Source organism: Rhodococcus sp. As11, from assembly GCF_048957735.1.
In the GTDB taxonomy this organism is placed as follows: Bacteria; Actinomycetota; Actinomycetes; order Mycobacteriales; family Mycobacteriaceae; genus Rhodococcus; species Rhodococcus gordoniae.
Map to the genome: position 1 here is coordinate 1 of NZ_JARDJE010000017.1, position 114,448 is coordinate 114,448.

At 67.9% G+C, this 114,448-nt stretch carries 111 protein-coding genes and 3 tRNA genes (1 of these 114 cut by a window edge); 47 read left to right on the forward strand and 67 right to left on the reverse strand.

The annotated features are described in order from the left end of the window. Nucleotides 1-136: 136 nt before the first annotated feature. Nucleotides 137-210 (reverse strand) — tRNA-Leu (locus PV766_RS18675). Nucleotides 211-445: 235 nt separating this feature from the next. On the opposite strand from PV766_RS18675, the gene PV766_RS18680 reads away from it, so the two are divergent. Next, the gene (locus tag PV766_RS18680) at nt 446-1,699 is read left to right on the forward strand and encodes a lipase family protein (protein ID WP_421097630.1); all 1,254 of its coding nucleotides are present in this window, start codon (nt 446-448) and stop codon (nt 1,697-1,699) included. A gap of 88 nt (nt 1,700-1,787) precedes the next feature. Here the strand turns inward: PV766_RS18680 and PV766_RS18685 are convergent, their stop codons facing one another. The 11 genes from PV766_RS18685 to PV766_RS18735 form a co-directional block, all read right to left on the reverse strand. Next, nucleotides 1,788-1,991, reverse strand: a complete 204-nt coding sequence (locus PV766_RS18685; RefSeq protein ID WP_016932996.1) for a cold-shock protein — start codon at nt 1,989-1,991, stop codon at nt 1,788-1,790. A gap of 228 nt (nt 1,992-2,219) precedes the next feature. Further along, nucleotides 2,220-3,164 carry an exopolyphosphatase gene (locus PV766_RS18690; protein ID WP_421097631.1) on the reverse strand — a complete coding sequence of 315 codons (945 nt, stop codon included), beginning with the start codon at nt 3,162-3,164 and terminating at the stop codon, nt 2,220-2,222. After that, nucleotides 3,161-3,688, reverse strand: coding sequence for a DUF501 domain-containing protein (locus PV766_RS18695; RefSeq protein ID WP_255162346.1), 528 nt, complete (start codon nt 3,686-3,688; stop codon nt 3,161-3,163). The genes PV766_RS18690 and PV766_RS18695 overlap by 4 nt, the downstream gene beginning before the upstream one ends. Then, the gene (locus PV766_RS18700) at nt 3,685-4,392 is read right to left on the reverse strand and encodes an FtsB family cell division protein (protein WP_064064622.1); all 708 of its coding nucleotides are present in this window, start codon (nt 4,390-4,392) and stop codon (nt 3,685-3,687) included. Before PV766_RS18700 ends, PV766_RS18695 begins: the two co-directional genes overlap by 4 nt. Nucleotides 4,393-4,400: 8 nt before the next feature. Continuing rightward, nucleotides 4,401-5,687 carry a phosphopyruvate hydratase gene (eno, locus tag PV766_RS18705; RefSeq protein ID WP_016934317.1) on the reverse strand — a complete coding sequence of 429 codons (1,287 nt, stop codon included), beginning with the start codon at nt 5,685-5,687 and terminating at the stop codon, nt 4,401-4,403. Nucleotides 5,688-5,803: 116 nt separating this feature from the next. After that, nucleotides 5,804-6,526: a lytic transglycosylase domain-containing protein gene (locus tag PV766_RS18710; protein WP_016934316.1), complete on the reverse strand. Its 723-nt coding sequence runs from the start codon at nt 6,524-6,526 to the stop codon at nt 5,804-5,806. A 266-nt stretch (nt 6,527-6,792) separates the two neighbouring features. Continuing rightward, nucleotides 6,793-8,715 carry a putative bifunctional diguanylate cyclase/phosphodiesterase gene (locus tag PV766_RS18715; RefSeq protein WP_255162345.1) on the reverse strand — a complete coding sequence of 641 codons (1,923 nt, stop codon included), beginning with the start codon at nt 8,713-8,715 and terminating at the stop codon, nt 6,793-6,795. An 18-nt stretch (nt 8,716-8,733) separates the two neighbouring features. Further along, the gene (locus tag PV766_RS18720; RefSeq protein WP_421097632.1) at nt 8,734-10,896 is read right to left on the reverse strand and encodes an Rv1355c family protein; all 2,163 of its coding nucleotides are present in this window, start codon (nt 10,894-10,896) and stop codon (nt 8,734-8,736) included. Next, nucleotides 10,893-11,636: a hypothetical protein gene (locus PV766_RS18725; RefSeq protein ID WP_129976976.1), complete on the reverse strand. Its 744-nt coding sequence runs from the start codon at nt 11,634-11,636 to the stop codon at nt 10,893-10,895. Before PV766_RS18725 ends, PV766_RS18720 begins: the two co-directional genes overlap by 4 nt. A 68-nt stretch (nt 11,637-11,704) precedes the next feature. After that, complete coding sequence (locus PV766_RS18730; protein ID WP_421097633.1) at nt 11,705-12,130, reverse strand: hypothetical protein; 426 nt, start codon at nt 12,128-12,130, stop codon at nt 11,705-11,707. Then, complete coding sequence (locus PV766_RS18735; protein ID WP_129976977.1) at nt 12,130-12,591, reverse strand: GyrI-like domain-containing protein; 462 nt, start codon at nt 12,589-12,591, stop codon at nt 12,130-12,132. Before PV766_RS18735 ends, PV766_RS18730 begins: the two co-directional genes overlap by 1 nt. 241 nt (nt 12,592-12,832) lie before the next feature. Here PV766_RS18735 and PV766_RS18740 point away from each other — a divergent pair, with 241 nt between their 5' ends. From PV766_RS18740 to PV766_RS18755, 4 genes are read left to right on the forward strand one after another with little or no spacing between them, the layout of a single operon-like run. Next, nucleotides 12,833-14,089 (forward strand): class I SAM-dependent methyltransferase, encoded by a 1,257-nt coding sequence (locus PV766_RS18740; protein WP_421097634.1) that lies wholly within the window; start codon nt 12,833-12,835, stop codon nt 14,087-14,089. Next, the gene (locus PV766_RS18745) at nt 14,086-14,880 is read left to right on the forward strand and encodes a glucose-1-phosphate cytidylyltransferase (protein ID WP_421097635.1); all 795 of its coding nucleotides are present in this window, start codon (nt 14,086-14,088) and stop codon (nt 14,878-14,880) included. The genes PV766_RS18740 and PV766_RS18745 overlap by 4 nt, the downstream gene beginning before the upstream one ends. Further along, entirely contained in the window at nt 14,847-15,530 is a 684-nt protein-coding gene (locus PV766_RS18750) for a PIG-L deacetylase family protein (RefSeq protein ID WP_064064712.1), read from the forward strand. Before PV766_RS18745 ends, PV766_RS18750 begins: the two co-directional genes overlap by 34 nt. Before the next feature lies 1 nt (nt 15,531). After that, a complete protein-coding gene (locus PV766_RS18755; protein ID WP_064064629.1) occupies nt 15,532-16,572 on the forward strand; it encodes an NAD-dependent epimerase/dehydratase family protein in 1,041 nt (346 codons plus the stop codon). A gap of 16 nt (nt 16,573-16,588) precedes the next feature. On the opposite strand, the gene PV766_RS18760 is transcribed toward PV766_RS18755, so the two are convergent. Further along, the gene (locus tag PV766_RS18760) at nt 16,589-17,143 is read right to left on the reverse strand and encodes a dTDP-4-dehydrorhamnose 3,5-epimerase family protein (protein WP_421097636.1); all 555 of its coding nucleotides are present in this window, start codon (nt 17,141-17,143) and stop codon (nt 16,589-16,591) included. A 62-nt stretch (nt 17,144-17,205) separates the two neighbouring features. Between PV766_RS18760 and PV766_RS18765 the strand changes: the two genes are divergently transcribed. Both PV766_RS18765 and PV766_RS18770 read left to right on the forward strand, forming a co-directional pair. Next, on the forward strand, nt 17,206-18,360 hold the full coding sequence (locus PV766_RS18765; RefSeq protein WP_421097637.1) for a class I SAM-dependent methyltransferase: 1,155 nt from the start codon (nt 17,206-17,208) through the stop codon (nt 18,358-18,360). After that, nucleotides 18,357-19,805 carry an exopolysaccharide biosynthesis polyprenyl glycosylphosphotransferase gene (locus PV766_RS18770; protein WP_129976981.1) on the forward strand — a complete coding sequence of 483 codons (1,449 nt, stop codon included), beginning with the start codon at nt 18,357-18,359 and terminating at the stop codon, nt 19,803-19,805. Before PV766_RS18765 ends, PV766_RS18770 begins: the two co-directional genes overlap by 4 nt. 42 nt (nt 19,806-19,847) lie before the next feature. Here PV766_RS18770 and PV766_RS18775 read toward each other — a convergent pair whose 3' ends face one another. After that, nucleotides 19,848-20,678 (reverse strand): glycosyltransferase family 2 protein, encoded by an 831-nt coding sequence (locus PV766_RS18775; protein WP_064255755.1) that lies wholly within the window; start codon nt 20,676-20,678, stop codon nt 19,848-19,850. Nucleotides 20,679-20,915: 237 nt separating this feature from the next. On the opposite strand from PV766_RS18775, the gene PV766_RS18780 reads away from it, so the two are divergent. Genes PV766_RS18780 through PV766_RS18810 form a run of 7 tightly spaced genes read left to right on the forward strand, consistent with a single transcriptional unit; the run spans nt 20,916 to nt 29,570 of the window. Beyond that, nucleotides 20,916-21,977 carry a glycosyltransferase family 4 protein gene (locus tag PV766_RS18780; RefSeq protein ID WP_421097638.1) on the forward strand — a complete coding sequence of 354 codons (1,062 nt, stop codon included), beginning with the start codon at nt 20,916-20,918 and terminating at the stop codon, nt 21,975-21,977. Beyond that, nucleotides 21,974-23,128: a glycosyltransferase family 4 protein gene (locus tag PV766_RS18785; protein WP_421097639.1), complete on the forward strand. Its 1,155-nt coding sequence runs from the start codon at nt 21,974-21,976 to the stop codon at nt 23,126-23,128. The genes PV766_RS18780 and PV766_RS18785 overlap by 4 nt, the downstream gene beginning before the upstream one ends. A gap of 14 nt (nt 23,129-23,142) precedes the next feature. Then, a complete protein-coding gene (locus PV766_RS18790) occupies nt 23,143-24,417 on the forward strand; it encodes a lipopolysaccharide biosynthesis protein (RefSeq protein WP_172506144.1) in 1,275 nt (424 codons plus the stop codon). After that, nucleotides 24,414-25,481, forward strand: a complete 1,068-nt coding sequence (locus tag PV766_RS18795; RefSeq protein ID WP_421097640.1) for a CgeB family protein — start codon at nt 24,414-24,416, stop codon at nt 25,479-25,481. The genes PV766_RS18790 and PV766_RS18795 overlap by 4 nt, the downstream gene beginning before the upstream one ends. After that, on the forward strand, nt 25,478-26,842 hold the full coding sequence (locus PV766_RS18800) for a hypothetical protein (RefSeq protein WP_129976985.1): 1,365 nt from the start codon (nt 25,478-25,480) through the stop codon (nt 26,840-26,842). Before PV766_RS18795 ends, PV766_RS18800 begins: the two co-directional genes overlap by 4 nt. A 16-nt stretch (nt 26,843-26,858) precedes the next feature. Next, nucleotides 26,859-28,196 (forward strand): Wzz/FepE/Etk N-terminal domain-containing protein, encoded by a 1,338-nt coding sequence (locus PV766_RS18805; protein ID WP_421097641.1) that lies wholly within the window; start codon nt 26,859-26,861, stop codon nt 28,194-28,196. A 21-nt stretch (nt 28,197-28,217) separates the two neighbouring features. Further along, nucleotides 28,218-29,570, forward strand: a complete 1,353-nt coding sequence (locus PV766_RS18810) for a glycosyl hydrolase family 28-related protein (protein ID WP_421097642.1) — start codon at nt 28,218-28,220, stop codon at nt 29,568-29,570. 18 nt (nt 29,571-29,588) lie between these two features. Here the strand turns inward: PV766_RS18810 and PV766_RS18815 are convergent, their stop codons facing one another. Beyond that, the gene (locus PV766_RS18815; protein ID WP_129976986.1) at nt 29,589-30,698 is read right to left on the reverse strand and encodes a glycosyltransferase; all 1,110 of its coding nucleotides are present in this window, start codon (nt 30,696-30,698) and stop codon (nt 29,589-29,591) included. A gap of 301 nt (nt 30,699-30,999) precedes the next feature. Here PV766_RS18815 and PV766_RS18820 point away from each other — a divergent pair, with 301 nt between their 5' ends. Continuing rightward, nucleotides 31,000-31,698: a GNAT family N-acetyltransferase gene (locus PV766_RS18820; protein ID WP_082920976.1), complete on the forward strand. Its 699-nt coding sequence runs from the start codon at nt 31,000-31,002 to the stop codon at nt 31,696-31,698. Here the strand turns inward: PV766_RS18820 and PV766_RS18825 are convergent. Then, nucleotides 31,640-32,995: a polysaccharide pyruvyl transferase family protein gene (locus PV766_RS18825; RefSeq protein WP_421097643.1), complete on the reverse strand. Its 1,356-nt coding sequence runs from the start codon at nt 32,993-32,995 to the stop codon at nt 31,640-31,642. The two genes, PV766_RS18820 and PV766_RS18825, sit on opposite strands and share 59 nt — an antisense overlap. 255 nt (nt 32,996-33,250) lie before the next feature. On the opposite strand from PV766_RS18825, the gene PV766_RS18830 reads away from it, so the two are divergent. Further along, nucleotides 33,251-34,630, forward strand: coding sequence for a glutamate-1-semialdehyde 2,1-aminomutase (locus PV766_RS18830; RefSeq protein WP_421097644.1), 1,380 nt, complete (start codon nt 33,251-33,253; stop codon nt 34,628-34,630). Here PV766_RS18830 and PV766_RS18835 read toward each other — a convergent pair. From PV766_RS18835 to PV766_RS18860, 6 genes are all read right to left on the reverse strand, one after another. After that, nucleotides 34,615-35,271 (reverse strand): MazG family protein, encoded by a 657-nt coding sequence (locus tag PV766_RS18835; RefSeq protein WP_129976988.1) that lies wholly within the window; start codon nt 35,269-35,271, stop codon nt 34,615-34,617. The two genes, PV766_RS18830 and PV766_RS18835, sit on opposite strands and share 16 nt — an antisense overlap. After that, a complete protein-coding gene (mfd, locus tag PV766_RS18840; RefSeq protein ID WP_207213540.1) occupies nt 35,268-38,921 on the reverse strand; it encodes a transcription-repair coupling factor in 3,654 nt (1,217 codons plus the stop codon). The genes PV766_RS18835 and mfd overlap by 4 nt, the downstream gene beginning before the upstream one ends. A 63-nt stretch (nt 38,922-38,984) precedes the next feature. Next, nucleotides 38,985-39,584, reverse strand: coding sequence for a PIN domain-containing protein (locus tag PV766_RS18845; protein ID WP_129976989.1), 600 nt, complete (start codon nt 39,582-39,584; stop codon nt 38,985-38,987). Between the two features lie 60 nt (nt 39,585-39,644). Next, the gene (locus PV766_RS18850) at nt 39,645-39,974 is read right to left on the reverse strand and encodes a helix-turn-helix domain-containing protein (protein WP_255162339.1); all 330 of its coding nucleotides are present in this window, start codon (nt 39,972-39,974) and stop codon (nt 39,645-39,647) included. After that, on the reverse strand, nt 39,971-40,612 hold the full coding sequence (locus PV766_RS18855; RefSeq protein ID WP_064064715.1) for a ScbR family autoregulator-binding transcription factor: 642 nt from the start codon (nt 40,610-40,612) through the stop codon (nt 39,971-39,973). Before PV766_RS18855 ends, PV766_RS18850 begins: the two co-directional genes overlap by 4 nt. 83 nt (nt 40,613-40,695) lie before the next feature. Then, the gene (locus tag PV766_RS18860) at nt 40,696-41,301 is read right to left on the reverse strand and encodes a TetR/AcrR family transcriptional regulator (protein ID WP_172506143.1); all 606 of its coding nucleotides are present in this window, start codon (nt 41,299-41,301) and stop codon (nt 40,696-40,698) included. Nucleotides 41,302-41,493: 192 nt separating this feature from the next. Here PV766_RS18860 and PV766_RS18865 point away from each other — a divergent pair. The 6 genes from PV766_RS18865 (at nt 41,494) to PV766_RS18890 (ending at nt 48,389) form a co-directional block, all read left to right on the forward strand. Further along, nucleotides 41,494-41,565: transfer RNA gene (locus PV766_RS18865), tRNA-Gln, on the forward strand. A 79-nt stretch (nt 41,566-41,644) separates the two neighbouring features. Continuing rightward, entirely contained in the window at nt 41,645-43,120 is a 1,476-nt protein-coding gene (gene glmU / locus PV766_RS18870) for a bifunctional UDP-N-acetylglucosamine diphosphorylase/glucosamine-1-phosphate N-acetyltransferase GlmU (protein ID WP_421097645.1), read from the forward strand. Then, the gene (locus PV766_RS18875) at nt 43,117-44,094 is read left to right on the forward strand and encodes a ribose-phosphate diphosphokinase (protein ID WP_084421861.1); all 978 of its coding nucleotides are present in this window, start codon (nt 43,117-43,119) and stop codon (nt 44,092-44,094) included. Before glmU ends, PV766_RS18875 begins: the two co-directional genes overlap by 4 nt. A gap of 32 nt (nt 44,095-44,126) precedes the next feature. Further along, nucleotides 44,127-44,756: a DUF2461 domain-containing protein gene (locus PV766_RS18880; RefSeq protein ID WP_421097646.1), complete on the forward strand. Its 630-nt coding sequence runs from the start codon at nt 44,127-44,129 to the stop codon at nt 44,754-44,756. A gap of 155 nt (nt 44,757-44,911) precedes the next feature. Continuing rightward, complete coding sequence (locus PV766_RS18885) at nt 44,912-45,592, forward strand: hypothetical protein (RefSeq protein ID WP_064064648.1); 681 nt, start codon at nt 44,912-44,914, stop codon at nt 45,590-45,592. 217 nt (nt 45,593-45,809) lie between these two features. Continuing rightward, on the forward strand, nt 45,810-48,389 hold the full coding sequence (locus tag PV766_RS18890; protein WP_064064717.1) for a helix-turn-helix transcriptional regulator: 2,580 nt from the start codon (nt 45,810-45,812) through the stop codon (nt 48,387-48,389). Here PV766_RS18890 and PV766_RS18895 read toward each other — a convergent pair. The 5 genes from PV766_RS18895 to egtA form a co-directional block, all read right to left on the reverse strand. Further along, the gene (locus PV766_RS18895; protein WP_064064649.1) at nt 48,358-49,584 is read right to left on the reverse strand and encodes an MFS transporter; all 1,227 of its coding nucleotides are present in this window, start codon (nt 49,582-49,584) and stop codon (nt 48,358-48,360) included. The genes PV766_RS18890 and PV766_RS18895 overlap by 32 nt on opposite strands. A gap of 76 nt (nt 49,585-49,660) precedes the next feature. Further along, a complete protein-coding gene (gene egtD / locus PV766_RS18900) occupies nt 49,661-50,617 on the reverse strand; it encodes an L-histidine N(alpha)-methyltransferase (protein WP_064064650.1) in 957 nt (318 codons plus the stop codon). Continuing rightward, nucleotides 50,614-51,363 carry an ergothioneine biosynthesis protein EgtC gene (egtC, locus tag PV766_RS18905; protein WP_064064651.1) on the reverse strand — a complete coding sequence of 250 codons (750 nt, stop codon included), beginning with the start codon at nt 51,361-51,363 and terminating at the stop codon, nt 50,614-50,616. Before egtC ends, egtD begins: the two co-directional genes overlap by 4 nt. Next, nucleotides 51,356-52,648: an ergothioneine biosynthesis protein EgtB gene (gene egtB, locus PV766_RS18910; protein ID WP_064064718.1), complete on the reverse strand. Its 1,293-nt coding sequence runs from the start codon at nt 52,646-52,648 to the stop codon at nt 51,356-51,358. Before egtB ends, egtC begins: the two co-directional genes overlap by 8 nt. Next, nucleotides 52,645-53,874: an ergothioneine biosynthesis glutamate--cysteine ligase EgtA gene (egtA, locus tag PV766_RS18915; protein WP_064064652.1), complete on the reverse strand. Its 1,230-nt coding sequence runs from the start codon at nt 53,872-53,874 to the stop codon at nt 52,645-52,647. Before egtA ends, egtB begins: the two co-directional genes overlap by 4 nt. 154 nt (nt 53,875-54,028) lie before the next feature. Between egtA and PV766_RS18920 the strand changes: the two genes are divergently transcribed. From PV766_RS18920 to pth, 3 genes are all read left to right on the forward strand, one after another. Next, nucleotides 54,029-55,207 carry an aminotransferase class V-fold PLP-dependent enzyme gene (locus PV766_RS18920; protein ID WP_421097647.1) on the forward strand — a complete coding sequence of 393 codons (1,179 nt, stop codon included), beginning with the start codon at nt 54,029-54,031 and terminating at the stop codon, nt 55,205-55,207. A 240-nt stretch (nt 55,208-55,447) separates the two neighbouring features. After that, nucleotides 55,448-56,056, forward strand: a complete 609-nt coding sequence (locus tag PV766_RS18925) for a 50S ribosomal protein L25/general stress protein Ctc (protein WP_255162332.1) — start codon at nt 55,448-55,450, stop codon at nt 56,054-56,056. A gap of 93 nt (nt 56,057-56,149) precedes the next feature. Next, nucleotides 56,150-56,722 (forward strand): aminoacyl-tRNA hydrolase, encoded by a 573-nt coding sequence (gene pth, locus PV766_RS18930; RefSeq protein WP_016933065.1) that lies wholly within the window; start codon nt 56,150-56,152, stop codon nt 56,720-56,722. A 50-nt stretch (nt 56,723-56,772) separates the two neighbouring features. Here pth and PV766_RS18935 read toward each other — a convergent pair whose 3' ends face one another. Continuing rightward, complete coding sequence (locus PV766_RS18935) at nt 56,773-58,410, reverse strand: fatty acyl-AMP ligase (protein ID WP_421097648.1); 1,638 nt, start codon at nt 58,408-58,410, stop codon at nt 56,773-56,775. Nucleotides 58,411-58,615: 205 nt separating this feature from the next. Here PV766_RS18935 and PV766_RS18940 point away from each other — a divergent pair, with 205 nt between their 5' ends. Next, complete coding sequence (locus PV766_RS18940) at nt 58,616-60,325, forward strand: peptide chain release factor 3 (RefSeq protein WP_129977002.1); 1,710 nt, start codon at nt 58,616-58,618, stop codon at nt 60,323-60,325. A 101-nt stretch (nt 60,326-60,426) separates the two neighbouring features. Beyond that, nucleotides 60,427-61,032: a hypothetical protein gene (locus PV766_RS18945; protein WP_371053611.1), complete on the forward strand. Its 606-nt coding sequence runs from the start codon at nt 60,427-60,429 to the stop codon at nt 61,030-61,032. A gap of 24 nt (nt 61,033-61,056) precedes the next feature. Here the strand turns inward: PV766_RS18945 and PV766_RS18950 are convergent, their stop codons facing one another. The 5 genes from PV766_RS18950 to PV766_RS18970 form a co-directional block, all read right to left on the reverse strand. Continuing rightward, nucleotides 61,057-62,097: an enoyl-CoA hydratase/isomerase family protein gene (locus PV766_RS18950; protein ID WP_064064719.1), complete on the reverse strand. Its 1,041-nt coding sequence runs from the start codon at nt 62,095-62,097 to the stop codon at nt 61,057-61,059. A 17-nt stretch (nt 62,098-62,114) separates the two neighbouring features. After that, entirely contained in the window at nt 62,115-62,813 is a 699-nt protein-coding gene (locus tag PV766_RS18955) for a pyridoxine/pyridoxamine 5'-phosphate oxidase (RefSeq protein ID WP_421097649.1), read from the reverse strand. A gap of 33 nt (nt 62,814-62,846) precedes the next feature. Next, nucleotides 62,847-63,281 carry a VOC family protein gene (locus tag PV766_RS18960; RefSeq protein ID WP_016933057.1) on the reverse strand — a complete coding sequence of 145 codons (435 nt, stop codon included), beginning with the start codon at nt 63,279-63,281 and terminating at the stop codon, nt 62,847-62,849. 14 nt (nt 63,282-63,295) lie between these two features. Then, entirely contained in the window at nt 63,296-63,778 is a 483-nt protein-coding gene (locus tag PV766_RS18965) for a nuclear transport factor 2 family protein (protein ID WP_016933056.1), read from the reverse strand. A 136-nt stretch (nt 63,779-63,914) separates the two neighbouring features. Continuing rightward, nucleotides 63,915-64,523: a TetR/AcrR family transcriptional regulator gene (locus PV766_RS18970; RefSeq protein ID WP_064064660.1), complete on the reverse strand. Its 609-nt coding sequence runs from the start codon at nt 64,521-64,523 to the stop codon at nt 63,915-63,917. Between the two features lie 100 nt (nt 64,524-64,623). Between PV766_RS18970 and PV766_RS18975 the strand changes: the two genes are divergently transcribed. From PV766_RS18975 to PV766_RS18985, 3 genes are read left to right on the forward strand one after another with little or no spacing between them, the layout of a single operon-like run. Further along, complete coding sequence (locus PV766_RS18975; RefSeq protein ID WP_421097650.1) at nt 64,624-66,138, forward strand: acetyl-CoA acetyltransferase; 1,515 nt, start codon at nt 64,624-64,626, stop codon at nt 66,136-66,138. Further along, nucleotides 66,135-66,929, forward strand: coding sequence for an enoyl-CoA hydratase/isomerase family protein (locus PV766_RS18980; protein WP_064064662.1), 795 nt, complete (start codon nt 66,135-66,137; stop codon nt 66,927-66,929). The genes PV766_RS18975 and PV766_RS18980 overlap by 4 nt, the downstream gene beginning before the upstream one ends. Before the next feature lie 2 nt (nt 66,930-66,931). Further along, a complete protein-coding gene (locus PV766_RS18985; RefSeq protein ID WP_421097651.1) occupies nt 66,932-68,086 on the forward strand; it encodes an acyl-CoA dehydrogenase family protein in 1,155 nt (384 codons plus the stop codon). A 131-nt stretch (nt 68,087-68,217) separates the two neighbouring features. Here the strand turns inward: PV766_RS18985 and PV766_RS18990 are convergent, their stop codons facing one another. After that, nucleotides 68,218-70,011: an ABC-F family ATP-binding cassette domain-containing protein gene (locus PV766_RS18990; RefSeq protein ID WP_016934063.1), complete on the reverse strand. Its 1,794-nt coding sequence runs from the start codon at nt 70,009-70,011 to the stop codon at nt 68,218-68,220. Between the two features lie 52 nt (nt 70,012-70,063). Next, complete coding sequence (locus tag PV766_RS18995; RefSeq protein ID WP_421097652.1) at nt 70,064-70,999, reverse strand: 4-(cytidine 5'-diphospho)-2-C-methyl-D-erythritol kinase; 936 nt, start codon at nt 70,997-70,999, stop codon at nt 70,064-70,066. Nucleotides 71,000-71,089: 90 nt separating this feature from the next. Between PV766_RS18995 and PV766_RS19000 the strand changes: the two genes are divergently transcribed. Next, nucleotides 71,090-71,356 (forward strand): hypothetical protein, encoded by a 267-nt coding sequence (locus tag PV766_RS19000; RefSeq protein ID WP_016934061.1) that lies wholly within the window; start codon nt 71,090-71,092, stop codon nt 71,354-71,356. Nucleotides 71,357-71,421: 65 nt separating this feature from the next. On the opposite strand, the gene PV766_RS19005 is transcribed toward PV766_RS19000, so the two are convergent. The 6 genes from PV766_RS19005 to PV766_RS19030 form a co-directional block, all read right to left on the reverse strand. Beyond that, on the reverse strand, nt 71,422-71,628 hold the full coding sequence (locus PV766_RS19005) for a cold-shock protein (RefSeq protein WP_006553820.1): 207 nt from the start codon (nt 71,626-71,628) through the stop codon (nt 71,422-71,424). A 274-nt stretch (nt 71,629-71,902) separates the two neighbouring features. Next, a complete protein-coding gene (gene rsmA / locus PV766_RS19010; protein ID WP_064064666.1) occupies nt 71,903-72,811 on the reverse strand; it encodes a 16S rRNA (adenine(1518)-N(6)/adenine(1519)-N(6))-dimethyltransferase RsmA in 909 nt (302 codons plus the stop codon). Nucleotides 72,812-72,864: 53 nt separating this feature from the next. Further along, a complete protein-coding gene (locus PV766_RS19015; protein WP_129977007.1) occupies nt 72,865-73,992 on the reverse strand; it encodes a resuscitation-promoting factor in 1,128 nt (375 codons plus the stop codon). A 390-nt stretch (nt 73,993-74,382) separates the two neighbouring features. Continuing rightward, nucleotides 74,383-74,811: a DoxX family protein gene (locus PV766_RS19020; RefSeq protein WP_064064668.1), complete on the reverse strand. Its 429-nt coding sequence runs from the start codon at nt 74,809-74,811 to the stop codon at nt 74,383-74,385. Nucleotides 74,812-74,894: 83 nt separating this feature from the next. Continuing rightward, nucleotides 74,895-75,968, reverse strand: coding sequence for a maleylacetate reductase (locus tag PV766_RS19025; RefSeq protein ID WP_064064669.1), 1,074 nt, complete (start codon nt 75,966-75,968; stop codon nt 74,895-74,897). A gap of 40 nt (nt 75,969-76,008) precedes the next feature. Then, nucleotides 76,009-76,839 carry a TatD family hydrolase gene (locus PV766_RS19030; protein ID WP_421097653.1) on the reverse strand — a complete coding sequence of 277 codons (831 nt, stop codon included), beginning with the start codon at nt 76,837-76,839 and terminating at the stop codon, nt 76,009-76,011. A 22-nt stretch (nt 76,840-76,861) separates the two neighbouring features. Here PV766_RS19030 and metG point away from each other — a divergent pair, with 22 nt between their 5' ends. From metG to PV766_RS19055, 5 genes are all read left to right on the forward strand, one after another. Beyond that, a complete protein-coding gene (gene metG / locus PV766_RS19035; RefSeq protein WP_064064671.1) occupies nt 76,862-78,442 on the forward strand; it encodes a methionine--tRNA ligase in 1,581 nt (526 codons plus the stop codon). A gap of 99 nt (nt 78,443-78,541) precedes the next feature. Further along, entirely contained in the window at nt 78,542-79,681 is a 1,140-nt protein-coding gene (locus PV766_RS19040; RefSeq protein ID WP_255162326.1) for a DUF2786 domain-containing protein, read from the forward strand. A gap of 133 nt (nt 79,682-79,814) precedes the next feature. Beyond that, nucleotides 79,815-80,966 (forward strand): NAD(P)/FAD-dependent oxidoreductase, encoded by a 1,152-nt coding sequence (locus tag PV766_RS19045; RefSeq protein ID WP_129977012.1) that lies wholly within the window; start codon nt 79,815-79,817, stop codon nt 80,964-80,966. After that, nucleotides 80,963-81,844, forward strand: a complete 882-nt coding sequence (locus PV766_RS19050; protein WP_421097654.1) for an RNA polymerase sigma-70 factor — start codon at nt 80,963-80,965, stop codon at nt 81,842-81,844. The genes PV766_RS19045 and PV766_RS19050 overlap by 4 nt, the downstream gene beginning before the upstream one ends. Nucleotides 81,845-81,856: 12 nt before the next feature. Next, nucleotides 81,857-83,146, forward strand: coding sequence for an aminodeoxychorismate synthase component I (locus PV766_RS19055; RefSeq protein ID WP_255162323.1), 1,290 nt, complete (start codon nt 81,857-81,859; stop codon nt 83,144-83,146). On the opposite strand, the gene PV766_RS19060 is transcribed toward PV766_RS19055, so the two are convergent. The 3 genes from PV766_RS19060 to rsmI form a co-directional block, all read right to left on the reverse strand. Continuing rightward, a complete protein-coding gene (locus PV766_RS19060; RefSeq protein ID WP_129977014.1) occupies nt 83,110-87,084 on the reverse strand; it encodes a WD40 repeat domain-containing protein in 3,975 nt (1,324 codons plus the stop codon). The genes PV766_RS19055 and PV766_RS19060 overlap by 37 nt on opposite strands. Before the next feature lie 287 nt (nt 87,085-87,371). Beyond that, nucleotides 87,372-88,775, reverse strand: a complete 1,404-nt coding sequence (locus PV766_RS19065; RefSeq protein WP_064064676.1) for an alanine/glycine:cation symporter family protein — start codon at nt 88,773-88,775, stop codon at nt 87,372-87,374. Between the two features lie 138 nt (nt 88,776-88,913). After that, a complete protein-coding gene (gene rsmI, locus PV766_RS19070; RefSeq protein ID WP_064064677.1) occupies nt 88,914-89,801 on the reverse strand; it encodes a 16S rRNA (cytidine(1402)-2'-O)-methyltransferase in 888 nt (295 codons plus the stop codon). A gap of 23 nt (nt 89,802-89,824) precedes the next feature. Here rsmI and PV766_RS19075 point away from each other — a divergent pair, with 23 nt between their 5' ends. Beyond that, nucleotides 89,825-91,402, forward strand: a complete 1,578-nt coding sequence (locus tag PV766_RS19075) for a dolichyl-phosphate-mannose--protein mannosyltransferase (protein WP_421097655.1) — start codon at nt 89,825-89,827, stop codon at nt 91,400-91,402. Between the two features lie 31 nt (nt 91,403-91,433). On the opposite strand, the gene PV766_RS19080 is transcribed toward PV766_RS19075, so the two are convergent. From PV766_RS19080 to mscL (PV766_RS19100), 5 genes are all read right to left on the reverse strand, one after another. Continuing rightward, entirely contained in the window at nt 91,434-92,237 is an 804-nt protein-coding gene (locus PV766_RS19080) for a T3SS (YopN, CesT) and YbjN peptide-binding chaperone 1 (protein ID WP_421097656.1), read from the reverse strand. Nucleotides 92,238-92,325: 88 nt separating this feature from the next. Continuing rightward, complete coding sequence (locus tag PV766_RS19085) at nt 92,326-92,772, reverse strand: hypothetical protein (protein WP_064064680.1); 447 nt, start codon at nt 92,770-92,772, stop codon at nt 92,326-92,328. Then, nucleotides 92,769-94,370, reverse strand: a complete 1,602-nt coding sequence (locus tag PV766_RS19090; RefSeq protein ID WP_129977020.1) for a BCCT family transporter — start codon at nt 94,368-94,370, stop codon at nt 92,769-92,771. Before PV766_RS19090 ends, PV766_RS19085 begins: the two co-directional genes overlap by 4 nt. Nucleotides 94,371-94,480: 110 nt before the next feature. Next, nucleotides 94,481-94,843, reverse strand: coding sequence for a GntR family transcriptional regulator (locus tag PV766_RS19095; protein WP_016934368.1), 363 nt, complete (start codon nt 94,841-94,843; stop codon nt 94,481-94,483). A gap of 12 nt (nt 94,844-94,855) precedes the next feature. Continuing rightward, nucleotides 94,856-95,305, reverse strand: coding sequence for a large conductance mechanosensitive channel protein MscL (mscL, locus tag PV766_RS19100; protein WP_129977021.1), 450 nt, complete (start codon nt 95,303-95,305; stop codon nt 94,856-94,858). 148 nt (nt 95,306-95,453) lie between these two features. Between mscL (PV766_RS19100) and arsC the strand changes: the two genes are divergently transcribed. After that, complete coding sequence (gene arsC, locus PV766_RS19105; protein WP_129977022.1) at nt 95,454-95,801, forward strand: arsenate reductase (glutaredoxin); 348 nt, start codon at nt 95,454-95,456, stop codon at nt 95,799-95,801. 19 nt (nt 95,802-95,820) lie between these two features. Here the strand turns inward: arsC and PV766_RS19110 are convergent, their stop codons facing one another. Further along, a complete protein-coding gene (locus PV766_RS19110; protein WP_064064683.1) occupies nt 95,821-97,032 on the reverse strand; it encodes an arginine deiminase in 1,212 nt (403 codons plus the stop codon). Between the two features lie 104 nt (nt 97,033-97,136). On the opposite strand from PV766_RS19110, the gene PV766_RS19115 reads away from it, so the two are divergent. After that, nucleotides 97,137-97,604: an FABP family protein gene (locus PV766_RS19115; RefSeq protein WP_016932344.1), complete on the forward strand. Its 468-nt coding sequence runs from the start codon at nt 97,137-97,139 to the stop codon at nt 97,602-97,604. A gap of 45 nt (nt 97,605-97,649) precedes the next feature. Here PV766_RS19115 and PV766_RS19120 read toward each other — a convergent pair whose 3' ends face one another. From PV766_RS19120 to PV766_RS19150, 7 genes are all read right to left on the reverse strand, one after another. Beyond that, entirely contained in the window at nt 97,650-98,498 is an 849-nt protein-coding gene (locus PV766_RS19120; RefSeq protein ID WP_129977024.1) for an SDR family oxidoreductase, read from the reverse strand. Between the two features lie 67 nt (nt 98,499-98,565). Further along, on the reverse strand, nt 98,566-98,709 hold the full coding sequence (locus PV766_RS19125; RefSeq protein WP_165369243.1) for a hypothetical protein: 144 nt from the start codon (nt 98,707-98,709) through the stop codon (nt 98,566-98,568). 99 nt (nt 98,710-98,808) lie between these two features. After that, a tRNA-Ala gene (locus PV766_RS19130) sits at nt 98,809-98,881 on the reverse strand. A gap of 165 nt (nt 98,882-99,046) precedes the next feature. Continuing rightward, nucleotides 99,047-99,868: a gephyrin-like molybdotransferase receptor GlpR gene (gene glpR, locus PV766_RS19135; protein WP_129977025.1), complete on the reverse strand. Its 822-nt coding sequence runs from the start codon at nt 99,866-99,868 to the stop codon at nt 99,047-99,049. 257 nt (nt 99,869-100,125) lie between these two features. Beyond that, nucleotides 100,126-100,761 carry a GNAT family N-acetyltransferase gene (locus PV766_RS19140; RefSeq protein ID WP_064064686.1) on the reverse strand — a complete coding sequence of 212 codons (636 nt, stop codon included), beginning with the start codon at nt 100,759-100,761 and terminating at the stop codon, nt 100,126-100,128. Next, entirely contained in the window at nt 100,761-102,014 is a 1,254-nt protein-coding gene (glp, locus tag PV766_RS19145; protein WP_064064687.1) for a gephyrin-like molybdotransferase Glp, read from the reverse strand. The genes PV766_RS19140 and glp overlap by 1 nt, the downstream gene beginning before the upstream one ends. 30 nt (nt 102,015-102,044) lie before the next feature. Next, on the reverse strand, nt 102,045-102,956 hold the full coding sequence (locus tag PV766_RS19150; RefSeq protein ID WP_421097657.1) for a UTP--glucose-1-phosphate uridylyltransferase: 912 nt from the start codon (nt 102,954-102,956) through the stop codon (nt 102,045-102,047). A gap of 61 nt (nt 102,957-103,017) precedes the next feature. Here PV766_RS19150 and PV766_RS19155 point away from each other — a divergent pair, with 61 nt between their 5' ends. The 4 genes from PV766_RS19155 to mscL (PV766_RS19170) all read left to right on the forward strand — a co-directional run bounded on the left by PV766_RS19155 (nt 103,018) and on the right by mscL (PV766_RS19170) (nt 105,434). After that, nucleotides 103,018-103,620, forward strand: a complete 603-nt coding sequence (locus PV766_RS19155; RefSeq protein ID WP_129977027.1) for a 5-formyltetrahydrofolate cyclo-ligase — start codon at nt 103,018-103,020, stop codon at nt 103,618-103,620. A gap of 84 nt (nt 103,621-103,704) precedes the next feature. Continuing rightward, a complete protein-coding gene (locus PV766_RS19160) occupies nt 103,705-104,037 on the forward strand; it encodes an FmdB family zinc ribbon protein (protein WP_421097658.1) in 333 nt (110 codons plus the stop codon). A 105-nt stretch (nt 104,038-104,142) separates the two neighbouring features. Continuing rightward, nucleotides 104,143-104,877 carry an SAF domain-containing protein gene (locus PV766_RS19165; protein ID WP_064064690.1) on the forward strand — a complete coding sequence of 245 codons (735 nt, stop codon included), beginning with the start codon at nt 104,143-104,145 and terminating at the stop codon, nt 104,875-104,877. A gap of 125 nt (nt 104,878-105,002) precedes the next feature. Further along, nucleotides 105,003-105,434 carry a large-conductance mechanosensitive channel protein MscL gene (gene mscL, locus PV766_RS19170; RefSeq protein WP_064064691.1) on the forward strand — a complete coding sequence of 144 codons (432 nt, stop codon included), beginning with the start codon at nt 105,003-105,005 and terminating at the stop codon, nt 105,432-105,434. Between the two features lie 99 nt (nt 105,435-105,533). Here the strand turns inward: mscL (PV766_RS19170) and PV766_RS19175 are convergent, their stop codons facing one another. The 10 genes from PV766_RS19175 to mrf form a co-directional block, all read right to left on the reverse strand. After that, a complete protein-coding gene (locus PV766_RS19175; RefSeq protein ID WP_255162310.1) occupies nt 105,534-106,172 on the reverse strand; it encodes an MspA family porin in 639 nt (212 codons plus the stop codon). Nucleotides 106,173-106,225: 53 nt separating this feature from the next. Beyond that, nucleotides 106,226-106,987 carry an MspA family porin gene (locus PV766_RS19180; RefSeq protein ID WP_421097659.1) on the reverse strand — a complete coding sequence of 254 codons (762 nt, stop codon included), beginning with the start codon at nt 106,985-106,987 and terminating at the stop codon, nt 106,226-106,228. 577 nt (nt 106,988-107,564) lie between these two features. Then, nucleotides 107,565-107,771: a hypothetical protein gene (locus PV766_RS19185; RefSeq protein ID WP_016932332.1), complete on the reverse strand. Its 207-nt coding sequence runs from the start codon at nt 107,769-107,771 to the stop codon at nt 107,565-107,567. 4 nt (nt 107,772-107,775) lie between these two features. After that, nucleotides 107,776-108,273 carry a MogA/MoaB family molybdenum cofactor biosynthesis protein gene (locus tag PV766_RS19190; protein WP_016932331.1) on the reverse strand — a complete coding sequence of 166 codons (498 nt, stop codon included), beginning with the start codon at nt 108,271-108,273 and terminating at the stop codon, nt 107,776-107,778. A gap of 74 nt (nt 108,274-108,347) precedes the next feature. Further along, nucleotides 108,348-109,568, reverse strand: a complete 1,221-nt coding sequence (locus PV766_RS19195) for a S1C family serine protease (protein WP_207213541.1) — start codon at nt 109,566-109,568, stop codon at nt 108,348-108,350. Nucleotides 109,569-109,737: 169 nt separating this feature from the next. Beyond that, nucleotides 109,738-111,141 carry a HAMP domain-containing sensor histidine kinase gene (locus tag PV766_RS19200; protein WP_129977032.1) on the reverse strand — a complete coding sequence of 468 codons (1,404 nt, stop codon included), beginning with the start codon at nt 111,139-111,141 and terminating at the stop codon, nt 109,738-109,740. A gap of 8 nt (nt 111,142-111,149) precedes the next feature. Continuing rightward, nucleotides 111,150-111,839 (reverse strand): response regulator transcription factor, encoded by a 690-nt coding sequence (locus PV766_RS19205; RefSeq protein ID WP_026002878.1) that lies wholly within the window; start codon nt 111,837-111,839, stop codon nt 111,150-111,152. 66 nt (nt 111,840-111,905) lie between these two features. After that, nucleotides 111,906-112,079 carry a 50S ribosomal protein L32 gene (gene rpmF, locus PV766_RS19210; RefSeq protein WP_421097660.1) on the reverse strand — a complete coding sequence of 58 codons (174 nt, stop codon included), beginning with the start codon at nt 112,077-112,079 and terminating at the stop codon, nt 111,906-111,908. 45 nt (nt 112,080-112,124) lie between these two features. Continuing rightward, on the reverse strand, nt 112,125-112,376 hold the full coding sequence (locus tag PV766_RS19215; protein WP_016932326.1) for a type B 50S ribosomal protein L31: 252 nt from the start codon (nt 112,374-112,376) through the stop codon (nt 112,125-112,127). Beyond that, nucleotides 112,373-113,590, reverse strand: a complete 1,218-nt coding sequence (mrf, locus tag PV766_RS19220; protein ID WP_129977034.1) for a ribosome hibernation factor-recruiting GTPase MRF — start codon at nt 113,588-113,590, stop codon at nt 112,373-112,375. The genes PV766_RS19215 and mrf overlap by 4 nt, the downstream gene beginning before the upstream one ends. A gap of 103 nt (nt 113,591-113,693) precedes the next feature. Here mrf and rpmB point away from each other — a divergent pair, with 103 nt between their 5' ends. The 4 genes in view from rpmB to rpsR are tightly spaced (at most 10 nt apart) and all read left to right on the forward strand, a layout consistent with a single transcriptional unit that may run on beyond the window. Then, on the forward strand, nt 113,694-113,930 hold the full coding sequence (gene rpmB / locus PV766_RS19225; RefSeq protein WP_129977298.1) for a 50S ribosomal protein L28: 237 nt from the start codon (nt 113,694-113,696) through the stop codon (nt 113,928-113,930). Then, on the forward strand, nt 113,930-114,097 hold the full coding sequence (gene rpmG, locus PV766_RS19230) for a 50S ribosomal protein L33 (protein WP_064064695.1): 168 nt from the start codon (nt 113,930-113,932) through the stop codon (nt 114,095-114,097). Before rpmB ends, rpmG begins: the two co-directional genes overlap by 1 nt. Nucleotides 114,098-114,099: 2 nt before the next feature. Continuing rightward, a complete protein-coding gene (gene rpsN, locus PV766_RS19235; RefSeq protein WP_129977035.1) occupies nt 114,100-114,405 on the forward strand; it encodes a 30S ribosomal protein S14 in 306 nt (101 codons plus the stop codon). Between the two features lie 10 nt (nt 114,406-114,415). Further along, nucleotides 114,416-114,448 carry the 5' portion of a 30S ribosomal protein S18 gene (gene rpsR, locus PV766_RS19240; protein ID WP_006553776.1) on the forward strand. Its footprint extends 225 nt past the window's final position, so the window shows 33 of its 258 coding nt (coding positions 1-33); its start codon is at nt 114,416-114,418; its stop codon lies beyond the right edge, outside the window.

Genomic DNA, 114,448 nt, shown 5'->3' on the forward strand with positions numbered 1-114,448 from the left:
CAGGGATGTCGATCATTGGTGTGTTCCGATCCCCACGCTGGTTGCCAGGCGTCTCACGAACATCCTGACAACCAGCGAATTGCCGAGGCGGATGGCAAGAACGGTAGCGGGTGGCTCAGGACCGACCTTCGACCGGTGCCCCCAGTCGGACTCGAACCGACACTCGGCGGATTTTAAGTCCGCTGCCTCTGCCAATTGGGCTATAGGGGCGTGGGGATCACAGTAGCGTTCGGGGCTTCCGGCGACCGCGCCGGGTCGCGATCTTCGAACATGTTTTCGTAGTCGAATCCGGGTCGTCGGCGACATCCTTCACGACTACGGAGGTCGATCCGGCCGGATGTGAACACCCTTCGTTGTCTTGTACCCCGCGAACAGGTAGACATTCTGCGGAAGACGTACAGAACGGACAGCCGGTGGTGGCCCGGCGCGAACAGAAGGACGATGTATGGGTTTCAGGACCGCACGGCCGTCGGCCCGGCGTCTCGGTATCGCGCTCGCCGCCGCAGCGCTCGCAGTTGCTCCGGGCCTGGCGATCGCACCCTCGGCCCTCGCCGAGAGCATCGTCTATCCCGCAGCCCTGCACGACTCCTTCTATGACACCCCGCACGACATCGCCGACCGGCAGCCCGGTGACGTCCTCGCCGCCCGCGTCGTCCCCCCGCCGCTCGGGTTCCCCGGCACCGACGCGATCCAACTGAAGTTCCGCTCGACGAACTCTGCGGGCGCGCCGATCTCCGCCGTGACGACGGTGCTGTCACCGCGAGGAGGAGCGCCGGGTCGCCCGCTCGTGTCGTACCAGGCGATCATCAATGCGCTGGGGCTCGAGTGCGCGCCGTCGACCGCGCTGTACGCGACGAACCCGATGCGCGGAATCCGGGAGTCGCCCGGCCTGCTCATCGCCATCCAGCGCGGCTGGTCGCTGGCCGTCCCCGACCATCTCGGACCGAACAGTGCCTACGGTGCCGCGAAGGTCGGTGCGCAGATCACTCTCGACGGCATCCGGGCCGCGCAGCGTCATGCACCGCTGGGACTCGCGGACAGCCCGGTCGGCATCGCCGGTTACTCCGGTGGCGGGATGGCCACGGCGATGGCCGCCGCACTCGCCCCGACCTACGCACCGGAGATCCCCCTCGTCGGCAGCGCCTACGGTGGGGTTCCCATGGACATCGGCGAGATGGCGAAGGGACTCGGCGAATCCGCGCATCCCGCTTTCGGATTGGCGATGGCGGCCGCTCTCGGTCTCGAACGCGAATACCCCGACCGCATGCCCATCAGCGAGCAGCTCAATCCGGCGGGCCGGGAACTGCGCGACCGGATCGCCAACGCGTGCACCAACGAGATCCTGCTCGCCGGTGCCGGCCGAAGCATCGCCGACGTCGCCGACGCCGAGGTGGGCATGGCCCTGCTCGACAGCCCGCCCGTCCGGGAGGTGCTGAACGAGAACAGCATCGAGAAGCTTCCGGCGGTACCGAATGCCCCGGTCTACGAATGGCATTCACCGACCGATGCGCTGATTCCGTTGCATTCCGTCTCCGCCACCCTGCGTAGGTACTGCGACGCCGGGGTGCCCGTGCGAACCGAACCGGTTCCGAGCGCCGACCACATCACCGCTGCCGTGATCGGCCTGCCCGGCGCGCTCGACTTCCTCGACGGCCGGTTCGCCGGCACTGCGCCGTCGTCGAATTGCGGGACGATCTGACCGGCCTCCGTACATGCATCAGGCCCGCCTCGAATGACGAGGCGGGCCTGATGATGTCTCGAATCCCCAGTGGGGACGGGAGATCGAATCAGATCACGGTGATTCCGGTGGCCTGGGGACCCTTGGCACCCTGACCGATCTCGAAACGCACGCGCTGGTTCTCGTCGAGGCTGCGGTAGCCGCCCGACTGGATCTCCGAGTAGTGCGCGAACACGTCAGCGCTGCCGTCCTCGGGGGCGATGAAGCCGAATCCCTTGTCGGCGTTGAACCACTTCACGATTCCCTCTGCCATGTCTGTCTCCTTCTGTCGTGTAAACGAGCTCCGCCGAGTGTTCGGTAGAGCGAGGCCGCCATCACATGCGGTGACTTCCGAAAGGAGAACCAACCGCCCGCAACAAGGATTTGCGAGCGTGGGTAAGACGCGAACAAAAACTTCGACCGAGACACAGTCAACCACACATTCGCCGATTCGGGTGGATCGAGCCCCGGAAGGCGGGGCTGAAGCCACCCGAATCGAAGACTAGTGGGCGACGGACAGGGCGATGCCGTCGAGGATGTCGTGCTCGCTCACGACCAACTCGGTGATGCCCGCTCGACGTCCCAGTTCCTCGGCGAGGACGGTGGTGATGATCGAGCCACCGCCGATGACGTCGACGCGGCCGGGATGCATGGGACCGAGCGCCGCGCGCTTCTCGCGAGTCGCGGCGACGAGACCGTCGCACACCTCGCGCAGGCGGTCGAACGGCACCGACGACAGGTGGATCTTCTCCGAGTCGTACTCGTCGAGTTCGAGAGCGAGCGCGGCGAGGGTGGTCATGGTGCCCGCGACACCCACCCAGGTGTGTGCCTGGTCGACCGGCACCCGCTCGAGCGCTTCGCGAATCTTGCCCTCCGCGACCTCCCGTGCCGCAGCGACCTGCTCGGCGGTCGGCGGGTCGTCGTGGAGGCACCGTTCGGTGAGACGCACGCAGCCTATGTCGGTGGAGTAGGCGGCGTGCACTCCGGCGGCGTCGCCGAGCACGACCTCGGTGGACCCGCCTCCGAGGTCGACGACGACGAAAGGTCCACGCGCGGAGTCGAGTTCGCCGACAGCACCGGCGAAGGACAGGCGTGCTTCCTCGTCGCCGGTGATGACCTCGGCCTCGGCGCCGGGAATCACGGCACCGAGCACCTCGCGGGTCATCGCGAAGAAGTCCTCGCGGTTGCTCGCGTCGCGGGTCGCGGAGGTGGCCACCATGCGCACCGCGGCGGCACCGGTCTCGCGGATCAGGTCGGCGTACTCCACCAGCGCGACCCGCGTGCGTTCGATCGCTTCCGGCGCGAGACGACCGGTGGCGTCGACGCCCTGGCCGAGCCGCACGACCTTCATCAGACGGGTGACGTCGACGAGACCGCCGTCCTCCGCGACGTCGGCGATCAGCAGACGAATGGAGTTGGTGCCGCAGTCGATTCCCGCGACCCTCACTGCTCTTCTCCGCGTAGCTCGGCGTAGGTGGGCCAGTCGGCGGGAATGGCGGTGCCGCGCAGACCCGCATCGGCGGCGAGCGCGACGGATTCGTCGCCGAGTGGATTGACACCCGGCCCCGTAGCCAGCGAGTGCGCGATGAGCACGTGCAGGCATTTGACCCGCTCGGGCATGCCGCCGCCGGTGAAGTCGGTGCCGAGCGACTCGATCGCATCGCGCTCGGCCAGGTACGACTCGTGAGCGCGCCGATAGGCCGCGGCCAGCTCCTCGTCGGTGCCGAGACGCTCGGTCATCTCCCTCATGACCCCGGCGGATTCCTGCCGGCTCGCCTCGGCCGTGAGGCGCGGGTCGGTGAGGTAGTAGAGCGTCGGGAAGGGCGTGCCGTCGGGCAGCTTGGGCGCGGTCTTCACCACTCCGGGCGCACCGTCGGGGCAACGGTAGGCGATGGCCAGGACCCCGCGGGGTTCGCGCCCGAGCTGGGCGGCGACGGCGTCGAGGTCTTCTTGCGTGACTGGATCGGTCACCCGGGGACATCTCCTGGTTCTGGGGGTGCCACAGGCATCTGCTGCGGCACGGGTTCGGGCAGGGGTTCGGGTGCCGGCTCGGATACCGACAACCACAGGTCGCTGTACCAGGCGCCGGTCGTCGGCCGTTCGGGTTCGCGCTCCTCGCGTTCGGGTGGAGCGTCACCCGGAAGCTGCACCTGGTAGGGGGTCTCACCGGGCACGACGAACCGCAGTCGCTCACGGGCCTGGGCGCGGACCCAGGCCGGGTCCTCCATGCGGGCCTTCTGCTCCTCGAGGGCCGCGATCGCCTGTTCGAGCTGCACGCGTTCGGCCGCGAGTTGTTCGGCTTCGGAGCGCTGGCTCACGTAGGTGCGCAGCGGCACCGCGAGGGTGAGGGCGAGACCGCACACGACGAGGGCGAGCACCACGGCGCGACCGGTGGACAGGCCCAGGACGGTGCGTTCGGTGCGGGGGCGGCGGGAGTCGCGGGGCGCACCGACCCGGGTGGGCCGGGCTCGCCCGGAACCGCCCGGTCGGCCGCGACCGGGCGACGAATGAACGGGGTCCTCGCGGCCGGCAGGCCGGGCACCCGCGTTCTCGGCCGAGTGCTCGGCCGGGGCGGTAGATCCCGCGGGCCGGGCCCGGCCCGGACGCCGGGCACCGGGCACACCCTCGGTGCGGATACGCCTCGCGCCGGGACGGGATCTACCGCGCTGACTCATGCCGCCGGTCAGCCCTCGACGGAGAACCGCGGGAAGGCGAGCTCGCCGGCGTAGCGAGCGACGTCACCGAGGGACTCCTCGATGCGCAGCAGCTGGTTGTACTTCGCGACACGCTCGGACCGGGCGGGCGCGCCGGTCTTGATCTGTCCGCTGCCGACGGCGACGGCGAGATCGGCGATGATGGTGTCCTCGGTCTCGCCGGACCGGTGGCTCATCATCGTCTTGTAGCCGTTGCGGTGCGCGAGGTCGACGGCGTCGAGGGTCTCGGTGAGGGTGCCGATCTGGTTGACCTTCACGAGCAGCGCGTTCGCGGCGCCACGGACGATGCCGTCCTCGAGGCGCTCCGGGTTGGTGACGAACAGGTCGTCGCCGACGAGCTGGATCTTGTCGCCGATCGCCTCGGTGAGCGCGACCCAGCCCTCCCAGTCGTCCTCGCTGAGCGGATCCTCGATGGAGACCAGCGGGTACTGGCCGAGCAGCTCGGCGTAGAAGGCGCCCATCTCGGCGGCCGTCCGGTTCCGGCCCTCGAAGGCGTAGCCGGTGCCCTCGGTGTAGAACTCGGTGGCCGCGACGTCCAGCGCGAGCGCGACATCGCTGCCCAGCTTCAGGCCGGTCTTGGCGATGGCCTCGCTGATCAGGTCGAGCGCGGCCTTGGTGCCCGCGACGTCGGGGGCGAAACCGCCCTCGTCGCCGAGGCCGGTGGCCAGGCCCTTGCTCTTGAGCACGGACTTGAGGGAGTGGTAGACCTCGGCACCCCAGCGGAGGGATTCCTTGAAGGTCGGGGCGCCGATCGGCGCGACCATGAACTCCTGGACGTCGACGCCGGTGTCGGCGTGGGCGCCACCGTTGAGGATGTTCATCATCGGAACGGGGAGGATGTGGGCGTTCGGGCCGCCGACGTAGCGGAACAGCTCGAGCCCGGACGACTCCGCGCCGGCCTTCGCGACGGCGAGCGACGCGCCGAGGAGGGCGTTCGCGCCGAGACGGCCCTTGTCGGGGGTGCCGTCGGCGTCGAGGAGCGCCTGGTCGACGGTGCGCTGCTCGGTGGCGTCGAGGCCGATGATGGCCGGGCCGATCTCGGCGAGGACGGCCTCGACGGCCTTCTCGACGCCCTTGCCGAGGTAACGCTCGCCGCCGTCACGCAGCTCCACGGCCTCGTGCTCGCCGGTGGAGGCGCCCGACGGCACTGCAGCGCGGGCGAAACTTCCGTCCTCGAGCAGCACCTCGACCTCGACCGTGGGATTGCCACGGGAGTCGAGGATTTCGCGGGCTCCTACCTGCTCAATGATGGCCACTGGCTGATTCTCCTTCGATGGACTTTCACGCTGCGGTGTCTGCACGCTGGGGACAGCCTAACGGTCGCGACCTGCGTGTGAGGCACAGGCGCGCCCGAGGCCCGGCGCGGTGCCGTCTACGGCCGCACTCCCACCCCGTAGGCGGCGGCGCGGTCGCGGACGAGCATGAGGTACTCGGTGGACCGGTTGTAGGCCATCAGGGCGTTCGTCCACCCCTCCGCGGTGGTCAGGTCGCCACCGCGATCGCACAGATAGCGGCCCGCGGCCAGGGCCGCGTCGTCGATGTTGTCGGGGTCGGCGATCCCATCGCCGTTCGCGTCGACTCCCCACCTCTCCCAGGTCTCGGGGATGAACTGCATCGGCCCGACCGCCCGGTCGAGGACCGGGTCGCCGTCGAGTCGGCCCCCGTCGGTGTCGCGGATCTCGGCGTTGCCCCGGGTGCCGTCGAGCGGGACACCCCGGATGGGAGGAGAGACGCTGCCGTCGGGTGCGAGGGACGCGCCGCCGAACCGGCCGTGGCTGCTCTCCACGTTGCCGATCCCGGCGAGGGTCGTCCACGACAGGCCGCAACCCGGCGTGCCGACGGCCAGGACGACCGCCGCGTGCCCGTACGCCTCGAGGGCGGTGACGGGGATGCCCAGCTCCCGCGATTGGGGTTCGGCCCAGTCGGCGAGTTGCGCGGCCGTGCGGCCGGGACCGTTCACATCGATGGGTGGGACGGGGAGGCCGGGCGCCGGGGGGACGCCGTCGGGGATCTCGACGGACGGCTGCCGAGGTGAGTGCAGGGCGGACTCGACCGCCACGAAGACGACGGCGATCAGCGCACTGAACAGGACCACCGGCCACAGCCAGCGTCGGGGTTCTCGATCGGACGGCACCCTTCCATCTTCCACACGGGAGAAAGAGCAGGCCGGCGCCGACAGTCCCCCGAAGACCGCCGGCACCGGTCGGGAAGGTGGAGTCCGCGAGGGGACGGACTCCCCCGAAGATTCCCGAGACGCACCGTTGCGCTCAGCACGAGTCGACGAGAACCCTGCGTCGGAGCCCGGAGCATCCTGCCGTCAAAAACATACCCTAAGATTTTTTATAGCACAATAACCAACTTTTAGAACGGTTCCCGGCATCGCCGTGCCATGGACCTTCTTGCCCCTACCCCACCTTCCGGACTCCAGGGCAGCCGGATCCTGCCGACACGGAGCATCCCCACGAGTCGATCCGGGGTCGCGGGCCGACTCAGCAAAAATCCTTGAGCGCGCACACAACCCAGATCCAGAAGTTCTCTCACCGCTCCTGTCGACTCGACTCCTTCCGCAACGACTCGAAGTCCGAACGACGAGGCCAGACCCACTATCGAATCGACGATGACCCGATCTTCCTCGCTGTGATCGAGATTCTGCACGAAGCCCCGGTCGATCTTCAGAGTGTCCACGGGGAGGGACTTCAGATGCCCCAGCGAACTGTATCCCGTACCGAAATCGTCGATCGCGACCCGGACTCCGAGCCTCTCGAGCCGTCGCAGGGTGTCCCTCGTCCGTTGGAGGTCACCGACAACGACGTTCTCGGTGATCTCCAAGCACAACTCCGAACCTTCCAGATCGTAGCGTCGAAGAACGGACTTCACCGTCGCATCGAAATCCAGCGACACCAATTGGACCGGTGAAACGTTGACGCTCATGGTGATTCGCAGTCCCGGAATCTCACGTTTCCATCCCGCCAGTTGCGCGCATGCACGCGTGATGACCCATTCGCCGAGTTCGCCGGCAAGATTCGTGGATTCGGCGACCTCGACGAACTCTCCCGGCTGGAGAAGCCCCAGCGGCGAGTGGTTCCACCTCACCAAAGCTTCGACGCCGAGAATCATGCCCGTACGGAGGTCGATCTCCGGCTGATACTCCAAGGTCAAGTGATCATCGTCGATCGATGTCCGCAGGTTCATCTCGATGATGGTGCGCCGGTCCCCTTTCTCGTTCATGTCGTCGGTGAACACGCCGACACCGTTGCCACCCTGGCGCTTGACCACCATCATCGCCTGGTCGGCACGGCTGAGCAGGGTCGCCGAACCTACCTGCCCCGGAGTTCCGAGTGCCACGCCGACACTGACACCTCGGCCGACGGTCTGACCGCCGAGCGCGACGGATGCCCCCACCACCTCCTGCAGCACTTCCGCCCGTTTCATCGCCTCCGCCGGCGACGAAGGACCGGACAGCACGACCACGAACTCGTCGCCACCGAGCCTGGCGACGAGATCGTCGGACTCACTTCCCTCGGAGAGGCGATCGGCGATACGGCAGAGATACGAATCGGCGGCCTTGTGCCCGAGGAAATCGTTCAACGCCTTGAGCCTGTCGAGGTCGAGGAACAACACTCCCACGGGACCGGGAGCGCCGTCCTCCAGCCGTTTGTCGAGATACTCGAACAATGCGCGCCGGCTCGCCAGGCCGGTGAGCGAGTCATGGTAGGCCGCCCGCCGGAGATCCTCCTCTGCACGGATGCGTGCCTGTACCTGAGCGAGCAGCGCCGCGATGAGCGTCAGGGCGTTGACCTCTTCCTCGCTCCACGGCCGCGTCGTCTGTTTCACCAGCCCCAATGTGCCTGTCGTGATCCGGCCGGACACGAGCGGGACCGCCGCCAACGACACACCGGACATCCCGGAGGCGGCGAACACCCGGTCGGCATAACCCTGCGTGTCCTTCCCCGCCTGCAGACCGTTCGTATCGTTCCCCTCGGTCAACAACGGTTCCTTCATGTCCTGGGCTGCGGCCATGACGGGGTCTGCACTGTGGAAGTAGACCACTCCCAAAGGATCCGGATCCGGTACGTGTTCGCGGGGTGGCCACTCCGCCACCAGAATCGTCGCGCCGATGTCATGGTCGTTGTAGCGGAGGAAGCACGTATCGACGCCGAGGAACTCGACCAGATCGCGCAGCACGAGACGGACGACCCGGTCGTGGGATGCAGCATCTGCGGGCATGAGCCGCGCCGCAATCCGGGTGACCAGACTTTCGAGGGTCCTCTTGCCATCGGGCATGATGTCTCCGTCGTCGGGTCACCGCAGGAGAAGTCCGTCGGCGCGCAGGACACGATCGGCGCGACGCCTGCTACGGACCGGGCCCGCAGTCGTCCGACCGATACGCAACAAGAGGGCGATCCCATCGTCCTCGTCCACCTGCAGCATATCGGCGAAGTTCCGCTGCAACGTCTGTAGAACGTCGGAATGGTCACGGCTCAATCGCTCGAAGTCGGCTCGCGTATCGGCATACAGGAAGATCGGAGATACGGGCTGAACGGCCAAGCCGACCGCCTGGGCCGCGATCCACACACTCTCGACGGTCGCACCGGCACGGATGTAGTCCGCCCCCGAGCGCCTGTCGGTGAACACGGCGACGAGTCCCGCGCTTCCCAGCACTCGGTCGCGGGTCATCTTCCCGAGACCGCCCCCGAGCCCCCACTCGCCGAGCCGGTCGAGAGCATCGTGCCGCAGTACGACCTCGAGCATGGCCGACTCCGCCGTGTCGAGCCCGAGAGAGGCCACCTCGATTCCGCTTTCCGGGTGGGAGTCGCCCGGCCATCGCAGTTCGCCGATCATCTCGGTCCGGAGCGGCCTGTCCAGATACCGCACGCGGTCCGACTCCGACAAGATCTCTGCGATCGCGGCGAGATCGTTGCTGCCTGTGAGGATCCGGATGCGTCCGTCGACGAGATCGGCGGCTGCGTGCATCGCTTCGAGCTCGCCGTGCGTGATCGTGTGATCATCACTGGGGAATCTGTTGGTGGCGCGGGCGAGCATCGGTCCGTAGAACGCCGCGAATTCGTGATCCGAACCGGTTCCCAGCTCCAGCCGGGCGAGCGGAATGCCCGGCCGAGCTTCGTCAGGACCATCGACCACCGTATGCGGACCCAGAATCCCGTGGGCGGCTGCGGCCACTCGAGCATTGTGGAGGGCGGCTCCGAGCGCAACGCAACTGCCTCGGCGATACAGATCCATCAGTACCGGTTCGGGTTCGGTGGCGAGGGCGAAGGTCAGCCGTGTCGGTTCGACGACGATCGTCCACGGCTGCGAATTTCCTCCGGACGGTGCCCGGGTCGCGGCGTCGACGACGGCAGCGGCCGAGTCCGACCAGGTGTTCTCGTTCGGCTGTGTTGTCTCCGGCTCCGTTGGGACCGGAAACTGTGGCTCGGGCACAGTGAGACGAAGGTCGAGGTCGACTCGGCACCGACCGGAAGCGACGGAACCGCCGAGGACGATCCCGCGCACCGCAGTCGCGACAGTGACGCCACCGAGGCCGACGTCTGCGCCGAGTTGCGGCCACGCTTCCAGCGATTCCCCTACCTCGAGAAGTGAGGCTGCAAGCCGTTCGGAGATCTGCTTCGCGTCGAGCAATTTCAGTACGTACGGGACTTTGTCCCGATTCGACAGCGTTCTCAACGTCTCCGGATCGAGGTCGCCGAGCAACCCGTGAAACGGTTGCTGTTCGCCATCGAGATCGAACCGCTCGACGTCGAGCAGCCCACGATCGCTGGTGTGCATCACGACGGGAACTCGTCGTCGTGCCGCGCACGTCCGGATCGACAACTTCACATCGAACGAATCGCACTCATCGATCACCAGGTCGAGTCCTTCGAAGAAGTCCTCGACCGACTCGGGCGTCACCCCCTCCGTCCACACCTCGACCGGCAGGTAGGGGTCCAGCTCTGCGATGCGCCGCGCGGCGATCACAGCCTTGTTCACCCCGAGGTCCAGGACCGAGGCGGGAATCCTGTTCAGGTTGGACAGTTCCAGGATGTCGTGGTCGGCGAGCCGCAGTACACCGCAGGCACCTTCCAACGCCAAGGTGTACGCCACCGTGTGCCCTACACTCAGTCCGACCACCCCGACGGCGGCGGATCGGAGACGTGCCTGTTCCTCCGCCGTGATCTTGTTGCGGTTACGGTCGAGCCGGAGACGGTCGAAACCGGCAGGACCGAGGACCCGGACCGCTACCTCGCGCCAGGGGTAGTAAGCCCACCGAGCGGCTTCGTCGTGGATATATTCGCCTGGCGCGCCGTCGTTGTCGACGCCGGACCCGAGCGCCGCCAGACCCGCGAGCTGTTCGTCGAGTCGATCCTCCAGGGTGATTCCCCGGCCCTGCAGTCGTTCGAACTCGACCATGTCCTCGTCGCAATCCTCCGCCAGGAGAACTGCCTCGAAACGCGGTTCGCGGACGTTCACGGCACCCCCCCGTTCGATTCTCTCCGATCGTCGATCCTCCGATGCGACCGTGAGAGGTTCCACCACCCCGGGATCGTGCGGGAAGACAGGAGTTTCTCGATTTCTCTGCTCCTTCTGGACGCATCGCAACACGCGAGATCCCACAACAACATCCGTGTGCGATAACGGTCATCCGGATACGGAGTGGGAGGAACGTCATCCACGACGCAAGCCTCCGCACGCCGCCACATCCCCAACGCGTTGTCCGCAGCTGTCCCGAGGAGGAACCTGGCGCCGAGCAGTTCCATGAAGTAGGTCGCCGTGCGCGCCACTCCCGCACTCAGTTCGTGACGCCGCGGAACGTCGTCGGCCACCCAACCCGTCTTGGCCTCGACGAGACCATGGGGAATACAAGGCTCGAGGATGCGGGCGATCTCCGCCCGAGCGGCCGGATCCGTCCATTCGACGAACGGATGCGACTCGGTCACGCTCGTATACGGACCGAGAGCGCGTGATCCGCCGTGCACGGTGCCGTCGACAGCGACCGCAACGAAGAACAACGCTGTCGACGTTCCGTCGCGGATCAGGTCGTATTCGAGAGCGACTTCGACGTCGAAACGCCGGTAGGCGTCATATGCACCATCGAGGAACTGCGACCACAAACCCGGTTCACTCTCCGGTGAGGCGGCGACGAAGTGATATCCCGAGTCTTCGTCCCAGAAATGGAGCGTGTGGTGCGCGAACAACGGTTGGGGATCCACGACGACCTTTCCCCCGGCGTCCCACCGAGCGCCCCCGACACGGATGCGCGCTCGGTGGCCGGGCGTTCTCAGAACACCGAGATGTACAACTCGGGTTCGCCCCGCTCCGGTATGTAGGCCACTTCCTGGTCGTATGTGCGTGAGATGGCGCCTTCTTTCTCCGCCATCTCCACTTGGCACCAGAGATCCTTGTAGGGATCCGGCGACGGACCGTCGGGCACGAAGCGGGCGGCGTACCGCTCTCCGAGCCGGACCATCGAATCTCCGATCACAAGATCGTCCGGATCATCCAGGCGGTACCCGAAGACCGCGGACCACCCTGCCCGCGGATGGCAGACGAATACGGCGACGAGGTCTCGGATCTTCCGGGAACGCAACCGTTCCAGCGTGAAATCGGTCAAACTGCCCGATTCCCCGAAGACACCCGGTTCGGCGCCTGGGACCACCAGCCCACCCATGAGGCAGGGCCCCACCTTCACGACGGTGAAAGTCATCACTCCTCCCCGCGTCCCGGAACGACGATCGCGACGTACAGGTCGATTCCGAATGCGTGGGGATAGGACTCGAAATCCCCGGTGAAGGCTCGGATGATCCTCCCCTCCGCTTCGGCATCCCATATCTGCCGCCACAGGTCGTCGAAGATATCGGTGAAGCGGCTTCCCACCACCGAGAACTTCGCATAGGTGCCGGCAGAGACACGGGAGATGACGTAGCCGGGGGGTACGTCATCGATCGACTCGCAGCAGAACCCTACTGTCTGTGTGTAGTAGGACCCTATGTCCTCCGCGTGATCGGTGTACGCGGTCGCGAACGGTCCGGACGTGTCTCCGTTGAGCACAGCCGACCACGCGATTTCGAGGTGTGGATCACGAAGTTTGCCGAGGGCTCGCCGCGGACTTCGAACGGGCACACCGGCCACCAGAGTTTCGCGACGTTCCACGATTTGAAACGACATCGGGCAGAACCTCCAAACGCGACTACATCGTCCCCCCCTGCTTCGCGTGCACTGCCCGACACCGGCACATCGAATGGGACGAGTACGAGCCTAAGGGGTGAAACGGATGGTTTCAAAGGTTCTGCAAAACCAACATAAGGTCTTTTTTTAGCTTGTTTCCCTTCTCCAGGTATGGTTTATTTGGGGCATCGATTTCGGGGCTCGAGATCGGACACGCTCTTCCCACCGAGGGGGCACCTGCATGAAGTGCCGTCTGTGCAGTTCGGACCGCCTGACCAGCATCCTGGACCTCGGAGCCACTCCCCCGTGTGAACGATTCCTCACGGCCGAGCAGCTCGACCTCCCGGAATGCACATATCCACTCCACCTGCGCCTGTGCGAGGACTGCCTACTGCTGCAGATACCCGCGTTGATCACGCCGGAGGACACCTTCACCGAGTACGCCTACTTCTCCTCGTTCTCGCAGTCGTGGGTCGATCACGCTCGAAGCTTCGTGCACGACGCACTGGGAAGCGGACGGCTCCGGCCCGACTCGACCCTCGTCGAGGTCGCGAGCAACGACGGTTACCTCCTCCGTCACGCGGTGGACGCCGGCATCCGGTGCCTGGGCATCGAACCGTCGGTCAATGTCGGGGAGGCCGCCAGGGCAGCCGGCGTGCCGACCCACACCGGTTTCCTCGATATCGAACTGGCCGAACATATTCGGACGGAACACGGCCCGGCGGATCTCGTCGTCGCGAACAACGTCTACGCTCACGTACCCGACCTCGTCGGATTCACGCGTGCGCTGCGCCTGCTCATGGCCGACGACGGCTGGCTCAGCGTCGAGGTCCACCACGCCCTGAACCTGGTGGCACTCGGGCAGTTCGACACGATCTATCACGAGCACTTCCAGTACTACACGGTGCTGTCTGCCGCGCGAGCGCTGGCGTCCGGGGGCCTCCGGATCGTCGACGTGGAACTGCTCGACACCCACGGGGGTTCGATCCGTGTGTGGGCGCGGCCCGAACGGGCAGCACAGGACCCGAGTCCGCGCGTCGCCGAGGTTCTCGAGATCGAAAGGCGCGCAGGGCTACACGATCCCACCGGATATTTCCGGCTCGAACCGCTCGCACGCACCTCACGCCTCGATCTGCTGCGCTTCCTCCTCCAGTGCCGGAACGAAGGCCTCTCGGTCGTCGGCTACGGAGCACCCGGCAAGGGCAACACGCTGCTCAACTACTGTGGCATCCGACCGGATCTCTTGTCCTATACCGTCGATCGGAATCCGTACAAGCACGGACGTTTCACGCCGGGGACGCGGATCCCGATCGAGCCCGTCGAGCGGATCGCCCAGGACCGGCCGGACGTCGTCCTCGCGTTGCCCTGGAACCTCGAGCCCGAACTGACCCGCCAGCTCGCGTATATCGCGGAGTGGAAGGGACGCCTCGTCCTTCCACTCCCCACCATTCACACGACCATCGGCGAACCCGAACTGTCCTGGAGGACAACATCATGAAGGTTGTACTGTTCTGCGGTGGCTACGGCATGCGCATGCGTAACGATCGGAACGACCAGATTCCCAAGCCCATGCAGATGGTAGGCCCCCGGCCGATCCTGTGGCATATCATGCGGTACTACGCGCACTTCGGTCACAAGGAGTTCATCCTGTGCCTGGGGTACGGAGCGTCCGAGATCAAGAATTTCTTCCTCGACTACCACGAGGAGCAATCGAACGATTTCATCCTCCACGACAACACCGTCGACTGCTTCAGCACCGACATCAGCGACTGGCGGATCACTTTCGTCGACACCGGACTCGAGTCGGCGATCGGTGAACGTCTCCGCCGTGTCCGCCGGCACCTCGAGGGAGACGAGTACTTCCTCGCCAACTACGCGGACGTCCTCACCGACGCCCCGCTCGACGAGATGATCGATCGTTACCATCGGTCGGGCGCTACGGCCTCGATGTTGGTCGTACCTCCGCAGTCGTCGTTCCATTGCGTCGACGTAGCGGAGAACGGCGAGATCAAGGAAATCGTTCCTGTGAGCAGGTTCCCCATCTGGGAGAACGGCGGGTACTTCGTCCTGAGCCAGGCGATCTTCGATCTCCTTCCCCCCGGCGGCGATCTGGTGGCCGACGTCTGCGGCGCACTCGCCGGCCAGGGCCGGTTGTACGGCTATCGGCACAGTGGGTTCTGGAAACCGGCGGACACGTTCAAGGAACGTGCGGAACTGGACGACAACTACGCTCGTGGCATCCACCCCTGGACCGTATGGGAGTCGGCCCGCCCGGCGGTGACCCCGTGATCGAGTTGCACACGGGCGACATCCGGGAGATTGCGGTCCTGGGGGCGCACTGTGACGACATCGCGATCGGCCTCGGGGGCACGCTGCTGACCCTCGCCGCCCAGGCACCCGGTTCCGTGCGCGTTCACGCGTTCGTGCTCTCCGGCGAGGATTCGGCACGCGAGATCGAGGAGCGGCACGCGCTGAAGGCGCTCTGTCCCGGAGCCGAGCTCGAGATCACCGTCCTCGACATCCCCGACGGTCGCGCACCCGGCTACTGGGAGGCGATCAAGTTCGCCCTCGAGGCCTTCCGGCACACGTGCACGCCGGACGTGGTTTTCGCACCGCACCGAGGGGACGCCCACCAGGATCATCGACTGCTTGCCGAGTTGGTTCCCACCGTGTTCCGCGACCATCTCATTCTCGGTTACGAAATCATCAAATGGGAGAACGACACTCCTCGGCCCGCGATCTACCATGCGCTCCCCCGCAAGGTCGCGGAAGAGAAAACACGAATCCTGCTCAAGTACTACCCGTCCCAGATCGAGCACGACTGGTTCGACGAACAGGCGTTCCTCGGCCTGTCCCGGCTTCGCGGCGTGCAGTGCCGGCGCCCACACGCCGAGGCGTTCGTGCTGGAGAAGGCCGTCGTCCATTTCGGAAAGGCGTGACATGCGCGTACTCGTCACCGGCCATCAGGGCTACCTCGGATCGGTCATGGTTCCTGTGCTCCGCTCGTACGGCCACCACGTGACCGGGCTGGACTCCGGCCTGTTCGCCGATTGCCTCCTCGGCCCCGCTCCCGACGATCCACCCACCTTGCGCCTCGACCTGCGCGACGTCGACGTCTCTCAGCTCGCGGGTTTCGACGCGGTAATCCATCTCGCGGCGCTGTCGAACGATCCGCTCGGCTTCCTCGAACCGCGAATCACCTACGAAATCAACCATCAGGCCTCCGTTCGGCTTGCTCGGTGTGCCAAGGCAGCAGGCGTACGCCGGTTCCTCTATGCCTCGACGTGTTCGGTCTACGGTTCGGCCGGCGACGAACTTGTCGACGAGAGCGCCCCTTTGCGCCCTGTCACTCCGTATGCGGAGAGCAAAGTGCGCGTCGAAGACGACGTCGCTGCCTTGGCCGACTCCGGTTTCTCCCCTGTATTCCTGCGCAATGCGACAGCATTCGGGTACTCACCGCGCCTTCGCGCCGACATCGTCCTGAACAACCTTGTCGGATCGGCGTTTCTCACCGGCGAGGTCCGCGTCCTGTCGGACGGAACGCCATGGCGTCCCCTCGTGCACGCACAGGACATCGCTGAGGCTTTCGCCCATGCTCTCGTCGCACCCGCCGACCGGGTCCACTGCTCGGCCTTCAACATCGGCAGTGAGGTCAACAACGTCACGGTCGCTCGAATCGCCCAGGCCGTGGCAGAGATCGTTCCCGGCTCCACAGTCACCGTCACCGGCGAGAGCGGCCCGGACCCGCGGTCCTACCGCGTCGACTTCTCCAGAGTTCGCCACGTCTTCGAAGGGTACGAGGCCAGGTGGACGGTACGCGACGGCGCCGCCGAGTTGTACGACGCTTATCGGAGGTACGGCCTGACCGGCGACGCATTCGCTACGCGCTTCACGCGGCTCGCCCGCCTGAATCGACTCCAGGAGATCGGTGAACTGGACTCGACGATGCGCTTCCAGCGGATCGGAGTCCCGGATGCCTGAAGTACTCGCACACGAATCACAGTGCCGCAAGAAGATCACGCCAACTTCCCGCTGCGGCATCGCGTGCGCTGAGCACGGTGAGCGGCAGCGGCCACGCGATCGCGAGATCCGGGTCGTCATAACGCACCGCGACATCCTCCGCGGGATCGTGCTCCCGATCGATGCGATAACACACATCCGCGGTGTCCGTGAGTACTTGGAATCCGTGGAGGAAACCCGGCGGGACGAACAGGTGCGCGAACTCGACGTCATCGAGCCGAAACACCTGCTGACGACCGAACGTGGGCGAATCGCGACGAACGTCGACAAGCACGTCGTGCACGGCTCCGTGAGCACATCGCACCAGTTTCGCCTCCCCACGGCCGGTGCGGCCGTGCATGCCTCGCACCACCCCTCGTACCGATCGCGACTGGGAATCCTGGATAAGATCGCACGACCGCACGCCGGTCGGCCCGACCTCCGCGTCGAAGAGCCGTGCGTCGAACGTGCGGGTGAACAGACCCCGATCGTCCCGGAAGGGTTCGGGACGGAACACCCGTACGTCGCACAAGTCGGCGGTGTCGGCACGCATCAGTCGATTGTCGCGCATCGTGTCCCCGGACGATGCCCGAATCGCCTGCGCGAGGTACCGACATGACAGCCTGTCGCGGCTGCGGCGGAACGGGCCTCGAGCGAGTTCTCGATCTCGGCGTGATGCCCGCAGCAGACCATTTCCCTCCGGACCGTACCCCTGTCACCGCCGCCGAGACGTCGCACCCGTTGGCAATGGCCATGTGCAGCGACTGTGGCCTCTCCCAGCTCGTCGACGACGACACCGTCCCGGACGAACCGCGCGGTGTCGAGCCACAGGCATTGCGCGACCAGGCCGCCGACGCCGTCCGGAAGGTCGCCGATGCCGGTTGGCTCACCGGCGGGACCGTCACCGAGTTCGGTAGTCCGCATGGCGGCACCTGGCTGCCTCTGCTCGCCGATCGGGGCTACGAAATTGTTCCCGCCGGGCAGCGAGCGTCTCTTGCGGTGGACAGCTTCGGGATCATGCACGCCCCGGACCAGAGGGCCGCCTTCCGGCAGCGCGCTGCCGCTCTCACCGCCGACGGCGTTCTGCTGCTTCAGTTCCACACGTTCACAGCGATACTCGCGCACCGGCAGTGGACTGCCCTACGGCACGGTCATTTCGCCTACTACTCGCTGACCACTGCACGGCGCCTTCTCGCCCACGCCGGCCTGCATGTGGCCGACGCGTGGACGTTCGATCTCTACGGTGGCACCGTCCTCGTCGCCGCGACTCCCACCGTGCCCCGGACACTGCCGCTCTCGGTACGACAGATTCTGGCCCACGAGAGGGAGGCCGGCATCACCGACCCCACCGCCGCGCGTGCACTGCAGGACACGGCTGACGGCCAGTCCGTCGCGCTGAGAACATTGCTCACAACGATGAATCGTCGCGGATGCAGCGTGTACGCCTACGGTGCCGCATCCCGAGCAGTCTCATTGTTCGCCCGCGCTCGCCTGAACCGGCGTCTCGTCGCAGGCGTCGCGGACGCGTCTCCCGCAAAGCAAGGGCGACGCATGCCGGGTACCGATATTCCGATCATTTCACCGGAACAACTTCTGCGTCGTCGACCCGATCATGTGCTTCTGGCTCTGCCCGACCTGCTGATCGAGGTGCAGGAACACTATCCGGAACTGGAAGGTCGATGGAGCACGCTCGGCGATCTGATGGGGACGAGCACCCTTTCCCCCTCGGGACCTGCACGGATGAGCATCGGATTCGGGAGACCGTCGTGACCACCAACACGCGTCGTGCCCGACAGGTCGCGCCTCTCCGGCCCTCACCGGTCTTCGACGAGGCCACCCTCTCTATTTCCCAGTCGCCTACTCCGACACCACATCCGCGGCGCCATCTCGGCTCACGGATTCGGGCGCACATCACTCTGTCCACACCGATCTCGGATCTCGCCGTCCTTTCGGGGACGCTTGCGCTCACCGGGGCCGACAGGCCACTCCCCACCGCGACGACCCTCGTCCTGCTCATGGCGATGATGGGAGCCTATCGCTCCCACCTGACCCTTTCGGTGCTCGACGATCTGCCCCGGATACTCGCCGCAGTCACCTTGGCCGGGGTGATCACAGCACTCATGTTCCAGCCATATGGTTCGTCTTTCGGAGCCGTCAGGCTGACTGCGCTCGCGTTCACCGCGTCGACGGTGTCCCGAATCGGCGCGTACGCAATGGAACGGCACGTACGACGCAATTCACGACGACGTCGACGGACAGTGATCGTGGGGGGTGGCGACATCGCCGGGATGCTGGCGGAGGAGATAGTCGGCGAACCGGCCTGCGGCCTCGAGTTGGTCGGTCTGCTCGACGACGACCCCAGGCCCGACACCGTGCGCCGGGTCGACGTGCCGGTCCTGCCGTTGAGCGGAAGGCTACGGGAGTTTCTCAGCGCCAACAGGATCGAAACAGCCATTCTCGCCTTCTCGTTCACTCGCGACTGCGATATGTTGAAGATCGTCCGCAAGTGCGACCGTCTCGATTGCGAGATATACCTCGTCCCCCGGCTGTGGGAGATCACGGCGGTGAGCGGCGACATGGAACGCATCGGGGCGATGCCCCTCATGCGGGTGCGCCGAGCGGCTCACCGTTCCCTGAGGTGGAAGATCAAGCTGTGGACGAGTCGGGTCTTCAGCGCCGTCATCCTGGTAGCGCTGACACCACTGCTGGTACTCACCGCGGTGGCGGTGTGGTTCTCGGATCGGTCGGCTCCGATACTGTTTCGACAACGGCGAGTGGGCTTGGACGGACGAGAGTTCGACCTGTTGAAGTTCCGCACGCTGAAACCGTTGGACGAGAACGAATCCGCAACGAACTGGTGTATCGCACAGGATGCCCGGCTCGGTCGCCTCGGCAAGATCCTGCGCGCGACGTCGTTCGACGAACTACCACAGCTGTGGAACATCGTCCGCGGTGACATGACTCTTGTCGGACCGAGACCGGAGCGACCGCACTTCGTTCACCGGTTCGGTGAGACTATTCCGAACTATTCTGCGCGACATCGTGTTCCGTCCGGACTGACCGGATGGGCGGCAGTGAACGGGCTACGTGGCGACACCTCGATCGCTGCTCGCGCCCGCTACGACAATTTCTACATAGAGAACTGGGGATTGTGGTTCGACATCAAGATCCTGTTGCGCACCGTGTCCGCGGTGATCACGATGAAGGGGCGATGATGCACACAGCCGGTTCAGCGCACCGTACCGGTCGCCGAGTGGTCAGCCACGCAGCACCGCGAGCAGCCCACGGGACCGTACCGACACACGTTCCAGCGCTGCGCGCGCCAGACGAGCGTCGCCGGCGATCACGTCTCCGAAGGAAACCAAGTCCGGGTAATCCCTTGCGATTCGGTGATGGAAGCGCATCATGTCCGTCAACTTGCTGAACGACGACGTTCGACTGCACAGGTTGAACGTCGAGTCCCGCCATGCAGCCACCCGTTCCGGCATACCGAAGAACATTCCGAATGTCGCAACGCGAGCGAACAGGTCCACGTCCATGGGGAACACCAGGTCACCACGGAAGCCCCCTACCCGGTCGAAGTGCTCACGACGAAATATCGCGGCCGCCGTGGGACCGAAGTCGGCCGGTCCGCGCCGCACGATTGTGCCGATCAGGGCGCGAGGCGTGTGCAGGCCCTCCAGTCCCGGTATGCCCAAGCCGCTCTCCCGGATCTCGCCGGCCTCGTCGATGACATCGAACCGGGCCGACGTGAGGGCGATCGTGGGGTCGACCATCACCTTCTCCTGCGCCTCGATCGATCCCGGACGGAGCACATCGTCTGCGCACACGATCTTCACGAGCTCGCCGGTGGACAGGGCGACCGCCTTGTTCCAGTTGTCACCGATCGACAGCACCTCGTCGTTACGGACCACCCGGAGGCGCGGGTCGTCGAAGGAACGTGCGATATCTGCGGTACCGTCTCGGGTCGCATTGTCGAGCACCAGGACGTCGAGGTCGGCATCCTGCTCGAGGATCGAATGCAGAGTCGCCTCGAGCGTCCGGGCAGCGTTGTACGCCGGGACACAGATCGAGATCGTGGCGGACATGAGAACCCTCCGTGACGTTCGAGTTCCGTCGCCGGAGGGGTTCCACCACCCGGACGACCGATCGCGGGAAGTACCGACTCGAGCCTGTGTGGGAGAGTACCCGCATTTCGGCAGGGACCGCAGCGCATCCTCACGGGGTCGGCTGCTGGACGAGAACACCGGCACGGAGCAGTCGACGACAGCGGTCGGGCCGTGACTTCCCCCGCCTGCGGTCCCGCCGACGCACTCCGTGTCCATATGACCGGATCCGAGTGGTTCACTGCGGTTCCGGGCGGATTGAACCGGTATTTCACCGATCTCTACCGAACCCTGCGCCGGCGTCCTGACGTCGACGTCTCGGCGGCTGCCTTCGGCAACCCCGAACTCGATGGGCACAGCTGGGGACCCATCGGCGGATCCACCCTTCGTCGTGCCTGGACCGCCTTCCGGGACCACACCGTGTTGCCACGGGAGGCGATCATCGATCGCCACTTCGGCCTCTACGGTCGCCCCGCTCGCGGTCGCCAGGGCCGACATCCACTCGTGGTGCATTTTCACGGCCCCTGGGCGGCCGAGAGCCTGATGGCAGGTTCGGGGAGGACAGCCGCATACTCGAAGTACCTGATCGAGCGGATCCGATACGCGGACGCGGACCGATATGTTGTGCTGTCGAAACACTTTCGGGATGTGCTCACGCATTCGTATCGTGTTCCGGAAGAACGCATCCGGATCGTTCCCCCCGGAGTCGATCTCGATCGTTTCCGAACTTCGGAGGTCCCCGCCTCGTCGGGTGCTGTGCTGTGCGTTCGGCGCCTCGAACGGCGAATGGGTGTGCACCTCCTGCTCCGTGCCTGGCCTGACGTTCTTGCTGCGCATCCCGACGCGCGTCTCGTGATCGTCGGCACCGGCAGCGAGGAAGCGGCGCTGCGCACGCAAGCCGCCGGCTCCGGAGTGGGCAGTTCCGTCACCTTCGAAGGTCACGTCGACGACGTCCGGCTGAGCCGCCTGTACGAAGAGGCGGCGGTGACGGTCGTCCCTTCGGTAGCACTCGAAGGCTTCGGGCTGATCGCGCTCGAATCGCTGGCGGCCGGTCGCGTGCCGGTCGTCACGGACTGTGGCGGACTACCCGACGCAGTGCGGGGACTCGATCCGTCACTGATCGTTCCCGCCGGGGATCCCGAAGCGCTGGCAGACCGGATCGCAACGGCTCTCTCGGGGCGGGCGCCGGGGCGGCAGCAGTGCCGTGCGCACGCAGAGACGTTCTCGTGGGGTACGGCGGCAGAACGACACGTCGCGTTGTACGAGGAGCTGACGTCGTGACCAAGATCCTTTTCGTCACCCACACGGCCGCTCCGTCCGGCGCGGAGATCGCCACGGCCCGACTGGCACTCGCGTTGCGGGATCTCGGTATCGACGTCGCCGTAGCGTACGCGCAGGACGGTCCGATGGCCCAGCGGATGCGCGCGGACGGATTCGACACTCGGATCCTGTCCCGCACGTTCGACAGCAGGAATATGACGATCACCGACCCCCGCCTCACCCGATTGTTCGCGGGGGCGTTCCGCTTGGTCCGAGTCGGCTGGGATCTCGGTAACGTCGCTACGAACACCGGGGCCACGGTGCTCATCGCCGAGAGCTCCAAGGCCTTGATCATGGGGGCCGTGGCAGCGTGGCGGGCGAAGCTCCCCCTCGTCTGGCACGTGCACGACCGGGTCTCCACGGAATACTTCGGACGCGTACTCGCTCCGGTCGTACGCATCCTGGGACGAGTCCTCAGCCGGGGCTACATCGCCAACAGCAGATCCACGATGTCGTCGCTCTTCCCCCGCCGGCGCGCCCTCGTGGCATATCCCGGAGTAGACCTCACACCGGCCACCCCTCATCCCGAGCAACACGATCCGGCGGGGACGATCGTCACGGTTGTCGGACGACTCACGCCGTGGAAGGGTCAGGACGTATTCCTGCGGGCCGCGGCGGATACGACGGTGCGGCCCTCGCGCATCTATCTCGTCGGCGGCACCTTCTTCGGTGAAGAGTCCTACCGCGAGCATCTCGAACGACTTTCCGCAGAGCTCGATCTTCCGGTGACCTTCACGGGCCACGTCGAAGACCCCGAAGAATACATGCGACGCGCCGATATCCTCGTGCACTGCTCAGTCCTTGCCGAACCGTTCGGTCAGGTCGTCGTGGAGGGCATGCGGGCCGGATGCGCGGTGATCGCTTCTCGGCCGGGCGGCCCTGCCGAGATCGTCGAGTCGGGCGTGAACGGACTGCTCGTGGACGCCGGCAACCGACGCGCACTCACCGCGGCGTTGGACACGCTCATTCATGACCGCGAACTTCGCTGTCGCCTCGCTGCTGCCGGCAGGCAGCGGGCCGGATGCTTCGACATCACCGAGTCCGCGCGGGCGGTCGCACGTTTCCTGGGTACGGTCGGTGCGCCCTCCCGCGAGGAGGTGAGCACCTCGTGAGCGAAGAACGCCGGATGACGCGTGCTGTCACTCTCGTACGGGACATCGGATTCGTCAGCTTCGGTAAGTACGGCCAGTATCTCGTCACGGCTGTGACCCTGCCCTTGATCGCCCGCGTCCTCGGTCCCGAGGGTCTGGGCCTGCTGGCGATCGGGATGTCGGCCTACTTCATCGGATCACTGCTCGTCGATCTGGGAATCACTCAATTCCTGGCAGCGAAGGTTCCCACCAGCGATGTCAATCAGATCCGCGGCGACTACCTCGCCATCCGTGTGACGGTGCTCGTCACGCTGGGCGCCGCACTCCTCGCCGGATCGACGGTCGAAGTCGATCCTCACATCCACATGATCCTGCTCGGTCTGTTCGCGGGCGGCTTCTGGTCGATCTCCGAGGACTGGATCCTCATCGGACAGGGCCGATTCGTGGCCTCCACGCTCTACCAGGGGGTCGGCCGACTCGCCTATCTTGCCTTGTTGTTGCTGGTATTGCCTCGTTATCCGAGCGCATCCGTCGCCATGCTGTGCATGCTCACATCGTCGATCCTCACCGTCGCGCTCACCTGGCGGGATTCGCTCCACAAGTACGGGCGTCCGGCCCGGCCGTGCCGGGTCGTGCCCACCGTGCGCATGGCCGCCCCCGTATTCACGTCTCGTCTCCTGGTGGTCAGTTACGGTCAGGGAGCTGCAGCCATCTACTCTTCCGTGCTCGACGCCGCGTCCCTGGGTTTGTATTCGGCCGGTGACCGACTCGTGCGCGCCGTGCAGTCCATGCTCGATCCGATCGGCTTCGCTCTGCTGCCACGGATGGCGCGCAGCAGTGACGACGAACGATTCTGGCGGCGCGCAGGCCTCGCCATGCTTGTCTGCGTGGGCATCGCTGTCGTCGCGACCGCGGCGCTGTGGGTCGCCGCGCCGCTCATCGTGCGGCTCGTGTTCGGAAGCGAATTCGTTCATGCCGTCCCACTCCTGCGCGTAGAGGCACTCATACTTCCCGCCACGGCTCTGAGTTCGCTCGTCACCACAGCTGTCCTGCCGGTACGCGAAGACACCTCAGGTGTACTGATCGGCTCCATCGTCGGTACCTGCGTCGCGGCTCTTGCGCTCTACGTGGCGTTCCGGACCCACTCCGTGTGGGCGCTCGTCTACGGCACTGTGGCATGCGAGTTCAGCGTTGCGTTGTGGTACCTCCTCCGGACCAGGCATCTCGTGCTGCAGGAGCGGCGTACCCGGCCCTCCGACGAGAACGTCGACGAGATCGGCGTCCCCACCTGCAGGGGAGAGAAACGATGAGGATCCTCTTCGTCGGCGACGACTGGGTGGGTAGCAACGCCCGCTCGCTGGCCGACGGATTCCGTCAGGCGGGGCACGACGTGGTCGTCGTGGACACCACTGCCGTGACCCTACCCACCCGATTCTCGCCACCGTGGTTCTACTCGAAGATGCGCCGGCAACGCGCTCCGTGGGACCTCGGGTCCGTACATCGCCGGATCGAATCGGTTGCTACCGCCCTGTCTCCCGATGTGCTGTTCTGTTTCCGGACAGTGCATCTCGACCAGATCCGATTGCTCGATACGCCTGCCCGTCTGCACGTGCACTACAGCCCCGACGACGCGTCGAACCCGTACAACACGACGCCGGATTATCTTCGGCACGAACACGAGTGGGATCTCGTGGTCACCACCAAACGGCACAACGTCCCGGAACTCGCCACCCGAGGAGCCGCCGTGAAACTCGTACTGAGCGCCTATGATCCCGCCTGGCACCGCCTTTCGGCACGTCGGGACCCACAGCGGTACCTACTCGGTTTCGTCGGCAACTGCCGTCCCGATCGCCGTTCCGCCGTTCTCGCCCTGGCCGGACGTTACGGGGAGAGGATGCTCGTCCATGGCCCCGGTTGGAGACGCGTGCCCGAATTGCGTCACACCCACGCCATGGTGCGTGGCCCGGTGTACGGGGAACATTTCTCCACCGCGATCGCATCGGTGACGGCGAATCTGGTTCTCCTCAACTCCGACAATCGGGACACGCACACCTGCCGCACCTTCGAGGTGCCGGCCGCGGGCGGATTGTTCGTCGGGCAACGCACCGACGAGCATGCCGCCCTTCTCACCGAGGGCCGGGAATGTCTGCTGTTCTCCGCGGTGGACGAGCTGCACGAGATCCTCCGGTGGTGTGACCGTCGTCCTGAGCGTGCGCGAGCCGTCGCCGAGGCCGGACACCGCCGCATCGTGACCGGCAACCATCGGTACGTCGACCGCGCACGCGAGATCGTCGCCGCACTCGAGGGCAGGGACGCGCAGGGATCGTCGACGTCGGGCACGGTCGGATCCGGGACAGGGAAGGGTACGCCGTGAACTCTCCCGACATCCAGCTCGCCCTGGTGAGCACGGCTCTGATCGCGATCGTCGTAGCGGCCGCCTTCATCCCCGGCGTCGCGAGGGTGTTCTTGATCGCGCAGGCCGTATATTGGGCCCTGTCCTACGTCGCACGGCCTCTGGTGCTGTTGACAGTGCAGCCGCAACCGCGATACGCGGACAACATCGCCGATCCGCGCCTCGCTGCGATCGGCTACGACCGCGGCATCTCGGAAGTTCTGCAGCCGGTGGCATTCGGCCTGTGGGTATACGCCGGTGCCGTAGTGGCCTATGCGATCTGGACTCACCGCCGCCCCCGGACCACTCCCTCCCGGCAATCCACTGCCGACTTCGTTCCCACTCTTGCAACCGTGTACGCGATAGGCATCGTCGGGCGCGCTGTCATGTACCTCACGGGATCGACCGGTCAAGCCGGAGACGTTCAGAGCGCCGATCCTGTTCTCGGCTTCGTCGCACAACTCGCCACGGTCGGCGCGATCGGGCTGATCATCTTCATCCGGCCCACGGGCCGAAGAACGACATTCGTCCTGCTCGCTGCGCTGCTCACGATCGAGTTGTTGTGGACGGTGGCAGTCGAGTCGAAGACACCCGTCATGAGTGCCGCCATGGCCGTGGCCGTCCGGTTCGCCTTACACGGCTGGTCCCGTCTGCGAGTCGTGGGCATCGTCCTGATCTCGGCTGTGGGTATCGGCGCGTTCGGGTGGCTGCAGTCGATCAAACAACCCGACTACGTACGAGCAGAGGCGTTGCCACGGGATTCGGCCTATCCTCCGTCGGTACAGCCGTATCTGAGCATCCTGCGGCGATTCGATCTGCTCGAAGCTGCTACGGACAGTTATTACATGGTCATGCGTCCGTGGATGACTCCTCTGGAAGTCGCCCAGCACGGTCTCCAGAGTTTGATTCCCGCACAGCTCCTCGGCGCCGAGAAGCTACGATCCGGGACCGCCTGGGCCGTCGAGGTGCGGGGGTCGTCCATGGATATGAGCCGGATCTCGGTTTCCCTCGCCGACGGAAACATCAACGAGGGATTCGTCATCGCCGGATACCCGGGTGTCGCCGTCGGTGTGCTGTTCACCCTCGGGTTGCTCCTGCTCGGCGTGCGGGCGTTGCAGGCCCGACACATCGTCGTGGTGGCCCTGGGACTGGCGATTACGGCATCCCCGATCCTTTTCGAACGAGGGTTCCTCGGCAGCATGGAGGTGATCGGCAAATCCCTCCAGCTCGTCGTGTTGGTCTGGCTCGTCGACATGACCGTTCGCGAATACCGCAAACGCACCACCTCCACGGCAGCCACAGCTCCGTCAACACACACGTCCAGCGCAGTCGTCGGGGAATGAGAAGAGGGGTGCAACCATGGCATTGAGTGACTACTTGGGAATCGTGCGCCGCAGGTGGCACATCATTCTCGCGACGGCCCTCGCCTGCGCGGCCCTTGCCTGGGCATACACGTCCACAATCCCGACCGTCTACGTGTCGACGACCCGCATGTATGTATCGATGGCGACCGGCACATCGGTCAACGACTCCTATCAGGGCGGCCTCGCAGCGCAACAGCGCATCACGTCGTATCCGTATGTCGCGACGGGGGCCACCGTCGCCGAGCGAGTCGTCGACCGGCTCGGCTCGACCATCTCACCGAGCGAACTGCAGGGCAAGGTGTCGGCGACGTTCCCGCCGGCCACCACCCTGCTCGAGATCTCGGTGACCGACTCCACTCCCGAAACGGCACGTCAGCTTTCCCGTGCCGTTTCGGACGAATTCGCGCAGCTCGTCGCAGAGATGGAAACGACCGTGGTCGGTGCGGCGCCGGCCGCCCGCGTGTCTGTCGTCGATCCGGCCACATTGCCCACCGAACCCATCGGCCCGAACGCGAAACGCAATCTCGCACTCGGCATCATCGCCGGACTCTGCCTCGGCTTCCTGCTCGCCTTCTTCCGGGACAAGCTCGATCCGACGGTCCGCACCCCGGATCAGCTCGCCCGTTCCGCGGGCGTGCCGGTCCTGGGTACGATCTCATCTCACAGCATCGACGCGACGAGAGATGTGGGGCGGCTGCGCGCACACATCACCGCAGCGCGCCAGGGCCGGGATCGGCTGGTGGTCATGTTCACGAGTTTCACCGAGGAGTCCGACCCGCGCGTCGCCACGCGGCTCGCCAAGGCATTGGCGGACACGGGCGCTCGGGTCGCTCTGATCGATGCCGACACGTCCGGCGAGGGCGTCACTCGACTTCTCGATATGCAGTCGGTACCCGGAGTCGCCGAATGGCTGCGGGACGAGTACCCGCCACTGACCGAATTTCCCGTCCGGTCGGAGTCGGGGGTTTCGATCGTCCCACTCGGCGCCGCCGACGAGCGCACGTCGGACCTGCTGACAACGGATCGGTTCGCCGGCCTTCTCTCGGCGCTGGAGGATCGCTTCGACTACATTCTCGTGGTCGCCGCTCCGGTGCTCACGGACTCTGCCGCGCTCGATATCTCGACGCATTGCGACGCATCGATCGCCGTGGTTCGACTCGGCACCACGAAAGCGCCCCGGGTGCAAGCCGCTGCGGATGTCTTCGGCGCGTCCGGAGCAAGACTCCTCGGGGCCGTTACGACCGACACGGCACGTACTCGCCGATCCGTTCGAGCCAGAAAGCGCCGGAGTTCCCGGTCGGCAGCGGATCTCGGACTCGCGTATTCCCCCTAGCGTCCCTCCGGGTGGACGAGAATGGCCGATATGGTGTTCAACCGGCGAAAAATGCTCGCCGCGTCGTTCGGCGCCGCGGCAGCACTTCCCCTGGCGTGCTCGCCGCGGGCACCGGTCCCCGATGTCGAACGGGAGGTTCCCGAGGTGTCGAGCGTGTCGCAGCGACGCAACGTCCGTGACTTCGGTGCTGTGGGTGACGGTACGGCAGACGACACCGAAGCAATCGCCCGTGCGGCCTCCGCGGGCGACGGGCCCGCTGTCCTGTACCTCCCGGCCGGCTACTACCGCGTCACCGCCTGGCCCGATCTGCCGGACTTCTCCACGGTGACCGGGGACGGCGGCGACGTCACCATCGTGTTCTACGAAGGGGGCGGACCGCTGATCTCGCTTCGTGATCGGCACCGTGTCCGCTTCGCACGTCTCGGTGTCTATCTGACGGGTCCGGAAGCCGTCGCCGTGTCACTGTCCGGTTCGTTCCGGTGTTCGTTCGATTCGGTGGTCCTGCGAGGAAGCCATCTCAGTGAGAACTTCCCGCTCTACCGCGCCCAGCAGGGCGTGGTCCTGGAAGGGAACACGGGCGGAACCACCTTCGTCGACTGCGACATCAACAATTTCGGAATCGGGTTGGTCACCTCGTGTATCCAGAACTATCTGACGGCCTCGAAACTGACGAACAATTACATCGGGGTCCTGGGCACCGGAAACGATCACAACGCCGGGTTGTCCCTGACCGATGTCGAATTCGTGTCCGACAACGATCCGAGGACGACCGACCGGCACATCCGCATCGACGGTGCCGCCAACAACTGGTGGCTGACCAACGTGTGGTTCGAAGGGGCGGACACCGCTCTGTCCGTCGGTGAACGCGGCCGCGGCGGGCCCTCCCAACTGGGCTTGGTCAACTGCAAGATCGCAGCCCGGAGCGTGTGTCTGGATCTGATCTACTGCCGCCAGCCCTATCTCGCCAACGTGCGCTTCGATCCGGACACCGAGGTGTTTCCGACCGAACTGCGCATCGACCCGGAAGGGTGCCCGGAAGGCACCGCGGTCAATCTCGTTTCGAGCGCGTCCACCGACATCGACCTCGCCACTTTCCCCGAGGATTGGAACGTCGTCGGGCGCGGCGTCCTCTCGGGTGGGACCTTCGTAGGGCCCGTGGTGACCCGCGCGGTCGACGACGGAGATCTGTTGCGAGCCGAGAACAGCGACGGCGAAACGCTGTCCGCGATCCTCGCCGACGGATCGTGGCTGTCGGATCGGCCCGGGTCGGGTCCGATCCTCCGGGACGACGACGGACGGTACTGGCGATTGCGGGTCACCACGAAGGGCACGGTGGAAACGGAACCACTCGGTGATCGGCGCCCCGCCGGATGACACCTCCGGTCGACCGTGTCATCTCGTCACCTGATCGACGACATCTCGCATCCGTTCCCGGAACATGCGCCGGGAGAAGGTCTCCGCCTGCGATCGGATCCTCCCGGGATCGTAATTCCTCCCGTCGAAATCCCTCATCGCGGTGGCGAAGTTGTCGACCAGTTCCGCATCGGTGCCGCCGGACACGTGCAGCCCGGTCGATCCGGGTAGAACGGTGTCGAGAGCTCCGCCCGCGCCCAGGGCGATCACCGGTGTGCCGCAGGCCATCGCCTCGACAGGCACGATCCCGAAGTCCTCGAGACCGGGCATCACCACTGCACGACAGCGTCGGTACATGTCGACCAGCTGTCTGTGCGGAACGCGTCCGAGGAAGGCCACCGTCTCCCCTGCGATCTTCCGGCAGTGCTCCGTACTGCGACCGTCACCCACGACCACGAGACGCGTCCCCGCAGTGTTCGCCGCCCGAATCGCCAGGTCCGGCCGCTTGTACGGAACGAGGCGTCCCGCGAGCAGGAAGAAGTCCTCCCGCGGCACACCGCTGTCGGGGGTGAATGCTTCGGTGTCGACCGGTGGGTGGACGACCACGGAGTCGCGGTTCCACCACCGGCGGATGCGGTCGGCGACGGTGGTGGAGTTCGCCACGATACGAGACAACCGGGGCGCGGCAGCAAGTTCGGCACGCCGCGCGGATACGGCGAGCAACCCGAGTGCGACTCCTCCCGGACGACCACCGCCCTCGCCCTCACGCAACGATGCGTCCCATGCCCACCGTGCCGGACTGTGCACATATGCGATCGTCGGTGCCGTCGTGGCGAAGACCGCCTGGCTTGCGAAGGCATGGTGGCTGATGACGACGATATCGGCGCGGTCGAGCTTCATGCTTCGAAAGCTTCTCGCCATCAAGGGAAGAAGAGGGGCGTACGAACGTTCCCCCGACAGGTGGTAGAGCCCGTCGAGCCACGTCGTGTCGATCCGTGTGCGCAGCCGGGACGGGATACCGGACGGTCGGGCGATCGGGACGTGGACCCTCGCCTGCGGCCACTGCACCGCCAGTTGTTCGACGACCTGCTCCGAGCCTGCGATCTCGGTGAACCGTTCGTGGACCAGGGCGACGCGACGCGCGCTCACGGCACTCGACGGTGGGTAGCGGGCGGCAGTGGAATGTCGTTGTCGGGCCGGATCATGTGTCGCCTCTTTCGATTCGGTCCCCGTCCCTTGTACGGACGCTATCACCGGAGGACGCGACCGGACGGATGTTCGGACCGTCGTGCGGCGTTCGTCCCGTTCGGTCCGGTTCCCGTCCGGCCGATTCGGTCGTTCCGACCGAATCCTTCCCGTCCCGGCGAGTACGCTGGATCCACACCCTCCACCGCCGGTGGTCGCCGTTTCATTGTCCGCCCCGTCGGAGTCGCCCAGCAGAGGTGAACGCATGAAGCGTCCCAGGCCGTTCGTGGTGCTCACCACGGCGGGAAGACTGTATACCCGCCCCCTGCGCCACCGGCTCCGGTGCAAGCAGGGTTACAGCCTGTGTGTGCGACTGGGTCCCGTCGAGGTGTCGGGGCATCGCCTCGTCCTCCGGTCACCCCGTCTGTCGGACTGGTCTCGCTGGCAAGCACTCCGGATCCGCGACCGGCGGTTCATCGAACCGTTCTGGACCTCGTCCTCGCTTCCCTGGGAGGAACGCCACAGCGAGCAGGCATGGGTCGACGAGTACCTGCACGCCCGCAGCGAGGCCCGGGCAGGACGTGCCCTGCCCTTGGTCATCGAGGTGGACGGCCTGTTCGCCGGACAGTTCAATCTCGAACATATCGACCGGTGGGCGGGTCTGGCAGAGGCGGGGGTATGGATCGATTCGACCCTCGCCGGCAAGGGTGTCGCCCTGGCCGCCGCCCGGATGCTCGCCGACTACGGGTTCGGTCCCCTCGGGCTGCACCGCATCACCGCACCCGTGTGCGTGGGAAACGTTCCCGCGGCGCACTGTGCCGAGCAGACCGGGATGCGCCGGGAGGGCACCATGGTCGGCTATCTCGATGTGGGCGGCTCCCGGAAGGATCACCACCTCTGGGCCATCACCGCGGAGATGTGGGCGGCGGAGAAGGATCGGATTGCGGATCGCGCCGCGCGCTGACCGGCAGCTCCACGAGGTCGCCGATGCGGTCGAAGACCGCCCGGCTCGCGCGGATCTGCCGGTCCGCGCGCGTGAGCAGCTCACTACGCATGTCCGGCGCGTCGGCCCAGACCTTTCCGATCACCGCACGGAGGCGGTCCGGCATTCCGTCCTCGTCCAGCCGGACGGTCTCGATTCCGGTACCGAACATGGAGCTCAATCCGGCGAACTTGTCGTCGTAGTAACGCGACGTCGAGAGCCCTACGACCGAGATCCCTTGCGACAGCGCGAAGACGGCCACGTGGTAGGCACCGGTGACGATCATTCGGCACCGCCCCACCCGGTGCGAGAGTGCCCGTGCTCCGGCGAACCTGCCGAGCGGCGGGATCGTCCCCGAATACTCGGCGAGCAGTGGCATCGTCGACCTTCGGTCCTCTGCGTCGTGTTCGGACACGATCAGCGGGACGAGGTGGGCGGCATGGGCAGCGGCCTTCTCGCGCACCGCACGTCCCACCGCGTCGCTGATCGCGGCACCGACCGGGGAATACTCGGCCACTCGCAGACATACGCCGAGATCCGTACCGAGTTCCGCTCGCCGCGTGGAGTAACCGAGTTCCACCGCGTCGTCCCCCGTCACCACGACGCGGTCCGCAGGGACACCCAGGGAGTGCAGCAGTTCCGGTCCGCGCAGGTCTTCGCGGAGCCCGATCAGATCCACTCGCGGCAGAACCTGCGCGGCCCGCTCGAGCAGGTCGGGCGCGGTGAGCGGACCGAACCCCTGTCCCGTCATCGCGGTGGGAATTCCCAGATCTGCGGCCCGCTCGAGCAATGTCAGGGTCCGTTCCGTCTGGAACCGGTCGATGTCGGTCATGTATCCGCCTCCGATCGCAACCACCACGGAAGCGGTGGCCACTGCATCCGGCACCGTCCGGTCTTCGTCCGCTGTTCCCCTCACACGCCGCACCCGCCGGGTGATTCGGCCGGGCACAGCGACCGCAGCGTCCCAAGCATTCATCGGAGCACCCGCGATCCCGGGGCCCAGCAGGCTTGCCGGCCCCGGCCGTCGGCGTCGGCGCGGCCAACTTCCACCCCGTTGGTAGCAGATCGCGTCGACACGCGGTTCATAGGCTCGCAGCAACGCGGGCGCCGAGGTAAGCACCCCGATTCGGGCGTGCGGCCATCGCTCGGCGAACCGCCGTACGGTCTCGTCGAGAATTGCGAGGTCGCCCTTGTTGTTGAGCCAGTACTCCCCGTTCTCGAGGAGAACGCGAACCTCGCACGAAGCACCGCCGGTCGGAGAGAGGACGCGATTCGTCATGTCGGCACCTTCGGGCACTCGCGAACTTCGAACGGTCGGAGAAATATCTGACTGTCGGACCGAATTGTCCGGTCCGACAAGGAAGGACGATCCGTACCGAACAATACCCGATTCTGTGAGCGCCCGTCTCCCGCGGGCGACGAGCGGAGCGATACGGAGACAGGAAACGTCGAATTCACTCGTTCCCCACGAGGTTCGACAGTGCTGATGACACAATCGGATTCTCGACGATTCTCCGAGCGATGGAGTTCGCTCATGACGCACCCGTCCGACCACCGTGATCGATTCTTCGCTCGATCTGCCGAACTGCAGGCACGCCTCCACGAGCTCGTTCCCGGTGGCGCTCACACCTACGCCCGCGGATCCGATCAATACCCCGAGTTCATCACCCCCGTGCTCGAACGAGGAGCAGGTGCCCGAGTATGGGATGCCGACGGCAACGACTACGTCGAGTACGGCATGGGACTACGCTCGGTCACTCTGGGGCACGGTTATCGACCCGTCGTCGATGCCGTCACCGCCGCCGTGACGAACGGGACCAACTTCACTCGGCCGACGACCCTCGAACTCGCCGCCGCCGAGGACTTCCTCGCCCTCGTACCCGCCGCAGACATGGTGAAGTTCGCGAAGAACGGGTCCGATTCGACCACTGCCGCGGTACGACTGGCACGTGCGGTCACCGGTCGTCGGCACGTCGTGGCATGCGATCAGCCCTTCTTCTCGGTCGACGACTGGTTCATCGGAACGACGGCCATGAAGTCCGGGATCCCGGACGAGACCTGTGAACACACACATCGGTTCCGGTACAACGACCTCGGCTCTCTCGAGCGGGCATTGTCGGCACAGCCGACGGCCTGCGTGATCCTCGAGGCCGCGACGGCCCTCGCCGAACCGGCTCCCGGTTTTCTCGAAGGTGTACGCCGATTGTGCGATCACCACGGTGCGCTGCTGATCTTCGACGAGATGATCACGGGCTTCCGCTGGTCCGAACACGGAGCACAGGGCGTGTACGGCATCCGCCCGGACCTGTCGTGCTGGGGCAAGGCCATGGGTAACGGTTTCCCCGTCGCCGCCCTGGCAGGCCGGCGCGAATTCATGGAGCTCGGTGGTCTGCGCACCGACAGCGACCGTGTGTTCCTCTTGTCGACCACGCACGGACCCGAATCGGGGGGGCTGGCCGCCTTCCGCGCGGTGGTGCGCGCGTACGCCACCGAGGATCCGATCGGACGGATGGAGGCGGCCGGTCGCAGGCTCGCGGATGCGGTGAATGCGGCGGCGTCCGATCTCGGCGTCGAACGGTACGTCCAGGTGCTCGGGCGGCCCTCCTGCCTGATCTTCGTCACTCGCGATCCGGATCTGCAGCCGTCACAGCAGTTCCGCACGCTGTTCCTGCAGGAGATGCTCACGCGCGGAGTGCTCGGTCAATCGTTCGTCATCTCGGCAGCGCACACCGACACCGACGTGGACGAGACCGTCGAGGCAGCGCGCGAGGCCATGTCGGTATACCGCCGAGCCCTGGACGCGGGCGGGGTCGCCGGACTCCTCCGAGGCCGGCCCGTCGCTCCAGCGCTACGCGCCCGCGCGGAGCCGAGGCGCCTCGACGACGCATCCACCGGATTTCACTTCTCCCAGTAACGTTCCCACGCATCGGTATCCAGGGCGCCGTAGGGCACGCCGTCGGCATGGGCCGCTTTCTCTGCCGCCCGCACGGCCGCCACGAAATGCATTGTGGCACTGCGCAGCGCGCTCTCCGCATCACCGTCCCCGGTGACTCGTACCAACCGCAACTCGGCCGGGACGAGATGTGCGGGAAGGCCGGCCCGAGTGGCACGCTCGATCACCTTGTCCGTCAAGGAGAGTGCGGGCTGCGCCATCGCGATCCCGTCGAGACACGACGCCCGGGCCTTCTCCGCCTTCTTCGCGACCTCCCACGCCGCCTCCTGTTCCGCGACGTCGAGCGGGCCGGTGTGCCCGTTGGTCAGGTGCGGGCTCCGTGCGGCCAGCTTGGCGACGAGCGTGGCGGCCACGTCCTCGACGGTGAACTGCCCGTTCGCCTCGGCGATCCGCGAGTGGAACAGCACCTGCAGGAGCAGGTCGCCGAGTTCCTCACGGAGCTCGTCCGGATCGCCCGACTCGACGGCGTCGAGCACCTCGTAGGTCTCCTCGATCAGATAACGGCGCAGGCTCTCGTGGGTCTGGGTGACCTCCCAACCCCCGAACGACCACAGTCTGTCCATCACGGCCGCCGCCTCGACGAGAGCGGTGTAGTCGGTCATGCATTCACCGTGGCCGCGCTGTTCAGGTCCACCATCCCTTGCGGTTTGCCGTCGAGCGCCAGCAGGAAGTCGGCGATGTACTGCAGCAACGCCACGTCCCGCACCCGATCCGATCCGACACCGCCGGTCCGTGGGATCGGCAACTGGACGAGGCCGCTGGTCGCACGGTACTGCGCGCCCGGATACAACCGCTTGAGCCGCATCTGCTTCGAGTCGGGCAGTTCCATCGGCGAGATCCGGATCTGGGTTCCGGTGACGGCGACCTCCTCGAGGCCGTACTCGCGGCACAGCAGCCGGAGCCTGCCGACGGACACGAGCCGCTGAACCTCCTCGGGCAGCGGGCCGTACCGGTCGACGAGTTCGTGGACGACCGTGGCGATCGCCGCATCGTCGTTCGCGGCCGCGAGCTTGCGGTACGCCTCGAGACGCAACCGATCGGACGCGACGTAGTCGGCGGGGATGTGCGCGTCGACGGGAAGGTCGACCCGCACCTCCTTGGGCGCTTCGTCGGTGGTGACGGTCCGGCCGTCTGCTGCTGCCCTGTATGCCTCGACGGCCTCACCGACGAGCCGCACGTACAGGTCGAAGCCGACACCCGCGACGTGACCGGACTGCTCGCCGCCGAGAACGTTTCCGGCACCGCGGATCTCGAGATCCTTCATGGCGACGGCCATACCCGCGCCGAGATCGGAGTTCTGCGAGATCGTGGCGAGCCGGTCGTAGGCCGTCTCCGTCAGCGGCTTCTCCGCCGGGTACAGGAAGTACGCGTAGCCGCGCTCCCGCGAACGCCCGACACGTCCGCGCAACTGGTGCAGCTGCGACAGGCCGAGCGCATCCGCCCGTTCGACGATGAGGGTGTTGGCATTGGAGATGTCGAGACCGGTCTCGACGATCGTGGTGCACACCAGCACGTCGAACTCGCGCTGCCAGAAGCCTTGCACCGTCTTCTCGAGCGTGTCCTCGTTCATCTGCCCGTGCGCCACCGCGACCCGCGCCTCCGGAACGAGGTCGCGAAGCCGCTTGGCGGCCTTGTCGATCGAGCTCACCCGGTTGTGGACGTAGAAGACCTGACCGTCGCGCAACAACTCTCGCCGGATGGCCGCGGCGACCTGCTTGTCGTTGTACGCGCCCACATAGGTGAGGATCGGATGCCGTTCCTCGGGCGGAGTGAGGATGGTCGACATCTCGCGGATCCCGGCCATACTCATCTCGAGGGTGCGAGGGATCGGCGTGGCCGACATCGTGAGCACGTCGACGTGGGTGCGCAGCGCCTTGATGTGTTCCTTGTGCTCGACGCCGAAACGCTGTTCCTCGTCGACGACCACGAGACCGAGGTCCTTCCAGCGGACGCCGGTCTGCAGCAGGCGGTGGGTGCCGACGACGATGTCGACGGTGCCGTCGGCCATGCCCTCGATGATCGCGCGCGACTCGGCCGCGTCGGTGAACCGGCTCAATCCCTTGACCGTCACGGGGAAGGCCGCCATCCGCTCGGTGAAGGTCTGCAGATGCTGCTGCGCGAGCAGAGTCGTGGGGACGAGCACCGCGACCTGCTTGCCGTCCTGCACGGCCTTGAACGCCGCGCGCACGGCGATCTCGGTCTTGCCGTAGCCGACGTCGCCGATCACGACGCGGTCCATCGGTACCGGCTTCTCCATGTCGGCCTTGACCTCGGAGATCACCGTGAGCTGGTCCTGCGTCTCGGTGAAGGGGAAGGCGTCCTCCATCTCCTTCTGCCACGGCGAGTCGGGCGCGAAGGCGTGGCCGGGTGAGGCCTGCCGCGCCGCGTACAACCGCACGAGTTCGCCGGCGATCTCCCGAACCGCCTTGCGGGCCTTGCGTTTGGTGTTGGCCCAGTCGGATCCGCCGAGCTTGCTGACGGACGGCAGTTCGCCACCGACGTAACGGGAGAGCTGGTCGAGTTGTTCCATCGGAACGAACAGTTTGTCGCCGGGCTGGCCGCGCTTGCCGGGTGCGTACTCGATGACGAGGTATTCGCGGCGGGCGCCACCGACGGTCCGTTCGACCATCTCGACGAACTTGCCGATGCCGTGCTGGTCGTGGACGACGAAATCGCCGGCGTTCAGGGCGAGCGGGTCGACCTGGTTGCGGCGCTTGACGGGCGTCTTGCGTCCCTCGGTGACGACGCGGTTGCCGGTGAGGTCGGCTTCGGTGACGACGACCAGGCCCGGCACCACATTGTCGTCGTTGCCGGGAAGCACCACGCCCTCGTGCAGACAGCCGCGCATGACACCGACCTGCCCGCGCACCGGTTCGGAGCCGGGCTCGAGTTTCGCGGCGGGGACCTCGTTCTCCTTCAGCCGCTCGAGGACGCGCTGCCCGGTCCCCGTGCCGGCAACGACGATCACCGCACGCCCACCGGCGGTGACGTGCGCGCGCAGGTTCACGAACAGCATCGACAACAGGTCCTCGGAACCGCGGACTTCGGGTGCCGGCTGTACATCGAGGACGATCTCGCTCTCGGAACCCGAGGCGAGCGGGCTCAGCGTCCACCACGGTGTCCCTGCCGCCTGCGCGGCCTCGCGCACCTGGCGCAGCGATCGGTAGGCCGACTCGCCGAGATCGAGCTTCTTCCCGTCCACTCCGTTGAGATTCGAGGTGTCGAGCGGCACCGCACCACCGAGCGAAGCCGCCGTCCACGACGCCTCGAGGAACTCCTGCCCGGTGCGGGCGAGATCGCTCGCCCGGGTGCGGACCTTCTCCGGATCGCAGATCAGCACGTGCGCGCCGGCGGGCAGAACGTCGGTGAGCAACTGCAGCTCGCCGGACTGCAGCACCGGCAGCAACGCTTCCATGCCCTCGACGGGAATGCCCCCGGCCATCTTGTCGAGCATCTCGACGAGCGCCGCGTCGGCCGGGTTGTCCTGGGCGAGCTGCGCGGCCCGGGCCTTGACCTCCTCGGTGAGCAGCAGTTCGCGGCACGGCGGCGCGATGAGCACCGGCACGTCGACCTCGGTGATCGACCGCTGGTCGGCGACGGAGAAACATCGCAGTTCGGTGACCTCGTCGCCCCAGAATTCGACGCGGACCGGATGGTCGGCGGTCGGGGGGAAGATGTCGAGAATGCCGCCGCGCACCGCGAACTCGCCGCGCTTGCCGACCATGTCGACCCGGGTGTAGGCGAGTTCGACGAGTCGCTCGACGAGCTCCTCGAAGTCGTGTTCGGTGCCGACCCGCAGGGTGACGGGATCGATCTCGCCGAGTCCGGGTGCCATCGGCTGCACCAGCGACCGCACGGTGGCGACCACGACCCCGAGTTCGGGTCCGAGGTCGCGATCATCGGGACGGGCGAGGCGACGCAGGAGGTGCAGGCGACGGCCCACGGTGTCGGCGCTCGGAGACAGGCGCTCGTGCGGCAGGGTCTCCCACGAGGGGAACTGTGCGACCGAGTCGCCGAGCATCTCGGTGAGTTCGGCGGTGAGATCGTCGGCCTCGCGTCCGGTGGCGGTGACCACGAGCAGCGGCGTCTTCTCGGCCAGCGCCGCCGCGACGAACGGCCGGGCGGAGGGCGGTGCGACGATCTCCTGTTCGGCGGAACCGGCGAGATCGCCGATCCTGCTCAGTCGGTGGTCGGCCAGCGCGATCCGCGCCAATCCGGACAGTGGGACAGCGGCCGGGGGCACAGCAGACAAGGAAGGCGCTCCTGAGTGTGGGACGAGAACCTTGTCGAGTCTATTCCGCTGCCCCCTCGTGCGTCACCGCGCCGGGGCGCGAGGAGGATCACCGCGCCGGGGCGCGAGCAGGTCGGCGCTGTTGGCACCGAGCTCACGGGCCGCCCAGCCGGCCAGTCCGGCGAGCAGTTCCTCGTCGCCCGCCTCGCGCCGGGCGTCGTCGGTGAGCCAGCGACGTCGCACCATCCTCAGCAGGGCTGTGCGGGTGCGGGCGGGATCCGCGTCGAGCGCGAAGGTGACGAACGCGTCGGGAGTCCACGCTTCGATGCCCGACCGTTCCAGCGCCCCGGTGAGCTCGGGATCGGCGGTGATCACGGCGTCGGCGTGGCACAGCAATGCCACCGACGTCACGTGCGCTTCCCGCGGGCCCGTCACGTGCGGCACCTCGCGCAGGACGGTGGTGGGCCAGACCACGCGGGCGTCGGGGAAGGCGCGGTCGAGTTCGGCGAAGAGGAAGTCGCGGGCGGGGCGCAACAGCTCCTGCGGGAGCCGACGGTCCACCTCCGCGACGATCCCGTCGCTCCAGAAGGGTTGATACAGGCCCTCTTCGGCCAGGGCGAGCGCCACATCACGCAGCCGGGGACGGGAGAGCACCGTCGCACCGAGTACCACTCGAACCGGCATCGTCACCCTTCGTCGAATCGTGTGCCCGTCCATGCTGTCGTCACGGGTCGCACAGTACTGTCAGAACGGGTCGTACAGGCCCTCGCGACGCGTGAGGTCGGCGAGACCGTCGAGGACCGTCGTGACCACCTCCGCCTGCCGGATCGCGAGTTCGCGGACGTCGGAGCGCGACACGCGCCGGTGCAGACCGTGGAAGTCGGCGGCGAGCGCGCCCGTGTCCACCAGGTGGGCCACGTAACGGCGGGAACAGCCGAGTACGTCGGCGGCCTGGGCGATCGTCAGCAGGGGCGGCACGACACCGATGGTCACGGCGGTGTCGGGACCGAACCGGTCGAGCAGGCGCGCGAGCGCTGCGGGTGCCTCGTCGGCGGAGAACGGACCGAAACTCACGACGGCAGCCGCAGGCGGCGCTCCACGAACTGCCGGAAGTATTCGAGCTTGTTCGCCGGCACCAGCGCGGGCAGGATCATCCGCCACATCGAGCCCGTCCGTTCGGCGAGCCGATCGATCGCCTTGAGGGCGTTCGCCATGATCCGAGCGCCCATCGCCTGCTCGAGGAGCAGCAGGGAGACGGCGTGGACGTCGACGTCCTCGACGAGGTCGCCCTCCTCGGCCGCCCTGGTGGCCAGCTCCTGCAGAGTGCTCTGCCAGGTCTCGTAGGGGCGGTGCTCGGTGCCCTGATAGTCGCCGATCTCGACGAGCAGACGGAACATCGCCCGCACCACCGGATCGGTCTCGGCCATGTCGACGTGGAGTACGGACAGATCGATCAGTGTCTCGAGAGCCGGGGAGCGGCGGTCCATCTTGGATTCGGCGGCGGCCGCGAAGCGCAGATACCCGGAGTCGATCACTCCGCGCGCCAACTCTTCCTTCGAACCGAAATGGAAGTACAGCGCCCCCTTGGTGACACCGGCCTCCTCGATGATGTCGCCCAGATTCGCGTCCGCGTATCCGTCGCGGACGAATACGGTCGCTGCGCCCTGCAGCACGGATTCGCGCGTCACCTCTGCGCGTACTTGTCGTCCCACCACAGCCTGCCTTCTCACGGGTATCCCTACGATAACGCCGCTTACCCGGAAGTAGAGACCAGACGCTCCCGAAAACGAGAGGACTATTCGGAAATCGGGGGCTCTCCGAGCTTCGGGTCCGCTTCGAGACCGATCAGGCCGTTCCAGCACAGGTTCACGAGGTGGGCTGCCACATCCTCCTTCGACGGGGTGCGGCGATCGAGCCACCATGTCGCGGTGGTGGCGACCATACCGACGAGCGCCTGGGCGTAGAGCGGAGCGAAGTCGGGGTTGAGGCCGCGGCGGGAGAAGTCGCCGGACAGCAGCTCCCCCACCTGCCGCATCGCTTCGTTGAGAAGGCTCGAATAGGTGCCTTCCTCGGCCGACATCGGCGAGTCGCGCACCAGGATCCGGAAACCGTCGGTGCGTTCCTCGATGTAGGTGAGCAGGGCGAGCGCCGCGCGCTCGACGCGGATCCGCGACCGGTTCCGTGTGAGGCTCTCGGTCACCATCGACATCAGGACCGTCATCTCGCGGTCCACGACCACCGCGTAGAGACCTTCCTTGCCTCCGAAGTGTTCGTAGACGACGGGCTTGGAGACCTGCGCCCGCTGGGCGATCTCCTCGATGGAGGTGCCCTCGTAGCCGCGCTCGGCGAAGAGGGCACGGCCGATCTCGATGAGCTGTTCCCGACGCTGCGTGCCCGTCATCCGGATCCGCGAAGTGCGCTCGGTCCGCTTCTGCGACGCCTGCGACACATGTCCTCCTTCGGCGGCGGGGCGTACTCGAACGTTCGACAGCCTATCCATTCCCGATCCCGCCACCCCAGGTTCGACGTCGACGCCGTCTCGTGCAAGGATCGGGGGCGCACGTCCGCCGGTTCCGCCGCGGAGGTGTGGCAGTCCGCCGTGGTGTAATCGGCAGCACCTCTGATTTTGGTTCAGATAGTTCAGGTTCGAGTCCTGGCGGCGGAGCGGGAACCGTCCCGGGGAGCCTCAGCGCTTCCCCGGTGCACGCACGGACCGGCGTGCAGAAACGTGTCGAGGGAGCTACATGCAGGTGCAGACCGCGATCGTCGTGCTGGCAGCCGGAGCAGGAACAAGAATGCGGTCGAAGACACCGAAGGTGTTGCACACCCTCGGCGGCCGCACGATGCTCGCCCACTCCCTCTACGCCGTCGCCGCGCTCGAACCCTCCCATCTCGTCACGGTCGTCGGGCATCGCCGCGCGGAGGTCTCCGCCGAGGTGACCGCCGTCGCCGAGAGTCTCGACCGCAAGATCCGGGTGACCGTCCAGGACGATCAGCTCGGCACCGGTCACGCCGTGGAGTGCGGCCTGGGCGCCCTGCCCGACGACTTCGACGGCACGGTGGTCGTCACCGCGGGCGATGTCCCGCTGCTCCGCCCCGACACCCTGCGTGAGTTGCTCGCCGCGCACCTCGACCCCGAGCCGGCCGCGGTCACCGTCCTGACCACGACGGTGTCCGAGCCCACCGGGTACGGCCGCATCGTCCGCACCACCGACGGTGATGTCGCCGGGATCGTCGAGGAGAAGGACGCGTCCACGACGCAGCGCGCGATCCAGGAGATCAACACGGGCGTGTACGCCTTCGACGCGGCCGCGCTGCGGTCGGCCCTGGGCAAGTTGAGCGACGACAATTCGCAGGGCGAGCTGTACCTGACCGACGTCGTGAAGATCGCCCGCGGAGAGGGCCTGGCCGTCCGCGGTGTGCACACCGACGACGCCGTGCAGGTCTCCGGCGTCAACGACCGCGTCCAGCTGGCCGCACTGACCGCCGAACTCAACCGGCGTCTGCTCGAGCACTGGATGCGCGAGGGTGTCACGGTGATCGACCCGGCGTCGACGTGGATCGACGTCGACGTCGTTCTCGGCAGCGACGTCACCATCCATCCCGACGTGCAGTTGCGCGGCCGCACGGTCGTCGCCGACGACGCGGAGATCGGCCCCGGCACGACTCTCATCGACGTGCAGGTCGGCGCGGGCGCCAGCGTCGTGCGCACCCACGGCTCCCACGCGGTGATCGGCGCGGAGGCCACCGTCGGACCGTTCACCTTCCTGCGTCCCGGCACCGAACTCGGCGCGTGCGGCAAGCTCGGCGCCTTCGTCGAGACGAAGAACGCGCAGATCGGGGCGCATTCGAAGGTTCCCCACCTCACCTATGTCGGCGACGCGGAGATCGGCGAGCACTCCAACATCGGAGCGTCGAGCGTGTTCGTCAACTACGACGGGGTGCAGAAGTACCGCACGGTCGTCGGATCGCACGTCCGCACCGGGTCGGACACGATGTTCGTCGCCCCCCTCACGGTGGGCGACGGCGCCTACACGGGCGCCGGAACAGTACTCCGCCGCGACGTTCCTCCGGGGGCGCTGGCGGTGTCGGGTACGCCACAGCGCAATATTGAAGGGTGGGTCCAGCGCAATCGCGCCGGTACCCCCGCTGCCGAGGCAGCATCGAGAGCACAGCAGCAGCACGACCACGATCGGCAGAAGGACGGCCAGAACCAGTGACCAATTGGATCGACAACCAGAAGAACTTGATGCTCTTCTCCGGCCGGGCTCATCCCGAGCTGGCGGAACAGGTCGCGAAGGAACTGGGTGTCCCCCTCACCCCGCAGACGGCACGGGACTTCGCCAACGGTGAGACGTTCGTGCGCTTCGAGGAGTCGGTGCGCGGTTCGGACGCCTTCGTGCTGCAGAGCCACCCGTTCCCGCTGAACCAGTGGGTCATGGAACAGCTCATCATGATCGACGCGCTCAAGCGTGGTTCCGCCAAGCGCATCACCGCGATCCTGCCGTTCTACCCCTACGCCCGTCAGGACAAGAAGCACCGTGGGCGCGAGCCCATCTCCGCTCGCCTGATCGCCGATCTGCTCAAGACCGCCGGCGCCGACCGCATCATCACGGTCGACCTGCACACCGATCAGATCCAGGGCTTCTTCGACGGCCCGGTCGACCATATGCACGCGCAAGGTCAGCTCGCCGAGTACATCCGCGGCAAGTACGGCGTCGAGAACATCGCCGTGGTCTCCCCCGATTCCGGTCGCGTGCGCGTGGCCGAGAAGTGGGCCGACACTCTCGGTGGTGCGCCGCTGGCGTTCATCCACAAGACCCGCGACCCGCTCGTGCCCAACCAGGTCAAGTCGAACCGGGTGGTCGGTGAGGTCGAAGGCCGCACCTGCATCCTCATCGACGACATGATCGACACCGGCGGCACCATCGCCGGCGCGGTGAAGATCCTGAAGGAGGCCGGTGCGGGCGACGTCATCATCGCGGCCACCCACGGCGTGCTCTCCGATCCGGCCGCCGAGCGCCTCGCCGCGTGCGGAGCCAAGGAGGTCATCGTCACCAACACGCTGCCGATCCCGGAGGAGAAGCAGTTCGACTGCCTCACCGTGCTGTCGATCGCCCCGCTGCTCGCGCAGACGATCCGCGAGGTCTTCGAGAACGGCTCGGTGACCTCGCTGTTCAACGGGGTCGCCTGACCTTCGGTTCCACGACGGGGCAGACTGTCCGGGTGTTCACCGGATTTCCCGTCGCGGCCCTCGACTTCTACGACGATCTCGAGGCCGACAACAGCAGAGCATTCTGGGCCGCGCACAAGGCCGTCTACGACGACTGCGTGCGCGGCCCGATGCTTGCCCTGCTCTCGGAACTCGGGGAGGAGTTCGGTGAGGGCAAGGTCTTCCGCCCGTACCGCGACGTACGGTTCAGCAAGGACAAGTTGCCGTACAAGACCCATCAGGGCGGATTCGTCTCCGTCGCGCAGAGCGTCGGCTACTACGTCGAGATCAACGCTGCCGGGTTGCGGGTGTCCGCGGGCCTGTTCCACGGTTCGTCCGAGCAGATCGCCGGCTACCGCACAGCGGTCGATCACGAGCGGCGCGGTCCGGAACTCGGGAGGATCGTGCGCAAGCTCGAACGGTCGGGCTACGAGATCGGGGGCGACCGGCTGAAGTCCCGGCCGCGCGGCGTGGACGCCGATCATCCCCGCATCGAACTCATGCGGCACCGGTCACTGTGGGCCGGTCGCACCGAGATCTCACCTCCCTGGATCGACACTCCGCGCACTCTCGAGGAGGTGCGTTCGGCGTGGCGGGAGTTCCGGCCGTTGGTGCGCTGGCTCACCGCCGCCACTGCAACGTGATCCGGCAGACCGGCTGGTATGGAAATGCTGTGTGGCGCAATGGTTTGAGGACGCGCCGGGACGGGAATGATCTTCGTCACGCCGCGCGAAATCGTCGCAGGTCGGGCGGGACCCCCTCCCCTGCATAACTCCGCTTTCACCTAAAGTGGCACCTCGTGACCGACGCGCAAACTCTCGAAGCCCCTACGGAAAACGCGACAATCCGAACGGTCCGACGATGGTCGCCGGGTGCGTGCGTCTGGTGTGGCGACACCGACTCGGTCGAACTCTTCCGCAACGAACCTCGCTGTGCCACATGCCGTAAGCACGAAGCCGTCATCGACGAGGCCCGCAAGTTCATGGGCATGTACGGTCTGCGGCCCATCGGCGGCACCCTGCAGTCCGACGACGAGGAGGAGCACGAGCACCGCCTCGCCGCTCGCGAGGCCCGCCGTGCCCTCAACGACATCCGTCTCGCCGAGCAGCCCGATCCGGCGCTCGTGCGCAAGGCCCTGCGGCCCCGCGCCACCGCGATCACCGACAGCCATGTCGGTACCTCCGCTCAGGCGTCGGCGCGTCCGGCTGCCGCGACCCGGAACTCGTCCTCGCCGGCGTCGAAGCCGGCGAAGTCCGCCGCCCCGGTCCGCACGGACGCGGTGGACGTCGAGGAGATCCAGACCCGTGCCCTCGCTCTGCTCGACCAACTCTCCGCGATCGACGCGCAGCTCACTCTCGTCGCCGAGCAGAGCGGCCTTGCCGCCCGTGCCCGGCGCAGCGACCTGGAGAAGCAGAAGGCGACGATCCTCCGCACCCTCGCCGCACTCGAGAAGGCACGTCTGAGCGCATCCGGCCGCTAGCCGCCGGCTTACGATCGCAGCCCCGCCCGCGCCGACGAGTTCGCTCGACGGTCCGGTGCCGGGGCTGCCGTCGTTAGCGCACCTCACAACTGCTCTCGTTACCGCACCTCACGACAACGGACCAGGTAGTCTGTGATCGACCAAGGCCTGTCGGGGGGCACTGTTCGGGCCTTCCCGCCTGCGCAGATCCGGACCGAAGCCTTCCGAAGGAGTGCGCGTGAGTGTTTCCGACTCCCCTCGCGTCGGTGCACCCGCGTGGCGTTCACTGTCCTCGGCTCTGGCACGCCCCCGTCTGTTCGCGTGCCTCGACCGGTGCTCCACGCTGACGGTGATCGACGCTCCCCCCGGTTTCGGCAAACGCACCCTCGTCGCCGGATGGCTCCACCAGGGCGGCGCACCCGACCACACGGTCGTCTGGGTTCCCGAACTCACCCGCCCCGGCGACGGCGACCTGCCGGAGTGTGTCCTCGACATCCTCGTCGACCATCCGGCCGTCGAGGTCACAACCGACGGCTCGCCGTTCGATCGGGTGGTCCGTGCCCTCCGCGATCTGGGATCACCGTGTCTGCTCGTTCTTGCCTGCGTGCCGGCACCGAACGCGGCCCGGATCCTCCGGGAAACTCTGCGGTTGCTCGATCACTGTCCGAAACTCGATGCGATCGTCTGCCTTCCGGGCAACAACATCGATCTGAGCGAGGTCATCACCCGCGGGATGGAATGCACGTACATCCCGGCCCCCGATCTGCTGTTCACCGTCGGAGAGACCACCCGGCTGCTGAACTCCACCGGAACCGCACGCTCCGACGGCGAATGCGAGGCGGTGTCCCGCGTGCTCGGTGGTGTACCCGCCCTCGTCTCGGCAGCCACGGGACTCGCCCGTAACCGCCCGCAGCGGTTGATCGACAACCGGGGGTTGCCGACCACGGCACTGGAATGCCTCGTACGGACCCATGTCGAGGGCCTGCTCGACGACCTCGACGCCGCCGAGTGCGACTTCGCATACTCCGTCGCGGTAGCCCACAGCCTCACCGCCGACGAAGCAGCCGAGCTGACCGGCGTGGCCGACGCCGAAGCCCGGCTGACCGCGCTCGCCGCAGCGGGGCTTCTGATGGATTCCCCTTACCGTGATCCCCGGACCTGGCGCTGGCCCGACGCGGTGCGTTCGTGCGTCCTGGAGATCTCCCGCCGGGCACGACCCGGGCACGCCGACGCCCTGCTCGGCGAACTCGCCCGGGCACATCGCGACGCCGGAAATCCCGCCGAAGCGTCGATCTACGCGGTCGAGGCCGGCGACTGGAAGACCGCCGTGACGATCGTCGAGGAGTCCTGGGCGCACATGGTGGAGCGTTCCTTCGACGTTCTCGTCAAGGTGCTCAGACAGATCCCGGATGGGGAACTCGAGGACCACCCCTCGGTACTGGCCGGTCGCGCGCTGTTCACGCAGATGCTCGACGAGCATTCGATCCTGCACGCCTCCCTGTCCACCGACGTCGACGAACTCGTCGAGCTCGGGAGGACGGCCGAAGCCGCCCAGGCCGTGTACGTCGCGACGGTACAGACCCTGACGCTGCGGGTCTCGGGCGAATTCGGTGAAGCCGCGCGACTGACCCTGCTGTTACAACCGCTCGTCGGGTCGATCCTCGAGCATCGACCCGACGACCTCGCCCCCCAGCTTCCGCTGTTGCGCCTGCAGTGGGCGATCACGCTCCAGCTCGCCGGATATCTCACCGAGTCCACCGCCGCCTTCCGGCGCGCCTACCGCGGTGCCTATGCCGCGAACATCGCCTTCGCCGTCCAGAACGCCGCGGGAAGTTCGGCCCTGAACTGGGCGGCCGTCGGCGACCTTCCGCGGGCGCGGGAATGGTTGCACATCGAGAGGCGCGCCGAGCAGACCGAAGGTCGCTGGGGCGAGATGGTCAAGGTGAGCGGCCGAGTGGCCTCCGCGCTCGTTCATCTGGACGCGCTGGATCTCGACGAGGCTGCCGGATATCTCGACACAGTGGGTGTACCCCGCGTCTCGGAAGAACTCTGGGGATTCGTCGCCTATGCGCGTGCCTCCTACGACCTGGCCACGGGTCATGCCTACGACGGGCTCACCGGATTGCACCGGTTGATCGCGTCGCACCACGACCTGTACGGACACGGAGCCTTCTGTCGCAGAATGCTCGGCGCAGCCGAGATCGATCTGCATCTGGCGCTCGGAAACGGCAACCTGGCGCGTGCCCTCGCTGCCGAGCAGTCGGCAGACCATCCGATGTGCGTGGTGGCGGCGGGACGGGCCGAACTGTTCACCCGTCATCCCGAGGCCGCGTTGAAGAAACTCAAGCGCGTCCCGTGGACGGAATGCGGATATCCGCGCGCCCATCTCGAATCGTTGCTCGTCGCCGCCGGCGCCCACCTCGACCTCGGCGACGAGAACGGTGCCGCGAGGAACTGGCGGCGGGCCTGCGCTCTGGCCGAGTCCCTCGGCAACCGCCGTGCGTTCACCACCCTCCCCGGCGATGTCACCGAACATCTGGTTGCCCTGTCGGGTCGTCCGGTTCCGGGCGGGCCCGTCGGGTCGGTCTTCGCCGAGCCCGTGACCCACGTCGAATTGTCCCCGCGAGAGACGGACGTTCTCGAACTGCTGGCACTGGGATCGACCCACGCCGACATCGCGAAGAAGCTGTTCGTCTCGCACAACACGATCAAGACCCAGCTGCGCAGCATCTATCGCAAGCTCGGGGTCCACACCCGGGTGGAGGCGATCGGCCGGGCGCGCGATCTCAGGCTGCTGCCGGTCCGCCGGTCGCTGTAGACGAAGTCGCCCGCATCCGGGCCGCGAGCCGCAGGTCGAGCACCCACACTACGCCCGCGAGCGTCGCCAGACCGACGCCGAGCACACACACCGCGGGCCACCCGCCGACCGACCACGCCGCCGTGCCGAGCGCCGATCCCGATGCGGCCCCGACGAAATAGCCCGTCATGTAGACGGAGTTCACGCGGGAGCGAGCGTCGGGATCGAGGGCGTACACGATGTTCTGATTCGTGATCTGCACGAGATTCAACGCGAGGTCGACGACGAGCATCCCCACGACGAACCACACCAGCGAGCTCCCGCCCGCGGCGAGCGCGGCCCACGACGCGACCAGCGTGACCACGCCCACGGCAGTCGTCTGCGGTCCGTACCCGCGGTCGACGAGCCGTCCCGCGACGGTTGCCGCGACCGCACCGGCCACCCCGGCCAGGCCCACGAGACCGATCTGCAGGTCGTCGAGGCCGAACGGCGGGTCGGACAACAGGAACGCCATCGTCGAGAACAACGCGCCCACCGATGCGAAGCCCAGTCCCCCGAGAATCGACCGGGTCCGCAGGCGGGGATGCCGGACGATCAACGTCCCGAGCGATCGCAGAGTGCTGCCGTAGCCCTGCCGGACCGCCGGCGGTGTCGCCGGAAGCACCCGCCACAACGCGAGGGCCACGATCACCATGGCCACCGCGCTCACCCGGTAGACCGTCGTCCAGCTGTCGCCGAGTTCGGCGAGGATGCCTGCGACACTCCGGGCCACGAGGATCCCGACGAGCAGCCCGCTCATCACGGTGCCGACCGCGCGCCCACGCGATTCGGGGGTGGCGAGGGTCGCCGCGAACGGCACCAGCACCTGCGCCGCGACCGAGAACAGACCGGCGATCGCGGTGCCCGCGACGAGCACCCCGATGTTCGGCGCGAATCCGCTCAGCCCCTGCCCCGCGGCCGCGGCCAGCACGAGCATCACGGCCAGTCGCCGCTGCGGGAACATGTCGCCGAGGGGGACGAGGAACAACAGGCCGAGGGCATAGGCGACCTGCGCGACCGTCACGGTGGAGGCCGCAGCCGACCGGGAGGTGTCCAGCGCCTCGGCGATGGAGTCGAGAAGCGGCTGGTTGAAGTAGTTGCCGCCCACGCACAGACCCGTCGCCACGGCCATGAGCAACAGGACCGGGGTCGTCAGCACGGGACGAGAGGACGTCATGTCGTCCAGCCTCCCGTGCCGGCTCGGCAGGTGTCGAATCCTCCCCGGCGGCCGAACTGCGGGAGTTCTCGGGAGGTTACTGCCGGGAGGCGCCGATCAGGACGAACCGTCCGTCGGGGTCGACCCATTCGTGCCGGACGACGAATCCCGCATCGGCAAGTTCCTGCGCGAGACCGGCGAGACGGAACTTCGCGGAGATCTCCGTCCGGATCTGTTCGCCTTCCGTGAAGGAGATCTCCAGGTCGAGGCCCGGGATCCGGACGTCCATCGCCTCGGTCGCCTCGAGTCGCATCTCGATCCACTCGTTCTCGGCGTCCCAGACGGCACGGTGCACGAACCGTTCCGGGTCGAAGTCGGCACCCAGCCGGTCGTTGAGCACGCGCAGGACGTTCCGGTCGAACTCCGCCGTCACTCCGGCCGCGTCGTCGTAGGCGGCGAGCAGAGTGTCGCGGTCGATGACGAGTCCCGCCCCGAGGAGCAGCCATTCGCCGGGACGGAGGATCGCGGCCGTGCCGGCGAGGAACTGGGCGCGTTCGCTCGGGACGAGGTTGCCGATGGTGCCGCCGAGGAACGCGATCGCGCGTGTGCCACCGGCAGGAAGATGCGCGAGCGAATCGGTGAAGTCGCCGACGACACCGTGCACCGTCACGTTCGGATACTCCGCCGTCAATCTGGTGACGGCCGAACGCAGCGCCGGCTCGGAGACGTCCTGCGGTACATAGGTGTGGAGGTACGGTCCGAGGGCATCGAGCAGCACGTATGTCTTCTCGGACGAGCCGGAGCCGAGTTCGACGAGCATCTCGGGACGGGCGGACTCGGCGAAATCGGCGGCGTGCTGTCGCAGCAGGGCGAACTCCGTACGCGTCGGGTAGTACTCGGGCAGCCGCATGATCTTCTCGAACAGTCGGCTGCCCCGCGCGTCGTACAGCCAGGTGGGCGACAGGTACTTGGGATCGGACGTGAGTCCGCGCCGTGCGTCCTCGCGCAGTTTGGCATCGAGGTCCTCGGGGCGCAGATGTACGTCGACGATCACGGTGGGCCGACCTCCAGTGGTGAGACGATGAGTTTGCCCGGCACCGCGGCGACGAGATGCCGGTCGGGTACGGGTTTCCAGCGACTGTCGTCGTCGAACGGTTCGGACGCCACGATCGCGGTCTGCTCGTCGACGAACGTCCACAGCGAGTGGTACCAGGCCGTGGCCCAGATCCCGGACTCGTTGCACAGCAACATGTTCAACCGCGAATCCGGCGCGAGTGACAGCACGTCGTGGGTGAGCGAGATCAATGCCGGTTCCGGGTCTGCGCAGCGCAACCGCGACTGCAGCAGGAGCCACAGCGTGGCGGCGTCGGTAGGGGATTCGAGCCGCAGCAGGTCGGCGACGGGCAGCGCGCCGGCGAGGGTGACGAGCGATCCCGGCCAGCCCCGGACGACGCCGTTGAGGCTGAACGCCCACCGGTCGTCGGAGAAGGGTGCGGCCGCCGACCGTTCGACGGGCATCCCCTCGGTGGCCGAGCGGGTCGCGGCGACGATCGTGCGCGAGCGCACCGAGCCGAGCCCTTCACGGAGGAAGGAGTCGGACCAGATCGGCGAGGCCGACCGGTACCGTCCGAAGACGCCCTCCGCACTCCACCACCCGACACCGAATCCGTCGGCGTTGATCGTTCCTCCCCCACGCATGTCGGTGGGTGCCCAGGACTGGCGGAGCAGCGAATTCGTCCCGGTCGACAGCAGTGCGGCGACATTCGTCTCCGGTCCGATGTACGCCAGATGTCTACACATCGCCCGTCCCGTATGCGACGCGCAACCCGGCGAAGATCTGACGGCGGACGGGGAGATCCCAATTGCGGAAGGTTCCGCGGCACGCGACTTCGTCGGTGCCGAACGATCCTCCGCGCAGCACCCGGTGGCCCTCACCGAAGAAGACCTCCGAGTACTCGCGGTACGGGAATGCGCGGAAGCCCGGATACCCGGTGAACGGTGTGGACGTCCACTCCCACACGTCGCCGATCAGCTGGTGCACTCCGAGCGGTGACGCCCCACGCGGATAGGCACCTGCCACGGCCGGACCGAGGTGGCGCTGACCGAGATTGGCGTGTTCGGGACCGGGATCCTCGTCGCCCCACGGGAATCGACGGCTGCGACCGGTGGCCGGATCCCAGCGTGCCGCCTTCTCCCATTCGGCCTCGGTCGGCAGACGTCCGCCGGCCCAGCGGGCGAACGCCTCGGCTTCGTGGAAACACACGTGAACGACGGGTTCGTCCGGATGCAGCGGCACCGCTCTACCGAACACCGTCCTTTTCCAACCTGTTTCGTCGCGACTCCAGAACTGCGGAGCCTCGAGTCCGGCGTCGAGGCGATGCCGCCGGCCCACCTCGCTCCACAGTTCGCGCCGCGCGTAACCGCCGTCGTCGACGAACTCGAGATAACGCCGGTTGGTGACGGGCACCGCGTCGAGTTCGAACTCCGGCACGTCGACGACGTGGGCCGGCCGCTCGTTGTCGAGGGCCCACGGATCGGTGGACGTGCCCATCTCGAATGCACCGCCCGGAATCCGGACCCGCGCGGTGTCGGGAACGCTTCCGGTGCGCGGCGCCTCCGGAGCGTCGAGCAACGGAGAGCCCTGCCGCAGTTGATGCGTCGCGAGCATCGTTTCGCCGTGCTGCTGTTCGTGTTGTGCGACCATCGCGAAGACGAAACCGTCGCGGGTCAGCTCGTCGTCGAAGGCACTGTGCTCGAGCACGTCCCAGGTGAGATCGCGGACGGCACGCGCATAGCGACGGGCCCCGTCGGGGTCGAGCAGCGGCAGCTCCGTGCGGGTCGCGCGGGGATGCCGGAACGCGTCGTAGAGATCGTCGATGTCGCCGCGCACGGGTGGCCGCCCGCCCGCGGCCCGCACGAGCCAGAACTCCTCCTGGTTGGCGATGTGCGCCAGATCCCACACGAGCGGGCTCATCAACGGTGAATGTTGTGCGGTGAGATCGTGTTCCGGCACGGAGGTGAGCGCCTCGGTGCGGGCACGCGCCCGCTCGAGGTGACGCCTCAGCGCAGCACGAGCAGGGGTCACCGCACCTCCTCGCCCGGCGCCAGCCCGCGCAGGCACCGCGCCGCGGCCGCGTCGAGCGCCGCGGTGAACCGCATGTCGCGCGAGGACTCCGCTGCGAGTGAGAGCAGGCTCGCTGCGGCAGCACGCAATTCGAGCGAACGGAGACCCACCCGGGCCGCCTCGGCCCACCGGTCGCGCACCGGGGCGACGATCGCACACGCCTCCGCGGAGACCTCCGGAGCGGAGAGCAGCGCTTCGAGGGCTGCGACGGGCACCTGCCACGAGTCGGCCGGCTGGGCATCGAGGTAACGCACCTCGAGATGGCCGCACGGACGAACGGGCGGGAACAGCGTCGTCATGTGGTAGTCGAGGTCGTCGACGGTGGGCCGGCGCCGGATGTCGGCGTCGAGGTCGCCCGCGAGCCACGCCGCGAAGGTCGCGCCGGGCGGTGCGTACCACTCGGGCTGATCCGAGCGCACACAGGTCAGCGGCGCGTCGAGAACCCACGCGGGGTAGTCGCCGGGGTGGTGGACGTGGGTGAGGTCGGGATCGAGTTCGAGCCACGTGCGCATCCGCTGCGACACCCAGTCGCCTTCCGGAGCGCCCCGCAGCCGGGGCGAGCACGCGAAGGCCGCGATCATGGCCGGGGCGATGGCGTGCAGCAGCTCCCAGCGCCGCACGACCTCCACCTCGTCGCGTCCCATGTCGACGGAGATCTGAACCGACGCAGTGCTGTTCATCATCAACCGGCCCATCGGGCCGATGCGGTCGTAACGGAGTTCCATCGCCCCGTAGCGCGGGGTCCGCAGCAGACGATGCGGAGGCCGCACCTCGTCGGCGGCGCGGTCGAGCATGATCACCGACCGGCGGGCGAGCAGCGCCCGGAGCATGCGGAGGTCGGCCGTGAGCCGATCGCACACCTGCCGCGCCGAGGTGCACGGCACGCTGGACAACTCCACCTGGCCACCCGGCTCGACGCTGACCGCGCTGCCCGACGGCAGGGGCCGCGCGGACGACGACGGCGCGACCGTGCGCGGGGCGTGCGGTCCGAGCGCCTCGACGAGGGTCGCGAGTTCGGGACGCGACTCGGTGCCGTCGGCCCGGGCGGTGAGCCACTCGAGCTCGACCCCGATCAGCCTGGGGACTCCCAGCCGGAACGCCCTGTTGCGGACATGATCCTCGGCGTCCGCACGGGAGCCGAGTACCGTCCGGGCACGGGAGGCTGCGGCATCGACTGCCATCGCCATTCGTCCACCCCCTCGGCCGGTGCGCCAGGTATGCGGTCGAGACTAACCCGCCCGGGGACACGACGCGCGGATAACGCACCGGTACGTGCGCGAACGGACACCAGCGGGCAGGCTCGACCCCGACGATACGGTCGGCAGAAGGAGGTGCGGGTCCGTGCTGGACTTGCAGGCGGCTCGACGCGACACACCGGGATGTTTCGACCGGGTCTTCCTCGACAGCGCGGGATCGTCCCTGCCCCCGACACCGGTGCTGGACACGATGCTCGCGCACCTGCGCCGCGAGGCCGAGGTCGGCGGGTACGTGGCGGCCGACGAGCGGCTCGACGACCTGACCGCCGTGAAGACCTCGCTCGGTCGCCTGTTCGACGTACCGGAGACCTCGATCGCGCTGTCCGACGGCGCCTCGCGGGCGTGGACGTCGTTCTTCTACGCCGTGCCGCTGCGACCGGGCGACCGCATCCTGATCTCGCAGGCCGAGTACGCCGCGAACGCGATCGCCGCGTTGCAGCGCGCGCGGGCCACCGGCGCCACCGTCGAGGTCGTGCCGTCCGATCCGTCCGGTCGCCTCGACGTCGAGGCACTCGAGGGGATGCTCGACGAACGCGTGCGACTCGTGTCCGTCGTCCACGCCCCCACCAACGGCGGACTGGTCAATCCCGTACGGGAGGTCGCCGACGCCGCGCACGCGGTCGGTGCGCTCCTACTGCTCGACGCGTGCCAGTCGGTGGGACAGCTACCGGTGAGCGTGCCCGAACTCGACGTCGACGCGCTGTCGGGCACCGGACGCAAGTGGCTCCGCGGTCCCCGTGGCACCGGCTTCCTCTACGTGCGGCCGCGGCTGGTGACCGCACTCGAACCGGCGGTGCTCGACCTGCACAGCGCTTCGTGGACCTCGCCCGACAGTTACGAGCTCGCGCCGGACGCCGCCCGCTTCGAGATGTGGGAGGCCGGGGTGGCGGCCCGGCTCGGGCTCGGCGCAGCCGTGGACTATCTCCTCGAGCTGGGGGTGGACGCCGTGGCCGAGGCGGTGGCCTATCGCGCCGGGCACGTGCGCGACGGGCTCGCCGGCATCGGTGGCGTGACCGTCACCGACCTCGGTGAGCGGCACAGCGGCATCGTCTCGTTCACCGTGGACGGACGCGACCCGCGGGAGGTCCGCGACGCTCTGGCCGAGCGGTCGGTGACGGTCACGGTCAGCGGTCGCAGTTCGACCCTGCTGGACATGACCGCGCGCGATCTGCCTTCGGTGGTGCGGGCGTCACCGCACTATTTCGTCTCCCCCGCCGACGTCGACAGATTCCTCGGCGCGGTGCACGACCTCGTCCGTTCGTGAAGCCGCGCGCCGGTCACGCGCTGCTCGGCACCGTGGGTCGACAGGCCTGTTTGTCCCGGCTCGATGTCGTCCGGTAGTGTGGTTCGAGTTGTCTCGGCGAGGGTGAACCGCAATATCGCTGGATCACCGTGATCGACGCGGCTGCGACGGAAGCAATGTGCTCCCCGGTCGCACGTGTCGGATCCGTTCGTTCGAGAACACCCGACCACGAAGTGCCACCAGCGTAGGAGCCGTCACATCATGTCCGACGAGAATCGTCTCGTAGCCAGCGTCCGCACCGAGTTCGGCAAGGGTGCCGCACGCCGCGCCCGTCGCGCCGGCCAGGTCCCCGCCGTCCTCTACGGCCACGGCACCGAGCCCCGGCACCTCGGCCTCCCCGACCTCGAGTTCGCAGCCGTGCTGCGTGCCCACGGCACCAACGCGGTCCTCACCCTCGACATCGACGGTGACGAGCAGCTGGCGCTGACCAAGTCGGTCGTCGTCCATCCGATCCGCCGCTACATCGAGCACGCCGATCTGCTGGTCGTGAAGAAGGGCGAGAAGGTCACCGTCGAGGTGCCCGTCGTCCTCCGCGGCGAGCCGGCCTCGGCGACCCTCGTCGTCAACGAGGTCAACACCATCAAGCTCGAGGCCGACGCCCTGAACATCCCCGAGGAGATCGTCGTCTCCATCGAGGGCGCCGAGCCCGGCACCCAGATCCTGGCCGGTGGCGTCGAGCTGCCCGCCGGCTCCACCCTCCAGGACGATCCCGAGCTGCTGCTCGTGAACATCGTCGAGGCTCCCTCCGCCGGTGCCCTCGAGGGCACCGAGGGCGACGTGGCCGCCGAAGAGGCTTCCGAGGAGGCCTGAGCCATCACCGGCTCCCGGTAAGTCACTCGTGCGGCGCGTCATCCCCCGGGATGGCGCGCCGCACGTCGTTCGAATGCACGGAAGGATCTGCACGTGGGCGACGACACCGCGCTCGTGATCGGTCTCGGCAACCCCGGGCCCAAGTACGAGAACACCCGGCACAACATCGGATTCATGGTGGCCGACGTGCTGGCCGGACGCGTCGGCGGCAAGTTCTCCGCGCACAAGCGCAGCAACGCCGACATCGTGCAGGCCCGGCTCGACGGCCGGCAGGTGATCGTCGCCGAACCCCGCACCTACATGAATCTGTCCGGTGGGCCGGTCGCCGCCCTGGCGAAGTTCTTCTCGGTCGAGCCCGCGAACGTGATCGTCGTGCACGACGAACTCGACCTGGACTTCGGGACGATCCGGCTCAAGCTCGGCGGTGGCGAGAACGGGCACAACGGCCTGCGGTCGATCTCGTCGGCGCTCGGCACCAAGGACTACCTGCGGGTGCGGATGGGCATCGGTCGCCCGCCCGGCCGGCAGGATCCCGCCGATTTCGTGCTCAAGCCGTTCTCGGCCACCGAACGCAAGGAACTCGACGTGTGGTGCGAGGAAGGGGCCGACGCCGTCGAACTGCTCCTGAAACTCGGCCTCGAAGGTGCTCAGAACCGCATCCACTGACGGTGCGCGTGTCCGGTAGCGGCTGCTACCGGAAACGCGCACGAGCGGCGTCAGGCGCGCGTCAGCAGCGCCAGCGACGTACCGCGACGCAGCTTGCCCGAGGAGGTCTTCGGGATGCTGCCGGGCCCGAGCACCGCGACGGTGCGGGGCCGCACGCCCACCTCGGCGACCACCGCGTGCACGATGTCGTGTTCGATGCGGCGCACCTCCTCCGGGCGGTCGGAGAGTTTGGTCTCCACCGCAACCGCGAACGATTCGCGCTTGTCCCCCGCGTCGAGCCGGATGGCCACGGCGTTGCCGGGACGCACCCCTTCGACGGTCCCCGCCGCTCGCTCGATGTCGGTGGGATAGATGTTGCGGCCGCCCATGATGATGACGTCCTTCACCCGGCCGCACACCACCACGAGCCCTTCCTCGGTGAAATAGCCCACGTCGCCGGTGTCGAGCCAGCCCTGCGCGTCCTGCGCGGACACGGGTCCGTCCACGGTGAGATAGCCGTGCGTGACGGCCTCGCCGCGCAACTGGATGATGCCCACACCGCGGGGCGGCAGCACCTGCCCGTCGCGGTCGACGACGCGCCCCTCGAGACCGGCCACGAGACGCCCGAGAGTGGGCATACGGCGCGCGTGGGGACGGGTGCTCGGCACGGCCATCCCGCCTGCTTCGAGCAGGTCGGGATCCACCACGTCGAGCACCATCCCCCGCCCCGGATCGGGGACCGACACCGCGAGCGTGGTCTCGGCCATCCCGTAGGACGGGGCGAGGGCGGAGGGTTCGAGACCGAATCGCTCACCGGCGTCCGCGAGCGCCTCCATCGTGTCGGGGTCCACCGGCTCGGCGCCGTTCCACATCCAGCGCATCGACGACAGGTCGAGCGAGCCGTCGGGCGCCTGCGACAACTTCCGGGCCAGCAGCGAGTACGCGAAATTCGGTGCAGCCGTCAGGGTTCCGCGGTACTTGCTGATCAGTTCCGCCCACAGGATCGGCGAGCGGAGGAAGTCCAGCGGCGTCACCGACACGACCTCCGCACCCACCTGCATGGGGACGCTGAGGAAGGCCACCATGCCCATGTCGTGGAACAACGGCAGCCAGCTGACCATGACGTCGTCGTCGAGCGAGAACTTGACGCGGTCCATCATCGCCGTCGCGTTGGCGTAGAAGTTGCCGTGCGTGATCCGCACCGCCTTCGGCGAACCGGTGGACCCGGAGGTGAGCTGCTGCAGCACGATGTCCGATTCCGCGGTGTCCACGGGATCGACCGGATGTCCTTCCCGCATCCGCTCCACGGTGACGACGGAGATGCCCCGTTCGCGCAACAGCGACTCCGCGATTTCGAAGGGTGCGCCGAGGACGACGGCGCGTGCGTCGATCATCCGCAGGACCACCTCGGTGTCGCGCGACCACGACTGCAGATCGGTCCGCGGGGTGGGCTGGTGCAGCATCGTCACACTGCCGCCGCGCATCCACACCGCCTGGCAGACCGGGGCGATGTCCACGGGCTGTCCTGCGAGGACGCCCACCGAGTCGCCGGGGCCGATGCCTGCGGCAGCCAGGGCACCGGCCATACGGCGGGCCTGCCGGTGGATCAGTCCCCAGTTCTGTCGCAGCGGCGCATCCGGTTCGCCGGTGACCAGAGCCCCGGAGTCCGATTCCGCCGTCGCATACATCTCCTCGGTGAATCTGCTCACGACCCGCTCCTCGTCCGGTGGTGCACGACCTCGATCAAGATCCGGTAGTTGCACATCAGCGTGCGCCTCCGAGGGGTGGGCATGGGGCCACCTTCGGGAAACGTGATCGAATCTGGCGGAAATCGACACCGAATCGCCGAGTAACATGAACGAGTCGGCGGCGATAGCGCCCCTACTCCCTGCCCCCTTCGAGAGGTTTTTCCCGTTGAGCACCCCGCACGCTTCGGCCGACAGTCAATCCACCGGCACGATGGAGCCTGCGCAGTCTTCCGGCGCCCCGAAGCCCGCATCCGCGAAGGAGGTCCGTGCCGAAGCCGAGCGCAGACGCACCTTCGCCGTCATCTCGCACCCCGATGCCGGTAAGTCGACGCTCACCGAGGCGCTCGCCCTGCACGCGAAGGTCATCTCCGAGGCCGGTGCGGTCCACGGCAAGGCCGGCCGCAAGTCGACGGTCTCCGATTGGATGGAGATGGAGAAGGCCCGCGGCATCTCCGTCAGTTCCACCGCCCTGCAGTTCAACTACACGCGCTCGGATGTCGCGGGCACCGACGACGAGATCGTCAACGTCGTCAATCTCGTCGACACCCCCGGCCACTCCGACTTCTCGGAGGACACCTATCGGGTCCTCACCGCCGTCGACGCCGCCGTCATGCTCATCGACGCGGCGAAGGGTCTCGAGCCGCAGACCCTGAAGCTGTTCCAAGTGTGTCGCCACCGGGGCATCCCCGTGGTCACCGTCATCAACAAGTGGGACCGCCCCGGCCGGACGCCGCTGGAGTTGCTCGACGAGATCGACGAGCGCATCGGCCTGACGCCGACCCCCCTGTTCTGGCCTGTGGGCATCGCCGGTGACTTCCGCGGCCTGCTGCGTCGCGGCGAGGACGGCGCCCCGGCCGAGTACATCAAGTTCACCCGCACCGCCGGTGGCGCCAAGATCGCACCCGAGGAGCATCTGTCCGCCGACGAGGCGCTCGCTCTCGAGGGCGAGACCTGGGTCGAGGCCGCCGAGGAGTCCGAACTGCTCTCGATCAACGGTCAGGACCACGATCAGGAGATGTTCCTCGCGGGACAGACCTCGCCGGTGATCTTCGCGTCGGCGATGCTCAACTTCGGCGTGCGGCAGATCCTCGACACCCTCGTCACGCTCGCACCGCCGCCGCGGGCCCGCGTCGCCGTCGACGAGACGCCCCGCGAGGTCGACGACCCGTTCAGCGCCGTGGTGTTCAAGGTGCAGGCAGGGATGGACACCGCCCACCGCGACCGGCTCGCGTTCATGCGTGTCGTGTCGGGCGTCTTCGAGCGCGGCATGGTGGTCACGCACGCGCAGACCGGAAAGCCCTTCGCCACCAAGTACGCGCTGACCGTCTTCGGCCGCGAACGCTCCACGGTGGAGAACGCCTATCCCGGCGACGTCGTCGGTCTGGTCAACGCCACCGCGCTGGCGCCGGGCCACACCCTCTACGTCGAGAAGAAGGTGGAGTTCCCGCCGATCCCGTCGTTCGCCCCCGAGCACTTCGCGATCCTGCGGGCCGAGAGCGCCTCGAAGTACAAGCAGTTCCGCAAGGCCGTCGACCAGCTCGACTCCGAGGGTGTCGTGCAGATCCTCCGCAACGACATCCGCGGCGACGCCTCGCCGGTGATGGCGGCCGTGGGCCCGATGCAGTTCGAGGTGGTCGCCGCGCGGATGAAGGCCGAATACAACGTCGATCCGAGGATCGAGAACCTCGGATACACGCTCGCGCGTCGCACCGACGCGGCCTCGGCCGACGAACTGAACCGCCAGCGCGGCATCGAGGTGTTCACCCGGTCGGACGGTGTACTCCTCGCGCTCGTCAGCGACAAGTGGCGGCTGCAGTACATCCTCAAGGAGATGCCGGAACTGACCCTCGAACCGCTCGTCGCCGCGACCGACTGAGCGTCCCGGCGATGCCGAGCGGGTAGTGCGTCCAGCGGATTTTACTGATACTTTCCCTTCCGTCGATCCGACGTATTCGGGTGGAATCAGGAGTTGTGTCGATGAACGACGACGTACCGGCCGCAGCCGGCGAGGACCGGCCGTCCGGTAGGACGGCGGATGCGAGCAGACGATCCGGACGCGCGAAGCGCTCGGGGACCTTCGTCTACCCGCTGCCGAGCACTCCCCTCCCGAGCAGTACCCCACTGACGAGTACGCCGGATACCGGAACACACCGCACGAGGGACGCATCGTCGCTCGAAGGTGACCCGGCCGGCGGGGTGGGCGCCGGCAATTCCGAGGAAGGAACGACCCTGGTGAGCAGCACCGGCACGAACGGCTCCGCGAGCGGGCCCGCCACTACCACGACGACGGCCACCGAGAGCCTCGGCACCGTCACCGCGCCGAGCCCGGTCCTGTCGCGGCGCAATTCGATGGGCGTTGCGTCGGTGCGCATCGCCGCGCGACTCGCACAGAACGAACTGACCTCGCGCGACTCGCGCAACACCGGCTCGCACGGCGACCCGATAGCGGACGACGACGAACTGCTCACGCTGCTCGGCGAGTACCTGCTGGCCGGCGGTCTCGAGAAGCCGGAGATCCACGCGACTCTCGGTGGGCAGCCCATCGTCGTCGACCTGCAGGTACCGCAGCGCCGCGCCCGCTAGAGCGAACAGAGCAGCCGGGCGGGCTTATCGGTCGCCGAACAGAGCGGCGATCGCCACCGGGTCCACATCCTCGAGAGCCGCAGGCGACCAGCGCGGATCGCGGGTCTTGTCGACGAGGACGGCGCGCACGCCTTCGGCGAAGTCCGGGGTCGCGGCGACCCGCACGGCCACGTCGAGTTCGCGGGCGAAACACTCCTCGAGGGTGCTCTCCGCACCGCGGCGCATCAGTTCGGCCGTGGCCCACACGCTCGTCGGCGACAACGACCGCAGCGCCGTGCGGGTCTGCTCGGCCCACGTCGCGTCGATGTCGGTGAGAACGTCGAGGCGGCTCACCATATCGAGCACCGTCCCGTCGCCGAATACCATCTCGATGTCGGGGAAGCGTTGCGCCAGTGACGATTCGGGTGCCGGTTCGACGAACTCGTCGAGGGCGTCGCGCCACCGACCCGCGCGGATGCGGTCGGTGAAATCGTCGATGCGTGCGCTGGGCACGTAGTGCGTGGCCAGGCCGACGGCCAGCGCGTCGCCGGCATCGATGCGGGCACCGGTGAGCCCGAGATACATCCCCACCGCGTCGCAGCGCGCCGTGGTGCCGCGCAGTCGCGGGAGAAAATGGCTGGACCCGATGTCGGGGACGAACCCGATCGCCGTCTCGGGCATGGCCATGGTGGTCTTCTCGGTGGTGACACGCACCGCGCCGTGCACCGAGATGCCGAGGCCGCCGCCCATCGTGACGCCGTCGAGGACCGCGAGATAAGGCTTGGGGTAGGTGGCGACGAGTTCGTCGAGACGGTACTCGTCGGCGAAGTACTCCCGGACGGTGTCGAAGCGTCCTTCCAGGGCCACCTCGCGCACCGGTTTGACGTCGCCACCGGCACAGAACGCACGGTCGGACGTGCTGGTGACCAGCACTGCCGTGACGGCCGGGTCGTCGCGCCAGGCGAGAAGCGACGAACGGACGTCGCGGATCATCGACCGGTCGAGCGCGTTGAGCGCACCGGGACGGTCGAGTTGCACTTCGCCGACTCCGTTGGCGACGCGTGTGCGGATGAAGGACTCGTTCACGGGCGGGAGCCTACCGGTCACGGATGAAGTTCTTCGGCGGCCCATCGATCCCCCTTCCGCCGGTAGCGATGACGCAGGTGCCGCCGGCCGGGATCCGCCTGCCAGAACTCCACGGTCCCGGCGGCGACGCACCACGCGGTCCAGTGCGGTGAGACGAACTCGGGATCGTGTTCGAGCGCGGTCAGACGTTCCTGCACGAGACGGTCGTACTCGGCGGGATCGGCAAGGACCTCGCTCTGACGGCCCGTGGACGCCACGGCGCGGGCGAAGACCGACCGTTCCCGGAAGTCGCGGGCACACACCTCGGGTGGGCCGACCAGGACGGGCCCACGCACGCGGACCTGCCGGCCGAGTTCACGCCAGTACACGGTGAGCGCGGCGGCCGGCGCCGTATCGAGCTGGCGCCCCTTCGGCGAGCGGTCGTCGCCGGAGAACCACCAGCCGTCGTCGGTGACGTCCTTGATCAGCAGTGTGCGTGCGTCGGGCATCCCGGACGGGTCGACGGTCGACAGGGTCGCGGCGTGCGGCTCGGCGATACCGGCCTCGACGGCGTCGGTGAGCCATCGAAGGAAGGTCTCCTGCGGCGTCGGCGCCGGATCGAACGCCGGCGCGGACACCGCTGGTTCGAACGCCGGCGCGGACGCCGCACGGGCGGGCAACGCCCGGATCCAGCCGCGGGTGTCGGGAAACTCACTGCGACGCGCGATCTCGCTCATCGCCGCATGGTACCGGCGCGGGACGGGGGCGGTTCACTCCCGAGGGGGCGGGAGCTTGCCGGTCAACGGACCGACGAGCATCCAGCGATGCCCGAAGGGGTCGAGCAGGGTGGCGTTGCGATGGCCGTGGGCCTCGTTGATCCACCTCTCGACCGAACCACCGGCCAGCCGGGCGCGGGTGAGCACGGCATCGGTGTCGGCCACCTCGAGCATCAGACTCACCGAGACCGCTCCCTCCTGCGGCGCGGTGAGTCCGAGTTCCGCGAATTCGTCTGCCAGATAGATCATTCCGCTGGGAAATCGGAGCTCGGCGTGGCCCACACGACCGTCGTCCATGACGACCGGCTCGGCGGTCAGTGAGGCCTCGAAGACCCGGGTGTACCACTCGATCGCGTCGTGCGCCCGCGGCACCGTCAGGTAGGGCAACGCACCCGGGCGCGGGAAACCACCGGAGGCTTCGGAGAACATCTCGCCGCGCCTTCTCAGGACGCTTTCGGCTGCTGCAGCATCGCCCACCGGTTGGTGGTCAACCGGACCGACGTGGAGTCGCCCATGCATGTGACCGTCTCCCAGTTCCGCTGATATCCGGTGCGGCTGATCCGCCAGCATCCGTCGTCGTCCAGGCTGTAGCGATCGTGGTAGTAGGCCGAGCCGCGCAACAGCATCCCGTCCTCGGGGATGATCACGGTGTCGGACAACAACCACACCCCGGTGGCGCTGCGGCCGTCGTCGGCGATGTCGATCTCGGGATGGGAGCATGTGTGCTCCGTGATCAGACGTGTGCCCAGCGTGTTCTCGAGGAAACCGATGAAGGCGTCGCGCGAGTCGAAAACGAGATGCTCTCCGTAGACGGCGTGCGCGTCGGGGGTCAGAGTGTTCGCCAGTTCGTCCCAGTCCTTCGTGTCGAGCGCTCGCGCATAACGGTATTTGAGCCGCGTGATCTCCGCTACCGCCTGCACATCCATCGTCGGCCTCCCATTGGGACCCCCCTCTGCGAGTATTCGAATTCCAGGCTAGCCCGGAAGACCTGTGCAGACGGCAGGAATCACACTGTTACCAGGTCTCACTCGGTCGCGATTCGGTCACGGGAGCACTCCTCGGTCACTGCTCCGGACGGCGCAGCGCGCGGATGGTCGCGTCGACGACGAGTTCGGCGTACTCGACATCGATGCCCTGGTCCGGCGTCGTCAACGCGAACAGGGCGTGGCTGAGCACGGTGCCGGTGACCATCTCGAGCAGTAGTGTCGCCGAGGTGTCGGCGGGGAGCTCGCCGCGCTCGACGGCCCGGTGCACGATCGTGCGGGCCGCGAGTACGCGGCTGCGGTTGAGTGTGAGGGTCAGCCGGGCGAGCAGTTCGGGATGGGCGCGGGCGTCGAGTGCCACGCGCAGGCTCACCAGACCGGAGGTGGTCCGGTAGCCGCGCAACAGCTGCCGGGCGAGTTCGACGAGATCCGATCGGAGCGCGCCGGTGTCGATCGGGACGGGCAGCGGGCTACGCGCCTCCAGCGCCTGGACCAGAAGGTCGTCCTTGCTCGACCACCGGCGGTAGAGGGCGGCGCGACCCACCCGCGCACGCCGCCCGACGGCGTCGAGCGTGAAACCACGCCAGCTCGTTTCGGAATACACCTCGAGCACGGCGTCGAACACGCGGTCCTCGAGATCGGCGTCGCGAGGGCGGCCGCGGCGCCGCGGGGCGGGTACTTCGGTCACGTCGGGTAAGTGTGCCAGACCACTCCTCGATTTACAGACTGAAACAGTCCGCATTAAGCTGGCGGCGCCCTCCTCCCCCAGAGCAGACCGAAGGAACACCATGACCGACCCCACCCGGGTTCCCGTCGTGATCGGCGTCGGCGACCTGCGCTCCGGCCGTGCCGGTGCGCCCGCCGACCCGCGTGAACCGCTCGACCTCATCCACGAGGCCACCCTCGCCGCTATCGCCGACACCGGTGCCGATCTCGCGACGCGGATCGACACCATCCACGCGATCAAGACCGCGAGCTGGGACTACGACAACCTGCCGGGTCTGCTCGCCGAACGCCTCGGCGCCGCACCCCGGCGCACCTCGACGAGCCCGATCGGCGGCCACTGGCCGGCGGCCCTGCTCGACCGCATCGGCCACGACATCGCCGCGGGCACCAGCACCGTCGCGCTGCTCGTCGGCGGCGAGGCGCAGGCCTCGGTGACCAACTCGTACAAGGCCGGAACGGATCCGGCCACGCTCGGATGGACCACCGCTCCGGGCGGCCCCACACCGACCGGCAGCGAGGACCTCGGCAGCCCCGCGATGCAGCGCGCCGGCATGATCGTCCCCACGCGGGTCTACCCGCTGTTCGAGAACCGGCTCAGCCACGATCTCGGGCACTCCCGCGAGAAATCGCTCGACTGGTCGGCGACCCTGTACGCCGCCTTCTCGGAGTTCGCCGCCGAGAACCCGGCGTCCTGGAGCCCGGAGCGCCGCACCGCCGACGACATCCGCACCATCGCCGGCAAGAACCGTCTCGTCACCGACCCGTACCCGCTGATGGTCAACGCCATGCCGTTCGTCGACCAGGCCGCGGCCGTGGTCGTCACCTCGCTCGCCGTGGCCCGCGAACTCGGCGTCCCCGACGACCACCTGCTCTACGTGTGGGGCGGAGCCGGCGCGACCGAACCGTCGGACGTGCTGGCGCGCGGCGACTTCGGACGCTCCGCCGCACTCGACGACGCGTTGCGCCGCACCCTGACGGCGACCGACCTGCGCCCCGGCGACTTCGACATCATCGACGCCTACAGTTGCTTCCCCGTGGTGCCGAAACTGCTCGTCGAGCAGCTCGGCCTCCCCCGCGACACCGTCCCGTCGGTGACCGGCGGCCACTCCTTCTTCGGCGGACCGCTCAACAGCTACACGCTGCACTCTGTGGTGTCGGTGGCCGGGCGCCTGCGCCGGGACGGCGAGCTCGCCCTCGTGCACGGCAACGGTGGCTACCTGACCTACCAGCACGTCGTGGTCCTCGGTTGCGCCCCCCACACCGACGGCTACGTCGGCGACCCGGAGCACGTGTTGCTCGAACCGTCCGCACCCGAGGCAGCGACCGACTACAGCGGGGAAGTCCAGATCGTCACGGCCACCGCAGAATTCGGTCGCGACGGCAACCCGTCGGTCGGTTTCCTCGTCGGCCTCACCCCCGACGGCCGGCGCATCTCCGGCCGGACCGACGCCACCGGCGCCGCGGTTCTCGCCGCCGGCGCCGACATCGTCGGCGAGACCGTGCACGTCACCGACAACGGCGGTCACCTGACCGTCACCCGCATCGAGCACCTGTCCCCCGAGGAGCCCCGGTCGTGAGCGAACCCGTCGTTCTCGTCGAGAAGCGCGAGCACGTCCTGCTCGTCACCATCAACCGTCCCGAGGCGGCCAACAGCATCAATGCCGAGGTGCACCGGGCGCTCGGTGAGGCCTGGGAACGCGCCGAATCCGAACGCGGCGTGCGCGTCGTGGTACTCACCGGCGCCGGCGACGCCGTCTTCTGTGGCGGTGCGGATCTCAAGGCACTCGGCACCGAGGGACCGGACGGGGTCACTCCACCCGAAACCGCCCACTGGGGTTTCGCGGGTGTCGTCAAGCACCACATCTCCAAGCCCGTCATCGCGGCGGTCAACGGCACCGCACTCGGCGGCGGCACCGAACTCGCCCTCGCGAGCGATCTCGTCGTCGCCTCCGACACTGCGGAATTCGGGCTGCCCGAGGTGCACCGCGGCCTGATCGCCGGAGCCGGCGGGGTGTTCCGCATCGGCCAGGCGATCCCACGCGCCGTCGCGATGGAACTGGTCCTGACCGGCAAGCCGATGTCCTCCGCCGACGCCCTGCGCTGGGGACTGGTCAACCGGGTCGTCCCGCGAACCGAAGTCCTCGACACCGCGCTTGCCTTCGCCGCCGACGTCGCGAAGGGCGCCCCGCTCGCCGTGCAGGCGAGCAAGACCGTCGCCCGCGGCATCATCGACGGCAACGTTCCCGCCGAGGACCAGGCCTGGGAACTGACCGGCAAGGCGCTCGCGCGCCTGACCACCAGCGCCGACACCCTCGAAGGCGTCATGGCCTTCATGCAGAAGCGCGCACCCGTCTGGAAGGGCGAATAGCGATGACCACCACCGAAGTGATCCGCTGGGACACCGATGAGCAGAAGGCACTGCGTCGGCTCGCGGCCGATTTCACCCGCAAGGAGATCGTCCCCCACCTCGACGAGTGGGAACGCGCCGGTGAGATCCCCCGCGAACTCCACCGCAAGGCCGCCGATGCAGGTCTGCTCGGCGCCTCGGTCGCCGAGGAACACGGCGGCTCGGGCGGCACCGCGCTCGACATGCTCGCGATCCTCGAGGAGATCATCCTCGCGGGCGGCTCCTCGGGGCTGATCTCGGCGCTGTTCAGCCACGGCATCGCGACCCCGCACATCGTCGCGTCCGGCAACGCCGATCTCATCGAGCGTTTCGCGCGACCGGCACTCGAGGGCCGGATGATCGGCTCACTCGCGATCTCCGAACCGAGCGGCGGATCCGACGTCGCGAACATCCGGACCACCGCGCGCCGCGAGGGCGACGAGTACGTCATCAACGGCGCGAAGCTCTACATCACCTCGGGGACCCGTGCCGACTTCGTGACCACCGCGGTACGGACGGGCGACGCCGGTGCCGGAGGTATCTCCCTCGTCGTCGTCCCCACGGACACACCGGGTTTCACGGTGTCCCGCAAGCTCGACAAGATGGGCTGGCTGTGCTCCGACACCGCCGAGCTGTTCTACGACGACGTGCGTGTGCCCGCGAGCAACCTGATCGGCGCCGAGAACTCGGCGTTCGCCCAGATCGCCCAGCAGTTCCAGGGCGAGCGGCTGTCGCTGGCGTTCCAGGCCGTCGCCACCGCGCAGCGCAGCTTCGATCTGACTGTCGAGTGGGTCAAGTCCCGCGAGACCATGGGTCGTCCGCTGTCGAAGCGCCAGGTCGTGCGTCACCGTCTCGCCGAGCTCGCCACCGAGATCACTGCGGCACAGACGTTCTGCCGCTCCGTCGCCGAACGGTGGGTCAACGGCGAGGGCATGCTGCTCGAAACCTCGATGGCGAAGAACAACGCCGTCAAGGTGTGCGATCACGCCGTCATGGAGGCGGTGCAGCTCGCGGGCGGTATCGGCCTGATGCGTGAGAGCGAGGTCGAGCGACACTTCCGCGACGCCCGCGTCCTCGGCATCGGCGGCGGCACCAACGAGATCATGAACGAGATCATCGGCAAGCTGCTCGGCCTGTAGGTCTCCGCCCGAACTCGGGGAGGAGCCTCGACCTACCGGATGTTCCGGTGACGGACATGAATCCTCCTGATGAGCGTTCCTTCCGACGACGCCCATCCTGTGGCCTCGAGCCGACCCGAGGCCAAGGGAATTCAGTCGAGGTCTTCGGCGAGCTCCATCCACTGCTCCTCGGCCGTTTCCTTCTCCGCGACCACCTCACGCAACTGCGCATCGAGCTTCTGGAGACGGTCGGGATCGGTCGCCGCCTCCGCGAGGTCGTGGTGCAGCTTCTCCTCCTTCTCGGTCAGCTTCGCGACGAGACGCTCGAGCCGGGACAGTTCCTTGCGTGCGGCACGTTCCGCGGCACCGTCACGCTTCTTCGGCTGTTCTTCGGCGTCAGCGGATTTCGCGACGGTCGACGCCACCGACGGCACGTCCCCGTCGCCCATGGCTGCGCGCCGGCGCAAGTACTCCTCGATGCCACCGGGAAGATTGGTGAGCCGGCCGTCGCCGAACAGTGCCCACGTCGAATCACAGATGCGTTCGACGAGGTACCGGTCGTGACTGATGACCACGAGGGTTCCCGCCCAGCCGTCGAGCAGGTCCTCGAGCTGCTGGAGGGTGTCGATGTCGAGGTCGTTGGTGGGCTCGTCGAGGAGCAGCACGTTCGGCTCGGCCATGAGCACGCGTGTCAGCTGCAGGCGGCGACGCTCACCACCGGACAGGTCGCCGACCGGGGTCCGCTGACGGGCCGGCGTGAAACCGAGCCGTTCGGCGAGCTGACCGGCGGAGATCTCCTTGTCGCCCAGCGTGATCCGCTCCGCGACCTCCTGGACGGCCTCGAGCACCCGCATGTCGGTGGGCAGGTCGTCGAGTTCCTGCCGCAACCAGCCGATCTCGACGGTCTGCCCCTGGACGCGACGTCCCCGGGCCGGCTCCAGTTCGCCCGCGAGCGTGCGCAGCAGGGTCGTCTTGCCCGAGCCGTTGACGCCGACGAGACCGATCCGCTCGCCCGGACCGAGACGCCAGGTGAGGTCGCGGACCAGTTCGCGTCCGTCCGGGGTGGTGAGGGTGGCGTCCTCGAGTTCGATGACGATGCGGCCGAGGCGGCGCTTCGCGAACGACGCCAGCGCAACCGTGTCACGCGGCGGCGGCACGTTCGCGATCAGCGCCTCGGCGGCCTCGATCCGGTACTTCGGCTTGGACGTGCGGGCGGGGGCACCGCGACGCAGCCACGCGAGCTCCTTGCGGGCGAGGTTGCGGCGGCGCTCCTCCATCGCGTCGGCCTGACGAGAGCGCTCGGCACGCGCGAAGATCCAGTCGTTGTAACCACCCTCGTAACTCTCGACCCGGCCGTTCACCACTTCCCAGGTGCGGGTCGCGACGGTGTCGAGGAACCAGCGGTCGTGGGTGACGACGACGAGGGCGCTGCGCCGCGACAGCAGATGCTCGGCCAGCCACTGCACACCTTCGACGTCGAGATGGTTGGTGGGCTCGTCGAGGACCAGCAGGTCGAGATCGCGGACGAGAGCGGCCGCCAGGGCCACCCGGCGACGCTCACCCCCGGACAGGCCGTCGACGACCGCGTCGAGACCGAGATTGTCGATGCCGATACCGGTGAGCACCGAGCGGATGCGGGCATCGCCCGCCCACTCGTGCTCGGCCACGCCGAGCGGGCCGAGGACGACCTCACCGACGGTCGATCCTTCCGGCAACCCGCCGCGCTGGGTCACGACGGCCATGCGGAGACCGCCTACGCGGCTCACGCGGCCCGAGTCGGGTTCCTCGATACCGGCGAGCACCTCGAGCATCGTCGTCTTGCCGCCACCGTTGAGGCCGACGACCCCGATCCGCTCCCCCTCGTTCACGCCGAGGGACACAGAGTCGAGCAGCGGCTTGATGCCGAAGGACTTCGAAACCTGTTCGAGGTTGATCAGATTCGCCACGTGGAGCAACGCCTTCCGAGAATTGCGGGGATGTACTGCGGGAGCAGCGGGATCAGGGGTGGGCGGGATCGGCGGCGTCGACGACGCGGGCGCCGGGCACCGGGCCGGACGCGACCCGCACCGTGCGGCACACACCCGCACCGGCGAGTTCGGCGCTCACGGTGACGGCGGCGTGCTGGTCCTCGACGAGGAACGCGCAGGTCGGGCCGGACCCGGAGACGATGCCTGCCAGAGCGCCGGCCTCGACACCCGCCCGGAGCGTGCGCCGCAACAGGGGGTCGAGCGACAGGGCCGCGGCCTGCAGATCGTTGCCGAGCAGCGGCGCGAGTTCGCGGGCGTCGCCGGAGCCGAGCGCGGAGAGCACCGCGTCGGCGCTGCCGAGCCGGTGGGGTTCGCCCTCCGCGCGCAGACGGTCGAGCTCGTGGAAGACGACGGGGGTGGACAGGCCGCCCTTCGCGAGGGCGAGCACCCAGTGGAAGGTGCCGCGGGTGAGAACGGGGACGAGTCGCTCGCCCCGCCCCGTTCCGATCGCCGTTCCGCCGTGCAGGCAGAACGGCACGTCGCTCCCGAGCCGGGCGGCGAGATCCGCGAGATCCTCCCGCGACGCCCCGATCCCCCACAGCGCGTCGAGCGCGACGAGCGTCGCGGCCGCGTCGGCACTGCCCCCGGCCATCCCGCCTGCGACGGGGATGCCCTTGTCGATCGTGATCGCCACGTCGGGGGTGCGTGCGGCCCGCTCCGCCATCATCTCGGCGGCGCGCCAGGCCAGATTCGTCGAGTCGGTGGGTACCGCATCGGCGTTCGCTCCGCGCACCGTCACGCTCAGGGTGTCGGCGGGGACCACCGACACCTCGTCGTGCAGGGACAGGGCCTGGAAGACGGTGTGCAGGTCGTGGTAGCCGTCGGGACGGAGGTCGCCCACCGCGAGATGCAGGTTGACCTTGGACGGGACCCGCACTGTCACGGGGGTCGGCACGACGGAAAGCACGAGTACAGAGCTTACTCGGGATACGGAAGCTTCCCGACCGCCGCGGCCACGCTCTACGATCGGGCGACTCGTGAACACTGTGGAGGAAATATGACTCGATCTGTACGCAATGCGGTCGCCGTCTGCGTCATCGCCGCGGCAGCTTCGCTGGGAACCGCCGGCGTCGCCTCGGCCGAACCGGCTCCGCCGCGCGTCTGCTCGCTCGGCGACCTGGTCCTGCGCTCGCTGAATCTCGTGGACTGCGTCAACCCGCCCACCGGCTCCGCCGGAGTGGCGACCGGTTCGGCCGACTCCACAGGATCGTCGACCGGCTCGTCCGGCCTGGGTATCACCGGTTACGGGGCGATGATCGGCTGACCGGACACAACGAATCCGGGCCGGCACCTTCGAGGTGCCGGCCCGGATTCGGAGAGTTATCGGTATCAGCCGATGACGTTCACGCCGGTGGCCTGCGGGCCCTTCTGGCCCTGGCCGATCTCGAAGCTCACGCGCTGGTTCTCCTCGAGGGTGCGGAAGCCGCGGCCCTGGATCTCGGAGAAGTGCACGAAGACGTCAGCGGAGCCGTCCGAGGGAGCGATGAAGCCGAAGCCCTTTTCGCCGTTGAACCACTTCACAGTACCTTCAGCCATGTTGCTGTCCTTCACTTGCAGGCAGAACGGATATAGACGTTCTGTCTCGTCGGGAGTCGGTTTCGGCTCCCGGGTCTGTCACTACACGGCTGAGACGATTCCATCGTGGCTATCGCATCCGCTCGCAACCAGAAATGTGCGAGGGGTAAACCACGAACACACTACCTAACGACCGAGGACAACTTAACCACAGATCGAGTGCGCCCGCCAGGAAGGGTGATCGGGATCACCCGACGGCGGCGAGCTGCCCATCACGACAACGGCGAGCCGCCGATCACTCCACGCCTGCGAGTCGCACGAAGGCTGCGGCGTCGAGCTTCTCCCCGCGCGTCGACGGTTCGATACCGGCGGCCAGCAGGCGCCTCTCGGCTTCCCCGGGCGAACCGGCCCAGCCGCTCAGCGCGGCGCGCAACGTCTTTCGGCGTTGAGCGAAGGCCGCGTCGACGACGGCGAACACGCGGGCGCGCGTCTGCGCGTCGGTCGGCCACGGGGGCTCGGCATAGCGGTCGACGCGCACGAGACCCGATTCCACCTGGGGAACGGGCCAGAAGACGGCACGTCCGACGGCACCCGCCCTGCGGACGTCGCCGAAGAACCGGGCCTTCACGCTGGGCACGCCGTAGATCTTGCCGCCCGGTTCGGCCGCGAGCCGGTCGGCGACCTCGGCCTGCACCATCACCAGAGCCGTTCGGAGAGAGGGGAATTCGGAGAACAGATGCAGCAGAACCGGTACCGCCACGTTGTAGGGCAGGTTCGCGACGAGCGCGGTGGGCGTGACGGGAAGATCCTTCGGCAACACCTTCATCGCGTCCATGTGCACGACGTCGAACCGGTCGGCCAGCTGCGGGGCCCGCTCCTGCACCGTGACGGGAATACGCTGCGCGAGAACAGGATCGAGCTCGACGGCGATCACGCGGTCGACGACGTCGAGCAGCGCGAGGGTGAGCGAACCCAAGCCCGGCCCGACTTCGAGCACGACGTCGTCGGCACCGACCCCTGCGACGTTGACGATGCGGCGCACCGTGTTCGCGTCGTGCACGAAGTTCTGGCCGAGCTGTTTCGTCGGGCGTACCCCGAACTCCTCCGCGAGTGCGCGGACCTCTGCGGGTCCGAGCAGCGCGGCGAGTCCGCGCGGAGAAGCCGGGGTGGCCCTCGGAGTGGTTTCGGGATCGTCTGCTGACACGTGGTGAACCTAGCGCACTCGGGAGCAGGTCACACCGCGCACACCCGCGCCGGTCAGCGCAGACCGAGCTTGCTGGTGCAGGCCGGCCACGCGCCCCAGCCCTGGGCGGCCTGGACCTTCTCCGCGACGGCGATCTGCTGCTCGCGGGTCGCGAGATCGGCGCGCGGTGCGTACTGGGTACCGCCGAAGCCGGCCCACGTCTGCTGCGTGAACTGCAGGCCGCCGTAGAAGCCGTTGCCGGTGTTGATGGCCCAGTTGCCGGTCGCTTCGCACTGGGCGATGGAATCCCAGGTGGACGCGCGCCCCGAGGCCGGCACGGCAGGCTTCGGCTTGGTGCCGACGCGGACCACCACGGGCCGCGGCTCGGCGAGGACCGTCGACGCCGTCTCGGTGCGTCCGACCTCGACACCGTTGACGGTGTGGACGTCGAAGGTCACCGACCGCTCGCCCGGAGCACCCGGGTCGTTCAGCGCGGTCTCCCCCTCGATCATGTTCGGATCGTCCACACGGTTCTCCGGCGGGGCGATCGGCAGGTTCTCGGTCCGCGACTCGGTCCGGTCGCGGGTGACCACGACCTCCATGCCGTCCTCGAGCGGAGCGTCGAGGGCGGGAGTGACACTGTCGGCCTGCTCGAGCTTCGTTCCCTGGATCTTCAGGAACTCCGCAACCGTCGGCGCGGCGACGCGCACCTCGGCGGCGGGCGCACCGTTGTCGGCGAAGCGCACGGTCCTGGGGTTGACGACCTCGAGATCCGCGCCGTCGAGCGGGAGGCGGTGCGAACGGGACGCGGAGACGTACGCGTCGTCGGAGAGGCGGAACTGGTCGAGTGCCTCGTCGACGGTCAGCGCGGTGGTCCACACCGAGCGCTCCTCCCCGTCGACGGTGAGACGGACCTCGCGGGCCTGACGCAGGACGATGGTGTCGCCGTCGGAGACGGACGAGTCGACGGCCGGGGCCACGACGTCGTTCTCGTCGACGGTGTAGCCGGCGGCGGCCAGGATGTCCCCGACGCTGGAGTTCATGGTGCCGAAGGCACGCTGCTCACCGTCGACGTCGAGGACGACGTCCTTGTGCTGGACCACAGCAGTGGCACCACCGGCACCGAGGGTGACGAAGACAGCGGCGACCACCGAGTAGAACACCGGCGACTTGACGCGATTGATCTTGGTGAAAGGTGACACGATTATTTCCAGACGGACGACGATTGTGATCACAGCACGGTAACGAGACGGCATTGTTATTGCAACTTCATGCCGTCTAACAGCGCAGATAATGATATCTGTCAGATCACGACGCAGATCACAAATATCGAACCGGTATTACCTTGATCATTTCGGATGTCCGAAATTGCCTCTTTCTGGCGATATTCGGAAGGTGGAATCCCTCTCGAATCGGGCGCCGGAGCACCTGCACCCCGTGACGTGACCGACGGCGCTGCACAATATGTGACGTGCTCCATCCCGGGAGGTCGCGCGGGAGAACGACACGGCACATGCGAAAGCGCGCGCTTCCACACGAAAGGTGCTGCGGACGATCGGGAGCAATCGTCCGCAGCACCTCGAAATCGCAGGTCAGGCCGCGCGCAGCAGCGGAACCTTCCGCGCGAGGACACGATCGACACCGAAGGCTCCCGAGCCGACGGCGGCGAGGAGGAGAGCCCCCGCGCCGAGTGCGGCGACGAGTTCGAAACCACCGTCGCTCGCATAGATGCCGTTCTCGATGTGCACGATGAAGAACGCGCCGAGCATGAGCAGGAACAGCAGGACCCCGAAGAGGGGGACGAGGACGCCGAGGATGAGCGCGAGCCCACCGAGGATTTCGGTCCAGGTGGCGACGAAGGCCGAGATCGCCGGGGCGGGAGCACCCATTCCTTCGAAGCCGGCCTTGGTGCCTTCGTATCCCCACGTGTCGAACTTCTGCAAGCCGTGGGCGAGGAAGATGACGCCGATCACGAGCCGGGCGATCAGGATGCCGATGTCGCGGACGAGAGGGGTCTTCATGTCGAGCCTTTCGATTCGGAGGCCGGAGAGCCCCGTTCGGTTGAAGCGACAACTAAAATAGCAACCGATAGTTGTAGCTTCAACTACACCGTTCGTGCCGGTTCGGGACGGGTGCCCGCGAACGCCTCCCCCAGCAACCGCCGCACCCCCACCTCCGTCACCTCTCGCGGATTCGGATACGGCTTCGCGGTCGCCAACCGCGCCGCCTCGTCCAGATCCGCCTCCCGCATCCCCAGCTCCTCGAGACTCGTCGGTCCACCGGCCGCCGCCACGAGGTCGTAGACCCCCGCGGGCGCCGATTCCGTGCCGAGGGCCTGCGCGACGCGGGCCATGACGTGCGGCACCGACGGTTCGTTGTAGGCGAGCGCGTGGGGCAGCACAACGGTGTGTGTGGCGGCATGCGGCAGGTCGAACGAACCGCCCAGGGCGTGACAGAGCTTGTGGTGCAGGCCCATACCCGCCGAAGCCAGACAGGTACCGGCGAGCCACGCCGCGAGCAGCAGATCCGAACGTCCCTCGGGATCCGCCGAATCCGCACCGAGGGCAGGGATACCCCGCGCGATCGCGGCCACCGCTTCGAGCGCGAGGGCGTCGACGATCGGGTTCGCCTGTTCGGAGTACAAGGCTTCGATCGCGTGGGCCATCGCGTTGATCGCGCTGGTCAATGCCAGAGGAATGGGCATGGACATGGTGAAGTCGACGTCGTAGATCACGGTCTCGGGCAGAAGGTCGGGCGACGAACGCGTGGTCTTCACACCGCCCGCGGTCTCGCCGAGAACGGGCGTCACCTCCGACCCGGCATAGGTCGTCGGCAGGATCACCTGGTCGATCCCGGTGCGGCCCGCCAACGCCTTGGCCAGCCCGGTGGTGGAGCCGCCCCCGACCGCGACCACCGCGTCGACATCGTTCTCCGTGACCCGACCGAGGACCCGCTCGGTCACCTCGACCGGCGTGTGCATCACCGCACCGTCGAACCGCGCGACCTGCAGATCGCCGAGTGCCGTCTCGACCAGCTCGGCCTGCGGTCGCACGTGCTCGCCGGCGAGCAGCAGGACCCTCGAACGATCGAGTCGACGCACTTCGTCCGCGACCCGCGAAGCGGTACCGGGGCCGAAGATCACACGTACCGGATGAGAGTTGTAGACGAAGGAACGCATGCCCGTATTCTCACGACGCCCGTGAGGGCACGCGTGCCCTTTACGAAAGTCCGTACACCCGCTCGGCGTTCGCGGTGGTGGCCGCGGCCAGTTCGTCGGCGTCCTCGCCGCGCACCTCGGCGAGCGCGCGCACCGTGTACGGCAGGCAGTACGACTCGTTCGGCGCGCCCCGGAAGGGATGCGGCGTCAGGAACGGCGCATCGGTCTCCACCAGCACCAGCTCGCGGGGCACGAGCGGCGCCGCCTCGCGCAGGGCCTTCGCGTTCTTGAAGCTCACGGTGCCCGAGAAGCTCAACAGGTATCCGGCGTCGACGCACCGGCGGGCCATGTCTGCATCCGACGAGAAGCAGTGGAAGATCACCGTCTCGGGTGCACCCTCGTCGTGCAGGATGCGCAACAGTTCGGCGTCGGCCTCACGGTTGTGGATCATCAGGGTCTTGCCGAGACGCTTCGCGAGGTCGATGTGCCAGCGGAAGCCCTCCTCCTGTTCGGAGGGTTCCGCGCATCCGTCGAGCTTGCCGGGCCAGTAGAGATCGAGGCCGGTCTCCCCCACGGCGACGCACCGGGGGTCGGCGGCGAGTGTCGCGATCTCGGCGCGGGTGGCGTCGTCGAGGCTGTTCGCGCGGGTCGGATGGATGGCGACGGCCGCGTAGACCCGATCGTCCCAGTGCGCGGCCCGCACCGCGAACCGCGCCGCCTCGAGATCGTCGGCGACGGTGACGATGCGTCCGACACCCACCGCGGCGGCACGGTCGACGATCGCGGAGGTCGTCCCGGCGTCCTCGGCACCGCACGCGTCGAGGTGCGTGTGGGCGTCGACGAGCGGACTCAACGGCTGTGGGGCTTCGGGGGCGGGACGGGCTGCGCTCACGACCTATAAACTACTGGCCACCATGACTGCGCCTGATTCCTCCCGCCCGGCTGCCGGCGATCCCACCCGCCCGCCGTTCTACGTCACGACCGCGATCGCGTACCCGAACGGCGCCCCGCACATCGGGCACGCCTACGAGTACATCTCGACCGACGCGATCGCGCGGTTCAAGCGTCTCGACGGCTTCGATGTGCGCTTCCTGACCGGCACCGACGAGCACGGTCTGAAGATGCAGCAGACCGCCGCGAAGGAAGGCATCCCGGTCACCGAACTCGCGTCCCGGAACTCGGACGTCTTCGAGGCCATGGACAAGGCCCTGAACATCTCGTACGACCGGTTCATCCGCACCACGGACGCCGATCACCTCGAGGCGAGCAAGGCGATCTGGCAGCGCATGGTCGACGCAGGCGACATCTACCTCGACACCTACGCGGGGTGGTACTCGGTCCGCGACGAGGCGTTCTACACCGACGGTGAGACCACGCTGCTCGAGGACGGTTCGCGGATCTCCACCGACACCGGCACCCCGGTGGAGTGGACGGAGGAATCCACCTACTTCTTCCGCCTGTCCGCCTACCAGGACAAGCTGCTGAAGCTCTACGAAGACCAGCCCGACTTCATCGCACCGGCGACCCGCCGCAACGAGATCGTCAGCTTCGTCTCCGGTGGCCTGAAGGACCTGTCGATCTCCCGCACGACCTTCGACTGGGGAGTTCCGGTTCCCCACCATCCCGATCACGTCATGTACGTGTGGGTCGACGCACTGACCAACTACCTCACCGGGGCCGGTTTCCCCGACACCGAGGCGGAGTCGTACCGCCGGTACTGGCCGGCCGATCTGCACATCATCGGCAAGGACATCACGCGGTTCCACACCGTGTACTGGCCGGCCTTCCTCATGTCCGCGGGCCTCGAACTGCCCGAGCGGGTCTTCGTCCACGGCTTCCTGTTCAACAAGGGCGAGAAGATGTCGAAGTCGGTCGGCAATGTCGTCGATCCCCTCGAGATGGTGAAGCAGTACGGCCTCGATCAGCTGCGCTTCTTCCTGCTCCGCGAGATCTCCTACGGCCAGGACGGCAGTTACAGCCACGAGGCCATCGTCACCCGCATCAATGCCGATCTGGCCAACGACCTCGGCAACCTCGCACAGCGGTCCCTGACGATGGTCGCGAAGAACCTCGAGGGTACGGTGCCCACGCCGGGCGAGTTCACCGCCGACGACGAGGCCATGCTCGCCCAGGCCGACGCACTGCTGGGGAAGGTGCGCGCCGAGTTCGACGTCCAGGCCCTGCATCTGGGTCTCGAAGCGATCTGGCACGTGCTCGGCGAAACCAACCGTTACTTCTCCGCGCAGCAGCCGTGGGTGCTGCGCAAGACCGATCCCGAGCGGATGGCGACGGTCCTCTACGTCACGCTCGAGGTCGTGCGGATCGTCGGTCTGCTCGTCCAGCCGGTGATGCCGGATTCCGGTGCGAAGATCCTCGACCTGCTCGGTCAGGCACCGGAGGCGCGGGAGTTCGACGCCGTCGCCACCCGTCTGGCTCCCGGCACGGCACTGCCCGCGCCCGCGCCGGTGTTCCCGCGATACGTCGACGAGGACTGAGGTCTCACCACACGGTTCCGTCCGGCGCCGGAGAACGCCGACCAGCGTGTTCTGCGGCGCCACAGGAACCTGTCGGTGCCGTGCGCCACACTGCGGCGCATGCGCAGCGATAGAACACACGTTCGAAACGGTGGCCTGAACGAGCACGCTCTCCTCTCCGAGTTGGGCGGTGCCTACGAGCGGGGGTGGCAGCCCGCCGACATCCTGCACGTGACGGCCCGTTCGGGCGGCACGTCCGACGTCGCGCTCACCGCGGCCACGATGCTGTTCGATGCGCAGATCCGGCGTGCGGCCGAACGCGCCCCCGTCGAGTGGGTACGGCAGATCGACGAGATCTCCCGACGACACCCGTATCTCGTCCACGCCACGCAAGCCCCGGCACTGGCCGACGGTCTGCGCCGGGCCGCCTCCGACGTCACCCGCTTCGAGATCGAGGGCCTCGCCTTCACCTGGAAGTACCTGCCGTCCTTCGCGATCCTCATGCCGCCGCCCTCACGGTGGCCGTCCGTCCGCTCCGCCGACACCGTTGCCTCCTCGCCGCCCGACATCCGGATTCTCGAACGCATCCGCGCACTGTTGTCGAAGGCCGAATCCACCGACTTCCCCGACGAGGCGGAAGCGCTCACCGCGAAAGCGCAGGAACTCGTCTCCCGCCATGCAGTGGGGGCCGCACTGCTCGCCGGACCCGGCTCCCGCACCGACCCCGTCGTGGGCCGGCGCATCCACCTCCACAATCCGTACATCCGGGAGAAGGTCCTGCTTCTCACCGCGATCGGCGATGCGAACCGGGTGCGCACGGTGTGGTTCACCCGCGTGCAGATCGCGACGATCGTCGGCACCGCGACCGACCTGCAGCAGGCCGAGATGCTGTTCACCTCCCTGCTCGTGCAGGCGGGGCGGGCCGTGCGGGCGACCGGCACGGCGGGCCGGCGAGGATCGTCCGCGACCTCCTTCCGCCGTGCCTTCCTCACCGGCTACGCGCATCGGATCGGCGAACGTCTCCGCGAGGCCGACGTCCGGGCCACCGCCGACGCCGCAGCCGAGGCGCGGGTACCCATCACGACCCTCGCGCCGATCCTCGCCCGTCGGTCCGATGCCGTCGACACCGAGTTCCGGCGACTGTTTCCCGTCACCCGCGACTCGCGTAGCCGCGGTGTCGACGCCGACGGCTTCCACGCCGGTCGCGATGCGGCCGACGCCGCCTCGCTCACCCCCGGGCCCCAGCCCGTCGATCGCTGAAGGCCGATCATCCAAGCGGTCGATCACCAGGGTGACGGACATCACAGCATGCTGCGCCCACGTCGTGTCACATCCGCGCCGCGAGCGGTGTCACGTCGGTAGCACCACTTCCGACAGCGAAGGGACGAGAGCGATGACAACGCAATTCCACGTGGTGGTCGTAGGCGCGGGGTACGCCGGGGTGATGGCCGCGAACCGACTCCTGGCCGAACATCCCGAAGTCGCGGTCACGGTGGTGAACCCGCGCGCCGTCTTCGTCGAACGGGTCCGGCTCCACCAGGTGGCGGCCGGATCCGGCACCGCCACGCACGACCTGGCCGATCTCCTGCATCCGCGGGCGACGCTGCATGTCGGTTCGGCCGAACGGATCGAACCGCACGCGGTGGCCCTCGCCGACGGGACGGTCCTGCGGTGCGACGCGGTGGTCCACGCCGTGGGCAGCACATCGGTTCCCGGCGCGATTCCCGAGGCACAGAAAGTGTTCTCCGTCGCCGACCTCGACTCGGCCACAGCTCTCCACGACGCACTCGTGGCCGTGGACGATCACGCGTCCGTCGTCGTGATCGGCGGTGGCCTCACCGGCGTCGAGACCGTCACCGAACTCGCACAGGCACATCCGCGACACTCACTCGCCCTCGTCGGCGATCCGGGCACCGGCCTACCCGAGGACACACGGCGTTACATCCGTCGCCGGCTGGAGGAGCTGGGCGTCCGGCTGCGCTCGGGAGCACGGGTCACCCGCATCGACGAGGAGTCCGTCGAACTCGACGACGGCACCGCGATTCCCGCGACCCTTGTGGTCCGGACGGCAGGCTTCTCCGTCCCCGACCTCGCCCGTCGCAGCGGACTGCCGGTCGACGACGCCGGCCGCCTCCGGGTCCGCGACACCCTTCAGGCGGTCGACGGCACACCGATCGTCGGAGTGGGCGACGCGGTGGTGGTGGAGGGCAACGACCACCTGCGGATGAGCTGCCAGGCAGCGATGCCGCTGGGCAGCCACGGCGCCGACACGGTGTGGCAACTGCTGCAGGGACGCGAACCGGCACCGCTCTCGCTCGGGTTCGTCTCGACCTGCGTCTCGCTGGGCCGCGATCGCGGCGTGGTGCAGTTGTCCGCCCGCGACGACACCCCCTCGAGGTGGGCGGTGCGGGGACGGCTCGCAGCACCGGTGAAGGAAGCCGTCGTTCGTGGGACCATCCGCACCATGCAACTCCAGGCGCGCGGGCGGGCCCTGCCGACCCGGCGCGGACCGGACACGGCCGCACGGGAGAATGCGCACGTATGACCGGCGACGACGTCTTCACCGAACATCGGGGACTGCTGTTCTCGATCGCCTACGAGATCACCGGCAGCGTCGCCGACAGCGAGGACGTCCTGCAGGAGAGCTACCTCCGCTGGGCCCGCGCCGACACCGATGCCGTCGACAACCCGCGGGCCTACGCGGCACAGATCGTCACGCGCCAGGCGCTGAACTCGCTGCGGTCGGCGCAGCGCCGCCGGGAGGACTACGTCGGGCCGTGGCTGCCCGAACCGATCCTCACCGCTCCCGACGCGGCCCACGAGGTCGAACTCGCCGAGGCGGTGTCCACCGCCATGCTGCTGGTACTGGAGACGTTGACGCCGGTCGAACGTGTGGTCTTCGTGATGCGCGAGGTGTTCGGTTTCGAGTACGGACGCATCGCCGACGCGGTCGACCGCACGGAGAGCGCCGTCCGGCAGATCGCGCATCGTGCCCGCGCGCACGTCCACGCCAAGCAGCGGCGCTTCACCCCGGCGGGCGCCGAGACCGACCGGGTGGTCACCGCCTTCCTTGCCGCGGCGACCACCGGCGATCTCGACGGATTGCTGTCGCTGCTGGCTCCCGACGTCGTGTACCTCGCCGACGGCGGAGGCAAGGTCGATGCGGCCCGGGTCCCGGTCCTCGGCGCCACGAAGGTCGCCCGACTGTTCCTCGGGCTGGTCCGGCACCCATTGCCCGACATGACCATCGAGCCGGCCGTGCTGAACTCGATGCCGGGCGTCCTCGTCCGTTCGGCAGGGGTCCTCGACATGGTGCTGCACTTCGAGATCGACGAGGGCCTGGTCACCGGGGTCTACGTAGTGCGCAATCCCGACAAGCTCACACATCTCGGGGCTCGTCCCGGCGCCTCCGACCGGCCATGACAAGCTGACGCCATGCGGATGGAACGACTCGGCCGCGGCGGCACCGTCGATCGCGTTCTCGGTGCACTGGCGGAACGCGCCCGGATCCTGGCCGTCCCCGGCCCGGCTGCGCTGTCGGGCGAGTGGTTCGGGGCTGCGGCCGTGCTCGTCCCGTCCGTCTCCGTCGAATCCGTACCACCGGCGGAGGCCTTCTCGCTCTCGCCGGATGCTCCCGTCTCCGGCGGCGACCGGCCACTCATCGGTGGTGGACGCATCGGATACCTCGCCTACCCGGATCGCGTCCCGGACCGCCCCGCGCTGCCCCTGGCCGCCAGCGGGTGGACCGACACCGTCCTTCGCCTCGACGCCGCCGGCTGCTGGTGGTACGAGACCCTCGGCACCGCACCCTGCCCCGACGATCTCGCCTCCGCCGTCCTCGATCCCTCGCCCGTGGCCTCCGGCTGGCACATCGCATGGACGCCGCCCTCCCGCGACGAGCACCGCCGCGGCGTCGAACGGTGCCTCGAGGCGATCCGCGCCGGCGAGGTGTACCAGGCGTGCGTATGCACCCGGTTCACCGGACGGTGGGACGGCGACCCGCTGGCGTTCTTCGCCGACGGAATCTCCCGGACGGCCCCGACACGAGCCGCCTACCTGCAGGGATCCTGGGGCGCAGTGGCGTCGCTGTCGCCCGAACTGTTCGTCTCCCTCCACGACGACACGATGCGGTCGAGCCCGATCAAGGGCACACTCCCCCGCTCCGCCGACCCGGCGCGATTACGGGCCTCTGCCAAGGACGTCGCCGAGAACGTGATGATCGTCGACCTCGTCCGCAACGATCTCGGTCGCGTCGCCGAGACCGGTTCGGTGCGGACCGAGGATCTGCTGACGGTGCGGCCCGCCCCGGGGGTGTGGCACCTGGTGTCCACCGTCGCGGCGGAGCGGCGACCGGGCGTGACGGTCGCCGACATTCTCGACGCGGCGTTCCCGCCCGCCTCCGTCACCGGGTGCCCGAAGATCCGGGCCCGCACGTTGCTCACCCGATGGGAGGGTTCGGCGCGGGGCGTCTACTGCGGAACCGTCGGCATGACGAGTCCGATCGCCGGCACCGAACTGAACGTCGCGATCCGCACGGTCGAGTTCGGTCACGACGACACCGGCCACGGCGTGTGCGCGCTCGGTGTCGGTGGCGGCATCACCATCGACTCGGATCCCGAGGCCGAATGGCAGGAATGCCTCGACAAGGCTGCGAGCATCCTCACGCTCGGCGACAGCCGGGCCGGCGCTCAGCACACTCCGTTCGGCGGCGCCGGTAACTCGTAGCGGTCGAGCACGTCGTCGAGTCGCACGGAGGTGGAACGGCAGATGCGGGCCACCACGGCGTCGGCATCGAGCCCCCACGTGCGGAGCAGACCGTCGCCGCCGGCGGCGACGATGGTGCCGTCGGGCGCGAAGGTGACCTGCCAGCGTCCCGTCCCGATCTCGGTGACCGGCCCACCGATCTCGTGCATCCCGTCCGGGTCGGCGACGTCCCACAATCGGACCGTCCCGTCGTCGCTCCCGCTGACCGCGCGGGTGCCGTCCGGGGTGATCGACACCGAGTAGACGGTGCCGCGGTGGCCGCTCAACCGGGTGTCGCGGGCGACGAAATCTCCGGACTCGGCGCGGTCCCAGACCACGACGTCGTGATCGTCGCCACCGGTCACCAGGACGTCGCTCGAACCGCCGAAGGCCACGGTGTTCACCCCGGTGGCGTGCCCGTCCGTGACGTTCACCCGTCCCGGGGAGCGCGGATCGGTGACGTCCCACGCGTAGATCTCGCTGTCGGCGCTCGTGACCACCAGGCTCCGGCCGTCGGGACTGACGGCCGCACTGCGCACGAGATTCTTCGGCCCGGTCAGCGGTTCACCCCAGGGCACGGGCTCCGCTGGATCCGCGATGTCCCACAACTGCACCGAGAAGTCGTCGGCGCCGGTCACGAGGGTCGTGCCGTCGGGTCCGAACGCCACGGCGGAGGTGAACCTCGTGGCCAGCGGCACCGGGTCGCCGAACGGCTTCGGTGCCGACGGATCGCGCACGTCCCACAACTGCACGCTGCCCCCGGATGTCGGCGCCGTGGCCAGGATCGTCCCCGAGGGCGAGAGCGCACACACGTAGGCTCCGCCGAGCGGACGCGGCAACGCGATCCCGCCGGCACGGTTCCAGTCGCCGCCCCGGCCGACCCGCCAGAGGGTGACATCGGGGCCGTAGCTGCCGGTCGCGACAAGGGTTCCGGCCCGATCGATCGCGGGCCGGGTCAGCGCACCGTCGGCCACGGCCACGCGGGTCTGCGGCATCGTCCACACCCGGACGTTGGCGTCCTGTCCTCCGGTGACGAGGGTGTTCCCCGTCGGGCTGACCGCGAGCGTGGGCACGCCACCTCCGTGTCCGGTCAGCGGCGGGTCGACCTCGTCGAGCGTGCGCGTGGCGGGGTCGAGGTCCCACAGTTTCGCGGTGCCGTCCCACGAGGCGCTCGCAAGTGTGCGTCCGTCGGGCAGGAAAGCGATGTTCCAGACCCCACCGGTGTGGGCGTTGGTCGGCGCCCCCAGTGGACGGGCCGCGCGTGGATCGGTGGTGTCGAACAGGTGCAGCACACCGTCGTCGCTGCTCGCCGCGAGGACCGTACCGTCTCCGTTGAAGCTCACCGAATGGGCGACGTCGCCGAACCCGGTCAGTGGCTCACCGAGCGACACCGGCCTCGACGGCGTGCTCACGTCCCACAACCGGACGGTGCGGTCGTCGCTGGACGTGGCGAGGATCTGCCCTCCGGGACGGAAGGCGACCGTCCGGACACCGCCGTCGTGCTCGTCGACGAGGGTGACGGGGAAACGGCCCGAACCGGGATCCGCAGTGTCGACGAGTGCCACGCGTCCGTCGTCGTACGGCACGGCGAGCACCCGCCCGGTGGGTGAATACCGCACGTTGTGCACGGCGCCGCCGGCGTAGACCTGCCGGTCGAGCACCACGCGCGGCGCGGCACGATCCGTCACGTCGTAGATCCACACCCCACCGTCACCTGCACCCATCGCGAGGAAACGGCCGTCGGGGCTGAACGAGACGGACGCCATGTACTTCGTCGACAACTGCAGCGGCTCGCCCACCGCCACCGGTTCGTCGCCGTCGAGCGCCCACAATCGGACGGTGCCGTCGTCGCTCGCCGAGGCGAGGGTGGAGCCGTCGGGTGAGACGACGACACCGTAGACCGGTCCGCTGTGCCCGCTCAGCGTGTAGGCGAGGGGCACGGCCTGGCTGGCGATGAGCCGCGAGTACGCGACCGGACTGTCGGGCTGGAGTTCGGCCGCCACCAGCGCGAGATTCGCCGAGGTCGTGGGGTCCTCGTTGCGCAGGGAATCGGACAGCGCGACGATCTGCTGGAACTGGGCGGCGCTCCGCTCCGTTTCGGCCCGGCCCTTCGCGACCCAGGCCAGACCCGTCATCACGAACGCGATGATCGTCGACAACGCCATCGCCGAGATGCCGACGCGGCGTGCGCGTGCCTCACGAGCGATCTGCCGCCGGGAGGCATCGAGGAAGGCCACGGCCGTGGAGCTGAGCGCGACCGGTCCACGACGGTCCTCGGAGGACCCCGCCATGGCGAGATGCGGGTTCTGCTCGCTCACGACATCCATGCGGCCGCGCCGGTAGAGCAGTTCGCGGTTGCGTCCGGATCCGAGCCAGGTCAACGCGTCGGCCTCGATCTGCTGCCGCAGAGCGGCGCCGGCGCGGTCCTGCTGGATCCACGACTTGAGCCGGGGCCACGCGTCGATCACGGCGTCGTGGATGAGTTCGACACACTCGGCGTCGACGACGAGCACCCGCGCCGACACGAAATGGTCGAGCACGCGCTTCGACGCGGCACGATCCTTGCCTCCCACCGCCAGCAGTTCGTTCAGCGGGCGCGCGATCTTGACGTCCGTGCCGGTCGTGGTGACGTAGACCAGGTGGACGAGCATCGACCGGGCGCAAGCGCGGTCGGCGTCGTCGGTGAGGTTCTCCCACGCCCGTTCGGCGCCGGCGGCGACGGATCCGCGGACACCGCCGGTCGCGCGATATGCGGCGACGGTGAGCGTGCCGCCGCTGCGCTTGTCCCACAGCGAGTCGAGCAGGTGGGACAGCAGGGGAAGTTCGGTGCCGCTGATCTCGCCGTCGGTCAGACCCGTGAGGTCGTGGAGGATGAGATCGACGAGACCCGGTTCGAGACGGACCCCGACGAGTTTGGCGGGAGCAGTGATCACCTCGACCAGGTCGTCGCGGTCGAGCGGCTGGACGGTCTTGGTGCGCCGCTCCAGAGCCCGGGCGAGCACCGGGGTCGTCACGGCCTGGTCGTAGAAATCCGAGCGCATCGTCGCGACGACGAGGGCCGGAGCGTCACCGTCCGTACCGGTCGACGCGGTCTCGAGGAGGGTGAGGAAGGCACCGCGGAGAGAACTGTCGTTGCACTGGGTGAACAGTTCCTCGATCTGGTCCACGACGATCAGCAGCAACGACGACGAGCTCCGCGATGCCGCGGCACGCAGGGCCGCGTGGACCGCGACGTGGTCGGTGGGGTCGACGACGTCGGCCAGCTCGGGCAGCGCGTCGACGAGTCGTGCCACCGGGTCGGTGCCGGGGGTGAGGACCACCGGGTGACAGTCCGGTGCGGAGCACAACTGCGGAATGATGCCGGCCTGCACCAGCGACGACTTGCCGACGCCGGAGGCACCGGTCACCACGACCGGTCCCTGTCCGTGGGAGGCCGTCACCACATCGACGAGGCTGCGCACGCTCTGCGTCCGTCCGAAGAACAACCGGGCGTCGTTCTGGCGGTAGGACGCGAGTCCCTTGTACGGACGGATCCCGGGCGGCACGGAAACCGCCGCCGACTCCTTGGTGCGCGGAGCGTTCGCCTGACCACGCGCGGCCTTCCACCAACTCTCCCATTGCTTCAGGGAGTACAGACCGGGAGCCGGCGGTTCGGCGTTGAGTTCCCGGGCCGCCCGGATGAGGACCACGAGCACCGGATGCACCGACTCGAAGCCGGCCGGCATCCGGGTGCCGTTGCGCCAGTCGCTGACCCGTTGGACGGAGACACTCCGGTCGCTGCCCACCGCGCGGGCGACGCTCGAGGCATCCGAGACGACCTTCTTGAGGGCGGGACGGCCGGCGGCGGCGAACAGCATCCGCAACTGATCGGCGAAGAACTGACGCTGCGCCGAACCAGCCTTTCCGTCGCTGTCTCCCATCCGTTCCGCGCCCCTCGTACTCCCGTTCTCCGCGCTGAAACATCCGCTGCGGAAAAATTCCTCACCATGCCTGAACAGGGATGATACCGGTTCCGCGCCGGTCGGTATTTTTTGTCTCCCATTCCGGTCCGGAACAGTGGTGACCACGCAAGGTTCGACCTTGCAGCGTGGGGCGGGGGCCTCCACGCCGATAGGGACTGACGAGGGGTAGTTCCGGGTCGGCGTGGAGGCATGCTCCACATACGTTCGGGCCCCGCATCACGCGGGGCCCTTCGCGTATCCCCGGCCTACTTCACGACGTCGGGATCGTCCGTCGCGACGGGGCTGTTCAACAGATACGGATCGCGATCCAGGTACGCCTTCGTCTCCCGGGCGATCAGACCCGACAGCACGAGCAGACCGATCAGATTCGGCAACGCCATGAGGCCGTTCATCACGTCGGAGAAGTTCCAGACCACCTCGAGCTGGGTGGTGGCACCGATGAACACGACGACCACGAAGACCGCGCGGTAGGGCACCACACCGCGGCGACCGACGAGACGCTCGACGCACCGCTCGCCGTAGTACGACCAGCCGAGAATCGTCGAGAAGGCGAAGAAGACGACCGAGATGGCGACGATCCAGTGACCCCATTCCCCACCGAGGCCGTCGGCGAAGGCGGCCGACGTCATCGCGGCGCCCTGCTCACCCGACTGCCAGGCGCCGGTCGTGATGATGACCAGACCGGTGAAGGTGACCACGATGATCGTGTCGATGAAGGTCTGCGTCATGGACACCAGGCCCTGACGGACCGGATGCGTGGTCTGGGCGGCGGCCGCGGCGATCGCGGCGCTGCCCATTCCCGATTCGTTGGAGAAGATGCCGCGGGCCACGCCGTAGCGCAGGGCGATCATGAACACCGAACCGATGAAGCCACCGGTGGCGGCGGTGCCCGTGAACGCATCGGTGAAGATCAGCGCGAAGGCCTCGGGAATCTGCGAGAAGTTGACGGCGAGGACGACGATGCCGGCGCCCACGTACAGCACGATCATGGCGGGCACGAAACCGGCGGTGACCTTGCCGATGGACTTGATACCGCCGAGCAGGACCGCCGCGGCGAGCACCGTCATCACGAAGCCGCTGAGCCAGGTGGGCACACCGAAGGTGCCGTCGAGCTGGGTCGCGACCGTATTGGCCTGGGTCATGTTGCCGATGCCGAAGCTGGCGAGCACGGCGAACACCGCGAACAGCAGGCTCAGGACGAGACCGAACTTGTTGGGGATGGCGCGGGCGAGGTAGTACTGCGGACCCCCGCTCTGCTCACCCTTGGCGTCGGTGGTGCGGTACTTCACGCCCAGGAAGGCCTCGGAGTACTTGCTGGCCATGCCGACCAGACCGGTGATCCACATCCAGAACAGCGCCCCGGGACCACCGAAGTAGATCGCGGTGGCGACGCCGGCGATGTTGCCCACGCCCACCGTCGCGGCCAGCGCGGTGGTCAGGGCCTGGTATTGGGAGATGTCGCCTTCGGTGGCGCCTTCGTCGTGCCGGGTGATCAGACCCAGCCGCAGCGCGGGCCACAACTTGCGGAACTGGACGCCCCGCAGCCGCACCGTGAGCACCAGGCCCGTACCCAACAGCAGTGGGATGAGCAGATACGGCCCCCACACCACCCCTGCCACCCCGACGAGGAAATCGTTCGCCGAATCCATCCGCGTCCTCCTGATCGTCGCAAGCCCCCGACAGCGTCCGACCGACCGGTGACGTCTGTGCCTGGGACCCGGCAGAGTTTAGGCTTCCGTGGCACGGAGTGTCCTCGGACCCCACGGCGCGTCCGATATGCGTTCTTCTCAGCCGCGACGGGCGCCCAGCACCGCGTCGTACAGTTCGCGCTTCGAGACGGACGCACCGGACGACTTCGCCGCCGACTCGGCGACGACCGCGCAGGCGTCCTTCAGCCGCATCCCGTCCGCGACCATCCGTTCCACCTCGTCGACGAGGTCGACGGGATCGGTGGCGACCGCGACCGCCCCTTCGAGCACCACGGTGATCTCGCCGCGCGCACCGTCGACGGCCCATTCGGCGAGCTCGGCGAGCGTTCCGCGCCGCACTTCCTCGTAGGTCTTGGTGAGTTCGCGGCAGACTGCGGCCCGGCGCGTCCCGCCGAGCACGTCGACGGCGTCGGCCAGGCACGCGGCGAGCCGGTGCGGTGCCTCGAAGAACACCACCGCGCGGGGCTCGTGGACGAGCGCTGCGAACCACGCGCGTCGCTGCCCCGGCTTGCGGGGCGGGAACCCGTCGAAGCAGAACCGCTCCACGGGCAGACCCGACAACGCGAGAGCGGTGGTGACAGCGGACGGGCCGGGCAGACAGGTCACCGGCAGGCCGGCCTCGACGCACGCCGCGACGAGCCGGTAGCCGGGATCGCTCACCGAGGGCATCCCGGCGTCGGTGACGAGCAGAACCGTGCGGCCGTCCTCGATGTCGGTGACGAGGCCCGGCAACCGCGACACCTCGACCTGGTCGTAGAAGCTCACGACCCGTCCGGTGATGGTGACGCCGAGCGCCGCGGCGAGGGCCTTGGTTCGGCGGGTGTCCTCCGCGGCGATCACGTCGGCGGTGCCGAGCGCGTCGCGAAGGCGCGTCGAGGCGTCCCCCACGTCGCCCATCGGAGTGGCGGCCAGCACGAGCCGGCCCTCTCCCGGATTCGCGCCCTGGACCGGTTTGGCTGCCTGCATACGGCTCAGCCTACGATCGGGAGGTGACCGTGACGGACCGCAGCCCTTCCGAGGCCCCGGACCGTAGTCCTTCCCAGGCCTCGGACCGCCGCCTTCTCGGTCCCGGCCCGCTCGTACCCGCACCCGATCCGCTACCCGGTGACCGGGTCCGCGGCTGGATCGTCACCGCCTTCGTCACGGCACTCGCCGCGATCACGCGGTTCACGATGCTCAACTACCCCACCGACGCGAAGACACCGGTGTTCGACGAGAAGCACTACGCCCCGCAGGGCTGGCAGGTGCTCACCGGCGGCGGGATCGAGGACAACCCCGGTTACGGGCTCGTCGTGCATCCGCCCGTGGGCAAGCAGCTGATCGCGCTCGGCGAGGCCCTGTTCGGATACAGCGCGTGGGGCTGGCGCTTCTCGGCCGCGGTCGCCGGTGTCGTGCTCGTCCTGCTGGTCGTGCGGATCGTGCGGCGGATGACCCGGTCGACGATGCTCGGTGCGATCGCCGGGCTGCTGCTCGTCGTCGACGGCGTGACCTTCGTGTCGTCCCGCCTGGGCATGCTCGACATCTTCCAAGCGGTCTTCGTCGTCGGCGCCTTCGGTTGCCTGATCGTCGACCGCGACGACGTGCGTGCCCGGATGGCCCGGGTCCACGCCGAGGGCCGTGTTCTCGACAGTGTGTGGGGTCCCCGCTTCGGTGTGCGCTGGTGGCGCTTCGGCGCGGGCATTCTGCTCGGCCTGGCGGTCGGCACCAAGTGGTCGGGTCTGTACTTCATCGCGTTCTTCGGCCTGATGTCCGTGGCCTTCGACCTCGCGGCGCGCCGCGCGTACCGGGTGCAGCGCCCCTGGGTGGGGACGGCGCTGCGCGACATCGGTCCCGCGCTCTACGCCCTCGTGCTCGTTCCGCTCGGGGTGTACCTGTCGACCTACTGGGCGTGGTTCGCGAGCGAGACCGGCGTCTACCGTCACGCGGTCGGCACGCAGATCGGGCACGACGGGATGTTCTCCTTCGTGCCCGCCGCGCTGCGGTCGCTCTGGTACTACAGCGCGAGCGTCCTCGAGTTCCACTCCGGTCTGACGAACTCGGCCGGCAACCAGCACCCCTGGGAATCGAAGCCGTGGACGTGGCCGATGGGGCTGCGTCCGATGCTGTACTACTTCGCCGACGGCGAGCGGATCGGCGGGTGCGACGCCGAGCAGTGCGTCAAGGCCGTCATGCTGCTGGGAACGCCGGCGTTGTGGTGGGTGTCGCTGCCGGTCCTCGGGTGGGGGCTGTGGCAGGTGCTCGTCCGCCGCGACTGGCGGTGGGCCGCGGTTCTCACCGGCTACGGCGCGGGGATCCTGCCGTGGTTCGCGAACCTCGACCGGCAGATGTACTACTTCTACGCGGTGCCGATGGCGCCGTTCCTCGTGATGGGTGTCGTGCTCGTGCTCGGCGACATCCTCGGTTCGCCGCACGCGTCGAAGGAACGGCGGACGACCGGGTTGCTCGTGGTGTGCCTGTACGTCGGGCTCGTGATCGCGAACTTCGTGTGGTTGTGGCCGATCCTCACGGCTCTGCCGATCACTCCGGAGCACTGGAACGATCAGCTGTGGCTCCCCAGCTGGCGCTGAGCGGAGCCCGTCTCCGGCGTTGAGCGGAGCTTCAGTTCGGTTCGTCGAGGACGGTGTCCTCGGTGGGCAGATCGACCTCGCGCTCTCTGTCGGAGCCGTAGCGGACGCCGTCGAACCGGCGGGCGAACCGCTCGTCGACGACCGTGAGGAAGCCCTTGAGCCGCTCGAGCAGTTCGGACAGGTGGCGGGGCACGAACGGATCGCCGAGCAGGTCGACGGTGGCGACGAGCCGGTCCTCGACGAGCACCACCTTGATGTGCGACCACGTCCGGTTCAGTTCGGTGAGCTCGGTCAGCGCGTGGGTGCGACCGCCGTTCGGCGCGGCTCCAGGGATGTCGTCCTCGGGGATCGCGTGCAACAGCGGCGCCCACAACCTGATGTTGCCGTCGTCGTCGATCATGACGAAGACCACCTGGGAGTCGAGGATCACGACGAAGTCGCCGTCGGCGTCGACCGGCACGGGGCGGCCCAGGGCGTGGGCGAGGGCGTCGCTCACGCGCTCGCGCAGGTCGCCGAGGGCGGACGGTGGGTGGGCCTGCAGGAAGGCAGGATGCGGCACTTCTCCACGACCGCGCAGCACCGACACGATGTGACGGGCGAGCATGTCGGCCTCGGAGACGGGCCGGGTGACCGGCTCGGATCCGGTGACCTCGACGGTGGCACGCCCACCGGAGCCCGCCCGCACCCGCACGCAGGCCGCGGCGCCCGAGGCGGTCTCGGCGCGCAGCTCGAAAGCGTCGGATCCGGTGAGTTCGGAGATGCGCCGGGCGAGCTGCGACGCGTAGCGGGTCCAGTCGCGGTCGAGGGTCTCGTCGAATCTGTCGGTGTCGGTCACGCGCACTCCTCTCGAAGAGCAACTGCCGGGCAGGCGACACCGTACTCGCGGTGGACGACAACTCACCGCAGGCACGCGGCGTCGTGTGTCACCCGTGATGCCGCCGTGCGACCGCCGCCCACACCGCGACCCGCGACCCGCGTTCGAGGATGTCGACGATCGCGAATCCTGCCTGTGCGAGAACGGTGCTCACCGTCATCGAGATCGTCCCGGTGTCCTCCCCCGCCCTTGCCCCGTCGATCACCCACAACCGTCCGTCGTCGGTCAGCATCGGCGCGAGGGCGGCCACGGCCGCGGTGTCCTCGCGGAAGTCGGGGACGTTCACGGCGTAGATGCGGTCGAACGTCTCGCGGCCCACGAACTCGTGGAGCCGCGTCGCGGTCGGTACCACGCGTAGCCGGGCGTCCGGACCGAGGTGTCCGGCGACCACACCGGAGGCCGGTCCGGTGTCGATCGCGAGAACCGACATGCCCGGACGGAGATCGAGGACGTCGAGCAGGAACTCGACGTCCTCGATCCGGGACCGCTCGGTCATTCGACCCTGCGCAGCGTCCGTTTCCTGCGTCCACCCGTGATGAGTGGGTCGCGTTGCAGATCCCGGTACAGCGACACGCACAGGCCGATCATCACGAGGAGGAAGGGGGCGGCGGCGATGATCGTCATCGTCTGCAGGGCGTTGAGGGCTTCCGAGCCGCCGCTCCACAGCAGCAGTGCCGCAACCCCGCCGGTGAGTCCGCCCCAGAAGATCACCACCGTGCGCCGGGGTGCGAGGGTGCCGCGCTGGCTGAGAGTGCCCATGACCATCGAGGCGGAGTCGGCTCCGGAGATGAAGAAGATGGCGATGAGCAGCATCGCGACGACCGTGGCGACACCGGTGAGCGGGAGGTTGCCGAGCATCCCGAACAGCTGCCCTTCGACACTGTCGGCACCGGCGATGTCCAGGCCGTCCAGCTGCTGTCCGATGCCGGCGCCGCCGAAGATCGAGAACCACACGAGACTGACCAGGCTGGGGACGAGGATGACGCCCACGACGAATTCCCGGATGGTGCGGCCGCGGCTGATGCGGGCGAGGAACATGCCCACGAAGGGCGCCCACGAGACCCACCATGCCCAGTAGAAGATCGTCCAGCTCGACAGCCATTCGCCCGCGGCGTCGTTGGATGCGGCCGTGCGGGCCGACATCCGGGCGAACTCGGCGGCGTACGCGCCGAGGGTGGTGGGCACGAGGTTGAGGATGAACACCGTGGGCCCGAGCACGAAGACGAACAGTGCCAGGACGGCGGCGAGGACCATGTTGATGTTCGACAGGTACTGGATGCCCTTGGCCACACCGGTGACTGCGGACGCGATGAACGCGAGAGTGAGCAGCGCGACGATCGCGACCAGCAGCATCACTCCCGCCGACTCGAGCCAGCCGGTGACCTCGAAACCCGATCCGATCTGCAGAGCGCCCAGACCGAGCGACGCCGCGGTACCGAACAGGGTCGCGAACAGGGCGAGGATGTCGATGACCTTGCCGAGCGGACCTTCGGCCCGGCGTCCGAGGAGCGGGATGAACGCCGAGCTGATGAGCTGCTTGCGTCCCTTCCGGAAGGTGCCGTACGCGATGGTCAGACCGACGACGGCGTAGATCGCCCAGGGATGCAGGCTCCAGTGGAACATCGAGGTCGCCATCGCGATACCGGTGCCACCGATGGTGCCGGGTGGCGGTTCGACGAAGTGCGAGAGCGGCTCGGCGACACCGAAGAACATCAGGCCGATACCCATCCCGGCGGCGAACATCATCGCGATCCAGCTGACGGTGCGGAATTCCGGCTTCTCGCCGTCCTTGCCCAGTGGGATCCGCCCGTAGCGGCTCAGGGCGAGCCAGAGCGCGTAGAACACGAACGCGCTCGCCGTGAGGACGAACAACCAGCCGAACTCGACGACGACCCAGTCGAGGATGTTCCCGGTGACGGTCCCGAAGTTCTCGGTGGCGGCCAGGCCCCACACCACGATCGCCGCGACCAGCGCGGCAGAAACTCCGAAGACCACCTTGTCGGTCTGCGGCCGCTGCGTTGCGGACTCGGCTTCTACAGGAGCACCGGCACCCGAGATCTCCTCGGAGCCGGGCCGATCACCAGGCACGTTCATGCGACAAACCTTCCAAGTTTCGGCCGGCTTCGGAGCCGAATCACCGAACCCGAGGTAATAGTCACATTCCGGACGGGGTGTGCACCCTATCCGCGCTGCTCACCGGCCGGTCAGCCTGCGCGCAGTGCGGCCGAGACGAAGTCGAGGATCTCGTCGTCGGACATCCCCAGGGCGCGCACCTCGGCGACGTACTCGTGGGTGGAACGCTGGGCCCGCGTGCGGGTGGGATCGCCCGTGTCGGCGACGAACGTCCCGGCCCGCCCGCGGGCCTCGAGCACCCCCAGCTTCTCGAGTTCGCGATAGGTCTTGGCGACCGTGTTGGGGGCGATGCCGAGCGTGTCGGCGAGGCCCCGCACGGTGGGCAGCTTCGATCCGGCGATCAGCTCACCCTCGTGTACCAGGTCGACGATGCGTCGTCGCAGTTGCTCGAACGGCGGGACGGTCGAGTCGGGATCGATGGTGAGGTCGAGCATTCTCGCAGGTTATCAGCGCTCGATGACCCTCACCGGCGCTTCGGCCGAGGGCGCCTCGGCGGGGGCGTGGTTGTAGCTGCCGGTCTCGAGCAGGTCACGGATCTGGATGAGTAGATCGGTCTCGCTCAGCGGCTCGTCCTCGGGCTCCTTCTCCGGCGCGAAGCGTGCCTTGGCCGCGTTGACCGGCACGATGAGCACGAAGTAGACGACAGCCGCGATGATGAAGAAGTTGATCGCCGCGGAGATGACGGCGCCGAGGTTGACGAAGGTCGCGTCGTTCGACGACAGAAGGCGGAAGCCGAAGCCCATATCGTTGTCGCCGCCCACCGCCGCGACGAGCGGATTCACGATGTGGTCGGTGAACGCCGTGACGATGGACGTGAACGCCGCACCGACGACCACCGCGACAGCGAGTTCGACGACGTTTCCGCGCAGCAGGAAATCCTTGAAACCTTTGAACATCGTGCTCCGTGCCTTTTCTCGAGAACTCACAAAACTTCAGGGCGCGGACATCGTATTGACGCTCTCCGGCACCTTCAACAGGGACGATTCGGGCGACACGGCTGCCGGCCGCAGCGGAGCGAGGGGTCCGTCAGGGCAGAATCGGGCCATGGCAACCACGGCGAAGATCTACCACAATCCGCGCTGCAGCACGTCACGCAACACTTTGGCGCTGCTGGAAGAGAACGGACTCGAACCCACCGTGATCAAGTATCTCGACACTCCGCCCTCTCTCGACGAGCTGCGTGGGCTGCTCGATGCGGCGGGTCTCACACCGAGCGAGGCGATCCGCAAGAAGGAATCGCTCTACAAGGAACTGAACCTGGCCGAAGCGTCCGAGGACGAACTGCTCGAGGCGATGGTCGCGAACCCGATCCTCATCGAGCGTCCGCTCGTCGTCACCGACAAGGGGACCGTGCTCGCCCGTCCCGTCGACAAGGTGCGCGAGATCCTCTGACGAGAACTGCACGCGAGGATCACAGGACCGCGCGCGCGAGCGGGCACGACATGCATCGCGGACCGCCGCGGCCGGAACCGAGTTCCGACCCGGCGATCCGCAGCACCTCGACCCCCGAATCCTCGAGCCGGGTGTTCGTCTCGACGTTGCGTTCGTAGGCGACGACGACACCGGGCGCCACGGCGAGGGTGTTGTTCCCGTCGTCCCACTGCTCACGTTCGGCCACAACGGAATCCAGACCGGTGTCGATGACGCGCAGCTTCTCGATTCCCATCGCGTCGGCGGCGGCCTCGAGGAACGGGCGGGGCCCCGAGATCTGCACCGTCCCGTCTTCACGGTGGATGGTGAAGGCCTGCAGGCTGTCCCGGATCGCCGGATACATCACCACCGCGTCGACGTCGACCATCGTGCACACCGTGTCGAGATGCATCGACGCCCGCCGCTGCTCGATCGGAACGGCCAGCACCGTGTGCGCGAGTCCGTCGTCGAAGGCGCTGCGCGCCAATGCTTCCGCACCGGCCGGACTCGTCCTCTCCCCCACCCCGACGGCGACGACACCGGGCGCGAGCAGCAACACGTCGCCGCCCTCGACGGGTGCGGTGTGCGATTCGTACGCGCGTCGCACGTGGAGGAACTGCGGATGGAAGGCGTAGATGAGGTCGGTGAGGCCGGTCTCGCGCCGGCGGGCGGGCAACGCCAGATTGGGGATCGCAACCCGTGATCCGAGCCAGAACGACGAATCGCGCGTGAAGAGCAGGTTCGGCAGCGGCGCGATGGCGAAGTCGGAGCCGTGGTGCATCAACCGCACGAGGGACGGAGCCGCGCCGCCGCCTACCGTGGGCAGTTCGTCGAAGGTCATGCCCGCGATGAGGATCCGGGCGAGTTCGGCAGCGGGCAGGGCACGCAGATGGCCCGTCAGCTCCTCCGCGAGCGCATGACCGAGGCGCTGCGCGTCGACGGCCGACGAGACGCTCTGCACCCGCGCGGCACCACTGGCCTCGAGTGTCTCGGTGAGCAGGTCCGCGAGCAGGAACACCTCGACCCCGCGACTGCGCAGCAGATCGGCGAAGGCGTCGTGCTCCTCCTGGGCGCGCGCCACCCACGGCAGGGCGTCGAAGAGCAGCTGGTCGTTGTTGCGGGGCGTGAGGCGTTCGAGTTCGGCGCCGGGCCGGTGCAGCATCACGGCGCGGAGTTCACCGACTTCGGACTCGACACCCCAGCAATGACTCATATGCTCACGGTATCGCGCAGGACGGCGGCATCCGGGTCAGGCGCGTCGACTACGGCGACAACGATTGCGAAGACCACACCGATCCGAGAACACGAGGAGATTTCATGGCCGACGATCCGCTCGGGTGCCTGGCACCGTTCGCCGGGCGCTGGACCGGAGGTGGCGACGGCCACTATCCCACCATCGACGACTTCGCGTACGACGAGACGATCGAGTTCGCGACGATTCCCGGCAAGCCCTTCCTGATGTACGTCAGCCGTACGCGGCACCGGACGGAGGGACGCCCGCTGCACACCGAGAACGGCTACCTGCGTCGCAGCGGGGACGACGTCGAGCTGCTCGTCTCGCAGCCCACCGGGTTCGTCGAGATTCAGCGGGCCCGGCCCGAGGGCGGCGTCCTGGAGTTCAGCACCCTCACCCTGGAGCGCTCACCCGACGCCAAGCCCGTGCACGAGGTCCGGCGGCGTTTCGAGGTCGACGGCGACGTGCTCGTCTACGACTTCTGGATGGCCCATGCCGACACGCCGCTGACGCACCACCTGCACGCCGAACTGCACCGCGCGTCGGAGTGATGTCGGTGGGTCCGGCCCCGCTGAGCGGGGGCGGACCCACCGACGTCATCTCGTGCCGACCACGCGACGGAAGTAGTCGTTGGCAGCCTGCATGACGAGGTTGTAGGGCGGCGCGAACTTGCGCGCCCACCAGTAGCCGAACCGGGTGTCGAACGACGTGTAGACCATGAAGCGGTTCTTCAGGATGCCGGCGACGATGCGCTCGGCCACCTTCTCGGGGGTCGCGGCGTGGCGGACGAACCGGCGGGTGAGCTTGCGGACCTCCGGGCGGTCGCGGTCGACACCGACGATCTGCACGGAGTCGACGAGCGGTGTACGCACGGCACCCGGTACGACGAGGGACACGCCGATGCCGTCGCGCCGGAGGTCGAACCGCAGCACCTCGGACAGCCCGCGCAGACCGAATTTGCTTGCGCTGTAGGCGGCGTGCCACGGCAGGGCCAGCAGCCCGGCCGCCGAGGAGACGTTGACGACGTGCCCGCCGCGACCGGCCTCGATCATGGCCGGCACGAAGTTCTCGATGACGTGGATCGGCCCCATGAGGTTGACGTCCACCATGAGCTTCCAGTGCTCGTGCCGCAACCGGTCGACGGTTCCCCACACGGACACCCCGGCGACGTTGGCGACGATGTCGAGGGACCCGCACGCCTCGTGCACGTCGCGGGCGAATGCGGTGACGGCGTCGTAGTCGGAGATGTCGAGGGCTGCGGCGTGCAGTACGGTGCCACCGCGCTCACGAATGCTGCGGACGACGTCGTCGAGCGCCTTCTCCTGCAGGTCGGTGAGCACCAGGCGGGCGCCGCGATCGGACGCGGCATGGGCCAGGGCGCGGCCGATCCCGCTGGCAGCGCCGGTCACAAGGAATGTGGTTCCACGCAGGTCGGTGATCGCCATGGCGACACCCTAGCGTCGGCGTGGCGACACGACGCTCCGGCGCGCCAGGAAACAACCGGGAGGGAGCTCAGAGTCGCTGCGCCATCTCTTCCTGGTAGTCCCGAACGGTGCGTTCGATCATCTCGACATCGTCGTGGCGACCTTCGCTGCGCGCGAGATCGGCGCGCTCGCGCAGTACCCGGATCGCCCGACGCAACTCGTCGTCACTCATCCTGTGGTCCATGCCACACAGTCTGCCGGGTTCTGCGCGGACCCGCCAGCGAATGCCCGGAGACGACGAAAGCCTCGCCGACGGCGAGGCTTTCGGGGGTGGAGCTGAGGGGAATCGAACCCCTGACCTCTTCGATGCGAACGAAGCGCGCTACCAACTGCGCCACAGCCCCGTAGGTTCCGAGGGAACCGACTCGCAAACTCTAGCAAACCACCCCGTTCATCACGAAATCGGTGTGTCGGAGCAGGTGACGAGCGGTTTCGGTGGCCTGCTCCGAAGAGGGGACGGGGCCCGCACCGAATCGGTGCGGGCCCCGCCGGAAGCATCGTGGGGACGATCATTCCCCCACTGCGCGAGGAACGACGTAGTCGCCGGGTTCGTCGTACCCGTCGCTCGCACGGACGTCGTATACGTGGTCGATGCCGTAGTCGTCCTCGTAGCGATCGAGGTGTTCGAACTCCGGGTCCTCGTCGTCGACCTCGAGGACGACGGCTCCCGGGCGGCGCAGACGCTGCGGAACGTAGTGGTGATCTCCGCGGGCTCCGCCTGCGCGGGACCGCTGCAGTCGCGCGAGCCGACGCCGCCGGATCTCCTGTTCGAGACGCACCTGGCGCCGCAGGTAGAAGAGGTAACCGACGAGAGCCACGGCCACGAGACCGGCCGGCCACCACAGGAGCGACGAGACGATCAGCGCGAGCGCCGACGTCATGATCGCGGCGATCAGCAGGCCGAGGACGGCCCGCTGACGGAATTCGTACCGCGCGGCGCTGGCGACCGCATCGGCGTGCGGATCGAATCCGCCGCGGCCCCGCCGTTGCGGGGCGTGCGCGCGGACGGGCTCACGCTCGGGTGCTGCGTCGTCGTGGAGATCGGTCTCGTCCGAGTCGATCTCCGGTCGGTCGTCGAGGTCAGTGTTCATGCGGTCCTCCGCGGGGGTGCGGTGCGTGCGGTCGCGACTCGGACGCCAGTGAGGATCGCTGCGGTGGCCGGCGGCCGGCCCGCGAGGGGCTATCGGCTCGTCGTCTCCGCGGTGCAGAACTCGAGTTGCGAGCGCGGCGTCGGTCGTCTGCCGGATTCGAGGACGCTTCGTGACCAGCATGGGCACCAGGACGAACAACCACACGGCTACGAGCCCGATCCACAGAAGCGAGTTCGGCATCCGGTGGTCCTCCCTCCAGTCGTCGCCCTACCAGCCCGTCGACGCCCACCGACCTACTTGAGGCTAGCGGCATCACCACATTTATCTGTACAGAAACGCCGACCCAGGCGACATCAGAAGTCACTCGAGTCACGCGAAACCATCTGACACTTCATTCACTCTAATCACAGAGATCCCACACCCGCTGGGGATTGTTACTCGAGTTACGAGTAACCTGCGTTACATATCGGACGAACCCGACTCGAGACCCGACGAGATCAGGACCAGCTCGCCCGACCGGCACGGACCAGACGATCCGAGACCGAGCCGGGAACCTCCTCGACCGTCATCGCGACCAGGAGGTGATCGCGGAATCGGCCCTGGACGTCGAGGTAGCGCTTCAGCAGGCCTTCCTCGCGGAATCCGACGTTGCGCAGTACCGCGCGGCTCGGTTCGTTCTCGGGCCGCACGGTGGCTTCGACGCGGTGCAGTCCGACGGGTCCGAAGCAGTGGTCGAGTCCGAGAGCGACGGCCGCGGTCGCGACACCGAGACCGTTGACCTCCTTCTCCACCCAGTAGCCGATCCAGGCCGAGCGCAACGCCCCGCGCACGATGTTGCCCACCGTCAGCTGCCCGCAGAATCTGCCGTCCAGCTCGATGGCCATCGGCAGCATCAGACCCTTGTGCGCTTCCGACCGCAGACTCCGGTACAGCCCCGGCCACACCGAGATGTGATGGCGCATGTCCCACGGCGCCTCACCGGTCGGCTCCCACGGCTCGAGGTGCGCCCGGTCGCGCTGACGCAGGCGACTCCACGCCGCGGCGTCGCGCAGCCGGACCGATCGAACGGTCACCACGCCCCCGGCCACCCGCAGCGGCCCGAGCTCGGCCGGCCAGCCGGGATGACGGGACATCAACCACGCTGCCCGAGGAACGCCACGTCCACCGGGTCGCCCGTACGGATTTCGGAGACCTCGGGGTCGACGATGACGAGACAGTTCGCCTCGGCGAGGGTGGCGAGCAGATGGGAGGACGAGCCCGCGGCGCCGCCGAGCGCCTGCACGAGATAGTCGCCCGTCGCCTCGTCGCGCATGAGCTGACCGCGCAGGAAACCTTTGCGGCCCGGGATCGAGGTGATCGGCGCGACGGTGCGGGCGGAGACCACCCGGCGCATCGGCTGGCGCCGGCCGAGCGCGATGCGGATCAGCGGCCGGACCATCACCTCGAAGACGACGAGCGCACTCACCGGGTTGGAGGGCAGCAGGAAGGTCGGCACCTCGTCGCGGCCGAGACGCCCGAAACCCTGCACCGATCCGGGGTGCATGGCGATCCGCTCGACGCCCAGATCGCCGAGATCGGACAGCGCCTCGCGGACCTCCTCGAGCGCACCGCCGCCCACGGCACCGGCGATCACGACGATCTCGGCGCGGATCAGCTGGCCCTCGACGACCTCCCGCAGGCGCTTCGGATCGGTACTCGCGATACCGACCCGGTTGACGTCTGCTCCGGCGTCGCGAGCGGCCGCGGCCAACGCGTAGGAGTTCACGTCGTACACCTGCCCCGGTCCGGGGGTGCGGTCGACGTCGACGAGCTCACCGCCGACGGAGATGATCGACAGCCGCGGACGCGGGTGGACGAGCACCTTGTCGCGACCGACCGCGGCGAGCAGACCCACCTGGGCAGCCCCGATGATCGTCCCGGCCCGCACGGCGATGTCGCCGGGCTGGACGTCGTCGCCGGTGCGGCGCACGTACTCGCCCGAACGCACCGGTTCGAGCACCTTGATGCGCGCGGCACCCCCGTCGGTGTTGTCGAGCGGCAGCACCGCGTCGGCGAGCGTCGGCAGCGGCGCACCGGTGTCGACGCGTACCGCCTGCCGGGGCTGGAGCCGGATCGGCTGACGCGAACCCGCGCGCACCTCACCCACGACGGGCAGGGTCACCTCGGCGGTCGCGGACTCGCCGTCGGTGTCGGAGGGAGGCTGGAGGTCGACGCTGCGCACGGCGTAGCCGTCGATTGCCGCCTGGTCGAATCCGGGTAGGGGTCGCTCGGTGACCACTTCCTCCGCACATTGCAGACCCTGCGCCTCGGAGATGGCCACCCGGACCGGCCGGGGTGCGACCGCCGCCGCCGTGACCCTGGCCTGCTGATCCTCAACCGACCGCATACCGCTTCTCGTCCTCCAGCCCGTCCGCAGTCAGCGCTTCAGGCGATCGACGAGCCACTCGCGCAACGAGGGCCCGTACTCTTCCGTGTTCAACGCCGAGTCAACCGCAGCGCGCAGGTAACCCCCGGGATTTCCGAGATCGTGTCGGGTGCCGCGGTGCACCACCACGTGGACGGGGTGTCCCTCGGAGATGAGCAGGGCGATGGCGTCGGTGAGCTGCAGCTCTCCCCCGGCTCCGGGCTCGATGCGTCGCAGCGCGTCGAAGATCGCCCGGTCGAGCAGATAGCGGCCGGCGGCGGCGAAGGTCGACGGTGAGTCCTCGACCGCCGGCTTCTCGACCATGCCGAGCACCTTGAGCACGTCGGGATTGGCGGCATCCGGCACGACCTCGACGTCGAAGACGCCGTAGGCGCTGACCTGATCCTTGGGCACGTCGATCGCGCACAGCACGGAACCGCCGCGCTTGGAGCGCACGCGCTGCATCGTCTCGAGCACGCCGACCGGCAGCACGAGGTCGTCGGGCAACAGCACGGCGATCGCGTCCTCGTCGGGATCGAGCGCCTTCTCCGCGCACGCCACGGCGTGACCGAGGCCGAGCGGCTTCTCCTGGATCACGGACTCGACCTCGAGCAGCCCCTGGGCCTTGCGGACCTTGGCGAGAAGCTCGTACTTGCCCTTCTCCTCGAGCTTGGACTCGAGGACGAGGTCCTCGACGAAGTGCGCGACCACGCCGTCCTTGCCCGGCGCGGTCACGATGAGAAGGCGTTCGGCACCCGACTCGGCAGCTTCGCCCGCCACGAGCTCGATGCCGGGCGTGTCGACCACCGGAAGGAGTTCTTTCGGGACCGTCTTGGTCGCGGGAAGGAACCGCGTCCCCATACCTGCTGCGGGGACAACCGCGGTCTTGAAATGCCGCGTGCCTCCGGTCGTACTGTTCGTCATAGACTCCCACCCTAAACTTCGGCCACCGAGGACGGTGGTTCGGCGATCGTAAGGCGTAGACATGCCCCCACCCCCGAAAGCGGTCTGGCGTGACCGCATTCTTACAGCTCGGCGCGAGCTGGGTGCCGCGAGGCGCAGAATCGACGACACCGCGCTCGCCACGGTGGCCTCGACACTGGCGCCGGCGGGGTCGGTGGTGTGTGCGTACGTGCCGGTGGGTTCGGAGCCCGGATCGATCGCACTTCTCGATGCTCTGACCGAGGCCGGGGTGACGGTGCTCGTGCCGGTGACACGCACCGGCGAGCCCTTGTCGTGGGCCCGCTATCTCGGAGAGAAGACGCTGCTGGCGGCCGATTTCGGGCTGCGGGAGCCCGGTGGCGAGATCCTTCCGCCCGAAGCGGTGGGCGAGGCCCACACGGTGCTCGTCCCGGCCCTGGCGGTGGATGCGCGGGGTGTCCGCCTCGGCCGCGGCGCCGGCTTCTACGACCGCACCCTGCACCTGGCCGCGCCCACCGCCGCGATCATCGCCGTGGTGCGCGACGAGGAACTCGTCGACGAGCTCCCCGAAGACCCTCACGACATCCGCATGGGCTGGGCGCTGACACCCGGGAAAGGGCTGGTCCGGCTCGGTAGCGACGACCGTGCGGAACAACACACTCCCTAGCGTCGTTGGCACTGTCGGCTGTAGAGTGCCAACACTGCAGTACGACGAATGCTGCGGTACGACGAACTGGCGGAGGATCAACCGGTGCCCACCTACTCATATGCCTGCACGGCCTGCGACAACAAGTTCGACATCGTGCAGTCCTTCAGCGACGACTCCCTGACCGAATGCCCGCAGTGCGAAGGCAAGCTGCGCAAGCTGTTCAACTCGGTCGGCATCGTGTTCAAGGGCAGCGGCTTCTACCGCACCGACTCCCGCAGTGGCAGCACCGCGAGCGAATCCGCGTCGACGAGCTCGAGCAGCTCCTCGTCGAGCGACAGCAGTTCGTCGTCGAGCAGCTCGTCGTCGAGCAGTTCGTCGTCGAGCAGTTCGTCGTCGAGCAGCGCCTCTTCGGCACCCGCTGCCGCCGCGAGCTGACCTTCCGGGACTTCTTTGTCCACAGGTGGTCGAGTCATCCACAGACCGCCGCTTCCGAGGACTCATCGGGGCCGACAGGGCGTCGCCACCTTCTAGGTTCGGGGCATGCCCGTCGGCCCCTTCCCGTTCCTCCAGCGTGAGCGCGCGCGTCCGCACCGCTCGAGTCCACACCGTTCCTCTGCGGACACCTCGCTGCAGCCCACCCTGCCCGACCGGTTCGCCGAGCTCCTCCGTCCCGGCTGGTCGCGTCTCGTCCGGGCCCGGCGGATCGCAGCCGGACTGCTCGCCGCGCTGGCAGTGATCCTCGCGGTGCGCGGCGACCCCGACAGCGATCGTGTGGGAGTCGTCGTCGCGGCGAGAGATCTCGCGCCCGGGCACACCCTCACCGCAGACGACGTCGCCCACGTGGATCGCGATCGATCCGCTCTCGTCGCCGGGACGCTGCGCGAGGCCGACGACGCCGTGGGACATATCCTCGCCGGTCCTGTGCCGGCCGGTGAACCGCTCGTCGACACCCGCCTCCTCGGCCCGCGCCTCGCCGCAGCGGCCACCGGATTCCCCGACGCACGTGTGGTGCCCGTCCGGCTCGCCGATGCCGGCGTGAGCGAACTGCTCCGTGAGGGCGACCGCGTCGACGTCCTCACCGTCACCGACAGCGCAGACGGCTCCTTACCCGGTGCCCACGTCCTCGCCCGGGGCGCGGTGGTGGTGCTGGCCGAATCCGGCGGTTCGGCGCGGGATCGGAACGAGAGGGTCGTGCTGGTCGCGCTGGAGCCCGAACCTGCCACGGCGGTCGCGGCGGCGTCGCTCGTCAGCGCTCTGACCGTGACGCTCCACTGAGCATCTGCTCGTTTCCCCAGCGTAATCACCTCGGGGAACCGACCTGGCGGTTTATCGTGTGGACGTCCGTGTGACCCACCTCAGGTGCGCGGCCACAGCGGACAGGCCGCGAGAAGGAGCACATCATGCTGAAGGGCTTCAAGGACTTCATATTGAGGGGCAACGTCCTCGATCTCGCCGTCGCGGTCGTGGTCGGCGCCGCATTCACTGCCATCGTCACGGCCTTCACCCAGTACATCATCGAGCCGCTCATCAGCGCGATCGGCGGCGACAACGAGATGGGCTGGGGCTTCGAGATCGTGAGCGGCAACCCGGAGACCTTCGTCGACATCGGCGCGGTGATCTCCGCGATCATCAACTTCATCATCATCGCCGCCGTGGTCTACTTCGTGCTCATCGTCCCCGCCAATGCCGCGAAGAAGAAGTTCGTCACCGAGCCGGAGGACAAGCAGGCCAGCGCCGAGGACCTGCTCATCCAGATCCGCGACATCCTCGAGGCCCAGGCAGGTCAGGCCGCTCAGGGCGCACACGCCAAGCCGACGCCGCGCGTGGAATGAGCACGTGTGCATCGGGCATGAGAAGACCGGGCCCGCTCGATGATTCGAGCGAGCCCGGTCTTGTCGTGCTGTGTTCGGCGTGAGCCGGACGTCTACGTCCTAGACGGTCCAGGGAGCGCCGTAGGTGGTGACGTTGTCGCCGTTGGCCGTGATGGCGCGAACGAACGGACGGACCTGGACAGCGCCGAGGACGCCGGAGGCCGTGCCGTGGACGTTGGAGAACTGAACGGTCTTGAAGTCACCGTCGAACTCGCCCTCGGCGACGACGAGCTCCTCGATGCCCGGAGCCGGGGTCAGCTCGAGCTCGGCGTAGGCCTGCGGGAGGATGTCGGTGACCTTAGCAGTCGGGCCGTCCTTGGCACCCAGTCCGACCTCGAGCTGAGGGGTGGAGTAGGTGACGCCGATGGCGCCGTCGATGCTGCCGGCCCAGGCGAACTGGTAACCGAACTGGAAGGTCGTGCCCTCGGCGTCGGCAGCGCCCTCACCGATCAGGTTGGCGGTGCCACGGCCGTTGTGGAAGAACTCGCGGTTGAACGGGCTGCCACCGAGGGCGGGGACGCCCTGGATGAAGGTGTCCTCCTGCGTCACGACGACCTCGAGGCCGTCGGAGACGATGCGGTTCTGGTCGTTGACCTCGGCCGAGGCGGCACCCGAGGCACCGAGCACCAGGCCGAACACGGCGGCACCGGCAACGGCGGCGTTACGAGCGGCCTTGAAGCCACGCGACTTGATTCCCATGATTACTCCGTTTGTGGTGGTGGGGATTTCTTGCGGGATGGCGCGGAGCAGGACTAGAGGGTCCAGACCTGGCCGTAGGTGGTGACGTTGTCGCCGTTAGCGGTGATCACGCGGACGAACGGACGGAGGGAGACCGGTCCGATGACGCCGGTGGCGGCACCGTGGACGTTGGCGATCTGGACTTCCTTGAAGTCGCCGTCGAACTCGCCCTCGGCAACGACGATCTCCTCGATGCCCGGAGCAGGAGTCAGTTCGATACCGGCAGTGCCCTGCGGAAGCAAGCCGCCTACTTTGGCAGAGGGCGCAATCACGTTGGTCTTGGTGTATGCGGGGACTGGCTTCCCGTCCTTGTCGAGGATCGGATTTCCATCCTTGTCGTACTGGTAGACGGGCTCTCCGTCCTTGTCGACAATCTTTTCCTCCACCTGCGTGGCGGTGAATGTTGCGTCAAGGCTCGGGCTCTGCCAGCCGAAACCGATCGCACCGTCGACCGAGGCCGACCACGCGACCTGGTAACCGAACTGGAAGGTCGAACCCTCGAAGTCCGCCGCCTCGGGGCCGACGATGTTCGCGATGCCGCGTCCGTTGTGGAACCATTCGCGGCTCAGCGGGCTGCCGCCGATCGGGGGCACACCGTTGATGAAGGTGTCCTCCTGCGTGACGATGACCTCGTGGCCGTTGGAGACGATCCGGTTCTGGTCGTTGACCTCGGCACCTGCGGCGCCGGCCGATCCGAGAACCAGACCGGCCACAGCAGCTGCTGCCACAGTGGCGTTGCGGGCGGCCCGAAAGCCGCGTCGCGTCTGAATCTTCATGAATGCCTCATCCGTTCTCTGCGTGCCGGGTTGCGCGCCGCGTCCGACAACAAGTGATCGCCCTGTCGCCCGCGGGCCGCTGTCCACAGCGAACACACCGGCGGATCAGCCGCCGGTGTGTCGGTACGTCCATCGTCCGCACGGTTTTGCTTTACCGGTTCGTGACCGAGCCCAGGCCGCTAAGCCTGGGCTCGCCCGGTTTGAACCTGAGAGGGAGATTAGACCGTGACCATTCCTAGAGCAATGGCTAGGTTTCGTAACGCTGCGGTATAGACGGCCCGCTGCTCAGCCGCCGGGTTACCTCCCGAAAATTCTCAAATCGGGCGTTCATTCGCCTCGAATCCGTAACTTCGAATCACAGGTAAGCGGGTACGCCCGATGGCATACCCGCAGGTAGCGGGCATATTATTGCTGCACCCACAGTGCAAGACCGAATACCTTATGTGACCGGAAACACATATTCGAAATATCGCAGAGGCCACGCGAAGGTGAACAGACCGTTGCGGCGACGTTTCGTTGCGGTCGACAACAAACTGGAATCCGAACCAGTGCAACCCGAGCAGAGTGATGCAGATCACTAACCGGAGTGGTGTGGCGGAACTTGCCGGCGCAGCCATTCGTCCGATTCGCCGTTGCGTGGATCGTTCTCACGCCGCTCGTCGCGAGTGGTCTCGGGAAGGACGTCGCCGAAGATGCGCGCCAGCCGTGCCCGGTCGATCCGGACACGGCTCGTCTGCTGCTCGCCGGTCACTTCGTCACGCGACGAAGCGCGGTCGTCGGACACGGCGTCATTCCTCCATCCACGACAACTCTTCGATGACATGCGCGGCGAGAGGCAACAACGTCGCCATCCCGTCACGGATGGCGGGACGCGACGACGCGAGGTTCACCACGAGCGTCGACCCGGAGACACCCACGAGGCCGCGGGAGAGACCGGCGTCCATCGCACCCGACGCCAGGCCCGACGATCGCAGCGCTTCGGCGATGCCGCGGATCTCGTGGTCGAGCACGTCCTCGGTGGCGTCGGGCGTCACATCGCGCGGGGTGACGCCGGTGCCACCGACGGAGATCACCAGATCGACACCACCGATCACCGCAGTGTTGAGCGCATTTCGGATCTCGACCTCGTCGGCCGCGACCGTCACGACACCGTCGACGGCGAAGCCGCCCTCGACGAGAAGCTCCGTGACGAGCGGACCCGCGGAGTCCGGGCTGTCGCCGTGGGAAACGCGATCGTCGACGACGACGACGAGTGCGCGGCCTTTTCTGGGAGCTTCGAGTTCCATGAGGTCCACGGTAGTTTGCGGCTCGAAAGCATGCGGCTCTTGTACCGGAATGTGAGCTATGTCCATGTCGTTCCTCATCGTCCGGCCGAATCCGACGCGGTCACCACGTCGACCGTGGTCTCGTTGCCGTCGGGTGTCTTGTAGGTGATCTTCACTGTGTCCCCCGGCGCGCGGGAGCGGATCGCGGCGATGAGCGAGTCGCCGTCGGTGACGACCCGATCGTCGATCCGGACGATGAGCGCGTCGTCGGGGATTCCGGCCCGGTCGGCCGGACCGTCGGGCACGACCTCCACGACACGCGCACCGTAGGCGTCGTCCCGGGACGGAACCTGGACACCGATGATCGCGTGCGTCGCCTTACCCGTGTCGACGAGTTCCTGCGCGACACGCCGGGCCTGCTCGACGGGGATCGCGAAACCGAGGCCGATCGAACCCGACTGTCCGCCGGCCGTGGCGATCGCGGTGTTGATACCGACGAGACGGCCTTCCATGTCGACCAGCGCACCGCCGGAGTTGCCGGGATTGATCGCCGCGTCGGTCTGGATCGCGTCGATGACCGACGCCTGATTGGCGTTGTCCCCGCTCGTGGACACGGGCCGATTGAGCGCGGACACGATGCCCGCCGTCACGGTGCTCTGCAGTCCGAGCGGTGATCCGACGGCCACAACCTCCTGGCCTACTGCGAGATTCTCCGAACCACCGAGTTCGATGGGAGCGAGATCGGTGCGCCCTTCGGCCCGGATGACAGCGATGTCCGATACCGCATCCGCACCGACGACCGTCGCCGGCGCGGTGGAGCCGTCCGAGAAGAAGACCGTCAGCTGTGCCCCCTGACCTCCACCCGCCACGACGTGGTTGTTGGTGAGGATCAATCCGTCCGAGGACAGGACCACGCCCGACCCTTCACCCGCGCCGGTGCGTCCTGCGACCTCGATCCGCACGACGCTCGGCACGACCTTGTCGGCGACCGCCTGCACGCTGCCCTCGGGCGCCGCGGCGACCGTCTGGGTGTCGGGCCTGGGCGCGTCGAGGGAGTTGACGACCGGAGCGGACGAGTCGCGCACCGACCACGCTCCCACCGCGCCACCGATGCCGCCGCTCACCAGCGCCAACGCGATCGCGCCGACTGCGAGGGCAGAGCGCCCCGGCATCCGGCCGGGCCCCGTGGCCGGCGGCGGAGGTGCCGGCTGCTGGGGAGCCTGCGTGTAGGGACCGGTGTATCCGCCGGGTCCGTACGGATGGGGTTGCGGTTGCGGTTGCGGTGTTCCCGCGCCGCGGGTGGGGTCCTCACTCATTCGTCACTTCACCTTCGTCCGCCGGGGCCACCGGACGCACACGCGGTCGATATCGGCGTGCGGTGGCCGATCGTGCGGGGCGCCTCGGGAGCACCCCGCTCTTCTCCGTCCAGCATGGACCGGAGAGCTGAGAGTCGCCTCAGAGGTACCCGCGAATTCCCTGTCGGATTCAGCCCGCGACGGTGGGCTGCGTCTCTCCGTCGAGACTGGACGTGCCGGGCAGCACGATGCGGATCAGCGCACCGCCACGATCCGAACGGTCCACGACGATGGTCCCACCGTGCTTCATGACGATCTGCCGCACGATGGCCAGTCCCAGACCGGATCCCGGCATCGACCGCGCTGTCGTGGCCCGGTAGAACCGTTCGAACACGAGCTCGCGTTCCTCCTCCGGAATTCCCGGGCCTGCATCGTCGACGGTCAGTTCCATCAGCCCGGTGGCGATCTGCCGCATGTGCACGACGACGTCCTTCCCCGCCGGGCTCCACTTCGCCGCGTTGTCGAGCACGTTGACCACCGCGCGGGTGAGTCCGGCCTGGTCGCCGAAGACGAACCACTGCTCGGTGGTCGCCCGGAACTCGATGTCGGTGCGACGTCGACGCGCGCGTTCGAGACTCCGGTCCACCACCTCGGCGACGTCGACGACCTCGAAGACCGTCTCCGGCGCATCCTCACGCGCCAGGTCGACGAGATCGCCGACGAGCGTCGACAACTCCTCGATCTGGCCGATGACATCGGCTCGCAACTCGGCCATGTCGTCGTCGGGCAGGCTCGGCGCACCGGGACGGCTCGCCGCGATGAGCAGTTCCATGTTGGTCCGCAGCGAGGTCAGCGGCGTCTTCAGTTCGTGACCCGCATCGGCGACCAGCCGGCTCTGCCGCTCCCGCGACTCGGCGAGCGCGCGCAACATCATGTTGAAGCTCTCGGTGAGCCGGGCGAGCTCGTCGTGGCCGGTCACACGGATGGGCCGCAGGTCGTCGGTGCGCGCGACCCGCTCGGCGGCGGCGGTCAGCCGGGCGACGGGACGCAGGCCCGTGCGGCCGACGGTCGCGCCCACGGCCGCGGCGAGCACCACACCGCAGCCCCCGACGATGAACAGCACACTCGCCAGGCGGTTGAGGATCTCGGCGGTGGGACGCAATCGCTGCGCGATCACAACTGTGCTGCCGTCGGGCATGCGCTGGGCCAGTACGCGTTGCTGAGCGACGGTCCGCAGCGACAGGTCACGGTCGCCCTCTGCCACGGCCAGTTCGGGATCGCCGATGGGCACCGACGATCCCGGCGGCACGTACCGGCCGAGATCCGGATAGATCAGGGCGACGCTGATGTCGGAGCTGTAGAGCTGGGCCCCGCCGATGTAGCGCGGGTCGTAGGTGATGAGCGTGCTCGACTCGACGAGGGCGGCGGCGCGCGCCCGCAACTGCGTGTCGACCCCCGAGTACAGCGCCCGCGACACCACCGCGTACGCGGCGATGGACGTGACGGCGACGGCGAGCGCCACCGCCCCGGCCGCGAGGAGCGTGACGCGGGTGCGCAGCGGCACCGAGCGGGTGAGCAGAAGAGGTGGTCGCATCGGGTGGCTCACGGCGGGGTCTCGCGCAGCACGTACCCGACGCCGCGCACCGTGTGGATCAACCGCGGTTCCCCACCCGCTTCGGTCTTGCGTCGCAGATACCCCACGTAGACCTCGAGGGCGTTGCCGGAGGTCGGGAAGTCGTATCCCCACACCTCCTCGAGGATGCGGCTGCGGGTGAGCACCCTTCTCGGGTTCGCCATGAGCATCTCCATCAAGGAGAACTCGGTGCGGGTGAGGCTGATCTGCCGGTCGCCGCGGGTGACCTCTCGGGTCGCCGGATCGAGGCTGAGGTCGGCGAAGCGCAGCACTTCGTCGGCGGAGCTGTCGGGGTCGGGGGTGGCGCGACGCAGCAGCGCCCGCAGACGCGCGAGCAGTTCCTCGAGCGCGAACGGTTTCGGCAGGTAGTCGTCGGCGCCCGCGTCGAGACCCGCGACCCGCTCGGAGACGGAGTCGCGGGCGGTGAGCACGAGGATCGGCAGGTCGTCGCCGGTACTGCGCAGCCGGCGGCACACCTCGAGGCCGTCGACGCGCGGCATCATCACATCGAGCACCATCGCATCCGGACGCGACGCCGTGACCTGTTCGAGGGCGTCCTGTCCGTCCGTGGCGAGGTCGACCGTGTATCCGTTGAAGCTCAGGGACCGGCGCAGCGACTCCCGCACCGCACGGTCGTCGTCGACCACCAGAATGCGCATGATCACCATTGTGGCCCGCACCTACTGAGAGCGCGCTGAGAACCCGCGGCGGACGAGTCCTACATCTCAGTGGCCCCTGGGATCGACATCACCGGTGAGGACGGCCCGGACGAGTCTGCGGGGAACCCTCACGGTCATCCCGCCGACGGTGACGGGCACGAGATCGGGGACGTTCGCCGTCCACTGCGATCGGCGATGGCGGGTGTTGGAGCGGGACTTCCTGCGCTTGGGGACTGCCATATCGTCTTCCTTCGGGGTCGGATCGTCTCGGACGCGGGGCCGGATTCAGGGCCGGCGCCGGCCGTACTTGCGTTCGAACTTCTCGACGCGGCCGGCGGTGTCGAGCAGGCGGGCGGCACCCGTCCAGAAGGGATGCGAGTCGCTCGTGACGTCGACGACGATCAGCGGGTAGGTGCGACCGTCGGACCACACCGTCGTGCGTTCGGAGGTCGCGGTGGACCGGGTCAGGAAGGTCGCGCCGGTGTTGGCGTCCTGGAAGACGACGGGGTGATAGTCGGGGTGCAGGCCTGGTTTCATCGGTGTCCTTCTCTCTCGTTGTCACGGCGGTCTGCCGGGAGGTCGTCACAGGGGTCTTCGTGGAACTGCCCGAAGGGGTCGTGCCAGGTGGGCCACAGATCGGGCCGGGCGAACTCGTCGTCCGTCACGACCGCCGCGCGCAGGGTGCGGTCGACGAGTTCCGGGTCCGCGTCGTGGAGGAGGGCGACGATGCTCGTGTCCCGGTCGCCGTAGCGTTCGTCCCAGCGCAGGGATGCCATCGCGCGGCGTTCCTCCGGGACCTCGCGCTGCTGCTCGGGAGTCATCGAGGCGAGCCACGGACCGGCATGAGCGACGCGCAGTCCTTCGCCGGCGGATTCGACGAGCAGCGCGTTGTCGGGTTGCGTGGCGATCCACAGTCGCCCGCGGGCGCGCACGACGCCGTCGAGCAGCACGTCGATCGCGTGGTGGAGACGTTCCGGATGGAAGGGGCGGGTGGCGGAGAATTCGACGAGGCGGATTCCGCAGTCCTCGTCGAGAGGAGGTTGACCGCGCAGGAGCGGCGAGTGTGCCCCGTCGATCGTTCCGCGGCGTGCGGTGTCGGGTATCTCCTGCAGCAGACGCTCGACGTCCGGTTCGGCCGTCCATGCCATCGGCGCGTCCGGGGCGAGCCGGGTGAGCACGGCGTGCAGGCGGGCCTGCTGCCAGCCGTCCGCTCCCGGGAGCACCACCAGAGCATCGGCGAATTCGACCTGCCCGACGACGACCTGCGCCAGGGTGCGGTCGTCGTCGGGACGCTCGTTCAGTTCGTCGTCGCCCGTCGCGTCCTCGAGCCAGGTCGCGGCGTCGAGACAGGTCACGACGCCGTCCACCCGGACGTCGAGGGACGCGGGTCCGTCGACGCGACCGACGATCCCGCTCACCACGACGTGTTCGACGGCCCAGCACAGTGCCTCGGGTTCGAGTTGCGGGTCGAGGTGCAGGACGATCCGGTCGACGGTGCTGTAGTCGCGTAGTCGCCGGAGAAGCGGCAGCAGATCTTCGCGCAGCGTGCACGAGACGCATCCGTGGGCGAGTTCGAGGATCTCGGTGCGCTCGCCTTCGACGGTGAGCACGGTGCGGCGGAGCACGCCCTGGTCGAGACCGGACAGGTCGTGGTGGACGACCGCGGTGCCCGGACGCAGGAGCGACCGCGCGACGTGCGCTGTGCGTCCGCGCCATCCGCAGACGATGACGAGCGGCGTCCTGGTGTCCACATCGGTCCTTTCGGTAACGATTGTCATTAACGAAATCGAAGCGTACAGTCGTCGAAGCACTTTGTCGAAAATGATTGTCGTTACCTACGAGGAAGGAGCCGGCGTGTCGGCCACCTGCCAACTCACCGGACGGCGTCCCGGATTCGGGAAATCCGTATCGCACTCCCACGTCCGCACCAGCCGCCGCTGGAACCCGAACATCCAGAGCAGGACCTATTTCGTGCCCTCACTGGGCCGCCGCATCACGGTGAACCTGTCGGCCAAGGCGATCAAGACCGTCGACCGCGACGGCATCGAGAGCGTCGTCGCACGCCTGCGCGCACGCGGGGAGAAGATCTGATGGCAGCCCGCAACGAACTCCGGCCCATCGTCAAGCTCCGGTCCACCGGCGGAACCGGCTATACCTACGTCACCCGGAAGAACCGGCGGAACGATCCCGATCGGCTCGTGCTGCGCAAGTACGACCCCGTGCTGCGCGAGCACGTCGACTTCCGTGAGGAGAAGTAGTCGTGGCGAAGAAATCGAAGATCGCACGCAACGAGCAGCGGAAGGTGATCGTGGCCCGGTACGCCGAGCGCCGCGCGGAACTGAAGGACATCGTGCGCAGGCCGTCTTCCTCCCCCGAGGAGCGCCACGAAGCACAGCGGGCACTGCAACGTCTGCCCCGCGACGCCAGTCCGGTACGATTGCGCAATCGAGACGCTGCGGACGGTCGCCCGCGCGGCCACCTGCGAAAGTTCGGGCTCTCACGAGTGCGTGTGCGTGAACTCGCCCACCGCGGGGAACTACCCGGCGTCCACAAGTCGAGCTGGTGAGGAGCGAGATATGGCAGTCAAGCGAGGACCGTCCAAGAAGTCG

Bases quoted from the DNA above. Each gene is read 5' to 3' on its own strand.
- PV766_RS18680 (WP_421097630.1), top strand. From the start codon at position 446: ATGGGTTTCAGGACCGCACGGCCGTCGGCCCGGCGTCTCGGTATCGCG.
- PV766_RS18685 (WP_016932996.1), bottom strand. From the start codon at position 1,991: ATGGCAGAGGGAATCGTGAAGTGGTTCAACGCCGACAAGGGATTCGGC.
- PV766_RS18700 (WP_064064622.1), bottom strand. From the start codon at position 4,392: ATGAGTCAGCGCGGTAGATCCCGTCCCGGCGCGAGGCGTATCCGCACC.
- PV766_RS18715 (WP_255162345.1), bottom strand. From the start codon at position 8,715: ATGCCCGATGGCAAGAGGACCCTCGAAAGTCTGGTCACCCGGATTGCG.
- PV766_RS18730 (WP_421097633.1), bottom strand. From the start codon at position 12,130: ATGACTTTCACCGTCGTGAAGGTGGGGCCCTGCCTCATGGGTGGGCTG.
- PV766_RS18735 (WP_129976977.1), bottom strand. From the start codon at position 12,591: ATGTCGTTTCAAATCGTGGAACGTCGCGAAACTCTGGTGGCCGGTGTG.
- PV766_RS18740 (WP_421097634.1), top strand. From the start codon at position 12,833: ATGAAGTGCCGTCTGTGCAGTTCGGACCGCCTGACCAGCATCCTGGAC.
- PV766_RS18745 (WP_421097635.1), top strand. From the start codon at position 14,086: ATGAAGGTTGTACTGTTCTGCGGTGGCTACGGCATGCGCATGCGTAAC.
- PV766_RS18750 (WP_064064712.1), top strand. From the start codon at position 14,847: ATGGGAGTCGGCCCGCCCGGCGGTGACCCCGTGATCGAGTTGCACACG.
- PV766_RS18755 (WP_064064629.1), top strand. From the start codon at position 15,532: ATGCGCGTACTCGTCACCGGCCATCAGGGCTACCTCGGATCGGTCATG.
- PV766_RS18760 (WP_421097636.1), bottom strand. From the start codon at position 17,143: ATGCGTGCCGACACCGCCGACTTGTGCGACGTACGGGTGTTCCGTCCC.
- PV766_RS18765 (WP_421097637.1), top strand. From the start codon at position 17,206: ATGACAGCCTGTCGCGGCTGCGGCGGAACGGGCCTCGAGCGAGTTCTC.
- PV766_RS18775 (WP_064255755.1), bottom strand. From the start codon at position 20,678: ATGTCCGCCACGATCTCGATCTGTGTCCCGGCGTACAACGCTGCCCGG.
- PV766_RS18780 (WP_421097638.1), top strand. From the start codon at position 20,916: ATGACCGGATCCGAGTGGTTCACTGCGGTTCCGGGCGGATTGAACCGG.
- PV766_RS18790 (WP_172506144.1), top strand. From the start codon at position 23,143: ATGACGCGTGCTGTCACTCTCGTACGGGACATCGGATTCGTCAGCTTC.
- PV766_RS18795 (WP_421097640.1), top strand. From the start codon at position 24,414: ATGAGGATCCTCTTCGTCGGCGACGACTGGGTGGGTAGCAACGCCCGC.
- PV766_RS18805 (WP_421097641.1), top strand. From the start codon at position 26,859: ATGGCATTGAGTGACTACTTGGGAATCGTGCGCCGCAGGTGGCACATC.
- PV766_RS18810 (WP_421097642.1), top strand. From the start codon at position 28,218: ATGGCCGATATGGTGTTCAACCGGCGAAAAATGCTCGCCGCGTCGTTC.
- PV766_RS18820 (WP_082920976.1), top strand. From the start codon at position 31,000: ATGAAGCGTCCCAGGCCGTTCGTGGTGCTCACCACGGCGGGAAGACTG.
- PV766_RS18825 (WP_421097643.1), bottom strand. From the start codon at position 32,995: ATGACGAATCGCGTCCTCTCTCCGACCGGCGGTGCTTCGTGCGAGGTT.
- PV766_RS18830 (WP_421097644.1), top strand. From the start codon at position 33,251: ATGACGCACCCGTCCGACCACCGTGATCGATTCTTCGCTCGATCTGCC.
- PV766_RS18835 (WP_129976988.1), bottom strand. From the start codon at position 35,271: ATGACCGACTACACCGCTCTCGTCGAGGCGGCGGCCGTGATGGACAGA.
- PV766_RS18845 (WP_129976989.1), bottom strand. From the start codon at position 39,584: ATGCCGGTTCGAGTGGTACTCGGTGCGACGGTGCTCTCCCGTCCCCGG.
- PV766_RS18860 (WP_172506143.1), bottom strand. From the start codon at position 41,301: ATGACGGGCACGCAGCGTCGGGAACAGCTCATCGAGATCGGCCGTGCC.
- glmU (WP_421097645.1), top strand. From the start codon at position 41,645: ATGCAGGTGCAGACCGCGATCGTCGTGCTGGCAGCCGGAGCAGGAACA.
- PV766_RS18895 (WP_064064649.1), bottom strand. From the start codon at position 49,584: ATGACGTCCTCTCGTCCCGTGCTGACGACCCCGGTCCTGTTGCTCATG.
- egtC (WP_064064651.1), bottom strand. From the start codon at position 51,363: ATGTGTAGACATCTGGCGTACATCGGACCGGAGACGAATGTCGCCGCA.
- egtA (WP_064064652.1), bottom strand. From the start codon at position 53,874: ATGGCGATGGCAGTCGATGCCGCAGCCTCCCGTGCCCGGACGGTACTC.
- PV766_RS18925 (WP_255162332.1), top strand. From the start codon at position 55,448: ATGTCCGACGAGAATCGTCTCGTAGCCAGCGTCCGCACCGAGTTCGGC.
- PV766_RS18945 (WP_371053611.1), top strand. From the start codon at position 60,427: ATGAACGACGACGTACCGGCCGCAGCCGGCGAGGACCGGCCGTCCGGT.
- PV766_RS18955 (WP_421097649.1), bottom strand. From the start codon at position 62,813: ATGAGCGAGATCGCGCGTCGCAGTGAGTTTCCCGACACCCGCGGCTGG.
- PV766_RS18960 (WP_016933057.1), bottom strand. From the start codon at position 63,281: ATGTTCTCCGAAGCCTCCGGTGGTTTCCCGCGCCCGGGTGCGTTGCCC.
- PV766_RS18965 (WP_016933056.1), bottom strand. From the start codon at position 63,778: ATGGATGTGCAGGCGGTAGCGGAGATCACGCGGCTCAAATACCGTTAT.
- PV766_RS18975 (WP_421097650.1), top strand. From the start codon at position 64,624: ATGACCGACCCCACCCGGGTTCCCGTCGTGATCGGCGTCGGCGACCTG.
- PV766_RS18985 (WP_421097651.1), top strand. From the start codon at position 66,932: ATGACCACCACCGAAGTGATCCGCTGGGACACCGATGAGCAGAAGGCA.
- PV766_RS19000 (WP_016934061.1), top strand. From the start codon at position 71,090: ATGACTCGATCTGTACGCAATGCGGTCGCCGTCTGCGTCATCGCCGCG.
- PV766_RS19005 (WP_006553820.1), bottom strand. From the start codon at position 71,628: ATGGCTGAAGGTACTGTGAAGTGGTTCAACGGCGAAAAGGGCTTCGGC.
- PV766_RS19020 (WP_064064668.1), bottom strand. From the start codon at position 74,811: ATGAAGACCCCTCTCGTCCGCGACATCGGCATCCTGATCGCCCGGCTC.
- PV766_RS19025 (WP_064064669.1), bottom strand. From the start codon at position 75,968: ATGCGTTCCTTCGTCTACAACTCTCATCCGGTACGTGTGATCTTCGGC.
- metG (WP_064064671.1), top strand. From the start codon at position 76,862: ATGACTGCGCCTGATTCCTCCCGCCCGGCTGCCGGCGATCCCACCCGC.
- PV766_RS19040 (WP_255162326.1), top strand. From the start codon at position 78,542: ATGCGCAGCGATAGAACACACGTTCGAAACGGTGGCCTGAACGAGCAC.
- PV766_RS19045 (WP_129977012.1), top strand. From the start codon at position 79,815: ATGACAACGCAATTCCACGTGGTGGTCGTAGGCGCGGGGTACGCCGGG.
- PV766_RS19050 (WP_421097654.1), top strand. From the start codon at position 80,963: ATGACCGGCGACGACGTCTTCACCGAACATCGGGGACTGCTGTTCTCG.
- PV766_RS19055 (WP_255162323.1), top strand. From the start codon at position 81,857: ATGCGGATGGAACGACTCGGCCGCGGCGGCACCGTCGATCGCGTTCTC.
- PV766_RS19060 (WP_129977014.1), bottom strand. From the start codon at position 87,084: ATGGGAGACAGCGACGGAAAGGCTGGTTCGGCGCAGCGTCAGTTCTTC.
- PV766_RS19065 (WP_064064676.1), bottom strand. From the start codon at position 88,775: ATGGATTCGGCGAACGATTTCCTCGTCGGGGTGGCAGGGGTGGTGTGG.
- rsmI (WP_064064677.1), bottom strand. From the start codon at position 89,801: ATGCAGGCAGCCAAACCGGTCCAGGGCGCGAATCCGGGAGAGGGCCGG.
- PV766_RS19085 (WP_064064680.1), bottom strand. From the start codon at position 92,772: ATGACCGAGCGGTCCCGGATCGAGGACGTCGAGTTCCTGCTCGACGTC.
- PV766_RS19090 (WP_129977020.1), bottom strand. From the start codon at position 94,370: ATGAACGTGCCTGGTGATCGGCCCGGCTCCGAGGAGATCTCGGGTGCC.
- PV766_RS19095 (WP_016934368.1), bottom strand. From the start codon at position 94,843: ATGCTCGACCTCACCATCGATCCCGACTCGACCGTCCCGCCGTTCGAG.
- mscL (WP_129977021.1), bottom strand. From the start codon at position 95,305: ATGTTCAAAGGTTTCAAGGATTTCCTGCTGCGCGGAAACGTCGTCGAA.
- arsC (WP_129977022.1), top strand. From the start codon at position 95,454: ATGGCAACCACGGCGAAGATCTACCACAATCCGCGCTGCAGCACGTCA.
- PV766_RS19110 (WP_064064683.1), bottom strand. From the start codon at position 97,032: ATGAGTCATTGCTGGGGTGTCGAGTCCGAAGTCGGTGAACTCCGCGCC.
- PV766_RS19115 (WP_016932344.1), top strand. From the start codon at position 97,137: ATGGCCGACGATCCGCTCGGGTGCCTGGCACCGTTCGCCGGGCGCTGG.
- PV766_RS19120 (WP_129977024.1), bottom strand. From the start codon at position 98,498: ATGGCGATCACCGACCTGCGTGGAACCACATTCCTTGTGACCGGCGCT.
- PV766_RS19125 (WP_165369243.1), bottom strand. From the start codon at position 98,709: ATGAGTGACGACGAGTTGCGTCGGGCGATCCGGGTACTGCGCGAGCGC.
- glpR (WP_129977025.1), bottom strand. From the start codon at position 99,868: ATGCCGAACTCGCTTCTGTGGATCGGGCTCGTAGCCGTGTGGTTGTTC.
- PV766_RS19140 (WP_064064686.1), bottom strand. From the start codon at position 100,761: ATGTCCCGTCATCCCGGCTGGCCGGCCGAGCTCGGGCCGCTGCGGGTG.
- glp (WP_064064687.1), bottom strand. From the start codon at position 102,014: ATGCGGTCGGTTGAGGATCAGCAGGCCAGGGTCACGGCGGCGGCGGTC.
- PV766_RS19150 (WP_421097657.1), bottom strand. From the start codon at position 102,956: ATGACGAACAGTACGACCGGAGGCACGCGGCATTTCAAGACCGCGGTT.
- PV766_RS19155 (WP_129977027.1), top strand. From the start codon at position 103,018: ATGCCCCCACCCCCGAAAGCGGTCTGGCGTGACCGCATTCTTACAGCT.
- PV766_RS19165 (WP_064064690.1), top strand. From the start codon at position 104,143: ATGCCCGTCGGCCCCTTCCCGTTCCTCCAGCGTGAGCGCGCGCGTCCG.
- mscL (WP_064064691.1), top strand. From the start codon at position 105,003: ATGCTGAAGGGCTTCAAGGACTTCATATTGAGGGGCAACGTCCTCGAT.
- PV766_RS19175 (WP_255162310.1), bottom strand. From the start codon at position 106,172: ATGGGAATCAAGTCGCGTGGCTTCAAGGCCGCTCGTAACGCCGCCGTT.
- PV766_RS19180 (WP_421097659.1), bottom strand. From the start codon at position 106,987: ATGAAGATTCAGACGCGACGCGGCTTTCGGGCCGCCCGCAACGCCACT.
- PV766_RS19190 (WP_016932331.1), bottom strand. From the start codon at position 108,273: ATGGAACTCGAAGCTCCCAGAAAAGGCCGCGCACTCGTCGTCGTCGTC.
- PV766_RS19195 (WP_207213541.1), bottom strand. From the start codon at position 109,568: ATGAGTGAGGACCCCACCCGCGGCGCGGGAACACCGCAACCGCAACCG.
- PV766_RS19200 (WP_129977032.1), bottom strand. From the start codon at position 111,141: ATGCGACCACCTCTTCTGCTCACCCGCTCGGTGCCGCTGCGCACCCGC.
- PV766_RS19205 (WP_026002878.1), bottom strand. From the start codon at position 111,839: ATGCGCATTCTGGTGGTCGACGACGACCGTGCGGTGCGGGAGTCGCTG.
- rpmF (WP_421097660.1), bottom strand. From the start codon at position 112,079: ATGGCAGTCCCCAAGCGCAGGAAGTCCCGCTCCAACACCCGCCATCGC.
- PV766_RS19215 (WP_016932326.1), bottom strand. From the start codon at position 112,376: ATGAAACCAGGCCTGCACCCCGACTATCACCCCGTCGTCTTCCAGGAC.
- rpmG (WP_064064695.1), top strand. From the start codon at position 113,930: ATGGCAGCCCGCAACGAACTCCGGCCCATCGTCAAGCTCCGGTCCACC.